The organism is Peribacillus sp. V2I11 (assembly GCF_030817135.1).
Classification (GTDB): Bacteria; Bacillota; Bacilli; order Bacillales; family DSM-1321; genus Peribacillus; species Peribacillus simplex.
This window is the reverse complement of record NZ_JAUSYW010000001.1, coordinates 4,734,451-4,849,793: the sequence shown is the minus strand read 5'-3', so window position 1 is coordinate 4,849,793 and position 115,343 is coordinate 4,734,451. Positions and strand designations below refer to the sequence as shown.

Here is a 115,343-nt window from a genome sequence, read left to right as displayed (position 1 = left end):
GTTCGCTTATATTATTTACTTCCTGGAAAGGTTCTTTTTTATGAAGACCTCGATATTCGGCAGGTGTTTGATTGTACATTTCCTTAAAAGCCTTGTTAAAAGCTTTCACATTTGGAAAACCATTATTTAACGAGACTTTCATAATGTTATGATCGGTATATAACAGCTCATGAACAGCTGATTTCAAACGGATTTGTTTTACATATTGTGAAAAACTAACACCAACAGCCTGCTTGAAATAACGGGACAAATAGTATAGGGATAAATATTGCCGTTTGGCAATCTCTTCAAAAGACATCTGTTTGCGATAATTTTTTTCAATAAAAGTAAGGATGTCCCTAATTCTTTCATCCTTCATTTCAATAAATCGATCCTGCCCGAGATGTGTGGTTTTGAAATTCCGGATAAGGAGTGTAACTAATTTGTATATCAGGCTGTTGATTTCAAGTTCACTTCCATCCTGCTCTTGGTAATGTGCGATAAAAATTTCAGCCAAGAGTTGACGGATTTGATCAAAAAGAAGATATAACCCACTATCTTCCTTGGATGAATGGCAGTCGAAATAACATACATGAATATCCGGATAAAGCTGCTCGATGGAACCAAGGGGAATTTGCAGCAATAGAACTACATTGTCCTCATGCCCCTTTACGGTATGGACATCATTAGCATTAATAAGCAGAAGATCATTTTCCCCCAAATGCCAGGAATCTTGATTGACCATAACCTCAATTTCTCCCCGGATTACGAAAAGAATTTCAATTCCTAAATGGATATGCTGTGAGTGATGGCGAATATTTTGCAAACTGATTTGGTAAGAATCTTCTATTACTGGTTCAGACATGAACATTCACCTTTTTTACTGGGATTTTACCACTGCCCATCAAGCTTTAGCAAATCATTATCAAACGCTATTTTTATTAATATGATGGTAAGGATGGTTTTCTAATATTAGTAAGAAAACGCTTATTGAAGTTAAGCAGTCAGCACAATAAGGGAGGAGCCATAATACAGTCACCAAATAAAAAGCTCCTGTTTAGTTAAAATATGATTTGAATTTTTCATAACCAGTGTTTAGGATATTGTCTTGTTTGAAATAAATTATTATAAATCATCGATATAAAAACTAATAATAAGGTACCTATTACAATCGAAGTCAGGAATCCCCAACCAGCTTGAGAATTGATCGAAACAAGGGCACTAGCTGCTGCGGGAGGGTGAACGGTTTTTGTAAAAGTCATTATAATTAATACAATAGCTAATACTAGACCGATAATGAATAGGCTTTTACCAAAGATGCTCCAAATGATAAGGGCTGTTGTTGTAGAGATTATATGTCCTCCAATAACATTACGGGGTTGTGACAAGAGACTTTTATGCGCACCAAAAACAATGACACAGCTCGCCCCAAGAGGAGCTAATGCCATAGGATATCCTAAATAGACAGCTATAAAACTAATAATGATAATAGCAATGAGCCCACCTATAGCTGAAACAAAGGAATCCATATAATCAATTCTGTCTTTTTCTCTAGCTTCGCCCTTCATTTTCTTTAAATATGCTGTTAAACCTACGTTTTGTTGATTACTCCAACTTTTTTCAAGACTTTTTTCGAATTCCATAATTCATGTTTTCCTCACATTTTCTAAGTAAGCCGACAAGTCGACAGGGTTTTTATATATTGTTATCTTACAGGAAAACAATGAATTTTTAAATATATATCTGAATTTTCATTTTTTGTTTCCCATAAAACAGTTAACACTCCCCCCTTATGTCTGTGAACTTTGTGAGTGTTCATAATACATGATTATTTCACTAAGGCTTTACTGTTAAAAGAGAGTATAGATTAGTATCAAATGAAACATCATTTTGGTACATATAATTTCTCAATATCCCTTCTTTTTTGAAACCTAAATTTGTCAACAACTTATTGGATGCTTTATTTTCAATAAAAACAATTGCTCCAATACGAGTTAAGCCAAGCTCTTTAAAACCATAAGAAATCACCTTACTGACAGCCTCTGTAGCATAACCGTTACCCCAATAATTTGGGAAAAGTGCATAGCTCAGTTCTGCTCTCTTATGTTCATGAGACCATTCTTGAAATCCAATTGTTCCAATAATGCCATCCTTCCCTTTCAATGCTATTCCCCATTTAATTCCATGTTTTTCATCGAAATTCTTTGAAAAATTCCTAATGATCTGCTTCACCTGATCTGTATTCGTTAATGGAGTTTGCCCATAATATCGTAAAACATCTGGATTGGAAAAACATTTTAATATATCTAATGCATCACCTTCAACCAATTCTCTCAAGACCAACCGTTTAGTTTCTAAACTAGGAAACATTTCTCCACTCCCTTTGCTAAAACTGAATCTATTTCGTTCAAGAGGCGCACATCAATTGCACCCGTAGGTACAACCCTGCCTTGACATATATCAGACTTCCATTTTAAAAAAAGGTCAGCCAGTATAATAAACCGGCTAACCTTATAATTAAGAAAACACCCATTAGCTTAAAAGAGCTTGATTATCATCTTGTTTCATTTATTAGGATTTGCTATTATGTTCCATGGTCATTACGACATTTCCCTTCTTGTGTCCTTTCTCTACATATCTATGGGCTTGAACTATTTCTTCAAACGCATAATATCTGTCAATGACCACTTTTAACTCCCCCGCTTCAGCAAGTTCTTTGAGGAAGTTTAGAGCTTCGGGGGTTTCAGGTGAATTTTGACTCAATATCAGCTTCTTGCTGGTTGTCAATTTAGTCCATAACATTCGAACGCCGGGTACCGGTACGGTGACATTTAGGTAGGTTCCGTCATTCTTCAGCAATTTCATACAAGCTGAAAACAGACTCTTGTTTACCGCTTCAAAGATAACATCATAGGTCTCACCATCTCTGGAAAAATCCTCTGAAGTGTAATCAATGACCTTATCGGCTCCAAGAGATTTTACCAATTCCACATTCGCGGTACTGCAAACCCCTGTAACTTTTGCTCCGAAATACTTGGCAATTTGTACTGCATAACTTCCTACACTTCCTGAAGCACCATAGACAAGAACCTTTTGACCACTCTGAATGTTAGCTTTTCTAAGATAAAACAATGCTGTACGTGCCCCAATTGGAATGGCTGCGGCTTCCTCAAAAGATAAATTATCAGGTTTAATGGAAACTGGCCCGTCTTCAGGCAAGCACTTATACTCGGCATAAGCACCATACCCCACTTGGGAAGCTGCAAAAACCTGGTCACCTGCTTTAAACAGCTTGACATCTTTGCCTACTGACTCAACTTCCCCAGATAACTCCAAGCCCAATATGGATTTCTTGGGACGTCGTAATCCCATTATTATCCGGGCAGGCAGCCAAACAGGGAGGGGAACTGTAAAGCTCCGTGACCGAATATCCCCCATTGTTACCGTTGTCGCTTTCACTTTTACCAGTATTTCATTTTCCTTAGGAGCAGGCTTTTCTACCTCTTTCAGTTGAAGAACGTCGGGGGGACCGTACCTTGTGTACACAATTGCTTTCATTAATCCTCCTCCAATTCATTAAATTCACTTAATATCTACGAATCTTCAATAACCGTTCTTGAACTATCCTGCTCCGTCAGTTTAGTAAAGAATAACCCAAATAACAAATCATGACAATTCAAACTGAAAAAGATGTTAACTGGAATTCTTGAATGTTATGTTATGCTCTGCACTTTCATTGCATTATTTCGGATCCTATCCAAAAAGCGACCATCTTTTGAATAATCTCTTTAAACGCGTTTACATTAGCTTACTCGCCTTCATTTATATTCATGCCTCTAATAAAAACCTCAGCCACCTTAGGACGCCTTAACTCAAGTAGCGGGATAAGTCCCTTCCTGAGCATTTCCTTAACTTTGGTCCCGCTTAATATTAATGTATCTTCACCTTTATGTATGGGGACATGTTTCATCGAAGCCTTGTTCAAAAATTTTTTGCAGTAAAAGCTAAGTTCAAAAAATAAAGGTTTTTTTTTGCCTATTTTCAGCGGATCTAACTGGCTAAAGATTTCTTCAGCATCATATGCCATAATAATCGCCTACACCCACAGGTTATCGGCCGACAAATATTTTAATGAATCAAATGATGCTTGAAGTTTTCCTCCCATTTATATTTTCCCCTTCAATTCCTGTTATTAGAAGAAAAAATCCATTCGTATCGAATGGATTTTAATCAATCGTTTGCACCCTGATGCTTTACAATAGAATTTAATGCCCCCTTGTACTTGCTATCATCAATATACAACACTGCTCCAAGCTGTCTAAACTTTAACCTATCAATATATAAGCCTCTCTGTCTATGAAGCACTTATATGATATCAGCATATAATATTAGTCTGAATAGCTATATCCGCTTATCAAATTACATAAAGTTCATCATGCTTTTCTTTGTCTACCCCAACACGATTAGGGAAAATGCACTTTCATGATTTAGATTCAATAAAAGCAGCAGCTCCCGCGACAGCAAAGACCAATATGATTGGAAAAGCAGAAGGAAAATAATAATAAGTAAGTACAGTAATGAGGGAACACCAAAACCCTACACACCAATAACAACTTAAAAGCGAACCTATGAAATGACGAAGTCCTGATCCTTTTATTTCAATGACTTCCTCCAGTTGTCCAGCGGCATTTTCTTGGATGGTGGCAGTCAAGAAAGGTTTTCTGATGAATGAAGTGATTTCGTCAAATACAATTAAATGAGTTAAACGGAAGGTAGCCAATATTAAAATAAAAAAATCAAGCCATTCAATAGCCAACACCTATTCACCTCCTAATCTTTCTTTTAATATTTTATGATTTGAAAATTGATTATATAAATATACATATATAAATTCATAAAATATTATTAGCCCATTTTCTAAGAAAAATGTACCCATAAAAAGATATCCCCATAGTATGTTAATGTGTTCAAAACCTGATACTGAAGGGAAAGATGTTTGATGAAAAAAAGGAACGTCAAATCTATTCAGGGCCGACAAGTGGTACCGAACCCCATCGGACCTGAATGTATTCGTGTTACAAAAGTATATGACTGGGTTGTTCTAACAAATCGTGATCGCAATAAAGTTCAAATACCTGAGGAATGCTTTGCAGCAATTGAAGATGCACGTCATGATGGTAACACCATAACAGCTACTTGTTCGGAAGTAGTTGGTACACGAAGCTGTGATTTTATCGGAGCCATTCCAGCTAACATTCCTACTGTTCCAGGAGCCCAAATTGTTTCCCTTGCCTTCCATGTCCATATCCGCGTTCAATTCTTTTGCAATGGAGAACCACTCCCAGGGTGTAATTTCGTAGTACCTGTTAGTTTCATGGATGAGGTAATCCTATGTTTCCCAGAGGGAACGGAAATCAACTGTAATGTTTTCGATGTTCAATGCACAGTTGTTTTAAATCAAATGCTTGGTGATATGGTGGTACTTGATGTGACCATGTGTAAAGATGTTCAAGTTGAGGCTGAGGTTAAGCTAGAGGTCGAGGCTAAGTTCTGTGGACCACGTCCTATCATTCCAATTCAAGAAGAAGGGGTCGTGTGCCCAACACCAAGATTCCCTCAACAATGCCCTACCTTCTTCCCGACATTGAACTGCGACTGCCAAGGTGCAGCTGACTTTAGTGGCGAAGCATCCATCATTGTATTTGAAGACGGTCTAGGCGGTCCTACAACAGGAAACTTAGATTTGACTGCACTAGTTTGTGACCAATGTACCCTTTCTGGTAGCAGGATTCAAGTTACCTTCATCGATACATTAGGACCTACTCCAATTGGAACCCCAGATTCTGATCTAGACCAAAGCTTCACGTTTACAGCTACTGACTTTATCCAGCCTACATGTGCTACAGATCCTGCTACTGGATTAGTAACTGGGCTTACTGTAACTGGCACAGGTGTTATAACTCCAGCCGGAGGTGTACCAGAAAACGCGACATTCACACTAACGCTAGCTGATATTGATCCTTTAGGAGATACTGCTACACTTGGAATAACTGGCGCAACTACAAGCGTTACTATTGCTCTGACAGCTGTAGCTAACCCTGGATTGGAGGTTGAAGTAGGCGATTGCGATCGTTTTCCTGTATAATACTAAAAACCCGAGGGATGTTAATCTCTCGGTTTTTTATTTTGTAAAGAAACTTGGAAAGTCTAACACCATTATTTATTTCAACACTTAGTAAATGTATCCCACATTTTAGGCCACCCATTTATTAATTATTAGGTTACATAAAGATTCATGTTTTCATATTTATAGAGCATACCTATAAAAGGAGAGAAAAAAATGGCATCTGATAAGCTAAGGCGTAAAGTAAGAAGAAAATTAGGAATGTCCAACCTGCAACCCGCTCAACAACAACAACAACAACAAAGCACTCCCTCTACCCTCCAGGTTCGGCCAGTACGAGCAAAAGGTTGCTGTGGAAAAAACAGATGATCTATGTTTAACATCCGGTACTTTTTACATCACCAATAATGTTAGGCAAAAAATGATTACTCATTGCAAAAGAGAACTTCCTTATGAAGCCTGTGGACTGCTTTCAGGGGAAAATGGGATCGCAGAAACAATTTGGCCAATGGAAAATGTCAATAGGAGCTCCTATTCCTACTCGATGGATTTAGATCAAATTCGTCATGTATTTGAACTTATCGATAGGAGGAATGAAGATTTGATTGGCATCTACCATTCCCATCCAACAGATAGTGCTTATCCGTCAGAAGGAGATATTACCTTAAATAACTACCCAGAGGTAGGCCACCTTATTATTTCGTTTGCAAACTCGACCCCTGAATTAAAATGTTTCCAACTAACAGGAAAAAAAGTCTTTCCGATACCTTTAAAATTCGTAAACTGAATTTAGTGCAAATAAGATACTCGCACCTCTTCCTTATGAATCCAAGGTTGAATCTGCGAGTATTTTATATCCTTTATTTCTACAATGATTATATTTTCCTTTTTAGGAAAACTGATCATTCCACTTTTTTACAAGGTCAGAATGTTTGTATTCTTTTCCATCAAGTATCATATCAAGGGCATGCCCGAAATCAATGGCAACCTTCTGGGTCAATCTTGCAATTCTCGGAGCTAAAATGGTTGCCGGAATCCGGCGGAAATTAACGCTATTTCCCATTCCTTATTAGACTGTAGCACATTTTGTACTCCACTTAATTCCGCATATCCATTTAAATCTATACTGCCAGTAATTTGCACGCCTTGTTCTTTAAAAACGGTTTCTGCTTCTTTTGAACGGCGTCCAACAAGAAATACCTTCTTATTACTCAGCCATGGCCATAATGTCCCCTCGTCTAAGAGGCTCTGCATGATCCAAGCACAACAAGCTCTCGATGGCATGAACTTCAGTTGTTTAAGGACATTTCGAGTTTGTTTTGCCCAAGGTTCCAGTCTCCATGGAGCTATCAAACCAGCAATGTCTGTATCCCGCAATGACCTGACCAATTCCCTCCTCATTATCTCTGGTGAATTGGATACTCCCGCATAAGATTCATACCGTTTAAACTCCTGAACTAATAATCCATTGGCTGGCCAGCTTAAATAGCTTATTTCACCTATTCCAAAACGGGCAAGAGAAAAGCCTTTATTCTGTTTTATCGCTTGGTCCAATAATTTTATCACTCTCATATTATCTAATAAGTATTTCTCAAAGTGATAATTCCCTTCAACCACCCCACTTCCACCCCCAACATGCTATGCCATTAAACCTTTTACCTTATAGTTTCTTCGTTAATAATAAGGAAATTTGATTACTTGAACTGATTTCCAGGTCTTGTTCTTTAAAAAACACAAAAGCTTCTACACGAATATTGCTGTTTTCTTCAGGTTGAAGGACGCTTATTTGTAAGTTAGTTAAAGATTCTGTTTGCCTAGGGTTTATATTTTTAGATTGAATTGGACATATCCAGGTTTCTCCCTTCTCCATTTCTTCAAACCATTCATCATTCATATATTTCCACCCTTTTGTTTCTTCATTTTTCATTACCCCCAACGTTTCGGCAACATTCGGCGGCAATATTTGCCCAGATATTTTTATACTTTCTGAAGGGGTGGAACGCAGACAGATAACTGGATTCCGCAAAACTTCCGTACCTATATTTTTAATATGAACATTTCCAATAAGCTTGATTTTGTTACGTTCTTTATGTTCTTCAATAAAAATATGATAATCTAAAAACACTTCTGCTTCTTTTCTTTTAGGAATGGTTGGTTTCTTCACTAAAAACTTTTTCTTTTCTGGTAACCTTTTTTCTTTTTGCATGGCAGGCTCTAAATTCAACCCAGTATTTTCAGAATGAACAAACATGTTTGAGAAAATTTCAATTGGAACTAATGACAAAACAGATAAAGGCGAACTTTCGTGAAATCTAGCTAATATTCCTATTGTTATGGACATCGCATATTTTTCACCAAGTTTTTCCCAAAAATCTTCATCCGTCATAACAGGATACATAATCTGTATGTTAATAAAAGGGTTATTTGCGCCTCTAACTACCTCATTAGATTTAAATTTTGTTCCAGTTCTTGTACATTCATAATGAAAAATATCCAATAACTTTTTATTAGTTGATTTTGAATTATGAATTAATTCAAGAATGGGCTCTTTTATTACTGGAATTTCAAAGAGTGAAAAGTATACATGAAAATCAGCACTATCCGATTCCTCCTTTTCATCTATAAGTATCACCTTTGCCCCACATGCAGAAAGGAATGTTTGAATATACTCCAACACCTTCCTTTCCAGAAGGTGCTTTCTAAAGGTGTTATGTTTAACATCATAATCGGAAGAAATGACAATTCTTTTACCATGCAATGCAGAACATAATTGCACTTTCTGATTTTCAGTATCTGGCTGCACATCAAAACCCAACTCCCTAAAAAGATAAGTAAATGCCGGGAGAGACTCATAGGGAATGGTTCCTGCCCCCTTATCTCCAACTTCTACTCTAAAATCCATTTATGTATCCCCCTTTATGTTAATCCTTTACAGATTTGATTTTCAAAAGGATAAATTAATACCGTGCGGCTTGTTACATCACAAACCCAATATCACCCAATATTAATGATATGTAAGAGTAATGAAGAAATGATAAAGAATAAACATAGCAGTCTCTAAATGCTTGTGAAAGTTGGTATATACAATATAAAAAGGAAATGTAGTACCTCCATCCATGTAATTCTTAAATTTTGTGAGGGAATTAAAAAGATAATAAATATATTCACCGATTTGAAATACGGTACATATAACTATTATGGAATCATTTATAAAGGGATCAGTGTTTGATTAAAACCCGTCACATGAATATTGAAAAATTGAAATTAAAGATTTACGGTCAAGATGATAATTTTATGAGGAGGAGGAATTTACTTTTGTCTACGATGCCCCTGCAATGATTTGGGTGTCGCTGTGTTCCTTATCACCAAGCAACACCAACACTCTCACGAACGAGTGCTACAACTAAAGTTACCACACCCATAAAAAATCTTGATAAACATCTCCGCATAGGAACTTCTTGGTCATTTACAGTAGCTGAATCTCATCCTGTCTAATTGATTCCATATTGGTAATGACGGGAGATTGCAGCCTGTTCACACGTGATCAAAAATAAGGAGTGGTTATTTTTGTATACAGATGATGAAATGCAAAAAAGCAAATTGAATAAAATAACTCCAGTTCAACTTCAGCAAATGATCATTCACCTTAGATCTGAACTTTCCCTATACAAATCAAAAGTTAATGAATACGAAGTGGATTATAGTAAAAAGAAAATAAGAAAATTAATAAAACACAATGAAGAAATGATAAATGAACAAAGAACATATCAAGAACTAATCAATCGGAAGGAACATGAAAGGAAGAGTGCAGAAACCAAGGTTCAGAAATTAGAAGAAGAAATAAAGAAATATAAGACCGAACTACAGTACGCTAAAGAAACCAAAACAAACGACGAAAAGAACAAAAATGACATAAAAACTCTTGGGGATAAGAATAAAATATTACAAAGGGAAATTGCTTCTCTCCAAAAGAAAGTTCAAGATTACGAGTCCGCTCAAAAACAACATGTATATGATGAGGAATTTAAAAAGTTCGGCCATGAAGGTTTTAAACAAATGGCGGATGGGCTTTCAGAGGTGAAATCACTTCTTGCTCCAGTAAATACAAAAATAACTAATTTAGATGTACAAAGCATTAATTTAGAGATTGAGAAATTAGTTGAAAAAGTTATGTTTTATTTTCAAGAGCAAAATATTTTCAAAAAAGAAATTCAAGAGTTAAAAGGAACCATTAATTCTCTCAACGAAAAAGAAATGAATTATAAAAATGAAATGAATCATCTTACTAAAACCATTGATCTTTTATACGATCAAGAAAAGCAATATAAAGTGGAGATTAATGATTTAGAAAAAACTCTTTCTGATAAGGAAGAGCTTCATAAACAGGATATTATAAAATTTAAACATGAAATTGAAAATTACATTTCGAAGATCGGCCACCTATCGGAACTGGAAAGTCAATATAAAGTGGAGCTTGAAAGTTTAGAAAAGGCCATGATCGATCTTTCCGAAAAGGAAGAGCAGCAGAAACAAGTTATCGAAAACTTTAAACATGAAATTGAAAATTACACTCAAATGATCCACCACCTATCCGAACAGGAAAGTCAATATAAAGTGAACATTGAGAATTTAGAACAGATGATTTTAGATTTAAAGGAAAAAGAGAACTACCAGCAACAAGAAATCGATCAGTTAAATCAAACGATTAGCGTTGTATCTGAACAAGAAAATAAATATAAAATGGAGATTGAAAATTTAGAGAAAGCCATGATCGAACTTTCTGAAAAGGAAGAGCAGCAGAAACAAGTTATCGAAAACTTTAAACATGAAATTGAAAATTACACTCAAATGATCGACCACCTATCCGAACAGGAAAGTCAATATAAAGTGGAGATTGACAAATTTAAAGAAAGCCATGATCGTACTTTCCGACAAGGAAGAGCAGCAGAAACAAGTTATCGAAAACTTTAAACATGAAATTGAAAATTACACTCAAATGATCGACCACCTATCCGAACAGGAAAGTCAATATAAAGTGAACATTGAGAATTTAGAACAGATGATTTTAGATTTAAAGGAAAAAGAGAACTACCAGCAACAAGAAATCGATCAGTTAAATCAAACGATTAGCGTTGTATCTGAACAAGAAAATAAATATAAAATGGAGATTGAAAATTTAGAGAAAGCCATGATCGAACTTTCTGAAAAGGAAGAGCAGCAGAAACAAGATATTAAAAACTTTAAACATGAAATTGAAAATTACATTTCAAAGATCGGCACCCTATCCGAACAGGAAAGTCAATATAAAGTGGAGATTGAAAGTTTAGAAAAGGCCATGATCGATCTTTCCGAAAAGGAAGAGCAGCAGAAACAAGTTATCGAAAACTTTAAACATGAAATTGAAAATTATACTCAAATGATCGGCACCCTATCCGAACAGGAAAGTCAATATAAGATGGACATTGCAAATTTAGAACAGATGATAACCGATTTAAAGGAAAAAGAGAACTACCATCAGCAAGAAATCGATCAGTTAAATCAATCGATTAACGTTGTATCTGAACAAGATAATAAATATAAAGCGAAGATTGTAAGTTTAGAAAAAGCCATGATTGAACTTTCCGAAAAGGAAAATCATCATAAACAAGTTATCGAAAACTTTAAACATGAAATTGAAAATTATACTCAAACGATCGATCACCTATCCGAACAGGAAAGTCAATATAAAGTGAACATTAAGAATTTGGATCAGATGATTACCGATCTCAAGGAAAAAGAGAACTACCAGCAACAAGAAATCGATCAGTTAAATCAAACGATTATCGCTGTATCTGAGCAAGAAAATAAATATAAAGTGGAGATTGAAAGTTTAGAAAAAGCCATGATCGAACTTTCTGAAAAGGAAGAGCAGCAGAAACAAGTTATCGAAAACTTTAAACATGAAATTGAAAATTATACTCAAATGATCGGCACCCTATCTGAACAGGAAAGTCAATATAAGTTGGACATTGCAAATTTAAAACAGATGATTATAGATTTAAAGGAAAAAGAAAACCACCATCAAAAAGAAATCGATCAGTTAAATCAAACGATTAGCGTTGTATCTGAACAAGATAATAAATATATAGCGGAGATTGAAAATTTAGAGAATGCTATGATTGAACTTTCCAAAAAGGAAAATCATCATAAACAAGTTATCGAAAACTTTAAACATGAAATTGAAAATTATACTCAAACGATCGCCCACCTATCCGAACAGGAAAGTCAATATAAAGTGAACATTAAGAATTTGGAACAGATGATTACCGACCTAAAGGAAAAAGAGAACTACCATCAACAAGAAATCGATCATTTAAATCAAACGATTAGCGCTGTATCTGAACAAGAAAATAAATATAAAGTGGAGATTGAAAGTTTAGAAAAAGCCATGATCGAACTTTCCGAAAAGGAAGAGCAGCAGAAACAAGTTATCGAAAACTTTAAACATGAAATTGAAAATTATACTCAAATGATCGGCACCCTATCGGAACTGGAAAGTCAATATAAGGTGGACATTGTAAATTTAGAACAGATGGTTATAGATTTAAAGGAAAAAGAGAACCACCATCAGAAAGAAATCGATCAGCTAAATCAAACGATTAGCGCTGTATCTGAACAAGAAAATAAATATAAAGCTGAGATTGGAAGTTTAGAAAAAGCTTTGATTGAAATTTCCGAAAAGGAAAATCAACATCAACTAGAAATCGATCATTTAAATCAATCGATTGCTCTTGTTTCGGAGCAAGAAAATATATATAAAGCTGAGATTGAAAACTTAAAGCAAATGATTATTAATTTTAAGGAAAATGAAAATCAACATCAACTAGAAATCAATCAGTTAAATCACACGATTGCTCTTGTTTCGGAGCAAGAAAATCACTATAAAGTGGAGATTGATAATTTAGAACAGACGATTAACAATCTAAAGGAAAATGAAAATCAACGTCAACAAGAAATCAATCATTTAAATCACATGATTGCTCTTGTTTCAGAGCAAGAAAATAAATATAAAGTGGAGATTGATAATTTAGAACAGACGATTAACAATCTAAAGGAAAATGAAAATCAACGTCAACAAGAAATCAATCATTTAAATCAAACGATTGCTCTTGTTTCGGAGCAAGAAAATCACTATAAAGCTGAGATTGAAAACCTAGAGCAAATGATTATTAATTTTAAGGAAAATGAAGTTAACCATCAACAGGAAATCAATCATTTAAATCAATCGATTGCTCTTGTTTCGGAGCAAGAAAATAAATATAAAGCCGAGATTGATAACCTAGAGCAAATGATTATCAATTTAAAGGAAAATGAAAGTCAACATCAACAGGAAATCGATCAGTTAAAGCAAACGATTGCTCTTGTTTCAAAGCAAGAAAATAAATATAAAGTGGAGATTGATAATTTAGAACAGACGATTAACAATCTAAAGGAAAATGAAAATCAACATCAACAGGAAATTAAGAACTTAACTGAATCCATATCAGATTTAACAGATAAAGAAATTAATTATATACAAAAAATAGAAACCATAAATAAAACGGTAAATGATCAAAAAGAAAAAGAAATACATTATAAAGAAGAACTAGCAAAATATATTATAGAACGAGAAAAAAATCATTTGCAACCAACAGGAAAAATGGAAAAAGCTTTTAATAATAATGTCAAACAACAGCAAGTTGGGAATTCTCGTGTAAATATGGGGAATTTCAATTCGCCAAATAACAAAGAAGTAATTAAACAACCAAATGCGTTTCGATTCTCGAATGAAACAATGCAACAAAAAACTACAACCAACAATTTCAATAAGCAAACATCACATTATCAAACACTCATTCCCCAAAATAAACCGAGTTACACAGAAATTGATAGACCACAACAAAATTATCATTCCAGGATAATGTCATCGTATCTGAAAAAAGAATACCCAGATACTAAATTTAATAACTCTAATACAGATTCATTAGATATTTTTTATAAAAAACACCCTTTATATAATTTACATTCAGGAGCCCAAAAAACAGCAATAGATCCCTTTAAGAATTTTAGAAAGCATTAATAATAACCTTTATTTATTGTAAATGTACTCTCTCTTTAACTCAATAAACAACAAACAGAAACTTAACTACTTTTTTAAACCGAAGATCAAGGATTGTGATAAGCCACCTCTTAACATCAATTTCACAGTCCTTGATATTTTCTTAATAATGAAAAATTCGTTACAAAAGGAGAGATAAATGAAGTGAAAACTCATCCTTTAATTTCAATAATTTTTCCAGCCAAAAATGAAGGGGAAAATGTGAAAAACACTCTTGATTCATTATTTTCAGTTGAAACACATTATTCCTTCGAAGTGATAATTATAAACGATGGATCATCAGATAATTGCTGCGATTTTCTTAATACCTATAAACACGCAAACCAAGTTAAACTTTTTCAAACAGAAGGAATTGGAGCTGCTAACGCACGAAATTTAGGAGCAACAAAAGCTTCTGGAGAATTCCTGATTTTTTGCGATGCTCATTTACAGTTTGAAGATTTGTGGATCGATCATATTGTAGAACCCCTGCTTACAGGAAAATCAGATGCAGTAACCCCGGCAATCGCTTCGTTTGGCAATTCCGATTTCATTGGCTATGGTCAGACCTTAAAGTCAAACCTTAGAATTAAATGGAACTCTAAACAAAAAGGCCTCTTTGAAACTGCCGTATTACCCGGAGGATGTTTTATTATCTCAAAAAAAGTGTTTGAATATGTGGGCGGATTTGAAACGGGATTCAAAACTTGGGGACATGAAGATGTAGAGCTTTCTATTAAGCTATGGCTGTTTGGATTTCGCTGCCACGTTCTGCCTAATGTAAAGATAATCCATTTATTCAGAAAAACTCACCCCTATGAAGTTAGCTATGATGAAGTTTATTATAATTTATTAAGGATGGCCTACTCTCATTTTAATACTCAACGCATACAAAAGTGCAAAAAACTCATGATCCATGTAAAAGCAAACCCCATTGAATCCCAAGTGCTCCTTGATGGAGTTAAAAAGCAGCGACGGGCCTACTTTCAAAAACGAAAATATGATGATGATTGGTACTTTGCCAAATTTAATATAGATTTCTAGATTTTACAGAGCGCCCTATCTCCCTAGAGAGAGCCATGTCGTTTTTATAATTCCTTTCTAAATAAATCAAAATGACGAAAGGTGAGAATGTAAATGAAAGAGCTATTTACAAATATTTATAAGAAAAACATGTGGGGAAACTCTGAGTCTGTCTCTGGTACGGGTTCATCACTTACTCAAACCAAAACACTCATTCAGGAATTACCAAGCATAATAAAACAACTTCAGATAAAAAAAATGATAGATGCACCATGTGGTGATTTTAATTGGATGAAGGAAGTATACAAAAGTACAGAATTATATATTGGAATTGATATCGTCGATGAGATAATAAAAAGAAATAAAAAAAAATATCCATTAAACAATGTGCAGTTTTTTCATATGGACATTACAAAAGATCGTCTACCTACAGGTGATTTAATTCTCTGTCGAGATTGTCTTGTACACTTTAGTTTTTCTGATATTCATTTAGCTTTAAACAATTTTAAAGCAAGCCAGTCGAGGTATTTATTAACGACTACATTTACTAACCTTACGCGTAATCATGAAATAAGGACAGGAAGCTGGCGCCCTCTTAATCTAGAGATCGAGCCATTCAACTTTCCCAAACCTATCTTGGTTATTAATGAAAATTGTACGGAAGGAAAAATGAAATATTCGGATAAATCACTAGCCTTATGGGATTTAAATCTAATCAATTTATAAAATAGAATAAATGCGGCAAATAAAAAATTGATTTACCTCTAGATACTCGCATTTCGGAGCTATAGTTAACATAAGCTTATTCCTACGTTTGTTGGGTATCATGAAGCATCATGATCATGATTATGATTATAATGAATATAATGTTATTATCAATAAAGTTTTTCTATTAGTCATACAGTTCACAATTCTTCGCTGATTTATCCGGACCTATATTCCCATAAACATATTGCAGTTAAAAACAATAGTAATAAAATGGTAAATTCAACAAGAATAATTGACCATACCCCAAAGTTGACGCTAATTACTCTTTCCCCATAAATTTCAGACCTTGGTATAGTTCTTTCGACCATTTGGTATCCAACAAATAACGCTGGTTTGTAGTTTTGATCATCTAAATTACATCTAGCCCTTTGTTAACAATAGCCTATATGAGGGGCTGCTAGGTAGGAGGTAAAAAATTGAAGCGTAATAAATATCCACCTGATACATCACCACTAACCTCCATTATCATTCTAACCCGAAATGGTCTTGCTTTTACAAAGGAATGCATATCGAGCATATTTCGACACACCAGGGAAAACTTTGAATTGATCTTAATTGACAATGGGTCTACGGATGGGACCGTTGAATTTCTTAAAACGCTTCCTAACTCCAAGGTAATTGCAAATAAAAAAAATAAAGGATTTTCCGGCGGATGCAATCAGGGCATTACTATTGCAAGAGGAGAAAATATTGTCCTTCTAAACAATGATACTGTTGTTACAAACGAATGGTTATGCCGGCTACTTTGGCAACTCAATAAAAATCCTTCCATTGGCATCGTTGGGCCCAGATCAAATAATGTCGTCTCACATCAAGCAATTATTCCAACTCCCTACAAGACTATGGATCAAATGCAAAAATTCGCTAATGAATGGACACAAAAGCATGATCAGCAAGGCTATGAAGTGGATTACTTAAGCGGCCTTTGTATGATTTTTAAAAGAAGTTTGATTGATATGATTGGGGGTCTTGATGAACGCTTTTCTCCTGGATATTTTGAAGATGCAGATTTCAGTATAAGAGCTCAAATTTCTAATAGGGAACTATGGGTAGCAAATGATGTTTTTATTCATCATTATGGCAGTAGTAGTTTTAGGTTAAATAGAGCATTGCAGAATAAAATCATCCTAAACAGCCAAAAAAAGTTCCTTCTTAAATGGAGGATGAGTGATCTTAAAGAGATTAAAGAAACTGTGGAACGCGAAAAGCCTTTCAATCGGGAACATCATTATATTCCCTTTTGAAGGGCTTTTATATTTTCAAAAAAGAATCTTCCACTCAAAAGGCTCTCCTGTTTTAAATTTAGATAACAACGAATGGTCCATTTTAACTGGATTCGTAACCGGAAGCTTTAGCTTCATCGCTACCTGTTTTTCTATAGGATGTAAACAATTCTGCAGGCTAATGTAATAGTTTTCATGCTTAAATAGGGTGCCATCCGGCAAAATAGGGGTGCTTTCGGATAATTCCTCAATAGGCAAACCATCTGGTAATTGGGCTAATAAATGTTCTTCAGTGGATATTATCTTATCCCACCTAAAATTAAAATCACTGAATGTTTTTTCGTTTTTAATGAGGTGCTTATGATTATTTTGTAGATAATATACAGCTGGGTGATTTTGCGCCTTTACAAGTCTTTGATTAGGAAAAAGCAAAAAGTTTATAAATACCTGACTGTCGACTGGTGTTCCCTCTTTATATTTGAAAAGAAATGGATCCGGAATCTTCACAACCATACTAGGATCATATTTTAATTTTATAAACACTTCTTGGGAAACCTTTCTCCGTACTTGATTTTCAATAATATAAGTCTCAGAAGAAGGCCCTCTCACAAGAGTTCCGGTTGGTATGCTCTTTGGCAAATGAGTATATAGCCTCTGGAATGATTTATCATCTTTAATCGCGATATCTAAAATTTCCGGAATAGGATGAAATGGTTTATATTTAGTTAAACGACTCCAAAAAGCTGCATCACCATTATACCAGTATGCTTGATCATCATTCCAGTAGCTTCCAAATTCATTGAATATTCTTTCTGCAAGGTTTCGAGTATGCATGATTGAACAATGATCAACCCACCCCACAGGGTTCTTTAATACTCCATATGTTTTTCGAACTTTTTCCTGTTCAACTATTCCATATTCGTTAATGGTTTTCACCAATTGCTGTGAATATACGATTTCTATAAAAGAATTTTGATTCAGTACTTTTACCATCGTTTCAAAGCGTGAAGGTAAAAATGAATTGTCATCCGTTAGATAAGTAAGATACTTTCCTCTTGTCTTAGGAATCGCTTCATTAATTAATGTTGCATACCTTGTTGTTTTGTATCTTTCACTGTCTTGAATGTTACTGTTAAAATAATGTATTCTTGGCTTATTTATATATTGCTTTATGATTTTTACTGTTTCTTCATTGGAGTTATCGTCCATAATGAAAAGTTCCCAATTCTTATAAGTTTGATCGAGAACACTTTCTATGGCTTTCCCAATTGTATGGGGTTTGTTATAACTAGTTAAAATGATTGATATAATTTGAGTCATATGATTTCCTCCACATATATGGAATTGATTTACGACCTACTTATTTTACATTTTCAATAGTAGTTATTACGCCCTTTGGTTACCCTTACCTTTTTTGGTTCATGCCCCTAATAAGTACTTCTGCCACCTCAGGGCGAGTAAATTCCGGTGGTGGAGTAAGACCATCATGAAGCATTGCCCTGACTTTCGTTCCACTTAAAATGAACCTATCGTCAGCAGAATGAGGGCATGTCTTCAATGAAGCCATATTCATACACTTTTTACAGTAAAAGCTATGTTAAAAAACAATGGTTTAATACCTATTTTCTTAGGGTCAAACTGGCTAAAAATTTATTGTGCATCGTACGTTCCATAATAATTTCCTACCCCAGCATGATCACGGCCGACAATAAAGTGTGTACAACCATAATTCTTTCGAACAAGCGCATGAAAGACCGCTTCCCTGGGACCTGCATAGCGCATAGCCGCTGGATAAATGGCAAGTCGGACTCGGTCCAATGGATAGTAATATTTTAATAAGATTTGATAGCTTTCCATCCGAACATCTGCAGGTATATCATCCTCTTTAGTTTCACCCACAAGAGGATTCAACAAAAGCCCATCAACCGTTTCTAATGCTGTTTTTTGCAAGTATTCATTGGCTCGATGCACCGGATTTCTAGTTTGAAAGCCGACCACAGTACTCCAACCTAAGTCGTTGAACATTTTTCTAGTTTCGTTTGGACTCATATAAAATTCTTCAAACGGTTTATGTGAAGGCCTATTTACTAGAAAAATAGGTCCAGCAATATACATGTCCCCTTGCTCAAATAACTTTTTGACCCCAGGGTGGTTAGAATCTATTGTTTTTTAAACGAGACGGGCTTCTTCCTGTTTATCGTATTCGAACATATCCTCTACCTGAATGATCCCGGACAGTTCCCCCTCACTGCTGTATACAGCAATTTCATCGCCCACATTTAAACGATTCGCATCTTCCTTTGTTACAGGAAGAGTAATCGGTATCGTCCATGGTAATCCATTTGCTAGATGCATATTTTTCAAGACGCTCTTGTAATCTTCTTTCCCCATAAATCCAATAAGTGGACTAAACCCTCCGCAGGAAATCATTTCCATATCCGAAATGTTCCATTTTAAGATAATTAGGGACGAAAGGGATTGACACATATCCAAATATTCTTCACGAGGAATTCCTATTAATTCATGATTAATCAGCTTGCCGCCATGTGGCTCAATTATGGTTCTTTGAACATCCACATATAACACCTCAATCATTTGGTATGTTCTACAGTCGCTTATTCTGTTTTAATTATCAATTCCTAAATGCTCATTATCCTTTAAAAAGTCAATAATCTGAAGCACACATTCTTCAATAGAATATTGACTGGTTTCAATAATTATTTCAGGGTTTACCGGTTCTTCATAAGGAGCCGAAATCCCCGTGAAATGAGTGACTTCTCCTATTCTAGCCTTCTTATATAATCCTTTGGGATCTCGTTTTTCACAGGCTTCTAGAGGACACTTGACATAAATCTCAAGAAACTCACCCTCATGAACCTTTTTTCTGACATCATCACGGTCACTAGCATAAGGCGAAATAAACGTGGCTAATACCACAATCCCGCTATCGACAAATATTTTGGCAACTTCCCCTATTCGGCGTATATTTTCCTCGCGATCTTCAGAACTAAAACCCAGGTCTTCATTTAATCCTTTCCGTAAATTATCACCATCTAAAATGTATGTTGAGATCCCCTTCTTATGCAGTCTTCCCTCAACCATATTCGCGATTGTAGACTTACCTGAACCTGATAAACCCGTAAACCAAAGAATATAGCTTTTATGTCCATGTAAAGCTTGCCTGAGCTCTTTTGTAACGGAAAAAGAATGATGATAGATATTCTCCTGTTGACCCATGTAATCTCCCCTATATTTTTATTGTGAAACACTTTTTTATTTTTCCGGATGGCCATGGCTAATGAAACTGACCAACCAATTAAAATAAGCGCAAATAACTAACGGGAGACCAATAATCATGATAGACCAAGTGTTCATCAAGGTTCGAGCATTCGTCAATATAATAAATCCCCCAACAAGGACTCCCAATAAATAAGAAGGCAATTTTGTTACGATCCATGCAGCAATGGGTGCAGCAATAATTCCCCCTGCCATAAGTGCGATTACCCAAAACCAGTTCACTTCCTGCCAACCTAATGCAATTAGAAACCCCAAACTTGCAGAAACAGCAATAGCAAACTCACTTGTATCCACTGTACCAACTACTTTTCTAGCAGCAACCCTATTTTGAGATAAAAGGACCGGAGTTGTAATGGGCCCCCATCCACCCCCGCCCGTTGCATCTGCAAATTCGGCAATCGCTCCTAAGTAGATCGATTTTTTTCATCGACAGGATTCAACAACATAAAGCGAAAAAGTACATATACACCAAGAATCAATAGAAAAAAAGAAATATATGGTTTTACTATATCACCATGTAAATTGCTCTAAAAGCAAGCTCCTGCAAATGCCCCAATAGATCCGGGGATGGTTAATTTAAAAAGAGCTTGCTAATCCACGTTTCCGAATTTCATATGAGAAACACCAGATGCAGCAGTGGTTACTACTTCGGCCAAATGTACTGATGCCGAAGCGACAGCAGGGGCCATTCCAAAGGTCAACAACATCGATGTAGAAGTAACCCCATACGCCATACCTAAGGATCCATCAATTAGCTGAGCCAAAAAACCGATAAATGCAAAAATATTGAGTTTAATCAAGATTGAACCTCCGTACAACTTCTCTCTTTTTTGTATGCGCTTTGTTGGGGAAAAACTAAAATGAGTCTTAAATAATATTGAACTCAAAATATAATAGCCAAACTGTTAATAAATATATAAATAAGAATCTTGGATTTCTTGATACCTCTACAACAATATACATTAAATAATTAGCGTAAATCCCAAAAAATTATTCAGTAAAACCCTTATAATTTTGTAGCTTTCATATTTCCACAAAAATCATGTATCCATTATTTTTTTCTTTTCACTTAAAAAGTTAAAAAAGAGCCTTAAGGGGTCGTCAGTCAGAAAGGTTAAGCACATCATAGGTTATTATTCCTATGATTCCGCTGATGAACCGAAGGATTAGACTTTAGCCTTTTAAGTCCATTTGCTAACTTTCAACTTGTGGAAAGCAATATGGATCGAATATTATGCCTATTATCAAACCAATGGTTTTTATCCTCTTTTGATGTTATGGCCCTCACAGTTTCCTTAAAATAGGCTTCGTGATGGAACCGTTTATACCCTCGTTGAGTATTCGTGTTTTTTGTGGGACTAGCGATTTCTCGTTATAGAATAAAGTTCCTTTGGATAAGGATTGTAACCAGTGGTAATTGTGATTTTGCCATCCCTCAATTTTATGACCTACCTACTGCTACACATTTGTTTTACAAAGAATTTGAATACATGTACCAAATGGAACCATTCTCGAAGGATCGTAGTGAAGATGGTAAAGCCAGAAGGTGAGCAATTATTTCCCTATACTTTTATCTGACAATCCTAACCTATCCCTAAGAATGTTTATTAAGTTCTAACTAGGAACAATGGGGAATTCATTAATGAGGATAAAAATGGTTTAGCGTTTGATCAGCTAGGTAGCACTGATGATTCCAATACAAACACAATGAATATTCAAATATTTAGCAAAATTTAAAAATGGTTAATTGGTCTTTACTCTCCAAAGAAAATGAAGAAAAAACCGGATTGAAACGGAAAGAATTCAACTGATAAAAATAGCTGTACCAGACCTTAAATTCCTCCCGCCACAAATCTGACAAATTACATAGCACCTGCCTATCAGAAGATGTTCTAGGTATTTTGGCAAACATTAATTGACTCCCCATCTTCCGGTACTGTAAACAATAAAAATGTCAATTTTCAATATATTAATTAGATACAAGTAAATGTTAATTAATATTATTCAGGTGAGCTTTTCAAATTAAGGTTAGGGATATTTTAAAAATGAAATCAGGCCTCAAAAAAAAGCTACAATTTTGCAATTAATCGCAAAAATCCTATAAGAAAAATCAATCTATGAATAATTCATGTTTGTGAATTCGTATGATATCGTCTTTAACTTCAAAAAATAAATCTGGACGTTTATTATTTATATAGTTTTCTAATTCTTGAATAGTAGGATAATCATTTAATACCGGATTAGGTCCGATAAAACAACGTGCGTCATCTATAAGAATTACATGTTCCTTAATTGGATGAGTCAAAATATAATCTAATTCTTGCATAATCGGAGTATCAAGGTCTCCTCTTGCAGTATCATTTGTACCTGGAATATAGTGTCCGTCTAACCAGAATAGACATGGTACTGAAATATTCTCAAGTATTTTTGGTAGCACTTTCCCGCTATCACCGTGAACGATAGTCACATGAGGTGAATCAGAAAATTTTGCTGCTGCAGCATTAAATAATTTTTCGTCCAATTCTACAGAGATGATTTTGTCAAATTGGTTTATCATCACTTGAACCATTTCTCCATAGTAAGTTCCTGTTTCTATTAAGGTACGTAATTTAAATATTTCAGAGTATTTTTTTACGTTCTCTACTCTTACAGTATATGGTTTATCTCCAATAGTCCAAAAATTCAGAATTTCATCTTTTGTCAAATCATTAGGCAACGTTAAATTTTTTCTCCAATAATTAATTAATTCATTTTCATTCAAGATTTTCACTCCTATGAATAAATTTCAGATGGTATCGGACCACTGTATATTATGTTTTTATTTAACACTAATATTAGGATGTGTAAAAAATGGTTAGCTATAGTTATATAATCATAGTGAATTAACAATCTTTAAATTTTAAAATCACTTATTTCTCCAGAAAAGCTTTTATTAATAAGTCATGCCCTTTACGGGGTACCCATTCAAAATTTGGTACAAAACGCACTTCAAGGCCAGGTATATCATCTTTATGGCACCTGGATGAAATTGTTTGGAATCCACTCCAATTGGGCTCACTTTGATTTTTTTATGAAGTACCCCACTTCTTTGTTAAATTGGGAAGGTACCCATACTTGATCCATTTAATTGCATTTTTCTACCCACTGTTGTGGGATGCAATCAGATTCAAGCATCGTTAACCCAATTTTTTTCCAGGAATGATGTTAAACTCTTGAGCAATGTTAATTTGAAGAATTGGTCCTTCCGGCAGAACATTCCTTTCAACAAATAGAAAGAAGACGTTGTTTTTGTGAATCAGGTACCCGCATTCCAATTGACTCCAGTCCTAGGTATAATCCTTACAGTATAACCTTTGTCAAGAAGCCCAAAAGCAATTGAACGAAGTGCCTGTGCATAACCCCATGCATCAAATGAAGGTCCAATAATTGATATTTTCAATTTAATCCATCCCACATGTTCATTTCTAAAAAAATTTATTGAGTCAGGTCAAGTATGATTTAATATTTGTCAACGTAAATGTTAAAGTACTTGAAACTGATCCAATGTATTAAAAACATATGGATAAACTTTTTTTAGATTCTTATATCCTTCATCCTCATTTTTGACATGGTGATTATGCACTGATACTTACATGCAGCATGCCAATCTCTTGCAGTAACTACTGCCTGAACATAATAGCCCTTTTGACACAGTTGTTCAATATACTGTTGAATATAAGGCCATTTTCCTCCATGCGGAACACTTCTTCTAAAAACAATTGGTTGTTCAGGTGGAGGAAATTCAGCGTCATCCCATTACTGAATATGTTCATCACTTCCAAGGCATCCTGCTTTAATAAGAATTCTTGTAACTAACCGTGTTCCGCTACTCTCAGGTCCAAAAAATTAAATTGCATTGGTTGAAGAGTTAGTCATTTTTAGACACCTCTTAGATATACTAATAAGCTATATTATGTTTAAATATTTAAAAATGGTAATACTTTTTGCGGATTTTAAATAGTCCATTTTGAGAAATTTATTCCTAAAAAGTCATATTTGATTATTTTATCTATTATAGTAGCTTTTACCCCACATTAAATCATTTAAAGATAACTTCCCTATAAAATTGAAAACACAAAAAGCCATTCTCTATTAAACATATTTAATTCTTTTCTTTTTATTCAAGCTATCAATTGCCGCTGACACGCCTGGTGTAATCACCGGTGATAAAATGGTTCTTCCGACATTTTGGTGATGTCCTTTTGGTGTAATTATAGAGTACATCATTACCTTGGAAGCGTTGAAAATGGATTTTCAAACACTAAAAACATGGGTATTCTTTACATGTGCCACTACTAAAACGGTAATGAATTTGTACTTTCGATCTGATCAACTCTGTAACCGCTGTCATTCCTGCCAAACTGTGGATTCTATAATACATAGCCGGGACTGGTGAACTTACAGCAGTTTGTTCATTACCTGCAATCTGAATGGTCAGCTGTCAAGAATGCACCATTGTATTCTTGGAGTAATTGACTTGTAGAAGGACATGTTAATGGGTTAAAAATAATTAAAAGGAATATGTATGGAAGAGCAATCTTTTATTTACTTTACAAAAAAGATCTATACCTGTCGGTCTATTAGATTTCTGAAAAATTATTATTCAATTTAGATAACTCGCTATTTAGGAATTCAACAAAATGTAAGGAGAATCATTTTAATTCCATTTCCAAGCTTCAGAGAAATTCTTCAAACTACATTTTTAAATTTATAAATTTTCAGATGGTAATTATAATCAAAGTTTTATTAACAAATATACAAATACCTGGTTTATGATTTGATTGTATTGCCTGTAACTTTTAATGATTTGCGACATACCTTATAAGTAATTACGAATGAAAGCCTGCTCTTCACCTACCCAGACATATGATTATAAAAGCTTAAGACCCCAGTCCCGGACTTGGCAGAGAGACTTTTCTTTCACATTAGCCGCTTTTGCGAACTCTATAAACTCTATACACGATTATTGAGTTGACTAAAAACCAATAATGCTCATTTATTTGGTACTTAGTTGTAATAACCCCAAAAACTGAATGAAAAAAAGATTTACTGGGACTGACTCTTCTAAGGGCTTTAATTACAATAAATTTCCGATAGTAAGAATTCGATTCTTTAACACTCTTTGTCATATCGCATAAGATACCAGAAATGATAATTGAATATAGAGCTTTTTTACCGGGAAGGGTGAGAGGATGAAAGCAGTAATTCTGGCTGGAGGGCTTGGAACAAGAATTAGTGAAGAAACACATCTTAAGCCTAAGCCAATGGTTGAAATCGGTGGGAAACCGATACTCTGGCATATTATGAAAATATACTCACATCATGGGATTAATGATTTTATTATCTGTTTAGGATATAAAGGTTATGTAATAAAGGAATATTTCGCCAATTATTTTTTGCATATGTCTGATGTTACATTTGATATGAGTAAGAACGAAATGATTATTCATCAAAATAGTGCCGAGCCATGGAAAGTGACACTTGTTGATACAGGGGAAGAGACAATGACTGGTGGACGACTAAAAAGGGTAACGCAATATATTGGGGAGGGAACTTTTTGCTTCACATATGGCGATGGGGTTAGCAACGTAAATATCCGAGAACTCTTACAATTTCATAAAAAGCATGGAAAGTTGGCTACAGTGACTACAGTCCATCCACCAGGACGATTTGGGGAATTAAGTATTTCGAATAATCAAGTAGTAGAATTTAAAGAAAAACCCCAATGGAATGGAAATTGGATAAATGGAGGATTTTTTGTATTGCAACCTGAAATAATTAGCTTTATCGAAGGAGACGAAGTAATGTGGGAAAAGGAACCAATTGAAACATTAGCTAAGAATAATGAATTAGTCGCCTATCAACACAGAGGGTTTTGGCAACCGATGGATACGTTAAGGGATCGAATGAAACTAGAGGAAATGTGGAAAGAAGAAAAAGCTCCATGGAAGGTGTGGTGATATGGTAAATAAAGAATTTTGGAATGGAAAAAAGGTACTGATCACTGGACATACAGGGTTTAAAGGGACTTGGCTCACGCTTTGGCTTGCTTCCCTTGGAGCTGAAGTAATTGGATACTCTCTAGATCCTCCTTCAAGTCCAAATTTATACGAAATTACCGAAACGTCAAGAGAATGTCTTTCGTATTATGGCGATATTAACAATTATTCACAACTTCAGGAAACAATGACCACTTATCAACCCCAAATTATTTTTCATATGGCTGCACAACCACTCGTCAGAACATCTTACCAATATCCTATTGAGACATTTCACACTAATGTTATCGGTACAGTTCATGTTTTGGAAGCGGTAAGGAAGACAGCGAGTGCACGGGTTGTTATAAACATAACAAGTGACAAATGTTATCAAAACAATGATAAAGACCCAAGATCTTTTTGTGAAAATGATCGGTTGGGAGGACACGACCCATACAGTGCAAGTAAAGCATGTGCCGAGCTTGTTACAGAGTCTTATCGAAAATCTTTTTTTAATTTAAAATGCCATTCCGATATTAGATTGGCTTCAGCAAGAGCCGGAAATGTAATTGGGGGTGGAGACTGGGCAGAAGGCCGCTTGTTTACTGATATGATGAAAGCTTTTCTCTATGGAAAAGAATTAAATATAAGAAATCCAAATGCCGTTCGCCCATGGCAACATGTCCTCGAACCGTTAAATGGATATTTGCTCCTTGCAGAAAAACTATGGAATGATTCACAGTATAGTGATGGCTGGAATTTTGGACCAATTGCAGAAAAGGACATCAGCGTAGATGAGGTAGTGAATATAACCATGAAATTATGGGACAAACAGATTGAGATTAATTATGACAATAATGATCATCCACATGAATCACCATTTTTAAAGCTTAATAGTTCTAATGCTTTTCAAAGGCTTGGATGGAAACCCAAATTATCGACAAAAGAATCTATAGATTGGGCAGTTCAATGGTACAAAAACTATGAAGTAGGTGAAAATATGAACAAATTCACTTTAAAGCAGATTAATGACTTCCAAAAATTAAAGCGAATTTGAAACCCTATTAATATCAAATATAAATTAGACTAAAAGGTGTGATAGAATGTCGCTTCCTACTGGAATTGTTTGGGTAGGTCATGTCTATGATATTGGAGGATATGGAAATGTTAGTAGAAATTATCTAAGAATGTTAAAAAAATTAGAAATTCCGGTCCATATTCATATTATTGGTGCCGTGCACGAGGAAATTGGAAAAGATGATTTGGAATTTATACAGAGTATTAACCGTCCGATTAATCAGTTGGGCTCAGATCCTTTTTTAATTATTCATAGTACCCCAGAAATTTTTTCAACTTATAAAGACCTTTATAATTTCCGAAAAAAAATTGGAGTAACTATTTTTGAAACAGATCGCATCCCAACTCATTGGGTAGGATTGTGCAATCAAATGGATGAAATTTGGGTTCCTTCAAAATTTAATTATAAGACTTTTACTCAATCGGGAGTTAATGAATCAAGAATTAGAATTATTCCTTATGGTATAGATACAGAAAATCTTAATCATGTAATTAATTCTTACTCATTTCCAAAGAAGGCCAAATCATTTTCTTTTTTATATACCTTTCAATTTGATTATAGAAAAGGAATAGACTTGTTGATAAAGAGCTACTGTGAAGAATTCACTAGTAAAGATGATGTTTCTCTTACTTTAAAGGTATACGCATATGATGAAAAAATTGAAATCGAAAAAATAATTCGATCATATATACCTATAAGAAATAATCTTCCAAGTATTCACATCATTAGCAATAAGTTACCTAGAGATGAACTACTATCTCTATATTCAAGTTGTTCTTGTTATGTATCTACTGACAGGGCATGTGGATGGGGTATGCCCCAAATGGAAATGATGGTCATGGGAAAGCCTGTAATAACAATAAATTGGAGTGGATCAACAGAATTTACGAATGAAAATAATGCTATTCTTATTCAACCTTTAGACGAACTTGAGCCAGTAGATAAATACCTCGAAATATCAAGACCTTTATTATATTCAGGTCATAAATGGGCTAAGGTTTCTGAAGAAAATGTAAGAAAGGCATTAAGGTTTGCGTTTGAAAATCAAGAAAAAGGATATGAATTAGGACAAAAGGCTAAAGAGGAGATTAACAAAAATTATTCAATCGATGAAATTGCAAAAGTTTTAAAAATTAATTTATCAATTTAAAAAGTTAACTATTTGAATTAAGATCATACTTGCTTTATTTTAAGAAATGAAATTAGGAGGTAATGTTTAATGAAATTGTCTGCTGATAGCAGTGAGTTATTTTCAGATCTCACCAATGGAACTATTTCTATAGATTGTGGTGCACATGTGGGGAATGTCACAGAAAAAATGGCGGAAAAAGGGGCGCTTGTTTATGCTTTTGAACCCAATCCCTTTGCTTTTGAAAAATTGAAAAATAGATTTTTGAATTATCCTAATGTTATTTGTTTTAATCAAGCAGTTTGGCATAAAAACGATAAAATTTTTCTATATTTTGAAAAAGGAGCAAGCCAATATCCTATCGAAAATTGTGTAGGGTCTTCAATTATTTCATATAATCCATATATTGATCAAAAAGATTCTATAGAAATAGAAGCTGTTGATTTTACAGAATTTTTAAACAATATAGATAAGAAAATTAAATTAGTAAAGTTGGATATTGAAGGGGCTGAATTTGATGTGTTGAGAAAGATGATTGATTTAAATTTACATGAGAATATAGAAACGATTGTGGTTGAGACTCATGAATGGCTGATTCCAGAGATGAAATCTGCAGCTGAAAATTTAAAAGAATTGATAAGAGAAAGGAATATTACAAATATTTTTTTAAATTGGATATAAAAATTTTCCTAAATCATTAATCTACGTATAAAGGTATTAGTTACTTATAAATAACATCTTGTAAAATCTCCATCAACAGCTAATGTAATTGATGATAATGACTCCATGAAACACCAGATGATTATTGTTATTATCCCTATTGTGTAGAAAAGCAAAATGATCCTGTTTTGTTTTACACAGGAGGGATTTTTTTATGGATAGAACAAAATGGACAGTAGAACAGAAAAGTGGGAATCGAATTGGTAAGAATGACGGCAATTTTCAATCTAGGCAACATTTATTTTTTGCATATTCCCGAATATACAGATATTAATCATAAAAAAAAGAGATTATATTTTATTAAATAGATACATCAATAGTTACTTTTAAATGCGTACTGTCCATTTCTTTATGCACACTAGTATCTCTCAAATGTTAATTAACTTCCCTTCCTACTTGTTTAACTATTTCTTTAATGCCATCTATCAATTTGATCTTACTAGACCAGCCTAACGATGTTAAAGGTTCGATATTTGCTTTAGAGAACATAATTTCATCATCTCGATAAGGAAGGCTCCCAAACTTTAATATTGTCTTGGATTTGGTTATTTTATGAGCAAGTTCTACAAACTCACGAATAGAGGTTTCTTTACCAGTTCCTAACTCAAATTCTTCAAAAAAGCTTGTTGACTTAGATATTCCTTTTTGTAGTAAAGTGAGATAGGCAGAGACCGCATCATCTACATAAATAAAATCACGTTTTTGTTCTCCAGGTGTTAATAACACCTCTGGTACGTTTTTTAAACAACTATTAATAATATAAGGTACAAACTTTTGACTATGATCATCAAAAGGTCCATATAAATGTTCTAGTTTTACATTAATAAAATTAATTTTCTTTTTGATTGAAATAACCTTTCCCCATTCAAGAAAAGTCTTCTTCGAAAGATTATAATTTATAAGATAATTGCTTATTGAATTAATATTAGAAAAAGTATCAGTATTGATAAAAAGTCTTGTTTTATAACTTACAGCCATTTCAAGAAGTTGTAAAGGGAATATTAAATTTGCCTCTACGATCTCCCTAATACTTTCGTTATTACGTCCATAACAAGTCGCTGTATGAATGACAGCATCTATTTTTCTAGAGTCTTGAAAGGGGATCTCTAAATCTATTTCATCAAGATTATACATTGTAATATGTGGTGTCAATTTGGCAATTCGGTAACTATTTGAAAAACTGCGTTTTAGTATAATTACTTCATAGCCTTCTTTTACTAGAGTTTTGACAAGAAAACTCCCTAAAAAACCTGTAGCTCCAGTAACTAATACCCTCATAATCATTTTCCCCTTTTAACAATATTATTTGTTAAGCTATTCAGTAGGCCGCCATTGACAAGACGAATAATCAAAATAATTTATTTTATTTTGATTAATGTTTATATTTCGTAAATAAAATTGTTTCATAAATCCTTTCCCGTCAAACCCTTGGAAATGCAGAGAGTTCACTCTAGAATATTGATTTATTAAAAGATTTTTACAAAATAAAGCCCCGTTAATTAAGTATATCTTCTTCTTACCCTCTAACATTTCTAGCTCAGGAGATTGACCACTAAAGTAAATATTATGATCGTGTATGTTTTGATCAAAAAAAGCATCCTTAAAATAGCCAAGTTTTGGTTTGTGTTCTGGAAAATGATTAAACAGCCATAATAAAGCCATATCAGATACAAATGGATGCTTAATGCCCCTTGTAAATCTTAATAAATCCTCTAACGAACTCTTATCACTAAAATAGTTTTGAATGAATAAACAGAATTTATTGAGTTCGTTAATATTAAATATCCCTATCCAATTTGCCTGGATTGAGTTGTATATTGGATTATTAATATCGGTATATAGCATACAATCTGAATCTAGGTAACAACATTGACTTATATTGTTTGACTTCATAAAATCTCTTAATATAAACCATCTTTGATAACAAAACAGATTATACTCATCTACTGGAATAAAGCATTCATTTTTCTCATTAGTAGTAAAAGCCTTATCTATTTTTTGAAATGTCTTTGAAAATTCCAAAGCACTAAGATTAAATTCTTCAATTCCTACATATTTTATGTTATCAGGGCAATACTTTTGATTTACTGGTGTTCCTATTAGAATTACATCTGAGTTGAGATTACTTAATTTTGATTGCTGTAAACTATAGGATATATATTCGTTATCACCTTTATGGATAATAATAACAGGCATATTTCTCATATTCATATTTATCCTATCCCCTCAATATAATTAAATTGTTTGATATCTTCATGAGATTTGAAGATTTCCCATCCGCTCAGGACAGTGAAAAGTTCACATAAAAACCGCCCCCTTTTAGGGGATTTTAAACTACCTCTTCCTACTCCCTTAAAACAAGAACAAATAATTTTTCGTCAAAAATGAGGATATCAACCATAATCCAGTTTATTTTTGGATAGGCCTCTTTTTCCTTATTACCTTCCCCCTAATCCTTACCTCTTTTTAATGCAAGTAAGTATTGTGAAAATTTTATAATTTTCTTAACGTTAGTTTTCTTACTCTTACCATAGGAAAAGTAACTGTCCTTCGGGGAAAAACTGTGTCATTGAAAAATCTTATTTCAAATTTACTCTCAGGAGATGGTAAATGAAAACAATACTGTAGTTCTAAGGAGCCGTTTGCAGAATGGCACATGATTATTTTTGTTCCCATATTAGATGCAAAATCAATCGTAAAATCAAAATTGGTACTTGTTTCAAGATTAAAATCTAAGGTATACCATCCAGAGTCAAGTTCTACATATGGACCATGAAAGACTACACCTTGATTCCTAATCGGTATCCAACCGTCTAAATCATGATTACTTGGAATGTTAAATCGATTTATATAATTGAAATACAAATTATTGATAATATTAGGAGAATGAAATTTAATGTCGGTGTTTTTAATTGATTCTATCCTAAGCTCTTTATCACTCTTCTTATTTATTTCTAACACAGCTATACCATTCGCATTAGGAAACGGGCAATCATAAATTGTATCGGCAAGATTTTCTTTTAAGCAAGGAACCCACTCTTGACGCGGGTTATTCCATGTCATTTCCATTTCCATTTTTCTATAATATTTAATATTAAGTTCATCATCAGGTATTTCATATTTATTAATCAGTAATTGCATATAATGATCGTCAAAATGAATCAGCCATCCAAGATCAATTAACTTTCCAAATGGAACAGTTATTAACGCATGACCTCCTTCCTTAAGAAGATTATATATTTTTACAATCGCTTTAAGAGGCGCCTCTTTATCTCTAGCATTATCTACTTCCCCATAGGAACCCGATGGATCTTTTCGTTGGCCGATATGCTCAACAGTCGAAATGCTTATAATAGCTTCATACTTTTCCTCCGGATTATATTCCATAAGATCGATATTTAAAACATCAGGGCCAACCTCAAATTTATCAAGAATGTTCCAAGTGCCGTATATTGGTTGTTGCATATACTGTTGCATTACATTACCAACTTCAAGGATCCGTTTGGAATTATGCTCCATCAGAAAATTGAGACCTATTGGCACTTCGATTGCCCTTTCCGATACATTATTAATAGGAACCCGGTTATAGTGGAGTTGTTTATCTCCAAAAGTAAATATGTCAGAATAGGAATGGCAAGAAAACAGTCCCATAAAATTCACTCCTTAAGTTTAAAAGTAATCTGAATTACAAGGTTTCAATTTCGCACCTATTTTTATCCATGAATGCCGAGTTAAATTCCTTAGTATAGCGATTTAAGAATAGAATAACTGTCCTCATACATACTCTCTAATACGTTTGTTTGCAAGCAGGTTAAAAGTTAAACACCTATAATTGATTTTAAATGTAGCGCAATAGCGTCTAGAGAAAATAACGTATAAATATCTTCTTGCGCTTTATGGGCGATGTTTGATCTCTTTTCACCATTCTCATAAGCTTCTCTCATAACCTTTCCAACAGATTTAGGATTTACAGCAGCCCATTTATGCCCGGCATATAAACCGGGTCTATTTGTAGCAAGTAAAGTATGCACATCTTCTAATTCTTTCTCCGGTTCAATTAGAAATGAATTGGATTCATTCATGAATTGTGTCGCTCCACACCAATTAATCGCAATTGCAGGTTTCCCCATGGCCATCATTTCCATAGCAGGCATTCCCCACCCATTTCCGCGATCAGTTGAAATGAAACAGTCACATGATTTATATAGTGAGTAAAGCTCATCGTCTGACATGTTTTTTATAATGATTAATATATGGGGATTTTTTTCCTTTTGTGGAATCAAAGAATGTAAATATGCTAAGGGGTCAATATCTATTTTTAATTGGGGCACATAGACTTTTAAAACTAATGTTACATCATCCTCTTCTGTGAATTCCTTACAATACGAATCAATTAATAAATCAATACCCTTTCGAAAATCAAATATCGTAGCGTATAAAAATTTAAAGCTATTTGTTTCTTCTTCAAATTGATAAGAGTTATGTGGCTTTAGGAGCGGATTTAAATCAATTGCATAAGGAACTAATTTTAGTTTATTAATATCCACACCACTATTACTAAAAGTTTGAATATTAAACTGACTTGGAACCCATATCTCATCCATAAGATTACAAGCAGATACCCAATGCTGAGGTATTCTATCTGTCTCAAAAATGGTAACGCCTATTTTCTTATAGACATTTGTAAACTTTCCACAAAATCGTTTATATAAATATTGATAATTCTCTGGTAATGTGTGGATAATCAACAAAGGATTTTTCCCTACTGTCCAATCTGTTCGGGAGATTCTTTTTACAAAATTAATTTCATCTTGACCTATTTCCTGATCAATGTCCGAAATGCTTATAACATGGATTCGAATTCCAAGCTTTGATAGACTTTTTAAAAAGTTTCGCGAGACATTTCCGTAGCCTCCCATCTGAAAAACAGGACCAATCCATATTATTCCTGTAGGAATAGTCATTCCTTAGCCTCCTTAAAACTAACTAATGAGGTTAAATTAGATTAAACTCACTTTCTGAGGAGCTGAAGTTAAACTAAATAAATATATTTCAAGAAAAATTTTGTTATTCACATCTTTTGTCATTAATCAGCTTTATTTTTGTATTTTTTCAGATCCTGATCTACCATCATTTTTACCAGTTGTTCAAAGGTTATTTGAGGCTCCCATTTTAATATTTGTTTTGCTTTTGAAGGATCTCCTAACAAAATATCAACCTCTGCAGGTCTCATGAACTGCGGGTCTTGAACGACATGTTCCTGCCAGTTTAAACCAACATGTTCAAAAGCGATTTCTACGAATTCTTTAACAGTATGAGTTTCACCGGTAGCAATAACAAAATCATCAGGTTCATCCTGCTGAAGCATTAGCCACATAGCTTTTACATAATCTCCTGCAAAACCCCAATCGCGTTTTGAATCTAGATTCCCTAGATGCAGTTCATCTTGAATTCCAAGCTTTATTTTTGCGACGGCATCAGTAACTTTCCTGGTTACAAAGTCTATTCCCCGGCGGGGTGATTCATGATTAAATAAAATTCCAGAGCAAGCATACATATCGTAACTTTCTCGATAGTTCACCGTAATCCAGTGACCATAAACCTTTGCCACACCATAAGGGCTTCTAGGGTAGAATGGAGTCGTTTCTTTTTGAGGCGTTTCAAGTACTTTCCCGAACATCTCACTGCTCGATGCCTGATAAAAACGTGCATCTGGTTTTGCTTGACGGATTGCCTCGAGCATGTTCGTTACTCCAAGCCCCGTCACCTCTCCCGTATAGATTGGCTGACGCCAGGAATCTCCGACAAAGGATTGTGCAGCTAAGTTATAAATTTCGTCAGGTTTTGCTACATGTACTGCTTCAGTCAAAGATGTAATATCGCGAAGATCACCTGAAATAAACTCAATTTCATTTTTGAAAGATTTGATATTTTCAAGATTCGGGGTAGCTGTTCTTCTTTTTAATCCATAAACTTTATAACCTTGATCTAATAGCAATTCTGCCAAATATGAGCCATCCTGGCCGGTAATTCCTGTTATTAATGCTGTTTTCATAAGTAAGCCCTCCGTTATTTTCATCCTAAATCAATTATTATTGATGATTACTTTGCATCCTTAGATGATTTATCCGGGAAGTATTCGTTATTCAATAGCTTTTTTATAGTTTGTTCCTCTGATTTGTGGCAAACCAATATTCCTTTTTTCTGTTGAAACTACAATCAAATCCTCTACTCCAATAAGGAGAGCCTTTCGACCAGTGTATACAATACAATTTTTAGTAGAAGACGAAGTAACATCACCTTGTTGATGATTATTATTTTTGTCAGCTGTTTGAACACGTTCCAAAGAGGTGCATACACCCAAGTCATTCCAGACAAAGTTTACTGGTATGGTGTAAAAATTATCTGCTTTTTCTATGATTACATAATCGACAGACACTTTTGGTATCATGGAATAAGCTGTTTTTAAGTCTACTTCTTTTTTGTTTATAAGTTCCCACATCTCTGGTTGCAGTTTTTATAATATGATGAAATTGTCGAAGGTTTCCAAATAAAAATGCCTGTGTTCCAATATACATTTTCTTCAAGCAATAACTTTTCTGCCGTTTTAATGTCTGGCTTTTCAATAAATGCTTCTACCTGATAAACAGATGAAAAAAATTGAGCGTTGGGTTTTGTACGAATATACCCATATCCAGTCTCAGGGTTTATAGGGTTAACACCAAGTGTAACGATTGCATTTTCACAGTCAGCGATAGTTTCTGCTAAATTAATATCATTTTGAAGGAATTTACTGCCTTGAATATACTAATCAGAAGGGGATATTACCAATACCTCAACATCTTTTTTTCTAGAAAATGTAGGGCTGTCAGTGCAATGCATGGAGCTGTATCCCTTTGATCTGGTTCCAAAATTACCATTTCCCTTTGAATCTCTGGTAATTGTTCTTTCACAAGTTGCAAATATTTCTCAGTTGTTATTACAAACACCTTTTCAGCTGGAAGACAATCTCGAAATCTTTGATAAGTCTGTTGTAGCATTGTTTCGTTAGAGTGTAATTTTAGAAACTGTTTAGGCTAATCTTTTGAACTTAAAGGCCAAAAGCGTGTTCCCTGTCCTCTCGCTAAAATGATTGCTTTCATACTTTACTACACACCCTTGTGATAAAATTTAAATACTCGCAATTCAAATACAAAGTTTGTCATTTAAATAGTATGTGTGGTATAGAACAACGGGAACACCAAATTTACCCTTTTTCCTTTAAAAAAAGTTGCCTCTACAGTTTTCTTTCTTCACAAAGCCATTATCAAAATAAACGTTCGGATTTTAGCTGTTCTTTACTCGCTCGAAAACATTTGTAGTTTAAAATCTACAATAATCCGATTTGATTAAGACGTATTTTATATATGCGTCCAATATTTTTGGGTGAGTATTTAATGAATATTGTTTTTTTAGCCCGTAAACCAATACGATTAGCATAATCTTTATCATCCACCATTTGTTTCATTAAACACGTAGCATGATCAATTTCAGGTTCTGCCCATTGTTGATCTGTTATATAAGGTCCGTAATTTTCCTCAATATTTTTCAATGTAAAATCAACTAAACTTGAATTGTTTTCATTCATAAAGTCAACGTTTCCCGACCAGTTTGTAGCGATCACTGGTTTCCCCAAATACATCGCTTCAGCAAGCGGTAAACCAAATCCTTCTGAACGGTGAAGGGAAACTAAACTGTCTGTGACATTCATTAACCCATTTACCTCTTTGCGGCTTAACACTTTATCGATTAGAAATATATTGTTAAACCCCATAACGTTTTGTCTTAATAGATTAACTTCGTTTGGAAAATGAGATGCATTATTAATCTTAAGAACTAAACCAACTGTATGATCATTTTGCGGAAAAGCTTTTTTAAATGCCTCTATGACCGCTAAGGGATTTTTTCTTGCTGATGTGCTGTGAAGATCGAACATCGTTAAAAATAGAAAACGATTATTTGGTAATCTAAAATGACTCCGATTTATTTCAGGTACTTCAACGGAAATTGCATGAGGAATAAAATGAACAGGTTTTGATGTCTTCGAAGAAATTGAATTTAATGTAAAAAGTGAAGGAGCCCAAATTTCATTTATTAAATCAAAGCTCTTTACCCAAGCATCTGGAAATTCAGGCAATTCCCAATGCCAATAGCCTATATTATATCGATTGTTAAACCATTCTCTTTTTAAATTGGTTAATTCATAGTGATGATACAGTTGGTCTGCATTTATAAAAAAAATATTAGTTTTATAAATAGGTTGTTTTACTTCTTTGTGTTTCCAACTAAGATCATTTTGTCTTGAAGGACATCTGGGGAAATTAATGATACAAAACGGAACACCGACAGATTGCAGAGCTTTAGCAGCCGAACGACATGCTTCACCCAAACCTGATTCAGCTCTAGCATATCCGATAAGATTTACTCCATTTTTCATCATTACCACCTCAATAGCTATTTATCTAGGTTTACTTCCCTTTCCGATCACTTCAAACTATTCGTTTCCTTTCAGGTATTTTACTCGATTATAAAACATCGTGGACATCATTCACGTTTTACATGATTAAGGATTACATATCAATATAATATATAACCATTTTTCAGGAAAATTAAGATTACTTCTTTTCTTCTTAATCAAATTTCGAAAAGAAAAAAGTTTAATGAAGTACAATGCTTTAAATCAAGGATTTTGAATACTAGGATGAAAAGAAATGTATAGGAAACATAAATTATCTTAGGGCATAGGATATATATATGTATTTATCCTTATGATTATTTCTAAATATACAAGTTAATTTATTTTTAAAAATATTCGATTAAGGTGTCAAGTTGCATTCATAACTAGAAAAGAGGAAAGAAATGAGCTATCCATTACGAAAATTTAACGGAGATGAAGAAGTAAAAGTTTGTTATTTGTTTGAAAACAAGTCGTAATTCGTTTACTTATGAATTTTAGGTGAAACCTGAAGAAACACATAAAATCGTTTCTGAGTCTAACTTTAGAGTATCTGGAATTAGCAGACGACGATACGTAAATGGTCCTGGACATGGTCGAGGGCGAATATCCACGCTTGCTTGTGTTAGCGTTTCAGTAGGAACAAATGGAATTTCTGTTTTTGGACATACTAAAAATCATTTACCTGCAACATTAGTTTATGAAACCCCCTTTTTATTTTCATTAAATCTAAAAGTAACCAACGTTTTGATGTAGTGAGCAATCATTAGAAATACAAACGGATGAGTGGAAATCGCTGAAGGAAATTGTACTTATCCTAGAGTTAAAGAATTCTTAGATAGTCGTTCAAAATAAAGAAATAGTTGATTTCAAAGATAAATTAGAAACGATTAATACAGTACGCCATTCCCAATCAGATTGACTGTCGTTTCATTTTCGGCGGTAAGGAGTAACCAGATCATCGAAAGAAGCTCATTCTCGCTCAATGGGTTTCCTTGCTTCTGAGCTTGGACAAAGCCATTAGTCAGATCATTGCAGGAATGTGCTTTGCTGCAGTATCCTGATCAAATGCGTATGCTTCGGAACGACCCTTCCTTGCTTCCCTTTGCCGTCGAGGAGGTGTTACACTATGCCGAACCGGTGATGGTCGGAAGGCGATTTTATTTTCAAGTGAAGCTTCATGCATGGCAAAGTGATCCGCAAGGGTGAGGTGGTGTCGCTTTCTCTGAATGCTGCCAGTTTTGAACGACACTAGTTCCCTAACACCGAAGTATTGGTTATCACGCATGGGGAGAATCAACATATATCCATTGCTGTCTGGGTGCTCCGCTTGCATGTCTGGAGGGTAGATAGCTATTAGCGGCACCCTGCTGCTGCGCCGTCTGCCTCATCTGCGCCTGGCAACCGATACTAAGCAGTTGACTTGGAACTTCAGCAAATTTCGTGCTCTCGCAGGACTACCAGTGATATTCCAGGAGAACTTCTCGATGAGAAGACGATGAAATTACAGCAATCCCGTGTAGTAGGAATCCCGTTTTTTCGTGCAATAAATTGCTTAACGTATGATGTTTTACAGCGGTACAAGATATTGACGTTATACATCGACAACTGGCGCCACAGGCTTTCTTTCATTCTGATAATACTGATATAAAAGCAATAAGGCTCGGGAACCAATGGAATAGGGGGAAACAGATAAAGCGTTTGAAAAAGCAAACATTTATCTACAAAAAATATCTAAACCCCTTTAGAGGAGAGGAGCCCCAATTTTTATAATTTTGGAGCTATTTATACCTTTAAAGGCATTACGTGTATCTATAATTAAATTGGCATTTTTCACAATTTCATTGTAGTTATATGATTCATGATTAGTTAATAATAAAATACAATCATATCGCATTAAGTCATTATAATTTAAATCAATTGATAAAATATGATTTCCTTCTTGGTCAATGATTTTTTTTGCATAGGGGTCATTAAACTGAACTAATGCACCATTTTTTTGTAGTAATTCATAGATTTCTAGACTTGGTGATTCCCTTAGATCATCTACATCAGGTTTATAGACCATTCCTAAGATAAGAATTTTAGAGCTACTGATTATCTTATTTACATTATTTAACGCTTCGCCAACTTTGTTTAAAACATAGCTTGGCATATTTTTATTTACTTCTTGTGCTAGTTCAATAAATCTACTATTAAAATTGGAATCTTTTGCTTTCCACGATAAATACATTGGATCTATAGGAATACAATGCCCTCCTATACCGGGACCTGGTGTAAAACGCATATAACCAAATGGTTTGGAACTTGCTGCTTCAATTGTTTCCCATATGTCTATCCCTAACCTATCACATAGCATTGCCATTTCATTAATAAAAGCAATGTTTATACTTCTAAATGTATTTTCTAAAAGTTTACTCATCTCTGCCACTTTTGGAGAGGAGACTGTGACTAATTTATCTATAACATTGTTATATAATGCGGCACCTAGTTCCGTACACTTAGAAGTTGTTCCACCAATAACTTTTGGGATATTTTTTATATTGTATTGTTTGTTCCCTGGATCTATTCTTTCAGGTGAAAAACACAAAAAATAGTCTTCTCCTACTCTATATTCCATTTTTGCTAGTTCATTTTCGATTAGTTCTTCAGTTGTACCTGGATATGTTGTACTTTCAAGAATGATTAATAAACCTTTATGCATATATTTTTTAATTTGCTCAACAGTTGAAATAATATATGACATATCAGGTTCTCGTGATTTAGTGAGAGGAGTAGGAACACATATAATCACAGCATCTAGTTCTTTTATTATTGAAAAATCACTAGTCGGATTGAATTTTCCGTTTTTAATTACTTTATCTAGATCTGACCAGTTAACATCTCCAATATAAGAGTCAGAAGCTAATAATCTAATAATTTTGAACTGGTCAATATCTAATCCAAATACTTCGTATCCTGCTTTAGCTATTTCGATTGAAAAAGGCAATCCTACATATCCTAAGCCAATAATCCCTATTTTTGCTTCATAGTTTTGAATTTTTTTCAAAATATTATAAATTGATGTTCTTATTTTAATCGCCTCTTTTTTTCTTGTCTTTAGGTGCATGATTAAAAAAATTCGGATTATCAGAAATATTAGGGGCATTTTTTTCTACAACAGTTTTTGATAACATCATTGTTGAGAAGTTTTCTAAAACATTATTTTAAAAAACAATAAGGGAATATTCACGGTTTCTACTGTAGATAGTGCTAAGATTTTATTTTTTATCTAATAAAAGATGGCCTCATCCATCTTTTCCATTTCATATAAACCTTTAAAGAGATCGTTTTTATATTTATAACATAGGATCCTATTTTTTCAACTAAAAGAGGAGGAGAAGCCAATCCAACTTCTGTGTATTTAACTTTTTAAGGAATAAACAGTAACTTTATCATCTCCATAATTGGAAACAGCGAGATACTTGTCGTCAGTTGAAAGAGAAAAACCATGTGGGAAACTAAGTTGTGCTTCTGGATTGGTAAAGGCAAAGAACTGTGGATCAATCTGATTGGTCATTTTATCAAAAGAATAAAAAACAACTGTATCATTTGACTGAGACTGTACAACAATGAATGAGGATAATGCATCATGGGAAAAAGAAACATCGTCAGGACAAGATAACTCAGGCTTTCCTGTCAGTTCACAAAGAGGTTGAGTACCGATGGTTCCAGTATCATTGTCCCAGGTATGAATAGCTAACGCACCATAACTTGGATAAGACTGTGTGCCTGCAGTGACTCCGTAACAAATGATTAAAAGTGAGCCGTCACTAGAAAAATCAATCGCTTTAGGCTTAAATGGTAATGGTGATAGTCTGTAGGGGTTTTGCACAACTTGTGAAAGAGTAAACTTGGGAGCACCATTTGCTTCATAATCAAGTTTATATATAAGATTCAATCCAGAACTATCAGTGGTAGTACTAATCATATATTGGGAATTTGGTGAAAACCGTACTCCATGAAAGATGGCATGGGGATGTCGTATCACTTGAAAGGGAACTGGATTAATCAAGTGTGTTTGTGGGTCAATGTGATACATATTTATTGAACACATATTTTGTTTAGTATTAGTGATGGCAAGGTATGATCCGTCTGGTGAAAATGCTAATGCGTCTGGCCAGTGCAATTGCATACCATTTTGGTTGTTCAGGGTTTGTAAAAGTGTAAATGAATGATCTTGTGTATTAAATGCATAGGTATGGAGCGTTTCAGTCGCTAAATTTAAAGTAGCTAGATAATGGTTGTTGTTGAACCATCCAACAGCTGTACAAGTAGCATAACGCTCGCTATTCATTTTAGGCCTATTCATTATCGGAATGATTGGTAGAGGTGGTATACTAAGATTCAATATGGAATTTGGAGTGTAAGCCACTCCTACGGGAGTCTGTGAAACATAGGGGAACTTAGAAAACATTTTTTTACCTCCTGAAATATAGTTATATAAATAAGATACAAATTCAATCGAAGAACTACTGTGATACCTCTTCAAAATCAGTTAATGTGGCATCTTCATCAAAGTGATCAAGGGTGATTTTGTCATGATGTAAAAGTTTAAATAACTTTTCATCCACGGTAATACCATATTTTCCGATATGTCTTGCCCGGTTCACGACAGTTTCAATCTTAACGTATCCAGCCATCCATAAGGCGAATCCAGTCATTACATCTTGATTCGTGATATCATAGTTAATCGAAGCAAATATGGCTCGTAAATCAATATTTGTTTTAAAATACGGACCTTCTTTATCAAGTTTTGGACCCTGTATATCAATTATATGTTTTACCCATGTACGTATATCAGATCCTACGCTGGATAAACTTGGCTTTGACCTTTCTTTAAAAAAATCTTCTGTCCAAGGAATTTTATCAACAAAGCGTGTCTCATATTCATAGAGGAGTGGTCGTAATGCATGCCAAACTTCTTGATCTAAACAATAACTTACAAAGCTCCACCAATAAGTTTCATTATTTTGAACAAGGGGCAACTTCTTCCTCTTTTCTTCGCTGTTTAAAAAACAATAGGACCAACATTGGACAACCCCGATGTTTCTATAGTTTTGTTTTGCCCATTGATGCAAAGCAAGAAGAGTTCGAATATAGTGGGGACTGACGATGATATCATCTTCGATCACGATAATCTTTTCATATTTACACCAATCAAACATAAATCGTCTGGCATCGATTAAATTTTTTGCACAACCATAATTTCTTTTTCTGGTGATAATTTCTTTATTTTTAATCTTAGAATTGATGATGATCATTTTATTTTCTTCTTGCTTGGCCCCCGGCCCACCATCTAAGAAAAAATAGAAGTGCAGCGTACATGATTCTGGATTTCTTTCAAGTGATACTATCACTTCTTTAAAGTATTCTGGTCTATTATAGGCTACAACTAGAATTGCAACAGGTTGATTTTGCTGTAGAGATCTATGATAATAGGAAGGATCGTAATCGTAGTTTTCCATTGTCACTGCACTCTCACTCCTTTAACAATTATGTTGAAAGACAAAGTAAAATTTCGTTCTTGGTATTCATTATATTAAATGTTAATAACCCCCTTTTTTCTTGTATGTTTGTCCAATAAATATTAATTTGTATACCGTATTCATTTGAGGTTAACATAACCATTCTTTTCGGCTATTAAAGAGGTTGGATATCTAAAAGATACCCAACCTCTTTTGTTCACATAATAGATTTTCTGAGCTCATATCTTAATAAGTTACATTAAATTTACTCGCCTCTTTTATTACATTTGATATCCTATTTGTCCAATAACGTTTGCCACACCTTACGGACTTCTCGGATAAAATGCGTCGTTTTCATTCTTTGGACTTCAACTCTTTTCAGAAATCTTCACAACGTGATGCTAGATATAAAACTTTATTTCACTTTTTCAAAGGTAGTTCATGCAGATCAGACGTCTTGATTTGCAATCCCCGTAATTAAGGCTTACTTATACCTTCTTCAAAATAATTCACTCTTTTAGAAATTGCTGATTTATGATTTTTTTTATCTGCTGTTCTTTGGATTTATGACATACTACCAGTCCATTTTCTGTAGAAGCGACAATTAAGTCCTCAACACCAATAAGAATTGTTTTCCTATCGGTATATACAATACAATTTTGAGTTGAAGAGGTCATTACTTCTCCCCTAATTAAATTATTATTATTGTCACATACTTGGATACGCTCTAAACCCGTCCAAACCCCTAAATCATCCCAAATAAAATTAACTGGAATAGTATAAACGGCATCTGCCTTTTCTAATATGGCATAATCGATCGACACTTTAGGCAGTAAAGAATAAACGGATTTTAGATCGTTTTGGTTTTCACTTATTAACTTCCACATGTCAGCTTGCAATCTGCTAAAGTTGGCAGAAATTGTAGAGGGTTTGCATATAAGAATCCCACTGTTCCAAAATACATTTTCTTCTTTTATTAATTTTTCAGCGGTCTTTATATCAGGCTTTTCAATAAAAGTCTCTACTTGAAAAACTGAAGAATCATACTTTGTATCTTTCTTTGTTTGTATATAACCGTATCCAGTTTCGGGTTTGTTAGGGGTGACGCCCAGTGTAACAAAAGACTTTTCACTACTTGCAACATCCTCTGCTAAAGATAATGCATTCCGAAGAGACTTACTGTCATCAATATACTGATCTGAAGGTGCCAAAACCAATACCTCATCTTCCTGTTTATTCAAAAAATATAGAGCTGTAATTGCAATACACGGAGCTGTATCCTTCTGTTCAGGTTCCAAAATAATCTGTTCCTTCTCAATTTCAGGCAATTGTTCTATTAACAAAGGTAAATATTTTTCAGTTGTAACAACAAATACCTTGTCAGCTGGTAGCCAGTTTCTAAAACGTTGGTAAGTTTGTTGAATCATCGTTTCATTAGAATATAAGTTTAAAAATTGCTTAGGCTTTTCCTCTGAACTTAATGGCCAAAAACGCCCTCCCTGTCCCCCGGCCAATATGATTGCTTTCATATATGTCCACACCCTTTTATTTTTGTATCAATATCTTGTTCCTATGTTTTATGTTTTAAAATAATAATATGATTTTAAGTGACAATGGTAACACAAACACGTATATTATTTGATACAGCAAACTTATAGATGACGACTATTTCTTTTTATGTCACTGACAAAGAAAAAGACCAGATTCCACGAAATAGCTACAATAGAACCGGCCCCAAATACATTTTAATTTCTTTCTGAAAAGACCTCATTATTTGTTTTCTGTCTCCCATGAAAAACCTATTTCCGAATCATCCCAATTTATCCGTTTCTCATCAGGGTCTATCGGATTATATGATTCAGTTGTGAAGTAAAGAATCGTAGCGGGTTTTTGCCCGAGAACCCGATACCCATGTGCAACGCCTTTTGGTATCAGTAGCATAATTGGATTTTCCTCACCCATATAATACACATCAGTTTCTCCCTTTGTAGAAGAACCTTCCCTCAAATCAAAAAGAACGACTTGGGCATTTCCTGAAGGGAAAAACCATAGATCATCCTGTTTCTCATGGTAATGAAAAGCTTTAATGACTCCTGGATAACTCATCGAACAAGAAGCCTGACCAAACCTCGATAACAATTCAGGTTCATCATCACGGACAAGCTCTGCAAAAAAGCCACGGTCATCACAATGTTTTATAAGTTTCTTTACCTTTACACCTTCAATCATGACAGACCTCTTTTCGAATGAATTCCTTTAATGCTTCGTTCCATGGACGGGGAATTTGAACCTTTTCTCGAAGTAATGATTTATTTTCTAAGACTGAAAAATGAGGTCTTGGTGCTAAAGCACCAAATTCTTCAGTAGTTATGATTTTTACCAAATATGGATCGAATCCTGCTTCCTCAAAAATCGTTTTTGCAAATATATACCAAGAGCATGAACCAGCATTACTTACATGGTAAATGCCGTTTTTCTTATCGAATAAATGACTAATCTTTTCAGCAAGGTCATTAACATAAGTAGGGGAGCCCACCTGATCATTTACAACTCTTATTTCCTTATTTTTTTTCGCCAGTTCCAACATAGTCTTCACAAAATTCTTTCCGTCATGACCGTATAACCAGGAAGTGCGGATCACTGTCCCATTATTTATTGAAAGTACGAATTGTTCCCCAATCCATTTGCTCATACCGTAAATTGATTGTGGGTTTGGAACATCTTCCTCCAAATAAGGAGATTGCTTATTTCCATCAAACACATAATCAGAACTAATATAAAACACCCGGGCACCAACCATATTTGCAGCTATCGAAACATAGCCCGTTCCAAGGCTATTTACTTCAAAAGCCTTTTTACGGTCCGTTTCACATTGATCCACGGCAGTAAATGCGGCAGCATGAATAATGATTTGCGGTTCAAGTTGGGTGATTTTTTCATATACTTCCTCTTTTTCTGAGATGTCCAAATCAGTTTTACTTAAACTTACCACAGTATGAAATTGTCCTAACCGTCTTTCTAGTTCTTTTCCTAACTGGCCATTGGCACCGGTAATGACAATATCCAAATTCTCACCCATTCTTTGGTTCGTTTTGGCGATACCATTCGATCGTCTTTTCAATCCCATCATGAAAAGAAATAGTTGGCCTCCAACCAAGTTCCCTCGAGATTTTCGAGGAATCCATGGAGTATCGGCGATCATGCCCTTTTCGGTCCGCTACATGCTTGATCAGTTTTTCCTCTTTTCTTAACTTCTTTAAAATATAGTCGATTATTTCTCGATTTGTTTTTTCTTCGGAACCTCCAATATTATAGACCTCTCCGGCCAAACCCTTTTCAAGAACAGCATGGATGGCCCGGCAATGATCCTCAACATATATCCAGTCACGAATGTTTAATCCGTCGCCATATAAAGGGATTTCTATATTATTTAAGGCTCTCGTAATGACTTTAGGAATGAATTTTTCTATATGTTGCATGGGACCATAGTTATTGCTGCACCGTGTAACCGTTAACGGCAGTTGATAGGTTTGGAAGTAGGATCTTACTAATAAATCCGCACTAGCTTTACTTGCTGAATATGGATTGTTCGGAGAAAGAGAGGTTGTTTCAGTAAATGGAGAATCATTCGGCTCTAAAGAACCATATACTTCATCTGTTGAGATTTGTATCATTTTATGAGCTTTTCCAGATATAACCGCTTGTAATAGGTTATATGTCCCAATAATATTTGTGTGAATAAATGGAAATGCATCCTCAATACTACGGTCTACATGGGATTCGGCAGCGAAATTAATGATGGCAAAATAATCTTGATCAAATGCCTTGGATAATTCTGTTTTTTCACCAATATTCGCTTGAATACTACGACAGCGATTCGATTTCTCAAATGATTGGATATTCTCAAGATTGCCGGCATAGGTTAAAGAGTCCACGTTGGTTATATAGTAATTAGAATTCTCAAGTAAATAGGATATAAAATTGGATCCAATAAAACCGGCTCCACCTGTTATGAGGAGGTGTCGTTTCACTTCGCACCCTCCTTCTTTATTTTTTCGTGTACATATTGATTCGCTTGATAAAGCGAATCATGTGTACCTGCATCAACCCACCATCCTTGCAAAATATCATATTGCAGGTGATCATCTTGAATATATAGATTATTCACATCGGTTATTTCCAACTCATTTCGATGTGAATAATGAATCGTTTCAATATATTCAAAAACCTTTTGATCAAACAAATAGATTCCAGTCACACAATATGAAGACGGAGGATTGCTCGGTTTTTCAATGATGGACTTTATTTTTTGATTGGTTTTGTCTAAATGAGGTACACCATATCGAGTAAGATCTTCCACTTCTTTTAGAAGTAACATTGCCCCCTTTTTCTGTTTTTGAAATGAATGAACAAAAGGGGATAATGAATCTTCAAAAATATTATCTCCAAGTAATACGACAAATTTTTCATTATTTATAAATTTTTTAGCTGACATTAGTGCATCTGCTATTCCTGCACCTTCGTTACCCTGTATTTTAAATTGAATGTTTACATGGAGATCTTCCCCAAGTCCCAATAACTCGATAAAGGAACTAAGATGGTTTTTATTGGTTACAATTAAAATTTCATTTATTCCGGCTTCTTTCAACTTTAAAATTGACCAATAAATCATCGGGTAAGGCCCTACTGGCAAAAGATGCTTATTCAGAAATTTAGTCAATGGCTCTAGACGAGACCCTGTACCACCAGCAAGTATTACTCCTTTCATTCATTTTTACCACCTTTTATTGTATTAGCATCAGATGTCTTACATGAATCAAAGAGTTCCTTTCCAATCATGTTGATATTACATATTACTATATGACTGACATACCCACTTGACATAATATTTTGAATAAAATGGTTTACTTTATTAAGTTATTATTGATATTTAGGTATTATTATTATATTTTGCTTTTCACACCATTCACTACAATTCCCCCCCTACATTCTTATGGGTGTGAAACGATTAGCTCTAAATTACCCTTAATCTCAAAATCCCCTAAATCGAATGGCAGAATAAAGTGGTCTCCTTTTTTGATTAAAGATGTTCCTTCCGCTGTTTTAATATGACCATTTCCTTCAATTACACTTGCTAATTGAAACCTTTCGTATTGTGTATAAGAAAAAAAACCCTTCACTTCCCACTTATATACAGAGAAATACTCTGAATCAACAAATTTTGTAATAGTTGCCTCATCTTTGTTTATCACCATGTACCCTGATTCTTTTAGTTCATGAGGAATTATCGTTACATCAATCGCTTTATCCAAATGTAATTCTCTCAGGTTACCATTACTGTCGACACGGTCATAATCATAGACACGGTAAGTGGAGTCAGAGCTTTGTTGTGTTTCCAAAACAAGGATTCCTTTTCCAAGAGAATGTATCGTCCCAGCTGGTACATAGAAAAAGTCACCCGGTTTAATTTTCACTCTTTTAAGCAGACGGTCCCATTGCTTATTTTCAATCATGTTTATTAATTCTTCCTTTGTATTTGCATTATGCCCAAGTACAATCTCTGAATCTTCTTCGCAGTGGATTATATACCAGCATTCTGTTTTACCCTGCATACCGTTTTCCTTGTTATTAGCATTTTCATCGTTAGGATGGACTTGTATAGATAAATCATTATTCGCATCTAAAATTTTTGTTAAAAGTGGAAAATCCCCCTGTTTCATTCCACCAAAAATCCCAGGGTATTTTCCCCAAAGTTCTCCTAGGGAAAGACCTTTAAATTCACCTGCACTTACAATACTTTGCCCATTTGGATGGGCAGAAATGGCCCAACATTCACCTGTATTTTGTGAAGGAATGTTATAATGAAATTTGTCTCGTAACGCAGTGCCTCCCCATATTTTTTCTTTGAAAACCGGTTGTAAAAATATTGGGTGTTTCAACCTTCTTCAAACCCCTCCATATTGATTTTAACAATTTTTACCAAAGATCAAAACATCTACTAAATATTATTATTTTATGGATAACTTGAAGAATCGGTAACGTTGCATCTGCGGAATTGTATCAAAGTTTATTTAATCTTTTATTAAGAATCTGCTACTTCAAAAAAAAGTTAGCCAATACGCGAATCAACTTTTAGAAGTCATTTCCGTCTTCACTTGAATACACCCAAATTCAAAAAAGACCTGGATCAACTCCAAGTCCTTTCTGCTAAACATCCGCTACATTATTATATTTTCCCTAACCTAGATTACCCGTGATTCGGTTTGTTAGTCACTAGATGCCTACTTCCACTGCCATTCAGTTCGGTATGGTCCAATCAATAAGCGGTTCAATCCAGTTGACAAGCCTGCTAGACCAACTGGCGGGTTAAATGCTGACTGTCCCGACTCGCCAATATGAAGAGTATCAAAAAGTTGAGCAACTTATGTGTTTAAAGATAAAGATAGTTATAGACTGACGCAAGCAAATATAAGTTTTGGGGGATATCCGGATACCGTACCCTACAATATAACAATTTAGGATTCTAACAGCCTAAAATGAATTAGGGCTTTCCAGGTGCGGAAGCTACTTACGATCCCGCTTTTGCTTGAACCGTTAGCTGACCTTGATGCAACCCCTTTATTCCTCGTAGAACTTACTAAAGAAGCAGGAGTGACTTCATTAATTTAAATCCCAACATGGAATCTTAGTTCAGTTGTATAAAATGCAATGTGTATGACAGTAAAGAAGTAGGTACTTGATGCATTGGTTAAATATAAAGTTATAAGGCAACGAAAAGGACTACCTCATCTCATACCCTCATTTTTTTCTTGAATTGAAATTATTTCACTTAATGAAAATAACTCCACCCTATTAATAAAAGCTACATATCCTCAATGAAAGGACATGTAGCTTTTGATCAACATCATTTTTGGAATTGTAATTGATGCAGATTGGCAAAAATGCCCCCCTGCTTAAGTAAGTCATCGTGACCGCCCTCTTCAGCAATTCCTTCTTCCGTAACAACCACGATCTTGTCAGCGTTCCGAATGGTCGCCAATCGGTGTGCGATGATTAACGTAGTTCTGTTTTCAGCTAGTTCAGTAAGAGCCTGCTGAATTATTCTTTCCGTCTCGGTATCGAGTGCAGAGGTTGCCTCATCGAGAATTAATATTGGCGGATTCTTCAAAAACATCCTTGCTATTGCAATTCGTTGTTTCTGTCCACCCGATAATTTCAAGCCGCGTTCCCCTATTTGAGTCTCATAGCCTTCTGGAAGTCCTTCAATGAAAGTCTCTAAATGGGCTTTCCTTGCGGCTTCTTGAATTTGTTCATCCGATGCGTCAAGCATTCCGTACGCAATGTTCTCTTTTACTGTTCCCGTGAAAAGAAACACGTCTTGCTGGACTATGCCAATTTGTGAACGCAATGACTTTTTCGTCATCTCACGAATATCAATTCCATCAATGGAAATCGAACCGGCATTAACATCATAAAAACGTGGGATCAATGAACATATGGTCGTTTTCCCAGCTCCTGAAGGCCCGACAAAAGCGATGGTTTCACCCGCTTTAACAGTTAGATCAATACCTTTTAAAACCGGCTTTTTGTCTTCATAGTTAAAAGAAACGTCTTTAAAGGAAATATCCCCCAAAAGGGTGGTTACCGCTATTGCATCCTTTTTATCCACGACATCAGGCGCGACATCCAGAAGTTCCGTAAAACGCTTAAAGCCGGCCATTCCTTTTGGATAGAGTTCCATCAACGCACTGATTTTGTCGATCGGCTTAAATAATACGTTAACGTATAAGACGAATGCAACCAGTTCACCATAAGATAGCTGCCCATGAAAAGTTAGCCAAGCTCCCATCACCAACACCGCAAGGGTCATAAACCTCGTCATCATGTAAATGCCTGATAAGCTAAAGGACATTACCTTATATCCAAGAAGTTTCGCTTTACGGAATCTGCGATTATTAGTAGAAAATCTTTTCATTTCATATGTTTCATTAGTAAAGGATTGGACAACCCTCACTCCTGAGACGCTATCTTCCACACGGGCATTTACATCTGCAACCTCTGTATACATTTTCTTCCATGATTTATTCATCTTTAAATTACTTATGACAATTAATAAAACGAGGAATGGTAAAATACAAACCGATATGAGTGCCAGTTTCACATTGATTGTCAACATAATCCAAAATGCACCTATGAAAGTCATGAAAGCAATGAATAAATCTTCGGGACCATGGTGAGCAAGTTCACCAATATCGAACAGATCGTTGGTTATGCGGCTCATGATATGGCCGGTTTTCGTGTTATCAAAAAAACGAAAAGATTGTTTTTGCACATGCTCAAATAATTCCTCACGCATATCGGTCTCGATATTGATACCCAATTTGTGACCCCAATACCCTACGATGAACTGTAACAAGGTACTAATGATATAAAGGAGGAACAAACCGGCACTTACCGAAACAATTGCAGACCAATCGTCGCCAGGCAGCAGTGTATCTATAAACCACTGAACAGCTAGCGGAAATGCAAGTTCAAGTACAGCCACGACCACTGCACTGAAGAAATCAATAATGAATAACCGCTTATGCGGCAGGTAATATGAAGCAAAACGTCGAATCATCAAATTTTTCTCCTTTTTTACATATATTAAGGAGTATAATTCCATATTCAATATACAGCAAGCATTTCAGAACCCCCATGTTCATATTATGGTAAAATCATCTATATAAATCAGCCCAACCCGGCTCATGCAATCTATTAAATTAAGGAGTGAATCCAGTGTAAAAAAAATAACTATTCTAAATATCCATGAACTTTATTTTCGGAAAAGGATGGTATTCATGAAAAACACATCGTTTCGATGCCTTTGGATCGGTCAGGCGTATGCAAATCTAGGGGATATTTTTTATGTAGTCGGGTTGATTTCACTATTATATACCTTGACGGGATCTGCCTTTTATTTGAGTTGCTTCCGTTCACTACAACGATTTTTCGGTTTATCAGCAGTTTACTTGCCCCCCTTGTCATCGACAGGTTTCCTTTAAAAAGAATCCTAGTGCAATCTAAACTATCTTACTCGTTTGCCTAGGAATCTATATAACAAGTTTCAATCATGGTTTTTCTGTTGTCTTCATTTTCTTCATTGCGTTGATTTCATTATTGGATGGAGTCGCTGCCCCGGTCAGCGCAGCTTTGGTTCCTCAATTAGTTCCAATAAAAGAACGGATGAAAGCGAATGGCTTCTTGAATGTCATCACCCAGACCATCTTTGTAGCAGGGTGGCCACTAGGTTCCGTCTTATTGATAAGTACCAACAGCAGTTTCATTATTTGGCTTACGGTCATGCTTTTTGCCGTTTCAACGTTCTATACAGTGAGAATCCAAGTCTCAGAACAAACGACGGACTCTGTAGCTCCGTCAAACTGGGGTTCGATTAAATCCGGATGGGTTGCGATTCGCCAAATCCCGACTATCCGTACTCTCATTTCCATTGATTTTATAACTACTTTAGCTTCAAGCGTGTGGGTGGCTGCCATTATCTACATATATGTAGAACAGAACCTGCAACTGGGTGAAGAGTGGTGGGGATACATTAACACAAGCTACTTTGTCGGCATGATTTTCAGTGGATTGATCGTCATCCGTTTTGCTAAGTTACTAGAAAAATATATTGGATTCTTCATCACTTTCGGGCTATTTCTCAGTTCACTGCTGATCCTGCTTTTTGGAACTACCAGTATTCCAGCTTTGGCTTTGCTGCTGGCATGCCTTTACGGTCTCCCAGAACAAATCCGGGAAGTCGTCTACACCAAACTAATCCAAGACCATGCTTCGGAAAAGACTCTTGCAAAAATTCATGCCGTTTGGGGAGCGGTCATCAATCTTACATTTGCCGGCTCTGTCTTACTATTAGGCTATATAACGGAAACATACAGTGTCAAAACAACGTTCCAATTTTCTTCCACCCTGATATTCCTTGCCTTTCTTTATGCAACCTTTAAAAGGAACGACTTACAAGGGAAAAAATGTGATCAATCACTGTCAAGTCAGTCATCCAATATTCCTAGATGATGCATTCCATTCGATTCAACATAAAAAGGAGCCTTGGTTTTCCAGAGGCTGCTGAAAAACTCACGTTTTTCTAACTAGTACGGTAAACCAAACTAAAAAAAGACGATTCTCATTCGATACTTGAATGGAAATCGCCTTTTTTTGCTTCTGTGTGTCACTTTTTTAGGCTATTAATTTCATTATTCTTTTCAAGTTAACGGTGAAAATAGCCATTGCTCCTTGTAATTCCATGCCAAGTAGACCCGAGGATTTTGCAACATCATACCCGTGTCTGTGTTTCAATTCACTGTTTTTCGCTTCTATTTTATAACGTTCTTTTGATTTTTCTTTAAAATACTCACTTTCCTGGAATGTAGCCTGTTCTGTATGTTCATTGGATTTAATACTGACAGAATAGGTCTTGCTTTTCGCTCCTTCTTTATAACAGCCCTCTTTAAAGGGACAAATCTTACACTTTTCTACATCGAAGTAATAGGTATCTGTTTGATTCGTCGCTACATCTTTTTTGCCCTGCCGAGCTTTCCTGATAGCCAAATGCCCAGCCTTACAAACGTACATTCCTGCATCCTTGTTAAATTGAAATTCCTCTTCCTTCTTCCGGAATCCCTGTGTAACAGAAGGATTCAATTTTGCGACTAGTTTAATGTTATTTTCTTCACTGTATTCAATATTTCCCTTCTCTGAGTAAGCTGTATCGCCAATCACGGTCTCAATCACCATACCGGCAGCCGTGCTCTTTTCAATCAATGCCTTTAATTCTTTACCGTCCGTTTTTTCACCTGTAGTGATAGTCGCAGCTGTAATGATTCGTTCCTCACTCATCGCAATATGTGTTTTGTATCCAAAGAAAGAAGAGTCAGCACTCTTGTGGCCAATCTTGGCATCTTGATCTTTGGAGATCCTTAACTGTTCGATATCATCCGATACCGTTTCCTTTAATAGATTTAACTGCTCTTTTACCTTTGGATATTGGGTGATACGCCCTTCTGTTTCCACTACCTCGATGAGCTTCTGGCAATAAGTAATTTCATCCTGCAATACATCAGTAGTGGTTTTGGATGGGAATTTTTTTTTCATCTCTTCATCTATCGAATAGATTACTTTTCTTAATCTTTTAGATTGGTCCATCAATATTTCTTTTGGAGTCTTATGATTGTATCTGGCTTTCGTGTGGGTGGCATCCACAATAATCGTTTTGTTTTTAATGATTTCCTTTTCAATCGCAATCTCAACGGTTTTATGAATGAGCATATCCAAAAGGTTTATGCCTTTTAAACGGAGCTTTCGAAATTTCGTTAAGGAGCTAGGGTCAATAACTGGATCTTCTAGAGTATTTAAAGGACATGTCATACCTGGAACGCTCAACTATATCCACATCTGATAGGTCATGAATGGTCTTGAGCAGCAAGTATTTAAACATACGTATTGGATCGACAGCATTCCTGCCGTTATGAAGACAGTAGTTGTCCCTCAATTCTTCCAACACAAAAGAAAAGTCAATAAGTTCATTGATCTTGCGTAACCTGTTATCCTTTGGAACCACTACATCATAAATGGCCATATACGGACTAAAAACCATAGACGTTTGTTTTTGAATCATCGTACTCACCCACATAAATTTATTACCTTGATTATAAAACAAAAAAAGGTAGAGTTCCTCAGAATAAACTAAGAAATCTACCTCTATTGCCCGGAAGGGACTTTTTCAGTGCCCTCGGTTTTCCATGGCTCCTTTTTATGGTTTCAAGGCCCGTCGAACAATATTGTCTCTTTTTAAAATCTTGCTCGGTGTGATTGGCTTGCCCCTGATAAAAGTTGCACAACCAAACGAGGTAAAAAATATATAACACTTCTTTTCACCGCCTGCACCCATTCATTCTATTTGATAATCCAGATATTCTTATCTATAAACCCCCAATTCTGCGGGAATTCCAAACCAATCTGCCAATAAGTTGCACCTATCAATTCATTTGCATCAATCATTTCATATTTTGCGCTTATCGATCGAATATCTTCAAACCAAACGACATGGTTCGAATTCTCCCTTCGATAAGAATAGGTAGGTGAAGCCGCTGAGGTGTCAAAAGTTATTTCAGCGCCAGTTGCAATGGCAAGATTTTGGGCATTTTGAGCTGATAAAGCTTTCGTCTCGTGGCTTGGTACTATCCAATCGTATCCATACATAGGAAATGCCGACTGCAGTTTATACTCAGGTATATTCGACAAAGCATAACGAAGAACCTCGCCCATCCACCAAAGTGGGGAAATGGGTTCAGGCGGTCCAGTTGGATACCCATAATCAATGGTCATCACCGCAACAAGGTCGGCTGCCTCTCCGATCCCTCGATAATCATGGCCGCCTACAATTCGATTATCAGGATTATCCGCTGTTTTTGCATGTACGTTCACATGCAGGATCAGTTCGTTCAACCCCTCCTTTAATTCTTTTAAAAAATGTACATAATCGGAACGCCTGGCAGGTGGGATGAATTCGATGTCCATACTGACGCCCCCATAACCTTTCTCCTTAACGAAATTCAGCATACTATTGATTAAATTCGCTCTGTATACTGAACTGGCAAGGACATCACCCGCCAAATCAGCATCAAAATCACCACCTTGAAAGTTCCGTATCATCAGTAGCGGCTTCACCCCGGTCTGCTCGCATTTCGCGATAAGTGGGAGATCATCACCATCAACGAATGCGTTTCCTTCCTTTGTAAACGAATAAGCTACGATGGCTAAATAGGATAATTTATCACCATTCCCCTCAAGTGTTTCAAATACTACTCCACCTGAAGTCGGGAAGGCAAAACCCAGCGTAATCAATTGATTTTTGTAAGGAGACGGAATCAAAAGTTCCGTACCTACTATTAGCGAGTTTGCAACGATTCCTGGATTTTCCTCCATGATTGCCGCTGCACTCGTTCCAAAACGACTGCCGATTCTAGTGAGGGTATCCTGACTTTTAATTATATACCTTCGATTCACCGCTTTTTCATCAGGTATATACAATGCCAGGCCAGGAACCAAAGCTGTCGATTCCAATCCGTTGACTTCAATTATCTTCGATGGGTCAACTTTATTTTTCATGGCAATTTCCCAAAGACTGTCACCTTTTTTCACAATAATGATCGTCATTCAAAACCCTCCAAACTCCCTCCAAAAAAGTTTATGTTATTCAGGTAATTGGATAGAACGAATTATCACATTTCCTAATGATGATATCCTGGCTTTTTAGACGTTATTTTTAATGGAATAAAGGATAATTAAAAAAGAGGCTGTCCAAATGGACAACCCCACGCTATATGCCATCAGTTGATTTTTTGTTTCACATACTTCTATACATCAAAGTAAATTCTTGATATCGTAGAACTTCCCATTCTCCAAATCTTCCGTTTCAAGAAGCTGCAAAAGTTTATCTGCCACAAATTCGGGGCTTCTTAACATGCCCTCTCCTTTTTATATTCATGAAATTTGACTCGATCGGAAAAGTCCCGTTCGTCTGCTGACCGGATTGTCCCTTGCATCTCCGTATCCATTACACCTGGTGAAAAAGATATGAGGGACGTAGGGAAAGACGTTTTATCCTGTTCCAACCCTGCAACCCGTGTGAACATTTCTAGCCCCGCCTTAGTACTGCAATAGGCTGCCCAACCATGATAAGGTTTTTTTGCTGCACCTGAAGATATGTTGACCATTACCTTCTTTATATTCCAGTCCCTTGTCTGTTTAACGAATTCATCAGTCAATACGATGGGTGCCATGAAATTCACCCGCATGCTTGTTTCCAAATTTACCATACCAAGGTTTCCTACCGGCTTTATCGGTTCAATGACACCTGCATTATTAATGAAGTAAATGTCACTTGTTTCATCGACAGCAGCAAGAATCTCATTGACTAAGGAAGGTAACTTTTCCGTTTCATTCAAGTCCATCGAAATAAATGTAAGTTTCGTTTCGGATCGGTCAGCCATCCTCTGCATTTCAGGATGGCCTGTACGGGAAACTAAAATGCAATGATCACTCATCTGCAAACACCCTTTCGCAATGGCAGCACCTAAACCTTTTGAAGCTCCTGTGATTATAAACGTTTTCACGGCATTTCCCCCTTTTGTGGATATAAACTATTGTACCAAAACGGAGTTCGGAATGGCCTAACCCCGAACCATGATCATAAAACAAGACTAGGTTAAACTTTATGATTTTTTACTGTTTTATGAAACCCACATTGGATTGAAGAAATTTGCGACACTCCTGCCGAAATACTGGCTTGCCGAGTCCCCACAGACGCTTGCGGCGAGGAGACTTGGCAGACAGTCGGCGGAAAGGGCGCGGATTCCTGAAATCAACTGGAACCTTTTTCAAAGAAAAAAACTGCAGTCAAACTCGCTTTCGAATTTGTCTACAGTCTGTTCGGTCCATACAATAATGGTCCGATTACTTTAAAAATTATAAAATGGGTGATACCAGCCTTGCAATGGACTCTTTAAAACGAATCCACTTTGAACGCTTTTCAAACTCTACAATTGTAAGCTGCCTGCAGACTTCGACATCCTTATAAAAAATCCTTGTCAGTGTTTCGGCCATTCCTTCATCATAAATGAAAGCATTGACTTCAAAGTTCAATTTAAAACTACGGACATCAATGTTAGCTGTCCCCACCGAGGAGACCTCTTCGTCTACAACGATCATCTTCGCATGAATAAAGCCGTTATCATAGATGTATATCTTAGCTCCCGCTCTTAATAACTGCCCTGCATTGAAAGTTGTTGCCCAATAAACGAAAAGGTGATCAGGTTTATTCGGAATCATGATTTTCACATCTAACCCTGATAAGCTGGCAATTCGGAGTGCATCCAATAAACTTGCATCCGGTATAAAGTAAGGTGTTTGAATGAGAATCGATTTCTTTGCTGAAGAAATTAATTTAATATAGCCATTTTTAATTTGTTCCCCATTCAGAATCCGGCCCACTTGTCACTATTTGCAAATCTATATTGCCTTGAGGTTTTACAATAGGGAAATAATGAGGCTGATAAGTTATATCATGGTGTTTTGATGCCTGATTCCAATCCAGGATGAAACGGGTTTGAATGGCTTTGACAGCCGATCCCTTTATTCGAAGGTGTGTATCACGCCAAAAACCGAATTTTGGATTAAGCCCTAAATACTCATCCCCAACATTAAAGCCTCCAACATACCCTATTTTCCCATCTATGATGACGAGCTTTCGATGGTTACGGAAATTCAGCCGTAAATTTATAAATTTTAATTTGGATGGAAAGAATGCCTCTACTCTTCCTCCAGCCTGCCTAAATTCCCTGAAGAAACGTTTAGTCATCCCCCTAGAGCCCAGTTCGTCATAAAGCAGCCGAACTTTGACGCCTTCATTCGCTTTTTTAGTCAAAGCTTCAATGAATCGTTTACCCAGGCCGTCCCTTTGAATGATATAGTATTGTATATGTATATGGTTTTCGGCCGCTTCAATATCTTTAAAAAGCTGGTCAAACTTATTTTTTCCTTCCGTAAAAATATCGACTTGATTATCTTCAGTAAGCACGGCATCATTGTTCCTGAGATGCATATAAATCAAATCACGGTAATTACTTGAAGAAGCATTTCGAAAAGGAAAATGATTCGTTGAAAGCTCTTCCATCTGTTTATCAAGGATTTCTTCAATCCCGATTTTCTTCTTGTCCTCCCATTGGAATAAGTGGGCGTGTCTTAAACTCGTACCAAAAAGGAGATATAAAATAAAACCGGCTACAGGTAGAAAATATAACACCAATAACCAAGCCCAGGTCGTGCTCGCTTCCCTTCTTTCAAAAAATATGACAATCGTGGCAAATAAAATATTTAGAATGATGACGAGGCCGAGCAAAACCGATGTAACATGCGTAAATTCCATAGTATACCCTCACTCAATTTTTATCCCTTTAAGGATACCATGCAAATTCTTTATATCAAAGGATTTGCTTATCAGAAATGAAAACAGAGAATTCACAAAAATGGACCTCTTCCTGTAGAGGCCCATCTTAAAATAATCCATCCACCCCGGACACTAAAAATTCTCAGATTGGTCAGGTTGTCTTATAATAATTGTCTTAAAAATTTCAATTAAACAATAACAATAAAATATAATTGCTTACCGGCTTTTCACTAATAAATTCACAGCTTCTTTCACTAGCTCTTCGGGAGTCTTTTCTCCGGATTCATTAGCCTCCCTGACACATTCTACAAGATTGGAACTTACAATTACTCCAATTGTCCTATCGATTGCAGATCTAGTGGCAGATAACTGCGTTACTACATCTCTGCAATCTTTGTTTTCCTCCATCATTTTCAATATCCCACGAAGCTGTCCTTCAATTCGCTTCACTCTATTTTTAACCTGCTTATCATATTCCATGTGAGGCCTCCTATCCTGCCTAATACTTATGAATCCTATCCAGACATCAATCAAAAACCCATTCATTGAATTGAAGGCTTGATAAAAATCTTACAATTTATAATACATACCACTAAGGTATAATTGTCAAGTGCCAATATCCAATAATGATAGCTCGAATATGTAATTTCTATTTTTGTACAAGGAGACTTTGTGCAACTGCCTCAGAAAACTCGATCGTCATTTGGGGAACGTAGGTTTTTAACAAAGCATTGACGATAGGGGCTTTGGCTCCTTTTGCCGTAATCGCCAGGCAGCCAGTCATTTTAGTCTGTCCAATTCCGCAGTCTTCTGCTAAAAAATAGCCATGTCCCTCAAATTTTTCATTTAATCCCTTAAGTTTAAATGTTACCTTATCGGGTTCCATCCATTCCAATATATTCACTTCAAGTTTAATTTTCTTCTTCATTAATCCCAATTCGCTTTTAAACTCCCAAATAAGTGTCCCCTCATTTATCATCTCATGATTGATATATCCTGGGACAAGAGGTGCCCAACGATCTATGACACTGACAAATCCCCATACCGTTTTTATTGAAACAGGTAAAATGATACTATGCACACCTTCTGACAAAGCAGTTCCCCCTTAATCATTCTACTTACATCTTTTTAATGTATGGCTGAACAATATTGATTAGAACGGTTAGATCAGATTCTTAAACAAATTCTCCCGGTGGTGCTGTTTTATATACAATAAACCATTAAAAGATAATAACGGCTCAGGACTTTATATAGTTATGGTTTATTAAAGATCTCCAACCATCAAAGAATCGCCTTCACAATAAAGGGACGATCCTTTTTTGTCGTGTTACTTATTAATCTGACACAAATTCAACAGTATACATATTCAATCTTGGATCTGGATTAATCCAGGCGCTTTCAAACACGAAGACCACTTTATAATTTGCGTAATCGGTATAGGTGACATAGTACATCCCTTCTTGCTCCACTTCACTTACAGGTTCACCAGTCAATTCCTTCAACATGGATAATTGAATGGTTTGCAATGGAGGGTCAAAATCATCAATGGCGGTAATCGTCTTTCTACCTGTTGAACCGTCATAGAGGAATCGGACATTATGGGACCAATAATTGGCCGCAACAGTACTTAAATCTTCCGGTGCGCTTTTTCCACTTTCTTCAACGAATCACCTACAGAAAATAGGCCCTGTTAATGGTTTGCTGGGATTCATAAGCTAAACCCATGATCTGCCGTATCAAAAGGTCTGGCGTGGATTGTGATGTTAATGAATCTGATGAAGCAAAAGCAGCCTGCCCACTAAACATGAGAAATGCGAGTATCAGAAATGTAAAGCTTTGGATAAAACGATTCACTTGTTTCAAAGTTATCATTCCTTTCCACCTGGAAATGACTAATTACATTTTTTTAAATATCTTAACAAAGATGAAAATTGCGTATGTCATTCCATTGGTTTTACTTTTACCATTAATATTCATTGGAACTCTGGACACATACCATTCATTCAGAAAAAAACCTTTAAATAAATATTTTATCCGATTAAGTCATTTCAAGAGAGCCACATTTGATCTGTGTCAGGCCGAAGCAATGCAAAGTATTTATTTCCAGCAGGTTTGCTGACTGGCTTATTTGGATATTTAGGTGGATCTGTAGCGGCTAATGCTATTATGGGATTTGCAGTTGACTTTGCAGGCTGGGAATGCAGATTTTACATTAATAACGATTTCTTGTGTTCTGGCAGTAGTGGTATTTGGATTTACATGGAATGTTCGTGGACAGGAAGTAGTAAAGGGCTAATACAGGCATATTATTGAGCTCAAGCTTCCCCATTCCCCCTAGATATATTCTAAGGGGGATGGGGTTTCTATAATAGTTAAACCCCTCCATGTTTAGATTGACGGTAAAGAGATTGAATATTCAGTCTTTAATGCCCGTTAGCAGTTAACGGATGTTTGAGGAAAATTTCATATTAGAATGTATATAAATAATGACTATGCCTTTATACCAACGGTCCTAAAGGCATAGTCATTATATCAAAAATCATATAGATTAATGTTTTCCACTAATATACGGGTTATTGCCGATCAAAAAGGGAAGCTCCCGCTATACCGGGCTTTGTCATCTCATAAGGATTTAGAATCAAATCCAATTCTTCTTCTGTCAACACATCATATTGTAAACAAAGTTCGCGAACTGATTTGCCTTTTAATATCGCTTCACGCGCAATACGTGAAACCACTTCGTACCCAAGGTGCGGATTGACTGCTGTAATCACTCCAACACTTTGTTCGACATAATCTTTTAAATGTTGCTCATTAGCTTCAATGCCTTCTAAACAATAATCTGTAAAGACATTGAAAGCATTGTTCATAATGCTGATTGATTGCAATAAATTGAATACAAGCACTGGCTCCATTACGTTCAACTCTAGTTGTCCTGCTTCTGATGCTAAGCAAATCGTATTATCGTTCCCGATCACTTGGAAAGCGACTTGATTAATTAATTCTGGCATTACTGGATTTACTTTTCCTGGCATGATCGATGAACCTGGTTGACGAGCCGGAAGTGTGATTTCTCCTAATCCCGCTCTTGGTCCTGAAGCCATCAAACGTAAATCATTAGCGATTTTAGACATATTCATCATACATACTTTCAATGAAGCGGACACTTCAGTATATGCATCCGTATTTTGGGTTGCATCTACTAAATGTTCTGCTCCTACAAGCGGCAAGTTACTGATTTCAGCTAAATATGTAACAACATTTTCAATGTAACGCGGATCTGCGTTCAATCCCGTTCCCACTGCTGTTGCTCCCATATTCACTTCATATAAATGTTGACGTGATTGACTGATTCGTTTTATATCCCGATCCAACACGCGGCTGTATGCCTCGAATTCTTGACCGAGGCGAATTGGCACTGCGTCCTGAAGATGTGTCCGTCCCATTTTGATAACATGATCAAATTGTTTTGCTTTATTCTTTAGAACCGTACTCATCTTAGTCATTGTTTGTAACAATTGCTCCAAAAGTCGTAGTGTCGATAAATGAATGGCAGTTGGAAATACGTCATTCGTTGATTGCGACATATTAACATGGCTATTTGGACTAACATGTACATAATCACCTTTTTTGTGTCCCATAAGTTCTAACGCTCGGTTGGCAACGATTTCATTAATGTTCATATTCATCGATGTACCCGCGCCGCCTTGAATTGGGTCAACGATGAAATATTCATGCCACTTTCCATCGATCACTTCATCAGAAGCTTTGACGATAGCGCTTCCAATACCATCATATAACCGTTTGGTATCCATATTTGCTAAAGCGGCTGCTTTTTTAATCATAGCTAGTGCACGGATCATTTCTTCATTTACTTTGTAACCGGTAATTGGAAAATTTTCTACAGCGCGTAGCGTTTGTATTCCGTAATAAACTTCAGCCGGAATTTCCTTTTCCCCAAGAAAGTCTTTCTCGATTCGGTATGTTCTCTCTTCTATCAACATTTCCTCTTGCCCCTTTGTTTGTTCTATAATGTAATGTCCTCTGCAATCGGTGTTTCCATCATTTCCTTCACTTTTATTGGATCCCGTGTCTTGGCTAATATCCACATCAACTTAGGAACGATGGCTTCTGTATTCATATTTCTGGAACGAATGATGACATTCTTGTTTACTTTTCTTCCCACTTCGTAAATATCCATATCTTCCCCTTCTTCTAAACATTGGGTAGTAATGACTACGGATATTCCACACTCGACCAACTCATTCAATTTCTCTAAAATATTTCTTCCTTGAAATGGAATACCGCCGCTTCCATAACTTTCAATTACGATTCCCTGACATTGATTTTTCAGAAAATCAAAGAATTCAGGCTTAATACCGGGATGCAGCTTAACCAAAGCAACATCAGTACATAGGGAAGCATCTAACTTAGCTTCCTTTTTCTTTGGTGAATGAACTGGCTTTAGATACTCGATTTTATCTTTGAATATGGAAGCAATATAAGGATAGTTAATACTTTCAAACGAATCATAGCTTTTCGTTCTCAATTTAATGGCCCTAGTACCCTGGATGACTCTACCATCAAAAACAACATATACTCCTCCAATATCTTCACAAGCAAACCGAATCGCATCAGAGATATTTCTTTTGGCATCTGTCTTTTTGAAAGAAATTGGGATTTGAGAACCTGTAATGACAATTGGTTTCCCTAAATCTTGTAACATATATGAGAGCGCAGCTGAAGTGTAAGCCATTGTATCTGTTCCATGGGTAATCACAAAGCCATCATAATCATGATAGTGCTCATGGATGGATTGTGCCATTTCTGTCCAATCTTCCGGCTGCATATTTGTACTATCAATATTCATCAAAGGCTTACTATCAATCTTACATAGTAAGTCCAATCCCGGTAGGTGACCTAAAATTTCGTCAGCTTTCATCTCTGGAACAAGTCCATTTTCTCCTTCTAACGATGCAATTGTACCACCTGTTGTAAACAACATCAACTTCTTCATTTTTGACTTCAAGTTCTCCAATATACTACCCCCTATAAAGCCTCCTGTTTCACAATTATTCTTATCATCCCAGAAAAGGATATTTAGTTGAAAATGTACATGTTACGCGTACACCACATGTTATTATAGTCATGTTTCAGAGTGAAATCAAGCTAAAGTTATTCATTACGCGTACACTTATTTCAATATGATGTTATAATGGATTTATATATAAGGAGAGTAATAATAATGATAATAAATAGATTAACTACATTAAGGAAAGCCAAAAGGTGGTCTTTGCAATATACCGCTGACAGACTCGGAATCGCCAAGAGTACCTATGCAGGTTACGAGTCGGGCCATCGCCGCCCTTCATTAGAGACGATTAAATTATTAGCAGGCATATATGATACATCCACCGATTACATTCTAGGTCGAGTGGATTATCCAGCTTTTCTGCCTAAAGATATTTCCGCGGAGTCACCTCAAGTCATGGAATTAACGGATTTACCAAATATGGAGCTAGCTGTCGATGGAATCTCTCTTTCTGAAGAAGAAACGATTCAATTCATCGCTTTTATTAGAGCTAAACGAGAAGTGGAAATAAATCGCGATAAACAAAACGAAACATAGCAGGTTTACCTGGCATGATTTATATCTAAAAAGCTAACCTGCCTGAGAATTTTCAGTGTTTTTAAACAGTTAGGATAAGTCGGCCTGGTTTTAATTAATCGTTAAGTTCGCCCTTTTGACGCTACCCTTAATTATTTCTGGATGACAAGAGAATATGTAGATCATACTTACTAACTGGTCTTAGTAGCTTTGGGAATTCTAATATTCCCCCAAGACTAGAAATTTCAGTTTTATTAATTAATTAGAAGAAAGTCGGCTTATTAAATGTCATCCATCATCATCATTCTGTTTTCCACTATTGCTTACTTCTATTTCCATCAAGGGAAGATTGATTTAAGTTTAATCTCCGATTTCCCCTCTTTATTTATTTGCAACGAAAGAAAAAACCATAGCAAAACTCATGGTTTTCCCCCGTATATAAAGCCAAAAATAAGAAGCAACATGAAGAGGAAGTTACGTCTTTAATTCATGTGCTTCTATTATTGGAATGCGCAATTTAATAATCCTTAAAGTAATGGAAAATTGCTCAATATAATGTCTCAACAGATATACTGCACCTCAATATATTAAGGCATCTCATCTTCTTTTTCCCGATTTTTGAAAGCTTCATGTGTGACAATATCCTCAATCTGTTCATACTGGCGGCTGTGTTCCTTCTCTTCGCTAATTCTATTATTGGGTAAATTTCCTGGATGTCCTTTTTCTTTGTGATTAAAATTTTTACCACGACTCATAACTCATTCTCTCCTTTCTATTCATTGTTTGTATAGTTTTCCCAAGCACGAAAAAAATATGATTTAATTTCTCTTTTTACTACTTTTTGCAGCAGGATTCTTTTTCAGACGAACTGCTTTGTGACAAAAAATAAAAGGTATGAGTCAACCTAAAACGATCCTTCACTTCCGTTCTCGAGCGACTTATTTCTGAAAGGCCAAGAATTAATAAGCAATTTGGCCTTTTCAAATAACTCGAATCTGAATAAAGAGCTCAAAAAGAACAGGAACCGCCTGTTTATGACGCTTCCTGTTCTTTTTATTTAAGGGTTTCCCCACTACTTATAACTTATAACAGAGTGATAACAGAAAAAGGGCTAGGAGGATACTACCACGGAAGGTCGCCACTTTCTTGAAATGTCTGCAATATGATGAGGTGCCGTTCTGCAACATCCTCCAATTAAACGTGCCCCTGCATGGTGCCATTCTTCAGATTTCAGGTCGAGCCTGTTACATGATTCTTGACCATGCCATGTTTTAGTTTCTGGATTATATGATTCACCAGAATTCGGATAAACAATAATTGGTTTATGCGTGTTTGCACGCAACACCTGTATGGCTTCCGTGATACTTGATACAGGCGCACAGTTGATGCCAATTGCTGCAATTTGCTCACTGTCCCCAAACAATCTCGTACATTCCTCCAGCAAGGTACCGTCACTTATCGCTTTTTCATTTTTCAACGAAAAGGATAGCCAAGCATAGACTTCTGGATAATCTTTCAATATTGAATGTAATACTTTTGCTTCCTGCAGGGAAGGAATCGTTTCAAATGCTAAAATATCAGCTCCTGCATCAATCAAAGCTGATATTCGTGAGCGATGAAATGCCGCTAAAGTTTCTTCTGAAACACCATAGTTCCCTACATACTCTGAACCATCTGCAAGATAAGCCCCATAAGGTCCGACTGATGCAGCAACCAATGGTTTAGGTCTAATCGTTTGATATTCTTCCTTCCAAAATTCATCTCTTGCTTTTCTTGCAAGTAAAACCGTTTTCCGGATTAGCTCCAAAGCCTCTTTTTCTTGTATTCCTCGTAGGGCGAAACCTTCAACTGTTGCTTGGTAGCTTGCCGTTATAGCACAGTCAGCACCCGCACGAAAGTAGTCAGAGTGAACCTGATAAATCACTTCTGGATTTTCAAGCAATACATGAGCAGACCACAGGGGATCGTCCAAATCACACCCATGCCTTTCAAGCTCTGTAGCTAAAGCTCCATCCAAAATCATGACTGAATGATCTCGTAAAATTGCGTCAATTGGGTTGATTTTATTCTTCATGTTTTACTCCTCTTTTCTTTATAGTTTGTGTCAGATAATAACTTCCATAGCAAAACAAAATAAAAGGTATGCCACAATATAGTGCAATTCGTTGTGTAGGATCGAATGCAATTCCTATGCAAGAGGCAAGACATAGCATAAAAGAAACGATAGGTACGAGTGGATATAAAGGTGTATGATAAGCCAAATCATTTACTGAATTTCCATCTTTTATAAATCGTCTGCGAAATAGAAACTGTGACGCGCTAATACTCATCCAAACTACAACCACGGCTAGTCCGGAAATGGATACAAGCACTATGTATACTGTATCCGGTGCAATAATACTCGAGAAAAGGGCTAAACCACCGCCCAACATACTGAAAATGACTGCATTTACCGGAACACCCCGTTTTGTCAATTTTGCAAATATTGGTGATATAGTTTTCTTATCTGCAAGTGACCAAAGCATCCTGGATGAGGCATATAGTCCTGAGTTTGCAGCAGACAAAATGGCAGTTAATATAACAAAGTTCATAATATCCGCTGCATATGGCATTCCGATCCGTTCCAGAACTGTAACAAAGGGGCTCTCTAAAACGCTTGCATCCGAAATAGGCAATAATGCGGATAAAACAACGATGGTTCCTACAAAAAAGATAATCAATCTCCATAATGTCATACGGATTGCCTTTGGTATCGTTTTTTCTGGATTCACAGTTTCTCCAGCTGCAATTCCGATTAATTCAGTTCCGGAAAATGCAAAATTCACCGCGAGCATCGTCATTAGAATGGCAAAAGCACCATTCGGAAATAAACCTGCACTTGTGAAATTGGAAAATAACGGAGCTGATTGTGAATTAATTATTGGAATAAAACCTACCATTGCCGCAGCTCCCAGAATAATAAATATCACAATAGCAAATACCTTTATGGACGCAAACCAGAATTCGGATTCAGCGAAAAACTTAACGGTCCACACATTTAATGCCAAGACCAAAATGGCAAATAGAGCACTCCATATCCAGACACTTATTGATGGAAACCATCTCTGCATCAACAATCCTGCAGCCGTGAATTCCGAACCTAGTGCAACAGTCCAAGTTAGCCAGTACAACCAGGCTACTGTATACCCTGTCCCTGGTCCGATATATTTGGCTGCGTAGCTATGAAACGCACCTGTCTCGGGCATATGTACTGCCAGTTCACCTAGACATAACATGACTAGATAAACCACTAATGCTCCAATCAGATACGAAAGGATGGTGCCAAACGGGCCAGCCTGGTGAATCGTATAACCCGAACTTAAGAATAAACCAGTTCCAATCACCCCGCCAAGCGATAGCATTATTATATGCCTTGCTTGCATTTGCCTTTGAAAATCATGCTTCCTTTTGTTCTCCATTTTACTCTCCTTAATCTTGCATCCAGAAAAAACGAAAACGCACTCTAAAAAAGAGTGCGTTACTGACAAATAAACACGTACGGTCTTATCTATCAAGGTTTCACCCCCTGGAATTAGCACAGTGTCTTTATAGACCTGTTGCTGAGGTTTCATAGGGCCAGTCCCTCCACCTCTCTGGATAAGAAATTATTTTTTTATAACTTTATCAATCTATGAAAAATTTGTCAAGTTTTGTTTCGTTTGTAAAGACTTTCTTTTATATTCCAACAATCATGACCTCCGGCATTGAAATGATTGCTAGTCTTTGGAACTGTCGCTCACCGTATTAAAATTGCAGATAAAGTTAACCGGGATAAATTTGGTTTAAAAAATTGACGACATCTTAAAAGATGACGCCATTTTTTTCTTTTCCCTTAAGGACGTTCTATTTCAAATAATTCCCCAAGTTTTGTATAAGTATGACCCGCTAATCTTGCTACAGGTTTTAGCCCATTCTGGTCAATTCGGCCATTATGGTAAATATCTTGCTCTATATGATAGCAGACTATTTTCCCTATCAATAAATCACAACCAGGTTTATCCAGGGAACCTGCCAATGGTAACGTATGCTCCAATGTACATTCAAAGCGTACCTTCGCTTCTTGCAATCCAGGTACGGATACCTTATCACTAACAGCCGTCGTGAAATTAGTAAGACCCAATTCGCTTTCGTCAGAGGGGAGTTCCTTGGCCGTTCGATTTGCATCAGCAACATTATTTTCATCAGTGATATGAACAACGAATTCACCTGTTTGAATTGCATTTCGGGCTGTGTCCTTTGAAACTCCTTCTTTCCGTTGAACAGAAATGGAAATCATCGGAGGATTGGAACTGACTATGTTGAAAAAGCTGAACGGCGCTATATTGATTGTACCGGTTTCGGATTGTGTCGTAACCAGGGCTATAGGTCTCGGTATAATGCTTCCAGTCAAAAACTTATAATTTTCCCGTTCAGTCAGACTTTCAGGATTAACTGAAATCATCTTCATTCCCTCTTTCATTCTTATATAAAGTTCTTATGAAACCATGAACCTGCTGCCTCGACTTCTGAACGTGTTAACTGATGACCGTAATTTTCCCAGTGAATATCCACCCTAGCACCAGCTTGCAGTAAAATTTGATTAAGTTCATCAGTTTCTTGTGCCGGGCAAATCGGATCGTTTTTACCTGCAGCAATAAATACTGGTATATCCGAAAGGGGGGGTAAAGCAATCCCACGTCTTGGCACCATTGGATGATGAAGAATCGCTCCCTGTAGTGCCCCTTCGAAATGGAACATCAAACTTGCCGCTATATTTGCACCATTAGAATAACCTAATGCTACCACTTTGTCACGATCGAAATCATATTGGCCGGACGCAAATTCCAAGAAGTCATAAAGCTCCTTCGTACGGAAGATCAAATCTTCTTCATCAAAAACCCCTTCAGCTAAACGGCGGAAATAACGGGGCATTCCGTTTTCAAGTACATTTCCCCGTACGCTCAATACGGATGAACCCGGTGAAACCATTTCCGATAATGGCAAGAGATCAGTTTCCGTTCCTCCAGTGCCATGTAAAAGCAAAAGTAACGGAGCTTCTGGATTACTTCCTTGTTGAAAAATATGCTTCATCATTTATCCTCCTCTAGTACTCTCGGCACTGCCGGCAGTAACGTTTTCTCCATAATTCCCCTTTTTTCTTCCAACCATGGCGGCAGCATTAATTTACTGCCCATCGTTTCCTTCGTTTCATCATGAGCAAAGCCGGGTGGATCTGTGGCAACTTCAAAGAGTATGCCTCCATCTTCCCGAAAATAAATGGCATCGAAGTATTGACGGTCTTTAAAGGGTGTCACACCATAGCCATGGTTTGCGATATGCTCCCTCCATTCTTTATGATCTTCATTATCGCTTGCACGCCATGCAAGATGATGGACAGTTCCCACTCCGATTTTTCCATTTGGCAAAACCGTTTTTTTAACATCTATCAAATTTCCGATGTCCGATGTGGATTTGAAGCGGATGTAATCGCCCTCTTCCCCAATCTTTTGCAGGCCCATCACTTCCTCTAATAGTTCCATCGTTTTGATCGGTTTTGACGTCAATAATACGGCACCGCCGAATCCCTTGACTGCCTTATCAGCTGGTACACCGCCGAATGACCACTCGCTATTTTTACCTTCTTTACGCTCAACCAGCTCAAGTTTCAAATCATGCGGGTCTTGAAATTCCAGATATTCCTCACCGAAACGTGAAACCTTTTCAAAGTCTATGTTAAATTTACCCAAACGCATTTCCCAGAAGCCCATTGACCCTTCCGGAACGGCATATGTTGTAATCCCCACTTGTCCAGAGCCAATTGTACCTCGGTATGCTTCAGGCCAAGGAAAGAAAGTGATGATAGAGCCCGGTGAACCTGATTCATCTCCGAAATATAAATGATAGGTGCCTGGATCATCAAAATTAACGGTTTTCTTCACCATACGCATTCCCAATACTCCAGCATAAAAATCCACATTCTCTTGAGGATTGCCAACAATTGCGGTTATATGATGTATTCCAGCATTTTGCTTTTGCATGCCCATTACTTCCTTCCCGTTAATTAATTTGTTGATTTTGTATTCAGTGGTTTTAAATTCGATTCAATATCCTTTCTTTTCGATTCTAAAAAAGGTGGCAGGGCAAGGTTCTCACCTAGGTGCTGCTCTGCTTCATCCACTGCAAAACCAGGTCCATCAGTAGCTAGTTCAAATAATATGCCATTCGGCTCCCTAAAATAGAGTGAACGAAAATAAAAGCGGTCCACATAGCCCGAGTTCACGAATTTCGATTCACTAATTTTCTCTATCCATTTTCTCAATTCTTCTTCATTATCCACCCGGAAGGCAACATGGTGTACTCCACCCCTCCCCAACCTTTCCCGAGGTATGTCATTCCTTTCTTCAATATGGAGTTCCGCTCCTGTTCCTCCTGCACCTGTCTCGTAAACGACAATCGGATTTTGTCCCCTAATTGAGGATGGGTATGTGCCTAATTTCCTGAATCCCAATACCCCGGTAAGGACACTTTCTGTTTGTTCAATATTGGGTACAGTAAGTTTTACTGGTCCTAATCCAAGGATGAAAAACTCTTGCGGTACCGGGCTTCCATCCCACGGTAATCCTCCTTGAACGCCGTTATTATCCTGATCGGAAACCAGAAGAATCCTCTGCCCTTCAGGATCTTTAAAAGAAAGCACCTTCCTTTCAAAACGGCTCGATATTTCTTCATGTTCAACATTGAATTCCACAAACCGTTTTTTCCAATATTCTAGCGCTTTATCATCTCTCACCCTTAAAGAAATTTCAGAAATGCTATTGTTTCCCTCATGAGTGCGGGCAGCATTGGGAATTTCAAAAAACGTCAATTCCGTACCCGGGGAACCAATTTGATCTCCATAAAATAAGTGATACACACGAACATCATCTTGATTCACCGTTTTTTTGATTAATCGCATCCCTAAGACTTTTGTGTAGAATTCAAAGTTATTTCCCGCGTTAGCTGTAATAGCCGAAACATGATGTAATCCTTTTAATTCCATCCGTACCACTCCTATCTTTATAAATTTCCCCTTACGGTGTTGAATTAATTCGTAAATAATATCTTGAATTCAAGGTATTTAACCTAACATAATACTTTTAATACAAATATCTTGATTTAAAGATAAACGACAGTGATATAATTGTCAACCATTTTCATTCAAATAATTTCAGCCGTATTCACTTATCATAAAATAATAAAATCAGGTCAAAATAAATCGGTATAAAGAATGGAGGTGTGATATATGGTTAAAGATTTTTTTAGCGCAATTGAAGATAGACGCTCTTATTATTCCCTTAGTAAGGAGCGTGTTGTCCCTAATAAAAGGATTAAAGAAGTTATCGATCATGCCGTTCAATATTCCCCTTCAGCGTTCAACTCCCAAAGTGCAAGAGTGATTGTTTTAACTGGTCAAAACCACGACCTATTATGGGATATCACGAAAGAAACATTAAGAAAAGCAGTCGGTGATAAAGATTTTGAAAAAACTGAAGAAAAAATGAAGTCATTTATAAATGGTTATGGTACGGTTTTATTCTTTGAAGACCAGGCAATAATAAATAGGCTTCAAGAACAATTCAAACCGTATGCCGAAAATTTTCCGATTTGGTCGAACCAATCGTCTGCCATTTTACAATTTGTCGTATGGACTTCCTTGGAAATTGAGGGTTTTGGTGCAAGTCTTCAGCATTATAATCCTTTAATCGATGACGAAGTGAGAAAGACATGGGATATATCACGCCATTGGAAACTCATCGCACAGATGCCTTTTGGAAAACCCACTGCAGAACCTGGCGATAAAGACTTCTCACCACTTGAGGAACGAGTGAAATATTATCAATAATACAATGGGGGCTGGTTCTACATACCGAGCCAGCCCTTTCATTTATTTCACTTTAGTAATCCAGAAATGATGCAAAAAATTTTAAAAATATCAATGACGCAAAGCCTATATATTCTACAACCGGCATGATTTTGATATCCTCACTGCCGTCCAACAAGTACATTTTACATCCCCTAGTAACCTATTGAATTGGTGAAGAACGCCCTGGTAGCCATTCCTTCAAATAATATGGGAGTACACCGGAATAATGTTTAGCAGCATGTCCACTTTTCAGTAGGCTATATGTCTTATCCTTACATGTTAAATGCTCCATTACCGGATAAATCATTTCCTGAGGGACCAATCGATCATACTTACTCGCTATTACCAAAACACTAGCATCAATTTTCGATAGCTTCGCTTTTTTTCCCCTTACCTTAAAACCACCCTTAACCAAGCTATTTTTTATCAATAAATCTTTGGTTATTTGTTTTGCGGCTGCTCCGGATAATGGTACATGCCCATTAGCCCAAGCATTGAAGCGGCGCCAATTCCGAACATATTCATCATCATCGGCTTGATTCAATAAAGATAAATAGGGTGATATATAGATAGGAGATGTAATTAACCTGATTCCATATTTAACTGCACTGGCTGGGATCGTTTGATAAATATCAATCGTCTTGTTAAAATCCGCGGTACCTTCCTTTAACGCTTCCTGCCATTGATCAAAAAATTCCGAGGCACTGAAATCTACCGGTGTAACGGAGAGGATCAAATTCTTGATTGGCTCGTCTGCAATGGCAGCATATATTGCGGCTATTGTACCGCCGAGGCAAAACCCCATAACTGTAATTTCCGATGCTCCAGAGTAACGTAATGCACGCTGAACTCCTTTTTGGATATAATCGACGATATAATCTTCGATCGATATTTCACCATCTTCAAAGCCCGGACTTCCAAAATCAAGCAAATACACATCAAAACCTTCGTTTACAAAGGATTCTATTAAACTATTCCCCGGGGACAAATCAAGAATCAAAGGAGTATTGATTAGTGAATATATAAGAAAAACCGGAACATCATATTTTTTTTGTGCTGACGGATAATACCAAAGCGTTGATTTGTTTTTTTTCCACACCGCTATTTTCGACGTCAGTCCCATTTCAGGCATTGGCTGATTGGGAATATCAATAAATTGTTTCCATTTAGTTATGGTTTCGTGATTTTTCGGCACTTTCCGCTTAGACATTTAAATTCCCCTGTCCAAGTGAATCCAACTCAGGTAACTGTGAGCTTGACAATAAGGATTTATTAATAATATCCGATATCCTTTTTTTACGCCCATCCATTTCATTGGATTCCCAACTTGACTTCTTTTTCTTACTGCCCGATAAAATAGCATTGCGTTTATTACGAACTGAAGAATTACCTCGAACGTTCCCTCCCCTATCCTCAACAAGTGTAGAGACCAGCTCTTCTAACCTATCAATTTTTTCTTCGAGCTGGATGACTAATTTTGCTACACTCGCCACATCTTTTTTTGTTGGGGAATTCATGATGATGGACATTCTTTCTGAGGCTTCCTGCATTCTATTTATTCTTGGAATCTGCATTTGGGCATTGTCGCTTATTGCTTCTATTAAATTTCGATTATTTAGCATATCCTGAATTTTACCATTAAGCTGTTGCTCTTTTTGTGTGCCTAGTAATTTAAGCCCTTTATAAAAATTTGATTTTCCCGTCATATATTTCTTCCTTCCTCTTCCGTTTACACTAATGCCGATATTCCACCGTCAATGATCAAAACATGACCAATCATATAGTCAGAAGCCTTTGAGGCTAAAAATACGGCGGCACCCTTTAAATCATCTTCACCGCCAAACCTGCCAGCCGGAGTTTTACGTAATATGTCATAGTTAGACTTTTCAAGAATTTTCTTTGTGATTTTAGTAGGGAAAAATCCAGGTGCAATTGCATTGACCTGGATGCCGTATCTAGCAAGTTTAACTCCTAAATCCTTGGTCATTGTAATGACGGCACCCTTACTGGTGTTATAAGCGATCGTATCCAATAACTCAGGAAATGTCCCGCCAAGACCAGATACCGATGCAATATTTATGATTTTTCCGGAATTTTGCTGCTTCATGACCTTCGCTACAGCCTGTGAAAACAGGAATGTACCTGTAACATTAACATTCATTACTTTTTCCCACTTATCCTTGGGAAGATCCAAAAGCGGACCTGACCAGGACGTACCGCTATTATTGACAAGAATATCAATCGTGCCGAATTGAGCAACCGTTTCCTGGACGACATGGTCAATGGCACCCTCATCCGTGATATCACATTCAAAGGCAACGGCATTAACACCCATCGATTGCAAGTCTTCACATACCTCCTTGCATACAGGAAGATTTCTTGAAGCAATGACTATATTTGCACCAGCCTCCCCCAACGCCATGGCGATCTGTTTGCCCAGTCCTCTGCCGCCGCCGGTAATGATAGCCGTTTTATTAGTCAAATCGAACATATTACTCAATGTAGTCAACTTTTCAGCCCTTCCTTAATGAAGTATTATTTATATAAAACCGTCTATATCATTATAGAAAAGCCTATCCAATATTGTGCTTAAAATAGCCTAATGCCTCTGCCTTTTGTTTCATCAACATGTATCCTTTATATATCAATAATGCCTTTCCGTTCGATGCTTCGTTCGGCTGGCGGAAATTTGACCTGCTGAAAACTATTTCTGCCGAGCGGTAGATTATTTGATTGATTAGCTACAGATTCAGGCCTACTGGCGAATTATTCGGCCGTTTCATAACTTAATTTTTTCGATTGCTGGATTATTCGACTGAGTGAGCAAAATCGGATACTTAACCTGTTTAATCGTTTACACTATAGAATAGTAAGGAGGTTAAAAGAATGACGATACATCACTTTCATTTAACAGCGGAATGGCCCGGCGGCAGAAATGATATCGGCACGATTCATTCAGGGAATCTTCAAACACAGATAAGTATTCCTACTGAAATGGAGGGACCAGGGATCGGCACTAATCCCGATGAAATGCTGCTTGGGGCGGCATCGACCTGCTATATCATTACCTTTGCTGCCATGTTAGAGCGAGCCCATATAGAAAAGCTGAGCTTGACCATGCAATCGGAAGCGTTAGTGGATGTTACGAATGGTGTATTCACCTACAAGAAAATCATTCATCGCCCTGCACTTATTTTAGTACCGGGTACTTCTGAAAAAGTGGTTGAAAAAGCGAGGAAACTTGCTGAAAAGGCGGAAACTTCATGCATGATTTCTAGAGCGATCAAAGGTAATGTAGCGGTGGAATTGATTGCGGCAATTTCCATAGCACTGTAACCCCGAACAGAAAAAGTGCCTAACCCTATCGGTTTAGGCACTTTTTGAACTATTGAATGGCGTTCACTTTATTTTCAACCTCGCGGCACACTTCATCAGCCGTTAAACCATTTGCCTCAATGATAGACGCTTTTAATGAAGTATCGCTTATACCCATCACATTACTTTCCAAACCTGTTACCACACAACAATCCAAGTTTTTTGTGTCAGCTTCTTGTTTAATCTCCACAACATCAAAACCTTTTTCACGAAGTGCTTCCTGAATATTCGTTAATGATTCTTCAACACCGATTTTTGACATCAACACACACCTCCTCTACCTTCTAACCTGTCCTTTTCACCATCAATATATGTATAGGATACAAAGGAAATAGGGAAAGTAATATCGAGGTGATAAACATGAATGGAAAAAACAAGAAAGATGCTTCACAAACTCGTTTAGGTTCTTCCCAGGTAGAGGGGCAAGGTACCACTACGAAAGAAACTGGGTCCTTCACTCAACCCTCTTCTCTTAAAAAGCAAAAGCGTACATGATAAAAGAGAATCTAAACCACCATGGAATACGCAAAAAAACGCTTGGTTTAATCGCCAAGCGTTTTCATCTGCATGATTCCGTGCGTTTTACTTTGACGATCAGGGACTTCTCTTATATATTTTGCTTTCTGATTTCCCTTTGGATCTTTAGATCATTCAATTGATCTCCATCAATTGTTTTTGAATCCATTTTTGCTTTTTCGGCTCCATCTGGGTTTAAATCACTTGCCCTTAAATTATTATTGGGAGCTGCTTGCTCGTTCCATTTGGTCATCATGATCTCCTCCTAGTCCTTTATACTTCCCAAACCTAATAATATTCATGAATACACCCCATCATTTATTGCAAAGATACTAATGGAGGTGGTTTTATTGGAACCAAACAGACCCGGTAATAAGAATGTACCGGATTTTAAAGAGTTGAACGACCGTATCATCAGAGAAGCATCGCAGAGTCCCCGTTTAGTGATTAAAACAAATTTGGATGCAAAGAACGTAAAGGATGAGAACCCTTATAACGATCGGATTAACAGTGAAGGATTTGCTGATTTTTTTGAGGAATAAAACAAAACCGGCTTAATAAGCCGGTTGATCTTAAAAATATTTTTTCTTCCAAAAAATGAATGCCGTCGTGCCCGCCAATGTGATGGCAATTAATAATGTAAATATGAAAGCAAACCGATTATGTTCAAATGGCAGTTCCACATTCATTCCGTAAAAACTTGCCACCATCGTCGGCAGCGTTAAAATAATGGTCACTGAGGTTAGAAACTTCATGGCATTATTAACATTATTGGAAATGATCGAAGCGAATGCATCCATCATTCCGCTAAGAATGGATAGATACACTTCTGCCATTTCGATTGCCTGAGCATTTTCGATGATTACATCCTCAAGTAATTCTTTATCTTCTTCATACATTTTCAAATAATTAAAACGGAGGATCTTATCAAGCACTACACGATTGGATTTCAATGATGTCGTAAAATAAACCAGGCTTTTTTCCAAAGCAAGGAAAGTGTATAATTCTTTATTTTTCATGGACTGATGCAATTCACGTTCGGCTTCATTAGTCATTTTGTTAATCTGTTTCAGGTAACGTAAATAATAGGATGAAATCTCAAATAATAATTGTAAGGCAAACCTTGTTTTCTTATTGGTGAAAAATCCTTTGATCTTATTGTTTTTGAAATTCGCCAATATCGGTGTTTCTTTCAAAGATACCGTAATGAAACAGTCTTTGGTAAAGATCATACCTATTGGAATCGTTTCAAAGATCGGTAAGTTGGCTTCGTCCCTGGTCAAATATGGGAAGTCGACAATAATTAAAACATTATCATCCTCTTTTTCGATTCGGGGCCTTTCCTCATCATCCAGCGGATCTTTCATGAAATTGATCGGTAACTTCAAAGCCGTGCATATATAATCTATTTCAGCTTCAGTGGGCGCGACAATGTTCACCCAGGAACCTTTTGTCATTTCCTCGATATTGTTTAGGTGACGGTTTTCATCCGTCTTATATATTTCAATCATTTCTTGACCTCCTCTTCTATAGAGAAAGCCTTATTTACCTTCTTCGAGCAGATACTCAGGGAGAATAACAGTCTCGACTTCTAGCATCATATTGGCTTCCTCTTGCTTTCTGGGTTCAGGATCATAAGAACTGCTGCTCACTCGTATCCACTTCCTTTCGATTCTTTAATCTTAATCCTTATTCATTTAAAGCACAATAAAGAATTTAATACCTTTAATCCCTGTCTTGAATTCGCAATTATCTGATATTTCACGATTGAAAAAGATAATAAAAACTACCACAAAAAAAGCTTGGGTATCCCCCAAGCGAGTCTGATTACTTTATCCATGCTTAACATTATTATAATAGTGAACACCATACATGGCACCTTCATCTACCATTTTATTGTCGTCATGATCATATGGATCAGGGTGACCTGCCTTTTCAATTACAGGATCCAGATCTGAAGCCGTCCTATTCCAAAAGCCTACTGTTTTTGCTTTTGCATTGGACCATATGTCCTTCACTTTTCCTCTGTTCGTTTTATTCGATAAAAATGAGACTCCGGCAACTCCGACTCCTAGTAATACCACGTTTCTTCCTAATGCCATCATTACCTTCCCCCTTATTTATTGGCTTGCTATATATATACCCTACGCCAGTTAATATAAACTTTTATTTATATGGAGGAATTTGATAAAAGAAATTAGGTTTCATTATTTCATTGTTATATGGCTTATGAAAAACGTGTGTTGTGGCTGGAGACACCGGTGGAATTAACCAGGTCCAATCCCCCGTTACTTTCCGGTCACAAGAGAGTTCTTTTTCTTCGAATTTCTTGAATTGTTTAGCTGCTGTATGGTGATCAACAATGCTGACTCCGTGTTTTTTATAGGAATGAAGGACTGCTTCATTCAGTTCGATAAGGGCTCTATCTTTCCATAAACTCGAATCACGCTTAATATCCAAGCCCATCCTCTCCCCAATTGCCGGTAACATATTGTAGCGTTCTTCATCAGCAAGGTTCCTGGCACCGATTTCCGTTCCCATGTACCACCCATTAAATGGTGCAGCTGAATAAGTGATACCGCCAATTTCCAGCCTCATACCAGATATGATTGGAACTGCATACCATTTGATTTGAAGATCTTTGAACCATGTAAGTTCAGGGTGGGTGATTTGAACTTCTTTAACGAGGCATTCAGGTATTTCATGAAAACTAGGGGGTTTTCCGTCCAATTGGACTACAAGGGGTAAAATATCGAAAGGTCCGAATTTCCCTTCCCATCCTAATGCCATACATTGCTTGGTGAATTCTATTGAACTTGAATCGCCGATTACTCCATGTTCCGTCTCATATCCTGCATACCGAATAAGCTGATGATTCCAAATATCCACTTTTCGATCATGATCTTTCTGTTTGAAAATTGTAATCACAGGTCTGATGCTCCCATTATTCGTAGCATATTCGATATGATCAAAGAGAGCCGATACAATTTCTTCTTCGCTTTGAATCATCCTTTTATCAATCACCCTCAGCGACTCCCAAAAAAAGCGCCCAATGCAACGATTGCTATTACGCCATGCTAATTTGGCACCATAAACCAATTCTTCATATGTATGTTCATATATGCCTGTTTCATTTATTTCCTTTTTAATTTGTTCGATCCTGTCATTTATGTCCTCTTCAGTTTTCAGTAATTCCGGGTAACTTGTCCTGATAAAGGATACGGCCTCTTGCAGTAAATCACTCATCTTTCCCACGGATCCTTCCATTTCAAAACTTTAACTTCAATATTAAAATAACATATTTTTTATGGTATCTCTAAAGAACACAATTTTTTAAAGCGCATTTTTCAAAAAATGTGGCAATTCCGAGGCGAATATTTTTCAGGATACTTAAAGTAAGCTCATAAATTTCTTATACTATAACATCTCTAGTAACTAAATAATTATCGGTAAAGTTGTTACATATGAGGTAAATGCATTATAATATATTAATAATGAGGTGATATGATGAATAATACGACACTTTGTCCACGATTTGAAAAAGGAATGCAAATCTTGAGTAAACGCTGGACTGGATTGATTGTCAACCAATTACTTAATGGCCCTCAACGGTTTTGTAATATTGAATCTGCATTCCCGATAAGCGGCAGGATTCTTTCTGAACGTTTAAAGGACTTGGAAATTGAAGGTATTGTTAAAAGGGACGTATATCCAGAGACACCGGTCAGGATTGAATATTCTTTAACTGAAAAAGGCAAGGCTCTTGCACCGGTAATGAACGAAATCCAAAATTGGGCACAAGAATGGCTCGAACCAATACAGAATCAATGAAATAATCATTAAAGAAAGGGAGGAATGTCTGCCAGATGCGGACTTCCTCCTTTTTTGTTTAAGCGCCAGCGACTAGTGGTATATTTTTTACAGATAGATTAACACTAGGTTTATTCGAAATTTATGGGCGGTGAATTCATGAAACAAGCAGATTGCATAATTATTGGTGGAGGTATAGCCGGTATTCAGGCAGCCATACAGCTCGGAAGATATAAACATGATATTATCGTCATTGATTCTGCTCAAGGCCGCTCTTCCATTGCCAAGGCTTACCATAACATTCTTGGATGGCCGGATGGGGTAAGCGGCAAACAATTAAGGACGCTTGGCAGACAGCACGCTGAAAAATTCGGTGTCGAATTCTTGGATGATACAGTGACATCTCTTGAAAAAAAGCAGGACAAGTTTTTTATCCAAACAAAAAATGACAGGGAATATCAAGCAAAAATGATTTTTCTTGGTACCGGCATTACCGATAACATTCCTCCAATCAAAAACATCTATCCAACCCTTGGGACATCCACATATATATGCCCTGACTGTGATGGTTATGAGATCATGGATAAGCAAACCGTTGTCCTTGGAGGCGGAAATGCGGGTGCAGGCATGGCGCTTACTCTATTATATTGGTCAAAAGATATCATTTACGTAAATCATTTGAAATCAAAAATTGATGATGTGTATAGGGAAAAATTAAAGGAAAATCAGATTCCCGTAATCGAAGAGGAAGTTTGTGAGGTTCATGTTGATGCCAAACAGCAGTTAATAGCCATACAATTAGTATCTGGTAAAATTATCGAAGCCGAAAAGGCATTCACGGCGTTTAAAGGGAACAAACTTAATAATGAGCTAGCCTTAAAATTAGGTGTGCAAGTCAATGAAAACAATCATGTCGTAATTCATCCCCGGACTAAAGAAACGAATATTAAAGGAGTCTGGGCAGGCGGCGACCTCGTTGCCCATTCCGAACAAGTCACTATTTCGATGGGGGATGGGACCCAAGCAGCGATTTGGATTCATAAGAGGCTCTTGGGACAACCACTACCATATGATTGACAGACTGTTTGAAAATTAAAAGGCGACCTGTTCACCAGGCCGCCTTTTACATTGGTATTTATAAACTTTTTCCACGTTAGCCTCGATTCATATCTATATTCGATTCCTTCCCTTAAAAACTTTAACCAAAATGAGAATGACCGCGATGATAAGCAAGATATGTATAAAGCCTGCTGCCACTTTAAAGACTAAACCAAGAACCCATAATAATATTATTAAACCAATAATTGTCCAAATCATGATTATCCCCTTTCTTCCCTTCTTTAAAAAGATTTTTATTAATAAGAAGTTACAACAAAATTTTCTGCTTACATTTAAATTACCCATATCTTTCTGTAACAAACCCTTACCAAATTTTCTTACATAAAACTGTAAATGCTGTAAATGATAATAAAGAAATAAGGAATCTTCCATATTAAAACATTCACCATAAGGAAGACACTTTCAGGTTTTAAAGGTTCCACAGTTCTTCATCAGAAAAAACAAAAGAAGGAGTCGTTCATTCATGAAAAAGTTTTTAGTCATCTGTTTGACAGCTTGTTCCCTATTCTTAGTCAACCTGAATCACCCGGCTGCACAGGAAAATAAGGCAAAAACGGAAAGTGTACAATTCACCGACGCTCAAAAATCAGAAATCGCTAAAATCCAAAAGCAAATACTCGCTGACAAAAAGATATTGATCGAAAAATATGTCGAGTATGGCGCGCTTTCGAAAGAAGAAGCCGATAAAATGGTTTCACATTTTGAAAAGCATTATAAAATGATGGAAGAACATAATTTCCAAATACCGCCGCACCGCCCACATACACGACACATGCATAAGTAATTGTAAGTTTTTTGCCTATATGTCCTGATAATCCGACCTGATGAAAAGGCCGGATTTTTTTCATTTCTTACATCCTTGATAAATAAACCTTACGCGTTTACCATTTACTAAAGGATTTATATTTCTCTTTAGCGAAATACATAACTATGAGAAATGAAAGGGTGAAAAGGATGAACAAAATAGGTATAACAGCAAGAGACTTATTTCACTTGAAATCAGTGACCGATCCAAAGCTATCACCGGATGGCAGCATGGCGGTTTATGTCCAAACCAGAATAGATGAAAAAACGGAAAAATACATTTCCAATCTGTTTATGTTCAGCCTGATTACGAATGAAACAAAGCAATGGACGTTTGGGGATAATCGTGATACATCACCAGCCTGGTCCCCCGACGGCAAGCATATTGCCTTTATATCAGACAGATCAGGTAAAAAACAAGTCCACATTATTGGTAGCATCGGTGGGGAAGCTCGCCAGTTGACCCATTTCGTTAACGGTGTAACAAAGCCTATTTGGTCTCCTTGTTCCACCAAGTTGCTGCTTTCCACCGGGTTAAAGGAAGGCGAAACCCTTAATACGGTTAAGGAAAATGATCTGTCCAAAGAAATTCATAGGTATGACCGAATTAAGTATAAATGGGATGGGAGAGGCTATTTTGATCAGTTATATCAGCAGCTGGTCATAGTGGAAATCTTCAAGGGGGAATCAACATTGCTAACGGAAAACAATGTTGATCATAATCCGAATGCATGGTCCCCAGACGGTCAGCATATTGCATTCATAAGCGGGGATGCAGAAAGAAGTGATGATGAACTTTTTTCCGATATTTTCATCATGGACCTTGAAACGAATTCTTTAGAAAAGATAACGGATGGTACAGGTTTCTTTAGAGATCCGAAATGGTCTCCAAATGGCGAATATCTATCTTACATTGGCCATAATAAAGAATTTGCCGGTGCCACCTTTTCAAATATCTGGTTATACTCCATATTCGACCAAACGACTCAGTGTTTGACCGATGGATGGGACGTCCAAATTGGAGATTCCGCAATTGGGGATTTCCAAATCGGAGCCGTCGACCCAGGTATTTTATGGACAAACGATAGCCAAGGTTTTTACTTTTTAATAAGTGATTACGGAAATACCGGAGTTTATTATGGCTCGATTGAGGGAGCCATGTATCCATCAATCCTTGATCCGCAGCATATATACGGCCTGACTATAGATCCCGAAAGTCATCGTGCCGTAGTGGCCATCAGCACTCCTATTCATCCCGGCGATCTCTTTTCTTATAACCTTACAAATGGCGATAAGAAACAAATCAGTTTTGTTAATGCGGATTTTTTGAAGGATAAACATTTGTCCATGGCTGAACCCATTACTTTTCCATCTGTTGATGGACTTACCATACACGGCTGGATCATGAGACCGACCGATTTTAATGGTAATCAAAAATATCCGCTCATTTTAGAAATCCACGGCGGTCCGCATATGATGTATGCCAATACCTATGTTCATGAATTCCAGACCTTGGCTAATGAAGGGTATACTGTATTGTTCACTAACCCGCGCGGGAGTGTAGGATATGGCCAAGACTTCGTAAATGCTTGCCGGGGCGATTATGGAGGCATGGATTATAAGGACTTAATGGCTGGAGTTGATCACGTTTTAGCTACGTATGATTTTATAGAGCATGAAGATTTAGGAGTATCCGGAGGAAGTTATGGAGGGTTCATGACAAATTGGATCATCGGACATACTGACCGCTTCAAGGCCGCTGTGACTCAGCGTTGCATTAGTAACTGGCTAAGTTTTTATGGGGTCAGCGACATTGGCTATTATTTTACAGAGTGGGAAGTAGGCGGTGATATCGTTAACTCTGCTGAAAAATTATGGCAGCACTCTCCATTAAAATATGTTTCCAGTGTGAATACCCCTTTACTTTTACTTCACGGTGAAAAGGATTTCCGTTGTCCCATTGAACAGAGCGAACAATTTTTTGTCGCTTTAAAACGTCAAAATAAAGAAGCGGTACTTGTTTCATTCCCAGATGAAACTCATGAAGTATCCCGAAGCGGATCTCCAAAAATGCGCCTGCAACATGTTGAGGAAATCAAAGGATGGTTCAATAAATATCTTCAAAAACAAAAACTCTGTTAGCAAAAGCTAACAGAGTTTCAGACTGTAGACAAACTCGATGAAAATCGAGTTTGTCTATTTTTATGGCTTGTACAATTTGGACGTTGATTTCCACTCCAGGCACTCGCTTTCCGCGGGCGGTCGGGGAGCCTCTTCGGCTTTCGCCTGCGGGGTCTCCCCTAGACGCGCTTTTCCCGCAGGAGTCTCGTACCTTCCGTTCCAATCAACTTTGTCTTACCTTTTAGATAGAACACTTTTGCCTGGAGTCATTTTTGTTTTAAAATAGAAGTATTAAAACTTGAGGTGATGAGGATGCTTTCTAAACATGATTCTATTCAGCGAGATCAACTTGAAATGATTACTTTAGATCAACTGGTGCCACCGAACCATTTGGTTCGTAAAATGGAGGCTGCCATTGACTTCACTTTCATTTATGACTTGTTGAAAGATATGTATTCAGAGGTAGGACGCCCAAGTATTGATCCAGTTATTTTAGTTAAACTGACTTTCATTCAATATACCTTCGGTATTCGTTCCATGCGTAAAACGATTGAAGAAGTTGAAACCAATATGGCTTACCGTTGGTTCTTAGGCTATGGTTTCCATGATAAAGTACCTCATTTCTCTACATTCGGGAAAAATTATGAGCGACGCTTTAAAGATACAGACCTGTTTGAACAGATTTTCTATCGCATTTTAATGACAGCTGCTAATAAAAAGTTAATAAGTGCTGAACACGTTTTCGTGGATTCCACACATGTGAAAGCCAGTGCGAATAAACGGAAATTTGAAAAGAAAATCGTTCGTAAAGAAACACAAGCGTATCAAGGACGTCTTCAAGAAGAAATCAATCAAGATCGTGAAAACCATGGAAAAAAGCCTTTTCCACCAGATAAATTTGATAAAGAAGAGACCAAAGAGATTAAAGAAAGTACAACGGATTCTGAGAGTGGCTACTATGTGAAAGATGAACGAACAAAACAGTTTGCCTATTCATTCCACGCGGCCGCAGACCGCAACGGTTTTGTATTGGGAACGATTGTAACACCTGGAAATACACATGACAGTCAGATCTTAGAGCCACTAGTTGAACAAGTGATTGAGAAAGTTGGAAAACCGGAAGCCGTTGCCGCAGATGCAGCTTATAAAACACCAGCAATTACAAGCTACCTATTTAACAAAGAAATCATACCGGCTTTACCTTATACACGTCCTCGCACCAAAGAAGGATTTTTCCGCAAACAGGACTATGTATACGATGAACATTTTGATTGTTACCTTTGCCCTTCGGGCGAAACTTTAAAGTACTCAACAACAAATAAAGAGGGCTATCGCGAGTACAAATCGCCAAAACAAATTTGTACAACATGCTCATTTTTATCTCGGTGTACAGAAAGCAAAGACTGTCAAAAAGTGGTGACACGGCATATCTGGCAAACACATGTGGAAGAAGCAGATCATCTGCGTCATCATCAAGATGTAAAACCTATATATGCAAAACGTAAAGAAACGATTGAGCGTGTATTCGCAGATGCAAAAGAAAAGCATGGTATGCGTTGGACTACTTTAAGGGGACTTAAAAAATTGTCGATGCAGGCGATGCTTACTTTCGCTGCCATTAATTTAAAGAAGATGGCCAATTGGACATGGCGAGGTCCAAAAATGGCCTAACATAGTGGGCTCGTAGAGCCCCAATCTCTTAACTTTAGGCGAAAATTCAAAGGGAATTTCAAAAGGGGTTCAGAATTTTTTAATTCTGAACCCCTTTTGTCTACAAACTGAAACTCTGTTAGCAAAAGCTAACAGAGTTTTTGTTTTAGTGTTGAATTTGGTCTCTGTCCTCGGAAATTGAACTTAAAGCATTTCCCGCCATTGAATTTGTCTGATGGTGTACAGCAAGATCACCTAATGCCACGACTCCTACCAGCTTGTCATTCTCAATGATAGGGAGCCTTCTGATTTGTTCGGTAGCCATTAACTCCTCAGCTTCTTCCACTGACATATCAGGTGTGCCTGTTACAAGATTTGTGGAAATGACATCGGTAATTCTAGTCGAATTCGGCTTTTTCTCGGCAACACAGCGAATGACGATATCCCTGTCTGTAATGACACCAATTAAATGGTTATTCTCCAATACAGGAATGACACCAACATCATCATTCTTCATTTTGACTGCTGCTTCATATATATTATCTTCCGCAGTGCAACAGTCCACATCTGTTGTCATGATATCTCTTAATTCAGTCACGAATATCCCTCCATTTTTCATAAGTTGCTTGTTTATTTTTGACTTCTGAAGAGAAATTATTCATAAAACACGTTCACGCTTCATTCCACATATTTCCCATGATCCGGTTTAGCTAATGAATCGAATTCCTCTGCAAGCTTTGATAAACCCATTTCCAGTTCTTTCCTAGCAACAGGATACCCGTGCCCCGTTATGGCAACAGCCGGCTTCAGACTTGCCAATGACTTTACCGATTCTTTGGCAGCCTCCCAATCGGTTGTCAAATACCGTGGTGGGCCTGCTATTTCTTTCTCCTGAGTGATAACCTTGTATAGGGAATCTTGCCTGACATTCACAAAAGCATCTCCAGCAATCAAACTTCCATCACTTTCGCGAAAAAGTGAAATATGTCCTTTTGAATGGCCAGGGGTGTGTACCCATTTCCAATCGTGTAGCCCGGGAACACTATGATCATCAGGCAATGGCTGGACTTTTTCATCAAGGTTGATTCCCTCATTCGGAAATATCCATGAAATTTTCGCGACCATCCCCCCTTCAACAGTAGGATCCGGTTCGGGATAATTTTCCTTTCCCGTTAAATAAGGCATTTCTTTAATGTGAGCATAAACAGGAGCCTTCCAATACTCCATTAACTCAATCAGTGCGCCAACATGATCGAAATGTCCATGTGTCAAAATAATGGCAGCAGGTGGATTTTGTGGTCCGTAGATTTCTTCAGCAGTTTTCTTTATTACCTCTGCTGAACGTGGCATCCCAGCATCTATCAATACCCATTTATCATCTTTGGGTGACCCAACAAAAATTATATTAACGATTTGGACGGACAGACAATATATATCCTCATTTATTATCTGTACTTTGCCACTGGAAACTGAAGTCATTGGCATGAATTTTTCATTCAAATGATTATCATCCATTTATAATCCTCCTACTTTTGAACATACTGTTTTTAAAAGGATACCCTGTACAAGAAAATAAAAAACAACCTATAATTTATATAGGCTGTTTCTCAGTATACATCCCTCCGGGTAAACACTGTAAAAGATACAATTAAAGCAAGAGCCCACCAAACGAGCAAGGTAATGACAGAGGATAATAAAGTCATCCCTTCAATCGGTGGAGCCGTCCCGCTAATATAAGCGGTCAATTTCAAATTCACCATAAAGAAATATTTCGCTGATTCCCATGATGACACCATATTGTTCAATATAGCCCCGGAAATCAATGCAGCCAGCATGATGCCCATTCCTGCAGTGGTGCTTCTCACTAAAACCGAAAGCATGAAAGAAAGGGTCCCTACAACAACCGCCACCAGCCAGACAAGTCCCAAATCCATCAATAGGAATTTCCATTGTTCAACTAACCTTACTTGACTGACATCCACATCAGCCCCCTTCAATTCGAATCCGGTTATTACGGGGGCCCCCCATCCTTGATATCCGAAAACAATTCCTGATAAAAGGTAAGACAAAAAGGCAGTCATCGCCACGATAATCGAAACCGATAATAATAATGTCACATATTTGCTCAATAAGATTTTCCAGCGCTCCACTGGTCTTGTCAGCAGAAGCTTGATCGTGCCTTGACCATTTTCGGAAGAAACCATATCACTAGCCACAATCATGATCAACAACGGAATGAACAAATCAATTGCATTTTCCAAAAACATGCGTGTAAAAGTGGCTGCGCCTGGTTCTGAGGGGTTGATATCATGATCAAGATAATATTGCTGCTGCTTCAAACTTACTTGCAGCTGTTCACGCCACTCATCCAGCATCCTATTCGAGCCCAATCGATTTTGAGTATCAATGATTTGCTGCTGAAGCGCTGCACGCCAATCATCAGTTCCCAACTTCTCCCGCTGCTCTTCCACTTGTTTGTATTGGGCATATGTAAACATCAGCACTAAAATTCCAACGATGATACCGATTATGATTAGCCGTTTCTTTGCCAACAACTTCATCATTTCATTTTGAACCAAATTATTCAATGCCTGCACCTCCGACACCGGTAACTTGCAAAAATAACTCTTCCAATCCCGGGAGCTTTCGATTCATTTCATGCACCCTCACCCCTGCTTGGTTAAGTGCAGCATTCCATTCGGGTGTTTTGAGTTCATCATAAGCTGTAATGATATATTTTTGATCTAGGGTTATATCGGTGAAGCTGCTAAGAATTTCCACACCCTTTTGAATAGGTTCCACCCGCCAAATTATTCGCTCCTGCGTGGATAATAGGCTTTCCACTGTATCCGTCTTGATAATTTCCCCACCTTTAATAATTGCGACCCGGTCACAAAGTTGCTGTATTTCACCTAATAAGTGTGAAGAAACCAGAACACTCATACCTTCTTCTTCAGCCAACTTTCTGATGAATTGTCGCATTTCACGGATTCCGGCAGGATCCAGACCGTTAGTCGGTTCATCCAAAATTAACAACTTAGGGCTGTTCAGCATTGCCTGTGCGATTCCTAAACGCTGCCTCATACCTAACGAATAGGTCTTCACTTTATCGTGAATTCTCGCTTGCAGACCGACGAGTTCAACAACCTCGATCATTCTTGTTTCATCAACTTCAGGTAACATTCTTGCAAAGTGGAGCAAATTATCCCACCCGCTCAAAAATGGATATAACTCTGGGTTTTCAACGATGCATCCCATTTGCTTCATAGCCTTCGTAAATTCCTCACGAACATCATACCCGCAAATATGGATGGAACCCGAGGTTGGCTTAATCAAACCGACCAGCATGCGGATCGTCGTCGTCTTACCTGCTCCATTCGGTCCTAAAAAGCCGAAAACCTCACCTTCATTCAGCTCAAAATCTATTCCCTTTATAACTTCCCTTTTGCCAATCTTTTTTTTCAAGTCCCTGACAGACAATGTCACCTGTTTCATCGTTCCACATCCTCCCATTTTATTAGAGGAGCAACTCTATCAGCAATTAAACGATACCCCTTTTTATTAGGGTGAAATTTATCCGAATACAAATACTCATTTACCGACAATTGGAATAAATCAAATGTTGGAACGAAAATTGCATTTTCATAAAGAGCAACGACTTCTGCCGTTTCATTATTCCAGTCCCGTACGATGCGATTCGTATCAAAGTCTTCATCCAAATCTATAAATGGATTATATAGGCCAAGCAACAAAATGGTAGCTGTATCATTGACTTTATTGATATCTTTAAAAATTTCATGTAAATTTCCCAAGAAATTCTTTTGTGATACAGATGTAGCTTCACGATCATATTCAAGCAGGGTCTGCCCCTTTTGAAATAAATCGTTACCCCCGATTGTAACTAAAATAACATCAGCTGCCTGAATTTGGCGCTTCACTTCCGGTTGTTTCACTTGCTGCATCAATTCTTTAGACACTTGTCCATTAATTCCGAGGTTATGAATGATTGGTTTTCTATTATATTCACTCTTCAAATCTTCAACAACAAGTCCAACGTAGCCTTTGCCTGTTTCATCACCTGTGCCACGTGTCAATGAATCGCCTATCGCCACTACCGTAAAATCATCAGGAAGATCATTTTTAATGGTGGTTTCTTCAATTGCTTCCGTATCGGAAGTTCCTTTTCCATAATGGTCAATAATCGCCCATCCAAGGCAAAATAAAAAAAACAGTCCGATAAGAGCTGATACGATGGTAGCAGCCAACACTTTTGGTTTGCTCAAAAACACTCATCCTTCCATTCATTCTCTATCTTCCATTAAATCATATTTTTTCCAAAAACAAAAAACCGATTGGTTTGGTTAAAAATCCCAACTACCCTCGATCCTAATCGTGAACAGCATTTCTTTTTAAACTGCGCTCTTCCCCTTTTTTGAATTACTGTTTAATCGATTCCTGACCCGCCACGGAATTCCCTTTGATTTTGTATGCACTTTTGACCAATGGGTTGCAAGCAAAGGCCCGGAAATATTATGCCAAACACTGAAAATGACGCTCGGGACGGCCGCAATTATAACATTGACTTCTGGTAAGTAACCTGTCATTTAAGCATGTTTAATCAATTTATCATTAACGGAGCCTTTCCCACAATCCTGTACAGTACCAGTAAAAAAGACCTTTTCACCATGGAAAGTGAAGAGGTCTCTCGCTTTGAATGAGAAAAATTTCCCAAAAGATATTTCCCGTCATTTTTCTAATATTCCTATGGGTTTTCCCATTACTTTTAATTTTTTATCTAACCTCATGAGCCATATTGTAAGCAGCATCCCAATCAGCGTGAGTAAACCATAAAATAAATAGACCGCATATATACCTGATTTATCCAAGATAATCCCGCCGCTGAAGGTACTGAACCAGTTCCCCAATCCATTGCCAATGGCTGAATAAAGCGTTATTGCTGTTACTGTTATACGTGCAGGGACAACTTCCCTGATATATTGCAAAGCGGCAGGAATGAATAAGCCAAGTGAAAATCCTTGAATGATCGAAGTCACATATACGGTAGCCAAACTTGGTTCGGTGAAGTACAAGACCCAGCGGACCAATGAAGCCGTTCCAGCCAAAAGGGTAATTGGCAGCAGGCCTATCTTATGAATCCAGGTACCTGCCATTCTCATAAAGGGGATTTCCGATAATACAGCTAATAGGAACGCAATGCCAATTCCTGTATATGTTCCGCCTCTTGCCTCGACAAACAAACCATAGTATACATTATTTGCAAGATTAGGACCAAAAAGCAAGAACGTTATAGCAAGAAAGACAAGAAAACGTTTCATGGTGATCACTTCTTTCATTCCACCGAAAAGTTTCACCTTTTCCCCAGGTGTCTCTTCGGGCAAACGAAGAGCCAGGCTAGCCGCGATAAACAGGCCAAAGAAAAAGGCATAAAATATAACGGAAGGACCCATGAAGGATTCAGATAACTTTCCCATTACAAAAACGGCCACACCGTAACCAAGAGATCCGAATAAACGGATTTTCCCATAATTCGATTTGATTTTTGTTGTATATTGAAGGGTGATGCTATCTGAAACTGGTATTATCGCACTTTGAAAGATAGCCAAAGCGATTGCGACGGATACTATAAGTAAATATTGCTCGAACAGCAAGTAGCCTAAACCAAATACACCAGCAAGCAACGATGTCATTGCAAGTATTTTGGCTGGTCTCCCGCTCCAATCACAGACAATTCCCCAAAAAGGTTGAAAAACGATCATCACTATCGGTCCAACAGACATGATCGTACCTATTTCAATACCGGACAAACCTGCCTCATTGGCCAAATAAACGCTTAATAGCGGTGTTAAACTTCCCACTGCAAAAAAAGAAAAAAGGTAATATACCTTCAAGCTAATTATATTGACTTGCTTTTGTTTTTCCAAATCCAGTTCCCCCACGCAGACATCTTCTACAAAGTTGTTGATTTTTTTCATTGATTCCTATTAGGCATTTTAAATAGGGAGCACGATATTAAAGATTGTACCTTTATTCACCTCACTCTCGACAAAGACATTTCCCAAATGGCTTTCTATAATTTTAAAGCTGATCATGAGACCTAACCCATTACCAGATTTTTTCGTTGTGAAAAATGGTTCTCCCAGCCTCTTAAGCTGTTCTGGCGGCATCCCAATTCCTGTGTCGGTAATGGATATATGCACTTTATCCTTTTTAAGTTCAGTGATGATTTTTATGAACCCACCATCAGGCATAGCTTCCATACCATTTTTTATGAAGTTCAATATGACTTGTTTTAATCGATTCTCATCACAACGAACGAGGATCTCTTCGCCATTACAATCCGAAATCAGCGTTATGTTCTTCTTCCTGGCTTCAAACTCCGTCAAAGATACAACGTTTTGAATGATCGGCACAAGATTCTTCGTTTCCAATATCAAGGCCTGTGGTTTGGCCAATTGTAAGAACTCTTCAACTATCTCATTCACACGATTGATTTCATCCATGATTATTTCCAGATATTCTTGTTTATTTTCGTCCGTTTCATCCAATTGCAAAAATTCTGTATACCCTTTCATGGAGGTCAGCGGATTCCGTATTTCATGTGCCACCCCAGCAGCAAGCTGGCCGACTGCGGCTAATTTATCCTGCCGATGGAGCATCTCTTCCGATTGTTTACGCTCAGTTATGTCATATCTAAGTGCCAAAAACTGAAATGGCTTTCCTTCTTCGCTGAAAAATGGAACAATTGTTGTATCGACCCAATAAAAACTACCGTCTTTCGCCTTGTTTCTAATTTCACCTTTCCAAACTTTCCGTTCATGGACGGTCTTCCACATTTGTTCAAAGAATTCCTTTGAGTGGTATCCAGAATTAACCACCTTATGGGTATGGCCTATCAATTCACCTCTTCCATAACCGGAAACCTCCGAGAACTTTTCATTCACTTCGATTATGACTCCTTTATCATCGGTAATCGCCACAATCAAGGATTGGTTGATTGCATAATGCATATCTTCCAGTTCCTTGATTGATCCCTTTAAAGCATTTTCTGCTTGTTTACGACTGGAAATATCCGAACGGATGGAAATATATTGATATGGTTTACCCTTTTTCATAAAAGGAACGATAGTTGTATCCACCCAATAAACATTACCATCTTTAGCTCGATTGCATATTTCACCATTCCATGTTTTCCCTTGGCCGATCGTTAGCCATAAGTCAGTGAAAAATTCTTTTGGATGATAGCCAGAATTGATGATTGAATGATTTCTCCCTATTAGTTCATGTTTTTCATATTGTGATATTTCCAGGAATTTTTCGTTAACGTATGTAATGATTCCTTTTGCATCCGTGATGGCGACGATCGCGGATTGATCTAAAGCATAACGGATATCGCTCACAGTATTATCACTTTTTGCCAACCGCCGGCCTACGATCGTACTTGAAGCTATCAAGCTGGCAAGGATGAATAATGAAACAAAGCATGTAAGATAAAGCATAAATGGAGTGAGTGGAACAAATTCACCCGTTTCATTTTTCGCGTTCATCGGTAATACTCTCAAAAAAAGATAATAGCCTTCAATGATTGCCCCACTCATCATGAGTGTACTTACTGGTTTTAGCGAAGATTGACTTAATTTATTAAAATAAAATAATATTGCAAGCGCTGCTACGAATAAAATAAAGATACTGAAAAGCGTACTAACGACTGACAATGGGCTATAGTGCAAAGAGTGGTTTATTGAAGATGTTCCCATTATATAATTAGATAATATGGCCATCGTAAACATAAAGCCGCAAAAAACGATTTGCAGCACTTGTGTTTTATACGATATGGCTAATAACCCAACCCCAGCGAGAGCAATAGCCAATGCTAACGAAAAAATTATTGTAGAAAAATTGTATGCTGCCATTCCTGAATTATCGAGGGTGAATATGATCATAAAATTAAGCGTCCAAATAGCCACTCCCATAGAGCAGCTGCTCCCTATATACACCAGACGTTTATATTTCTCTATCGTCAATAATGTTGTCAGTAAATCCAACGCCGTATAACACGCCATTATTATCAAAAGTCCTGCAATCATGAAGAGGACAGGATTTGATGCCACAATTGAATGTTCCATTTTTTACTCTATCACCTCAACCGTTCTATTCTCCTATATTGTAATGGAAATTCATAGTACCTCAAAGGTTTTTTATTTCCTTACTCCTATATATTTACACACTTATTCTTTTGGTGCACCCCTATCTCAGGAAAATGCAGATTTCTTTCATAAAATCAATAAAATGAGAAATACTATTGTTTTGTATGGAGTAGAATAGGAATACATGTAATGACAAGCTTTCACAAAACCGTGCTTCATCATTGCGGGACATTATCAATAACAAAAATAATTATTCAGGAATATATTAATCAAGAATGTTAATTACTTTATTTAATTATACCTATAGGTTTATAATTAAATAGAACTTATATAGAGAGAAGGAGTGGGGGGCATGATTATGTCAGACCTAGCGGGTGCAAGTACAACAGAAATTATGCAAAAGAAGACCCAGCATAAAAAGTTAACACTGAGACAAATATTACAGAGAGGTCTATTAATTACAATCGGTGCGGTTTTGATGGCTGTCGGCCTCGAGATTTTTTTAGTGCCGAATAACGTAATCGACGGGGGCATAACGGGTATATCGATTATGTTATCTTACATCACTGGATGGAAGCTCGGTATCTTTCTTTTCATTTTGAATCTTCCTTTCTTTTTTATCGGTTATAAACAAATCGGAAAAACCTTCGCATTATCTACTCTTTATGGAATTTTAGTCCTTTCCATTACCACTACATTGCTTCATCATGTACCAGCTTTCACTCAAGATATCCTCCTAGCGTCCGCTTTCGGCGGAATGATTCTTGGCATTGGTGTTGGAATGGTCATTCGATATGGCGGCTCATTGGATGGTACAGAAATACTTGCCATACTCGCTAGCAAGAAGCTTCCTTTTTCCGTTGGGGAGATCGTGATGTTTTTTAATTTATTCATCCTTGGCAGTGCGGGCTTCGTTTTCTCGTGGGATCGTGCCATGTATTCGATCATAGCTTACTTCGTGGCATATAAAACGATGGATATCGTCATCGCAGGTTTGGACGAATCCAAATTTGTTTGGATAATCAGTGATGAATTTGATGATATCGGCGAAGCCATTATGAATCGCCTTGGACGGGGCGTAACCTTTTTAGCTGGTGAAGGTGCTTATTCTGGTGATGATAAAAAAGTCATCTTTTGTGTAATAAACAGGCTTGAGGAAGCTAAACTTAAAGAGATAGTCAAAAGCTTCGATCCATCTGCATTTCTTGCCGTAGGGGATATCGCGGAAGTTCGAGGCGGTCGATTCAAGAAAAAAGATATCCACTAATCATTCACTTGCTTTTTGCCGCATCTGATAGCAAAAAGATAAAAAAAGCTGAAGGGGAATCCCCTTCAGCTCAGTTTGTAGACAAAAGGGGTTCGGAATTAAAAAATTCCGAACCCCTTTTGAAATTCCCTTTTAAATTTTGACCAAAGGTTAAGAGATTTGGGCTCTTCGAGCCACTATGTTAAGCCATTTTATGACCTTGCCATGTCCACGTGGCCATCTTCTTTAAATTAATGGCAGCGAAAGTAAGCATCGCTTGCATCGACAATTTTTTAAGTCCCCTTAAAGTAGTCCATCGCATACCATGCTTTTCTTTTGCATCTGCGAATACACGCTCAATCGTTTCTTTGCGTTTCGCATATATAGGTTTTACATCTTGATGGTGACGCAGATGATCTGCTTCTTCCACATATGCTTGCCAGATATGCCGTGTCACTACTTTTTGATGGTCTTTGCTTTCTGTACACCGTGATAAAAAAGAGCATGTTGCACAAATTTGTTTTGGCGATTTGTACTCGCGATAGCCCTCTTTATTTGTTGTTGAGTACTTTAAAGTTTCGCCCGAAGGGCAAAGGTAACAATCAAAGTGTTCATCATAAACATAGTCATGTTTGCGAAAGAATCCTTCTTTTGTACGAGGACGTGTATAGGGTAAAGCAGGTGTAATTTCTTTGTTAAATAGGTAGCTTGTAATTGCTGGTGTTTTATAAGCTGCATCTGCGGCAACTGCTTCTGGTTTTCCAACTTTCTCAATCACTTGCTCAACAAGTGGTTCCAAAATATGACTGTCATGTGTATTACCAGGTGTTACAATCGTTCCCAATACAAAACCGTTGCGGTCTGCGGCCGCGTGGAATGAATAGGCAAACTGTTTTGTTCGTTCATCTTTCACATAGTAGCCACTCTCAGGATCCGTAGTACTTTCTTTAATTGCTCTGGTTTCTTTCTTATCAAATTTATCTGGTGGAAAAGGTTTCTTTCCATGGTTTTCACGATCTTGATTTATTTCATCTTGAAGACGTCCTTGATATGCTCGTGTTTCTTTGCGTACGATTTTCTTTTCAAATTTGCGCTTATTCGCATTGGCTTTCACATGTGTGGAATCGACGAATACGTGTTCAGCACTTATTAACTTTCTATCAGCAGCTGTTATTAAGATGCGATAGAAAATCTGTTCAAACAGGTCTGTATCTTTAAAGCGTCGCTCATAATTTTTCCCGAACGTTGAGAAATGAGGTACTTTATCATGGAAACCATAGCCTAAGAACCAACGGTAAGCCATATTTGTTTCAGCTTCTTCAATCGTTTTACGCATGGAACGAATACCGAAGGTATATTGAATGAATGTCAGTTTAACTAAAATAACTGGATCAATACTTGGGCGTCCTACCTCTGAATACATATCTTTCACCAAGTCGTAAATGAAAGTGAAGTCAATGGAAGCCTCCATTTTACGAACCAAATGGTTCGGTGGCACCAGTTGATCTAAAGTAATCATTTCAAGTTGATCTCGCTGAATAGAATCATGTTTCGAAAGCATCCTCATCACCTCAAGTTTTAATAGTTCTATTTTAAAACAAAAAAGACTGTAGGCAAAAGGAGTTCTATCTAAATTTTTAAACATAGTTGATTGGAACGGAAGGTACGAGACTCCTGCGGGAAAAGCGCGTCTAGGGGAGACCCCGCAGGCGAAAGCCGAGGAGGCTCCCCGACCGCCCGCGGAAAGCGAGTGCCTGGAGTGGAAATCAACGTCCAAATTGTACAAGCCATAAAAATAGACAAACTCGATTTTCATCGAGTTTGTCTACAGTCTGAGCTGAAGGGGAATCCCCTTCAGCTTTTTTTATACAGCCTTAATAGTTTCTTGGATTGTTGATAGCTTGAAGCATTCTGGTGCCAGGTTTCATCTCACTGCTACATAACGGACAAACGTGTTCATCATTACTTGTAAAGTTATCGCGAATCCAACCTTTGCAATCTTCTGATGTACATTCCCACACCTTTGTTTCTTCAGGAATGATTTCTTCCGTATTATTTCTTCTATACATGTATCTCACTCCTTAGAATTGAATTGACTCCGTCCTGAATAACAGATCACAAGCCATAAAGATAAAAGAAGAATAGATGGCGTTTAATCTAAATTGTGAGTAAATACCCATTCGCTAATCTAAGTTTTGATAATTGTCCTTTCATTCAAACTTTTTGAATGGGAAGAACTTGAGATTACGACATGAATTTTTAATATCTCTTTATCCATTATATCATATATATGCTTTATATATTTGAGTAAAGATTCTAAATAAGAAATGATTCCTTTAATGTCTGTTCTAATCCAGATAAAAAATGAAACACAGTCCCTGACTTACCCTTCAAGATAATAGAGACTGCGCTGTTTAAGAATCCATTCCATATGGTTCTTCCTGCTCGCTCGGTGAACATTTCAAAGCGAATTGAGCATGAGAGTAATTTTTAGTGCCAAAACCTAAAACAATGAAAGCCCTGCCTCTCTCCCATCCATACGGTTCCTAGACCGTGCCTGCGAGAATCAGATAAAAGCTTGTAAGTACATGTTTATTAATTAAAACCGTCCGTAATTCCAATTGGGTAGATTAAATTCCAAAAGATAAATGGTACATAGAAGTAAGTTAATGAAGAACAGAAATGGATCGAGGAAAATACTTGGTGATTACATGTATTTCTTTTTTCTAGATGTGTTTAACTTGTTTCTACTTCATCATGAAAATGATGAAAAATTATTTTATTAATAAAAATGTTACTTTAAATTACCCTCCAGTGCATCCTTTTCATAACACTGAAATTTAATAATACCATACATATTTTTATATGTAAAGCATTAATCCAGAATGAAACCACTCCGGCATACTTCATTCTTAAAATAAAAAATAAAGAGGCTATGATTCACCTCTTTTATTTAAAAGCATTATACTCATTTTCAATTTTGGGAAGTTCCCTGACTTCCTCAACTAATTGACTTCCACACATTGGGCAATCAAAGTTTTCCGAGGCAAAATCTTTTCTCATCCAACCATTGCAATCTGCTGATCCGCACGCATATACTATCGTATCTTCCATAACGATTTCTGGTTCCTCTGAATTCTTTTTACCAAAATACATGAGCAACCTCCTCTTTTTATATATAGACTCTGATTAAAGGCGCGAAAATTCACCTTTTTATCATTCCTAGTATACGCATTAAACCAAATTCTTATTTATTCAATGAAGAAATTAACCAAAAAACCTTAACACCTTTCGTTTTCCAACCCCGCTTTAACCAAGATCGCTTTAATCATGAAGTAGGAAATATTCTCAGGCAGTACTTCTTTTAGTGGTTTCAATTTTTCAGAATCCAATTGTTTCGCAGTTTCCAAAACAAGATCATACTCTTCATCCAAGAAAATCTCTTCCCATTTGATATCCAAGTGTTCTTCTGCACACTTTAATAAATGATTTTCAATTGAAATGGAAGACAGCCCTCTCAATGTCCCAATTTCCTTTATTGATTTGCCTTCCTGATATAAGCGATAGCTTTCTAAGTGAGAAGGTTTAGTAGCTCGCTTTACCGTTTCCTTTGTAACCATAGTATTCGTTTCTAATTCAGGATGTGCCTGTACATACTGGGAAATCCCCTGTAAGAACACGGATCCGAAGCGTTCGAATTTCTGCATGCCTACACCTTTAACTTCCAGGAATTCCTCTTCCGTCCTCGGCAGTTTGAGGGCCATATCTTTCAAAGATGCATCGGAAAAAATAATGAATGGAGGTACATTTTCCTTACTTGCCAATTCTTTTCTTAACTGTCTCAACTCTTCGAACAATCCATGATCCGCACTGATGCTGCTTACTTTTTTCATTTCCTTACGCAGAACTTTTTTCTGTCCCAATAGCACTTCCCTGCCAGCATTGGTAACCTTGAGGACCGGAAACTGGCCGCCCGTCATTTCGATGTACTGTTTCGCTGTCAGGAAATCAATAAAGTCACCTACATCCTTCGCAGATTGATCATTGATGATTCCATAGGTTGAAAGCTTCTGGAATCCGAACTCTTCAATTTTCTTATTGCGTGATCCCGTAAGCACTTGGGAAATCATCGTTTTACCGAATCGCTCACCCATCCGTAACATGCATGAAAGGACCATCTGTGCCTGTGTAGTCACTTCAACAGAGTCACGTTTATCTGTACAATTTTCGCAATGACCGCAATCTTCAGGGTTTTCTTCTCCAAAGTATCGAAGAATGAAGGCTTGCAAGCACCCCTCGGTAAAACAATAATCCTTCATTCTGTTCAATTTTTTCAATTCCTGGGATTGCCACTCCTGCGAGGGATTTGATTGATCAATCAAGAAACGCTGTATCTGCATATCCTGAGGGGAATATAAGAGGATACATTCACTTTCCAAACCATCCCTCCCTGCACGGCCCGCTTCCTGATAATAACTCTCCATGTTCTTTGGGGTTTGGTAATGGATGACGTATCTAACATTCGACTTATCGATTCCCATCCCAAAGGCAGATGTCGCTACCATCAAGGGAACGTCATCACGAATGAATTGGTCTTGCTGTTCCGAACGGTCTTGTTCATTCATGCCAGCATGGTATCGACCTGTTTTGAATCCGGCTTTAACAAGCTTGGCATACAAGGAATCGACTTCTTTCCTAGTGGCTGCATATATGATACCCGATTCATTTTTGTTTTTCTCTAAATAGCGCATTAAAAACCGGCTGCGATTTTCTTCTTTCACTACGGAAAAGAACAAGTTATCTCTGGAAAATCCCGTTGATATTGTATGCTCCCCTGATATTCCGAGCGACTGACAAATATCATCGGTCACATTCGGAGTGGCTGTTGCCGTTAATGCCAGTACAGTCGGAGAAGATGGCATGTTTTTCAATAAGGTTTTGATTTTTAAATAGCTTGGTCTGAAGTCATGACCCCATTGAGATATACAGTGGGCTTCATCAATGGCTACCAATGAAATGTCCACATTAAATAAATCCTGTTGAAATGCAGGATTTTCCAATCGTTCCGGTGCCACATAAACCAATTTATATCTTCCTTGCTTAATATCGTTCATTCTATTGGATGATTCTAACCCAGAAATGGAGCTATTAAGAAATGTGGCATCAATCCCGTTTTGTTCGAGGGCATCTACTTGGTCCTTCATCAAGGAAATAAGTGGGGATATCACGAGTGTTATACCAGGTAACAAAAGGGCTGGAATTTGGTAACATATCGATTTACCTCCGCCAGTAGGCATGATTCCTGCGGTGTTTATTCCTCCCAACACCTGTTCGATAATCTGTTCCTGACCTTTTCTGAATGACTCATAACCAAAATGTTCTTGTAAATACTTACGTGCTTTTTCCATCAATTTACTACTCCTCCTCTTTACCTTGTAAGGATTTATAAGGATCTATTACTTTCATTGTACCTGCTTTTCCCGTGAACCAAAAGGATAAAAAAAGCAGACACATTATGTCTGTGTCTGCTTTTTTCAATATATTAACATGTTTTGCATGGTTAAATTAATTCAGGATTTGCACTTTAACGTTTTTAACGCCCCAATTCACGGCATCCTGTTCGTTTGGAACAAATATGTCCACTCTATTTCCTTTGATTGCACTGCCTGTATCGGCTGCCGTTGCGTAGCCATAACCTTCAACATAAACCTTTGATCCTAGTGGAATGACTGAAGGGTCCACGGCAATCACTTTTGCATCAGGATTAGCTTTCAAGTCCACTCCTGTGGCTGTTGTTCCGCTGCAGCCTTGACAATCAGCCGTATAGGCGGTTGCACTAACAGTAATCTCTTTCCCAGATTCTGCTTGATCTTGGGATTCATTGTTTGTGTCTGCTGGTTCTGATTGTTCAACCGGCTTTGTTTGTTCTGCTGGCTTTGATTGTTCTACTGGTGCAGCTTGCTCTGATTTCTGCGCAGGCCCTATACTCGCCGCTTCGACTTTGTTAGCCGCTGGTTTAATGATTAGTTCCTGATTCGGATGGATAGTATCTGAATTTAAACCGTTCCAAGATTTAATATCATTTACAGCTACATCATATTTGTCTGCAATTTCCGATAATGTGTCCCCTGATTTGACTTTATAATGCTTTTCTTGAGAAATATGTATAGTTTCCCCGACATAAATCGCGTCTGAAGACAAATCATTCCAAGACTTAATATCTTCTATTGATACTTTATATGTTTGAGATATCCCCCATAATGTGTCTCCATCTTTCACTTTGACATCTTCTGCTTGTACCGGAATTGTGAATGCACCGGATATTGCAGCCGCTGCCGCTAACGATAAGATTGATTTTTTCATATGTTGTTACCTCCTTGTGAGCTGCTTTATAAGCTACGAGTTAAATCTTAACATAGTTTTTTTCTATACAAAGAACAAACAGATAAAGAATAGATGACAAACATCACAGTAAGATAACGGGACTATAACAAGATTTTATAATATTCTAAAAAAACATCATTTTCCAGATAATTTCCTTTCCAGACCAGGGGAGTCATATTATGCATTACCCAGGCATAAAAATTAAAGGCTATATCTTTACAAAGGAGGTATTTTTTGTGACTCGCGAAAAGACTTTTACCTTAGTTAAGTCATATAAACCTTTCCATAGTAAATTCGATCCGTGCCCGCCTATTGGGAGAAAGTTCTACAGGACACCTCCTAATTTGTATATTAATTTTCAACCGCCGAATTTGGAGCAGTTCACACCGGAGGAAGCTTTGAAATACGGTACACTTTGGAAATTCTTTTATGATTTTTATGATAATCCATATCGGGAAAGGGAGACATAAATGAATAAGAAACTGGATGATGAATATTATCAGTTGCTTGAACAAATACAGGCTGCGGATTTCGTACTTGTCGAGTTGACTCTTTATTTGGATACACATCCTAACGATCAGCAAGCATTACAGCAATTCAATCAATTTCATGAATACTCCAAACAATTGAAATCGGTTTTTGAGCCTAAATATGGTCCATTATTGGGTTTTGGAAACAGTCCAGGCGGTGAAAATAAATGGGAATGGGGCCAAGGCCCTTGGCCATGGCAGGTATAAGGAGAGATATCTATGTGGGTTTATGAAAAGAAGCTGCAATATCCAGTTAAAGTAAGAGACTGTAATCCTCAATTGGCAAAATATTTAATAGAACAATACGGAGGTGCTGATGGCGAGTTGGCTGCAGCACTCAGATACTTAAATCAACGATATACAATTCCTGATAAAGTGATTGGCCTGCTTACGGATATCGGAACGGAAGAATTTGCCCACCTGGAAATGATCGCCACGATGATTTATAAGCTTACAAAAGACGCCACCCCTCAGCAGATGGCTGCAGCTGGCCTTGGTGACCATTATGCCAATCATGATAGTGCCCTTTATTATCATGACGCAGCAGGAAATCCATTTACTGCCACATATATCCAAGCCAAAGGCGATCCCATTGCAGATTTATATGAAGACATCGCCGCTGAAGAGAAGGCCAGAGCAACTTATCAGTGGTTGATCGACATCTCGGATGATCCTGATATCAATGATTCACTCAGGTTTTTGCGTGAGAGGGAAATTATCCATTCGATGAGGTTCAGGGAAGCAGTGGAGATTTTAAAAGAAGAAAAAGGTAAAAAGAAGTTTTTTTAATGAAATTCACATAAAAAGCAGCGGAGAAAATTTCAAGATATATTAGATACAGGAGTAAGGATAGTAAGGAATGATATTCCTACTGTCCTTTTTTTATGTATACATAAAGATTAGTTATACATAGTAATTTAAGTTAATATACGATATTATCAGAACATTAGTTCTATAATTGAATGTTATTTCTTTTGGAGGAGAGTGTAGCCTCGTTCCGAGGTAGGACTCCACAAAACGATAGTTCGAGGGCATTACCTAAAAATGAATGCTTAGCTTAATAAAAGGGCGTGATACATATTTCTAAGATACAACAAACACCAATAGATAAATGGCGTGAAATGATATCTGTAAGAAAAGCTATAACAGACAATGGGGTTATGTATTATTTAATGGATGAAAACTTTAATTTCATACCATTTGTAAAAGACTACCTCAATGTGATACAAGCAAGAGCAGTACATTTACTCATTGGTTTACCTTTAAGTTGCTAGAAGTAAATTCAGCGCATTGGTATTCCCTGACTTTCTTTGAGTGTGGGGTGTTGAGAAAGTATCTTGCTGAAAAGATCGAGACTTATCTTTTTATTCAGCTACCTAAGCCAAGTGAGTATCCAAATGTTTTAAAAATTTCTGCTGGAGATTACTGGTGTATCCAAAATAACGGCTGGTCTATTGATTCTGCTACTGAAATTTTTAGTGAGGAATGGATATCTGATGACGAGTTTTTTGTCACCGAATCTGAAATTTATGGGAATAATAAACTCTATCATCAATTGAAAAAAGAACTTCGAATAAGAAAAACATAGGGAGATTTTAGTCTTCCTATGTTTTCATTCATATTATTTATCTGTTTGTTTTTGCTTCTTTTTCAAATACTCCGCACGTATTTTTTCAAGTTGCTGCTTTTTATCAAATTTGGCAGGCGTCTGTTTTTCATGAAACTTTGTCACAGCTACCTTACCTTTGGTATCCAATTGATATTTTCCCACTTTGTTCACCTACTTTTCTTGTCTTTAAAGAGAATCTATTCAATAAATATAATATACCTTATTTTACTGAAGTAAACCTTATTACTTTATTAGTGTACTGCTAACTTTGCATATATCAGTAAAAACATTAAAAACTTAGTAAAATAATTCATCGCCAAATGGTATTCATTTCATTGCTATAATCAAAATAAAATGCCTTGACACTCTGCATAAGCCTCAATAATTCTATTTCTTGTTTGTTCAGCTCTTTTCTAAAGGTCCAATTGTTCGGTAAATAAGGTTTAAAATATTAAAACAATCTAAGTCTACTCCATCTTTTAAATGGTTCTTAATGCTAATAACCATTACGTTCTCGATGATTTCAAATTTAGGTTTCTGAGGGGAAATATTGTTTTTTTTTGCAAAGTCTTTTTACTACTTGTTCAAAAAAATCTATATCCCCAATCTTTTTCTCCAAAAAATCACCCCTTGTTATTAACTTTTCTACTTATATCTATCTTAATCCAAATATTACCTTATTCAACTAACCTGCCCCGATAGTTTAAGTACATTTCTTCACAATCTTATAACGACATTAATATAAATATCCATTTTTTTGTTTAGGAGTCTTATTCCATTAAATGGCACGATTGCGGAACAAAAAATTCCTGCATATCAAATACAGGAATTTTAATCAAACTTTATTGTAAATTATTTAACTTTTTTACAAATTATCAGACTTTATTTTAAATCGATACAGGCTTTTATTATCAAGCGCTAACGGGCTCTATATATTTTTAATTAAAAGCCGCTGCCTTTTTCATTTACGGTCTGAAGAATATGTCCATCCATCTTCCTGGTAAATCTTTTCTTCCTTCATCAGTTTACCGAGAGCACGCTTGAACGCTCCCTTACTTAAACCGAAGTGAAACTTGATATCATCAGGTGGCGTTTTGTCGCCATAAGGCATTGCACCGCCGCGATTCATTAAATATGTAAAAATGACATCAGCATCTTCCCCCATTAGATCTTGTTTAAAAGGGATTAAAGAAACGTTAAGCGTTCCATCTTCTTTACTATCAATGACGCGCCCTTCAACTAATTCACCAAGACGGGGCTCTTCCTTGCGTTCACTTTCGTGAATGAAACAGCGGTATCCTTCTTGTGAAATAAAGAAAGACCCAACCATAAGCAAACGATAGACATTTCCTTTAATACTGGTGTTTCGGACTCCTTTTAAAGGAGCTGTCACTGCAATCTCCTGAATTACATCTTCCGTTGCAAGTTTACCAAACAGGCGGTCATTACGATCTGTCTTAAGGGATACATATAGACGATCACCAACCTCAGGCCATAAACGATCAATATTCGGAAGGTCGTCCAGGGATACAAGAATATCTTTGGAAAGACCGATGTCCACAAAAACACCCAGTTTCCTTTTCACATTGACAACTTCCGCCCAGCCATACTGATCAATCTGAATTTCGGGTATCTTCATTGTCGCTGTTAGCCTTGCTTGTTTATCATGGTAGATGAACACAGTTACTTCATCTCCAAGTTCAAGTTCCGTTCCTTCATTCATTTCATTATGATGAAGTAAGACATCTTCTGAACCGTCCGTTAAAAACCATCCGAAATCAGCCTTACGTTCCACTTCTAACTCTACAGCCAAACCGGCCTGAATTTTTTGCATGTATTCATATCCTCCTGTAACTTACCTTTACCTACAATTGTACCCAATTATTTATTTTTCCATCATATTTGAATTTATCATTTTTTTGTTGTTCTGTATACCTATTACGATTTTTTATTTTTTACCCTTTTCGTCTTCATGTAATCCTGCGGGATTAGCATCTGTCCTTGTTTACCGTTACTTAACATGGTATGCATGATCACTTTGGATAATTGGCTCGGTTTATAAGGTTTAACTAAATAATCCTTAGCTCCCAAGGAAATTCCCTTCTCCCTTACGTCAAGTGCGGTCGATACAAAAACGGGAAACCTCATTCAAGTCAGCGGATCCTTTTAATTCCCTCAGGATCGTCCTTCCTTCCATCTCTCCCTCTTCAAGAAGGATATCCAGTACTATGGCATCAGGAGATGAGGTTTTTAGCTTTTGAAATGCCTTTCCACCACTTTTGAAATAGCTGACGTGGAAGCCACTGTCCATCAATTCATATTTTAGCAGTGATTCTTTTGGGATACCTAAACCCTCATCCTGGATATCTATGGAAAGCATATCGTTCCTGCTATATATAATGAGAGAGATCCTGCCCCCATCCGGAGAATATTTGATTGAATTGCTTAACGGGTTAAAAGGCTTGTTCGATTTCTAAGCGATCCCCTAGAATCATTTAAATCCTTGGTTTCGATATTGAGCCGAATATCATGCTGTGCTGTATTTATTTCTAAATGTTCAATTACCTTTTGAATTATGGAATGATTTCCTCATATTTTTTTAAGGGTTAGTCTATAAATAAAATATTGCCATCTTGCACAATTTATTTAAAATTCGTCATAAAGTTTACTTATTTACCTGACTAATCTTCTAAACCCGCAATTTCAAACTCAGGTATTTCGGTGATATAATTTAATGATCAACTGAAAGGAAAAAGAAATCATTCATGACAAAAAAATTGTATTACACATCCCCCAAGACTTCCCAATGGGATACCAAAATTCAGAGTACCTTTGAAGAAAATGGCTTTTACTACATCACTCTTGAAGAAACCGCTTTTTATCCCGAAGGGGGCGGTCAGCCAGCAGATACTGGTAAAATAGAAGGAATCACCGTTCTTGACGTTATAAAAGGCAATGATGGAAAGATTCTTCATAAGACGGAGAGGCGGCCAGATTCAGAGGTCGTTTACTGTGAACTTGATTGGTCCCGCCGCTTCGATCATATGCAACAGCATAGCGGCCAGCATTTACTCTCTGCTGTCTGCAGGGAACTGTTCGACTCTAATACGGTCAGTTTCCACCTTGGAAAGGAATATTTAACGATCGATATAATGTCAGGATTTCAATGGACTCAAGTACATACGGCTGCTGCTGAAAAGCTAGTTAATCAATATATCATCGAAAATCGCGAAATACTTATCTATTACGTGACAAACGAGCAATTACAGACACTTTCTGTCGTCAAAATGCCTAAAGTGTCTGAGAATATCCGTATTGTTGAAATAGAAGGAATTGAATATAACCCTTGCGGTGGAACCCATGTAGGGCGTACCGGTGAGATTGGCTTAATAAAAATTTTCAAAACGGAGAAGCAGAAAGAACTTACCCGTCTCTACTTTAAGTGCGGCTTCAGGGCATTGAACGATTATTCCGAAAGTCTAGGTATTATTTCAGCATTATCGAATAAATTCAATACCGGACGTACAGAGATTCTTAATAGGGTAGAGAAACTGGAAAATGACTATAAGCAGCTGCTATCGGCAAATGAAAACTTAAAACGTGAAAATGCAAATTTTCTTGCTGACTCCCTGCTTACAGAAAATGGAGGGGGATTCATCTCTCAAATTTTCGAAGATTGCTCAATGAAAGAACTGCTATACCTTGCAGGTAGGATTGTAAAAAAGGAAAAGGTTACCGTATTATTAGCATCACGTAAAGAGCAAAAGGTCATCCTTTCGCACAGTGGGGTCATTCCCTTTCATTGCGGACAATATTTCAAAGCTGAACTCAGTTCGTATAATGGAAAAGGCGGAGGGAACGAACAGACTGCACAAGCAGGTTTTGCGTCACAAAATGACTTACATGCATTTTACCAATACACAGTTGAAAAATTAGGCCAAAATCCTGGCGTATAAAACCGATGCGTAATGGCCGTTGGCATTCTGATGAACATGAAAATTATGACTTTTCGGAATAAGAAAAAGAGGACAACTTTATGCCCTCTCCAGACTGTAGCAAACTCGAAGAAAAGCGAGTTTGCCTGCAGTTTTATTTAATAAACGTTCCAGTTGATTTCAGAAATCCGCTCCCTTTCCGCCGACTGTCTGCCAAGCCGCATCAAAGCAAGCGTCTGTGGGGTCTCGGCTAACCAGTTATTCGGCAGGAGTGTCACAAATTTCTTCAATCTAGTGAGGTTTCATCCCATATAAACCAGGAAAAGTCATGGAGTATAACCTAGTCTTGTTATAATATTATGATAATCATTCCCTCGAAAAAATAGTAAAAGGGAATGAAACATTCTGAACCTCATTTTGTATAGAAACTGGAGAGAAAGGACAAATTAAGTCCTCTCTCTTTTTATTCTTCTATTTTCAATTTCACTAATCCGTGTTCTTCAATATGAAGATGATATTTTTCTTCGAGCTCCATAATACGTTTAAACGCTTCCTCCTGATTGTATTCATGGTTTTCCGACTCATCGGCAAACTCTTTTCTAGCCATATGATAGGCAAGCTTATCCCTGAACACTCCTTCTTCATACTCATCTATGACTTCATGAAGTTGATCCTCCAACTCTCTGCTCAAATCATAAATTTCATATTCCTTCACAAACTGTACTCCTTCCATGCCGAAATCTTTGGCAAAGGAATTGAGATACTGTTCCATCTCACTGAATTCTTTATTATCTTCAGTATCGGAAGCAACCCAATATCCGTACTGAACCATTTTGAATAATGTTTCATACTGTTTCTTGGTAAAATTGATTTTCATTGTCGGTACTCCTTTTCCGGTTTCCTTACAACAAAAAGAATAAACCGCAATGGAACAAAAGTCCAATGCGGTTTATTCTCATTCCAATATTTCCGTTACAGAAAAATAAGCTGCTTTTTCCGTATCTACGACATAATGGCAATCTCCTTTAACTAAATTATAATAACGGTGCTTTTGAATATTTGAGATCATTTGAGATCATTTGAGTTGAGTCATCGCCTTCTACCTCATGCTCCAGTTCTTTGCCGCCCGGAAAATAAAAACCAACTTTCAATTTCATCTTTCTCATCCTTCCCTTCATCTGGTTGAATCACTCTTTTATTTCTTATCCTTTCTCATGCGGTTATAAACATAAATAAAATGCTTATTCACTTTTTCCATGATATTCTAGGGGAAAATACAAAATCAGAAGGTGTTTTTCATGAAGATAAGGAAAGCCACAGAAGAAGATGTTAATGGAATAGCAAATGTACATATAAACAGCTGGAAAACGACTTATAAAGGAATCCTCCCGGATCAATATTTGTTTGCCATGAATCTGGAAGCCAAAAAGAAAAACTGGCTAAGAAATTTAAAGATGCTGCATAATGCCACCTTTATAGCGGAGAACGCCAATGGGGAAATCATCGGTTTCGCTGCCGGCGGACCTGAACAAACGAATGATCCGCATATTCAAGGTGAAGTATATGCCATTTATTTTTTAAAAGAATATCAACGACAGGGACTCGGCCGAAAAATGATAAAAGCCGTCATACATGAGCTTATGAAAATGGAACATAAAAATTTAATAATCTGGGCATTAAAGGATAATCCTTCATGCGGTTTTTACAGAGCCATTGGCGGACAAGTGATAGCTGAAAAAAACGTTAAAATGGGAGGCATCGAGCTCATCGAAGTCGGTTTTGGGTGGGAAGATATCAAGGATGTCCTTTTGTATTTGTGAGTGTTTCCCGGAGGGTGGTTACATTCCACCCTCCCCCTCTCATGTCTCGATAAGGAAAGCCTTTTTCTCATTACCTAAAAAATAAAGCCGGTGCAATGGCCTTGTCATTGTGACGTACAGCAGTTTGATATCAAGCTCATTTCCATGGCAATACGCTTCTTCCAGGGATATTGCAAATACGACATCGAACTCTAGACCTTTGGCTTGATAGGAAGGAACAATCAACGTTTTATCTTTAGGGATGTTTCCCGCTTCATCTATTAAATGGAAGCCTTTATGAAGTCCACTTAGTTTCTCGTTTGCCAGTTTGCAATCTTTCATCGTTTTGGCAATAACGGCAAACGTTTTAAAACCTTCTCCTTTAAGGCTTGCGATAAGTTCGATGAGCTCTTCTTCCCAACCTTCCTTTTCAATGGAAATGAATTCTGGATCCTTGCCATGTCGGACTACAGGTTCAACTTCAGGGAAATCATAAGTTAACAACTGAAGTATCTCATTGGCTTGTTTCATTATTTCAACAGTTGTTCTGTAGCTTTTTTGTAATTCAGTATACGTCGCCCGAGGGAAAATACGACTGTGAACCTCTTCCCAAGTTTGAAGTCCGCGGTATGAATGGATGCCTTGTGCAAGATCGCCTACAAGTGTGAACATATCGGTATCAACTGCCGTCTTGAGTGCCTGTAACTGCATGAAGCTATAATCCTGTGCCTCATCAATGACGACATTTTTTGCTTTGTTTTCTTTGTCGACACCAAAAAGCCGCTCCTGAAGATACAATAATGCACCTAAGTCCTCCATCTCATAACTTTTAGCCGAAAATAATTTATGATTATACTCACATAAAACTCTGGCAGCTTCAATAGTAAGTTTACCGTTGCTGTAAGAGGCAAGACGTTCTGGATCTTGGTATAATTCCTGATAGTAATCCAGGAGATCTTTACTTTTAAATTGTTTAAAATAGCCCTTTACAGAAGAACGGATCGCCTTTTTGATCTGTCCCATCCTTTCCTCTTTTTTATCGAGGCATTTTGTAACAAATTCCTTACGTATGACTGGATCGATATTTTTATAGAGAGCCTTCTCAATTTTGGCCTCATAAAAATCAACAACACGTTCAAGCATTAGTTTCTTTTTCAATTTCACTTCATTTTGTAAAATGGCCTTCAGTTTGTCCAGCCTGCTGTATAACGGTAAATACCAATAATCCTCTTCCAATAATCTAATGAACTTCTTAGCGGAATAGAGGCGATATTTATCACAATAAAAATCAGCATCCGGATGAAAGCCCCTGAAAATATCCTTTACATATTCGTCCAATATATATTTAAAGGCAGGGGAGCCCTTAAGACCTGATATCCAGACGGCTGAATTGATTCCTTCATCATCCTTTTCCAGCAATCGAGTTAATTTATCATCCGCTACAAGCTTCACTTGCTTTCCTATCGCTGCCTGAACATACTCGGAAAATGTGAATTGTTTTACCTTTTCGACACCCAATTCAGGTAAAGCTTCAGATATGTAATCAATGAAAACCCGGCTAGGAGCAAGAATCATTAATTGTCGCGGATCGAACAAGTCTTTATAGTGATAAATGAAATAAGAGATCCTATGTAAAGCAATTGTAGTTTTACCACTGCCAGCTGCGCCCTGGACAATGATCGGTTTATTCAAATCTGCACGAATGATTTTATTTTGTTCTTCCTGGATCGTGGTAATGATATCCGTTAATCGATTGCTGGAACTTTTAGATAGGGATTCCTGCAACAATTCATCCGTTGTTGTCAAATCAATGTCCCTTATCTCCTCCAAGACACCTTCTTCTATCATAAGCTGTCTTTTTAAAGTGATGTTCCCGCTAAATGTTTCCCCTTCCGCTTCATATTCAATTTCACCAATCCGTCCCTCATAATAAAGGTTTGCAATCGGTGATCGCCAATCGACGATGATCTGTTCCTGGCTTTCCCTCTGATAAAGTGATGTTTTTCCAAAATAAAGGACTTCGCCACTATCACCGTCATTCCTTTCAAAGTCCACTCTTGCAAAGTAGGGCTTTTTACTTGCTTTGCGTAAACTTTCAAGTTCGGTTTTGGACATTTCAAAAAAGTTGGCCGTCGTCAGCAACTGAGAATATAGGCCTGATTCAGACCAATCGGCATCGCCAAAAGCTTCTTGCATATTCCGCTGAAATTGATCTTTGCTTGTTTCTGATGTTTTGATGACTACATCCATATAACGTTTCGTAAAATCCAGCCGCTGTCGTTCATGTTCAAAATCAGGATGATTTCCCAATAAAACCACTTCCCCTTCCTTGTCTTTTTATCAAATTTAATAAAATGCCGAGCTAAGACGAAATGGACATTTATACTATCAGAAAAGCTAATTATTGACAAATCTGGAGACATAGAATTATATAGTTGAAATTTACCTTTCATGTTATTTCATATAATTTGAAGAATAAAACATATATTCCAGTCTGGATTTTGCTATAGTGTGCTGACTTATGAAAGAGCATTCAAAATGCTTTCAGTAGGGAAATTATTGAAAACTTTTCTATAAATCCGAAAGAGAAATATATAATAATTACATCTTGGAAAATGTCATTACCATTCTGGGAGTAGGAAGTTTATTTCTATTTCATCAGATTGATATCACTTTATCCGATACAATTATGTTAATGGCAATTATACAATTCTCTTTATTCATAAAGAGATGCAGTGAATTTATTGTATATCAAAAAGATGTCAAACCCCTCAAGCAAGCCATGGAACAAATGAACCCTTCCCTGCTCTCCCTACAAACCGCCTACACGACTGCACAAAAGTTTCCGTTGTTAGTATGCAGGCAAACCCTGATCGTGCATTTTATGGGCAACCATACTTGTTATTTTATTTATATATTGGGAAAAACTGAATTCAGGCACTTTGGTGCTATTGGGATTGATCGTTAGTGTATTTACGTCTGTGATGCACGCTTTAATTGACTTTTTCTTATCCATGAAAGCCCCGCCCTATAATCAGTGAACTATCCAAGCGGGCAGAAACCTTGTACGGGGAAAATGGAAAGCTCCAAAGTAATGTTTTTATAGGCATTCAAACAAAACTTCTGGCTAGTTCTATATTTCTGGATTTTTTTCCCACCCTATTATTCAGTTTGCTTTTAACAGTTATTCTAGATGTAAGAGCCGTATCCTTTTTGGGGGAATTTTCCGTAACACCGGGATTATTTTTCTTCATTATCCTACTTATCGTTATTGGAGGAGTATATCTTCTTCCCGATCATGCCCTAGCACCCATCCATACGCTAAAAAAAGGCAGATCAACTTTTCAAAAAGGGAAATTTCACGCTCTCGATCATAGAAAATATAATATGGGCCGGGAATTATTAAAGCTGTTTAATGTGACCCCTACGACTACAACTAAAAATCAAGGCTAGCTTTAATGCTTCAATAATATATGGCCATCTTGATTCTCTTGGAATGATCAACACTTCCATTAATGTGCTCGATTATACCTTTCTATTACAATTGACATCAACTCTTAACTTAAATAACGCTAATTTAATGTGTTATTGGAAACTCACATTATATACTTAATTACAATTACATAACTTTTTTAAAGTGGGTACTGTCATGGAAATAAATGAAAGAACACCAATGCTATCCCCTAAATTAATCCATGAACTTGAAATTTTATCATCCAAAACAAATATGCCTGTTTCTGAATTACTGGAAATATCTGTATTATCGCTGCTAGAAAAAGTGAATAATACCAAAGAACTGAATGTTGGACTCAATAATAAGGAAATGATTTTAAGAAATAAAATCATCATTAATCAAAATAAAGAGGTTTTGAATAACCAAAGCACTTGACTATATAGGTTAAGTGCTTTTTGGTTCCTAACTGCGACTTTTTTAATGGATAAATATTCTATCGTGGTTTCCAATGTAATATAAATTGCTTAATATGCCCTCCAATAAAGTAATCATCAAAATTCCCTACATATTTTAAAAATTATATCGGTTTTGAGTAATTTCGCATAAAAAAAAGCAGCTATTAAACTGCTTATCAATTAATCATGGTTTATTTGATGTCACGTATGTACCTGCTATGAAATCATGTATCGCTCTATGATCTTTCCTTAGGCCGACCATGAATGCACTAACTATAAACCCTATCCCTATTGTAATGACATAAACCAAAGCAGCAACTAAATACCTCAATAACATTGTGCCAATGCCTAATTTTTTGCCATCCATCCTTACTATACGTATTCCCATAATCCTTTTACCCACTGTATAGCCATACCATAGTATCGGGACAATCAGCATGTATAGAAAGTCGAAGAACGTTGAAAAGTTTTCATTTTCCCAATCTCCAGTAATCAACCCGAAAATTATCGCTAATGGTAAAGATACTATTATGCCATCCAATAATCCTGCTAAAAAACGTTTCCAAAAACCTACTGAATCACTCATATACGATCCTCCTGATGTGTTAGTTACAGTTACCTATATTACCAATTATAATGTTGATGCGTAATGAGTCTTTATACCTATAAATTTTTCAAAAAAAATAAAACATACTTTATACGCGACAATTTATAAACAAAATCAAGTTCTTTTGTAATTTTTGCTTATAAACGTTTGTTTTTGCTAATCTGCCTTTAATTTTCATACAAAATAAGATACAATTTAACGAGCGGCATTTAAAAAATTATTGGGCATAAACTGCTGTTTGTATGAATCAGCGTAAAACTAATGAAACAAAGTGTTGGACACGTTGAAACAAAAGTATTTTGGAGGAATGTAAATAAATGATTACTGTAAATAATGTTGGTTTACGCTATGGCGATCGTAAACTGTTTGAAGATGTTAATATAAAATTCACGCCTGGTAACTGCTACGGTCTGATAGGTGCAAATGGTGCGGGTAAATCCACGTTCTTAAAAATCCTTTCCGGTGAAATTGAAGCGCAATCCGGTGATGTCCATATGGGGCCTGGCGAACGCCTTGCCGTTCTAAAACAAGATCACTTCGCTTATGAAGAGGAAGAAGTCCTAAAAGTTGTCATTATGGGACATGAAAGATTATATGAAGTCATGCAAGAAAAAGATGCCATTTATATGAAGGAAAACTTCACGGACGAAGACGGAATGAAAGCGGCCGAGCTTGAAGGTGAATTTGCCGAATTAAACGGCTGGGAAGCTGAACCTGAAGCTTCCATTCTCTTAAAAGGCCTTGGGATTACAGAAGA

Annotated in this window: 103 protein-coding genes, 10 pseudogenes and 1 riboswitch (2 of these 114 only partly in view); of the genes and pseudogenes, 32 read left to right on the top strand and 81 right to left on the bottom strand. The window is 36.8% G+C overall.

Annotation, left to right across the window (positions count from 1 at the left end):
- The 6 genes from QFZ73_RS23730 to QFZ73_RS23705 form a co-directional block, all read right to left on the bottom strand.
- Positions 1 to 844, bottom strand: the 5' portion of a protein-coding gene (locus QFZ73_RS23730; protein ID WP_307271419.1) for a helix-turn-helix domain-containing protein. The gene continues 1,475 nt to the left of window position 1, outside the view; the window shows 844 of its 2,319 coding nt (coding positions 1-844); its start codon is at positions 842 to 844; its stop codon lies off the left edge, out of view.
- 217 nt (positions 845 to 1,061) lie between these two features.
- On the bottom strand, positions 1,062 to 1,622 hold the full coding sequence (locus QFZ73_RS23725; RefSeq protein WP_251433875.1) for an HPP family protein: 561 nt from the start codon (positions 1,620 to 1,622) through the stop codon (positions 1,062 to 1,064).
- 193 nt (positions 1,623 to 1,815) lie between these two features.
- The gene (locus tag QFZ73_RS23720; protein WP_251433878.1) at positions 1,816 to 2,349 is read right to left on the bottom strand and encodes a GNAT family N-acetyltransferase; all 534 of its coding nucleotides are present in this window, start codon (positions 2,347 to 2,349) and stop codon (positions 1,816 to 1,818) included.
- Between the two features lie 201 nt (positions 2,350 to 2,550).
- Positions 2,551 to 3,537 carry an NAD(P)-dependent alcohol dehydrogenase gene (locus QFZ73_RS23715; RefSeq protein WP_307271414.1) on the bottom strand — a complete coding sequence of 329 codons (987 nt, stop codon included), beginning with the start codon at positions 3,535 to 3,537 and terminating at the stop codon, positions 2,551 to 2,553.
- 250 nt (positions 3,538 to 3,787) lie between these two features.
- The gene (locus QFZ73_RS23710) at positions 3,788 to 4,066 is read right to left on the bottom strand and encodes a hypothetical protein (protein ID WP_307271412.1); all 279 of its coding nucleotides are present in this window, start codon (positions 4,064 to 4,066) and stop codon (positions 3,788 to 3,790) included.
- A gap of 393 nt (positions 4,067 to 4,459) precedes the next feature.
- Positions 4,460 to 4,798 carry a DUF1360 domain-containing protein gene (locus tag QFZ73_RS23705; protein ID WP_307271410.1) on the bottom strand — a complete coding sequence of 113 codons (339 nt, stop codon included), beginning with the start codon at positions 4,796 to 4,798 and terminating at the stop codon, positions 4,460 to 4,462.
- A gap of 180 nt (positions 4,799 to 4,978) precedes the next feature.
- On the opposite strand from QFZ73_RS23705, the gene QFZ73_RS23700 reads away from it, so the two are divergent.
- Together QFZ73_RS23700 and QFZ73_RS23695 are read left to right on the top strand one after the other, a co-directional pair.
- The gene (locus QFZ73_RS23700; RefSeq protein WP_307271408.1) at positions 4,979 to 6,124 is read left to right on the top strand and encodes a BMQ_0737 family morphogenetic spore coat protein; all 1,146 of its coding nucleotides are present in this window, start codon (positions 4,979 to 4,981) and stop codon (positions 6,122 to 6,124) included.
- 331 nt (positions 6,125 to 6,455) lie between these two features.
- A complete protein-coding gene (locus QFZ73_RS23695) occupies positions 6,456 to 6,890 on the top strand; it encodes a M67 family metallopeptidase (protein ID WP_307271405.1) in 435 nt (144 codons plus the stop codon).
- Positions 6,891 to 6,992: 102 nt separating this feature from the next.
- Here QFZ73_RS23695 and QFZ73_RS23690 read toward each other — a convergent pair.
- Positions 6,993 to 7,675, bottom strand: a pseudogene (locus QFZ73_RS23690) (GT-D fold domain-containing protein).
- Between the two features lie 88 nt (positions 7,676 to 7,763).
- Entirely contained in the window at positions 7,764 to 9,005 is a 1,242-nt protein-coding gene (locus QFZ73_RS23685; RefSeq protein WP_307271399.1) for a hypothetical protein, read from the bottom strand.
- Between the two features lie 665 nt (positions 9,006 to 9,670).
- On the opposite strand from QFZ73_RS23685, the gene QFZ73_RS23680 reads away from it, so the two are divergent.
- The 5 genes from QFZ73_RS23680 to QFZ73_RS23660 all read left to right on the top strand — a co-directional run bounded on the left by QFZ73_RS23680 (position 9,671) and on the right by QFZ73_RS23660 (position 17,254).
- Positions 9,671 to 11,074: a hypothetical protein gene (locus tag QFZ73_RS23680; RefSeq protein WP_307271396.1), complete on the top strand. Its 1,404-nt coding sequence runs from the start codon at positions 9,671 to 9,673 to the stop codon at positions 11,072 to 11,074.
- Complete coding sequence (locus tag QFZ73_RS23675; protein ID WP_307271393.1) at positions 10,998 to 14,201, top strand: coiled-coil domain-containing protein; 3,204 nt, start codon at positions 10,998 to 11,000, stop codon at positions 14,199 to 14,201. Before QFZ73_RS23680 ends, QFZ73_RS23675 begins: the two co-directional genes overlap by 77 nt.
- 174 nt (positions 14,202 to 14,375) lie before the next feature.
- Positions 14,376 to 15,263, top strand: coding sequence for a glycosyltransferase family 2 protein (locus QFZ73_RS23670; RefSeq protein WP_373459030.1), 888 nt, complete (start codon positions 14,376 to 14,378; stop codon positions 15,261 to 15,263).
- A gap of 93 nt (positions 15,264 to 15,356) precedes the next feature.
- A complete protein-coding gene (locus tag QFZ73_RS23665; protein ID WP_251433907.1) occupies positions 15,357 to 15,968 on the top strand; it encodes a class I SAM-dependent methyltransferase in 612 nt (203 codons plus the stop codon).
- Between the two features lie 458 nt (positions 15,969 to 16,426).
- The gene (locus tag QFZ73_RS23660; protein ID WP_251433910.1) at positions 16,427 to 17,254 is read left to right on the top strand and encodes a glycosyltransferase family 2 protein; all 828 of its coding nucleotides are present in this window, start codon (positions 16,427 to 16,429) and stop codon (positions 17,252 to 17,254) included.
- Positions 17,255 to 17,269: 15 nt separating this feature from the next.
- On the opposite strand, the gene QFZ73_RS23655 is transcribed toward QFZ73_RS23660, so the two are convergent.
- From QFZ73_RS23655 to QFZ73_RS23630, 6 genes and pseudogenes are all read right to left on the bottom strand, one after another.
- On the bottom strand, positions 17,270 to 18,553 hold the full coding sequence (locus tag QFZ73_RS23655) for a glycosyltransferase family 2 protein (protein ID WP_307271384.1): 1,284 nt from the start codon (positions 18,551 to 18,553) through the stop codon (positions 17,270 to 17,272).
- Between the two features lie 85 nt (positions 18,554 to 18,638).
- A pseudogene (sat, locus tag QFZ73_RS23650) lies at positions 18,639 to 19,828 on the bottom strand (sulfate adenylyltransferase).
- A 30-nt stretch (positions 19,829 to 19,858) separates the two neighbouring features.
- Positions 19,859 to 20,470: an adenylyl-sulfate kinase gene (gene cysC / locus QFZ73_RS23645; RefSeq protein WP_307271381.1), complete on the bottom strand. Its 612-nt coding sequence runs from the start codon at positions 20,468 to 20,470 to the stop codon at positions 19,859 to 19,861.
- Positions 20,471 to 20,590: 120 nt separating this feature from the next.
- A pseudogene (locus QFZ73_RS23640) lies at positions 20,591 to 21,330 on the bottom strand (sulfite exporter TauE/SafE family protein); the annotation flags it as partial.
- A 1,310-nt stretch (positions 21,331 to 22,640) separates the two neighbouring features.
- Positions 22,641 to 23,291, bottom strand: coding sequence for a class I SAM-dependent methyltransferase (locus QFZ73_RS23635; RefSeq protein ID WP_307271376.1), 651 nt, complete (start codon positions 23,289 to 23,291; stop codon positions 22,641 to 22,643).
- A 534-nt stretch (positions 23,292 to 23,825) separates the two neighbouring features.
- Positions 23,826 to 23,969 (bottom strand): hypothetical protein, encoded by a 144-nt coding sequence (locus tag QFZ73_RS23630; RefSeq protein WP_307271373.1) that lies wholly within the window; start codon positions 23,967 to 23,969, stop codon positions 23,826 to 23,828.
- 1,792 nt (positions 23,970 to 25,761) lie between these two features.
- On the opposite strand from QFZ73_RS23630, the gene rfbF reads away from it, so the two are divergent.
- From rfbF to QFZ73_RS23610, 4 genes are all read left to right on the top strand, one after another.
- Positions 25,762 to 26,529: a glucose-1-phosphate cytidylyltransferase gene (gene rfbF, locus QFZ73_RS23625; protein WP_251438296.1), complete on the top strand. Its 768-nt coding sequence runs from the start codon at positions 25,762 to 25,764 to the stop codon at positions 26,527 to 26,529.
- Between the two features lies 1 nt (position 26,530).
- Positions 26,531 to 27,604: a CDP-glucose 4,6-dehydratase gene (gene rfbG, locus QFZ73_RS23620; protein WP_307271369.1), complete on the top strand. Its 1,074-nt coding sequence runs from the start codon at positions 26,531 to 26,533 to the stop codon at positions 27,602 to 27,604.
- A 46-nt stretch (positions 27,605 to 27,650) separates the two neighbouring features.
- On the top strand, positions 27,651 to 28,775 hold the full coding sequence (locus tag QFZ73_RS23615) for a glycosyltransferase family 4 protein (RefSeq protein ID WP_307271367.1): 1,125 nt from the start codon (positions 27,651 to 27,653) through the stop codon (positions 28,773 to 28,775).
- A gap of 69 nt (positions 28,776 to 28,844) precedes the next feature.
- Positions 28,845 to 29,435: an FkbM family methyltransferase gene (locus tag QFZ73_RS23610; protein WP_307271363.1), complete on the top strand. Its 591-nt coding sequence runs from the start codon at positions 28,845 to 28,847 to the stop codon at positions 29,433 to 29,435.
- 414 nt (positions 29,436 to 29,849) lie between these two features.
- Here the strand turns inward: QFZ73_RS23610 and QFZ73_RS23605 are convergent, their stop codons facing one another.
- The 21 genes and pseudogenes from QFZ73_RS23605 to QFZ73_RS23505 all read right to left on the bottom strand — a co-directional run bounded on the left by QFZ73_RS23605 (position 29,850) and on the right by QFZ73_RS23505 (position 52,095).
- Positions 29,850 to 30,752, bottom strand: a complete 903-nt coding sequence (locus tag QFZ73_RS23605; protein WP_251438300.1) for an NAD-dependent epimerase/dehydratase family protein — start codon at positions 30,750 to 30,752, stop codon at positions 29,850 to 29,852.
- A 36-nt stretch (positions 30,753 to 30,788) separates the two neighbouring features.
- Positions 30,789 to 31,685, bottom strand: coding sequence for a hypothetical protein (locus QFZ73_RS23600; protein WP_307271357.1), 897 nt, complete (start codon positions 31,683 to 31,685; stop codon positions 30,789 to 30,791).
- Positions 31,686 to 31,967: 282 nt separating this feature from the next.
- Positions 31,968 to 33,125 (bottom strand): class I SAM-dependent methyltransferase, encoded by a 1,158-nt coding sequence (locus QFZ73_RS23595; RefSeq protein WP_251436906.1) that lies wholly within the window; start codon positions 33,123 to 33,125, stop codon positions 31,968 to 31,970.
- A gap of 167 nt (positions 33,126 to 33,292) precedes the next feature.
- A complete protein-coding gene (locus tag QFZ73_RS23590; RefSeq protein WP_307271353.1) occupies positions 33,293 to 34,438 on the bottom strand; it encodes a glycosyltransferase family 4 protein in 1,146 nt (381 codons plus the stop codon).
- A gap of 122 nt (positions 34,439 to 34,560) precedes the next feature.
- Positions 34,561 to 35,529, bottom strand: a complete 969-nt coding sequence (gmd, locus tag QFZ73_RS23585; protein ID WP_251436902.1) for a GDP-mannose 4,6-dehydratase — start codon at positions 35,527 to 35,529, stop codon at positions 34,561 to 34,563.
- 87 nt (positions 35,530 to 35,616) lie between these two features.
- Positions 35,617 to 35,976 carry a hypothetical protein gene (locus QFZ73_RS23580; protein ID WP_307271348.1) on the bottom strand — a complete coding sequence of 120 codons (360 nt, stop codon included), beginning with the start codon at positions 35,974 to 35,976 and terminating at the stop codon, positions 35,617 to 35,619.
- The gene (locus QFZ73_RS23575) at positions 35,961 to 36,185 is read right to left on the bottom strand and encodes a sugar phosphate nucleotidyltransferase (RefSeq protein WP_251436917.1); all 225 of its coding nucleotides are present in this window, start codon (positions 36,183 to 36,185) and stop codon (positions 35,961 to 35,963) included. Before QFZ73_RS23575 ends, QFZ73_RS23580 begins: the two co-directional genes overlap by 16 nt.
- A gap of 113 nt (positions 36,186 to 36,298) precedes the next feature.
- Positions 36,299 to 36,547: pseudogene (locus tag QFZ73_RS23570) on the bottom strand (sugar phosphate nucleotidyltransferase); the annotation flags it as partial.
- A 296-nt stretch (positions 36,548 to 36,843) separates the two neighbouring features.
- Complete coding sequence (locus QFZ73_RS23565; protein ID WP_307271345.1) at positions 36,844 to 37,950, bottom strand: glycosyltransferase; 1,107 nt, start codon at positions 37,948 to 37,950, stop codon at positions 36,844 to 36,846.
- A gap of 914 nt (positions 37,951 to 38,864) precedes the next feature.
- Positions 38,865 to 38,990, bottom strand: a pseudogene (locus QFZ73_RS23560) (cytochrome P450); the annotation flags it as partial.
- 2 nt (positions 38,991 to 38,992) lie between these two features.
- Positions 38,993 to 39,334, bottom strand: a complete 342-nt coding sequence (locus QFZ73_RS23555) for a hypothetical protein (protein ID WP_307271340.1) — start codon at positions 39,332 to 39,334, stop codon at positions 38,993 to 38,995.
- Between the two features lie 378 nt (positions 39,335 to 39,712).
- Positions 39,713 to 41,077: a nucleotide sugar dehydrogenase gene (locus QFZ73_RS23550; RefSeq protein WP_307271337.1), complete on the bottom strand. Its 1,365-nt coding sequence runs from the start codon at positions 41,075 to 41,077 to the stop codon at positions 39,713 to 39,715.
- Between the two features lie 294 nt (positions 41,078 to 41,371).
- Positions 41,372 to 42,424 carry a lactonase family protein gene (locus tag QFZ73_RS23545; protein WP_251436894.1) on the bottom strand — a complete coding sequence of 351 codons (1,053 nt, stop codon included), beginning with the start codon at positions 42,422 to 42,424 and terminating at the stop codon, positions 41,372 to 41,374.
- 55 nt (positions 42,425 to 42,479) lie between these two features.
- Positions 42,480 to 43,475 carry a glycosyltransferase gene (locus tag QFZ73_RS23540; RefSeq protein WP_307273012.1) on the bottom strand — a complete coding sequence of 332 codons (996 nt, stop codon included), beginning with the start codon at positions 43,473 to 43,475 and terminating at the stop codon, positions 42,480 to 42,482.
- 509 nt (positions 43,476 to 43,984) lie between these two features.
- On the bottom strand, positions 43,985 to 45,004 hold the full coding sequence (locus QFZ73_RS23535; protein ID WP_307271331.1) for a mannose-1-phosphate guanylyltransferase: 1,020 nt from the start codon (positions 45,002 to 45,004) through the stop codon (positions 43,985 to 43,987).
- Between the two features lie 241 nt (positions 45,005 to 45,245).
- The gene (locus QFZ73_RS23530) at positions 45,246 to 45,704 is read right to left on the bottom strand and encodes a dTDP-4-dehydrorhamnose 3,5-epimerase family protein (protein WP_307271328.1); all 459 of its coding nucleotides are present in this window, start codon (positions 45,702 to 45,704) and stop codon (positions 45,246 to 45,248) included.
- Positions 45,697 to 46,596, bottom strand: coding sequence for a dTDP-4-dehydrorhamnose reductase (rfbD, locus tag QFZ73_RS23525; protein ID WP_307271324.1), 900 nt, complete (start codon positions 46,594 to 46,596; stop codon positions 45,697 to 45,699). Before rfbD ends, QFZ73_RS23530 begins: the two co-directional genes overlap by 8 nt.
- The gene (rfbB, locus tag QFZ73_RS23520; RefSeq protein ID WP_307271321.1) at positions 46,547 to 47,506 is read right to left on the bottom strand and encodes a dTDP-glucose 4,6-dehydratase; all 960 of its coding nucleotides are present in this window, start codon (positions 47,504 to 47,506) and stop codon (positions 46,547 to 46,549) included. Before rfbB ends, rfbD begins: the two co-directional genes overlap by 50 nt.
- Complete coding sequence (locus QFZ73_RS23515; protein ID WP_251436882.1) at positions 47,503 to 48,243, bottom strand: sugar phosphate nucleotidyltransferase; 741 nt, start codon at positions 48,241 to 48,243, stop codon at positions 47,503 to 47,505. Before QFZ73_RS23515 ends, rfbB begins: the two co-directional genes overlap by 4 nt.
- 223 nt (positions 48,244 to 48,466) lie before the next feature.
- Positions 48,467 to 49,414, bottom strand: a complete 948-nt coding sequence (manA, locus tag QFZ73_RS23510) for a mannose-6-phosphate isomerase, class I (protein WP_307271316.1) — start codon at positions 49,412 to 49,414, stop codon at positions 48,467 to 48,469.
- Between the two features lie 965 nt (positions 49,415 to 50,379).
- Positions 50,380 to 52,095 (bottom strand): ABC transporter ATP-binding protein, encoded by a 1,716-nt coding sequence (locus tag QFZ73_RS23505; RefSeq protein WP_307271313.1) that lies wholly within the window; start codon positions 52,093 to 52,095, stop codon positions 50,380 to 50,382.
- A 449-nt stretch (positions 52,096 to 52,544) separates the two neighbouring features.
- Here QFZ73_RS23505 and QFZ73_RS23500 point away from each other — a divergent pair, with 449 nt between their 5' ends.
- Entirely contained in the window at positions 52,545 to 53,546 is a 1,002-nt protein-coding gene (locus tag QFZ73_RS23500; protein WP_307273009.1) for an MFS transporter, read from the top strand.
- Between the two features lie 162 nt (positions 53,547 to 53,708).
- Here the strand turns inward: QFZ73_RS23500 and QFZ73_RS23495 are convergent.
- From QFZ73_RS23495 to QFZ73_RS23465, 7 genes and pseudogenes are all read right to left on the bottom strand, one after another.
- A pseudogene (locus tag QFZ73_RS23495) lies at positions 53,709 to 55,146 on the bottom strand (IS1182 family transposase).
- A 278-nt stretch (positions 55,147 to 55,424) separates the two neighbouring features.
- A complete protein-coding gene (locus tag QFZ73_RS23490; RefSeq protein WP_307271310.1) occupies positions 55,425 to 56,687 on the bottom strand; it encodes a glycosyl hydrolase family 18 protein in 1,263 nt (420 codons plus the stop codon).
- A 302-nt stretch (positions 56,688 to 56,989) separates the two neighbouring features.
- The gene (locus QFZ73_RS23485; protein ID WP_307271308.1) at positions 56,990 to 57,646 is read right to left on the bottom strand and encodes an SDR family NAD(P)-dependent oxidoreductase; all 657 of its coding nucleotides are present in this window, start codon (positions 57,644 to 57,646) and stop codon (positions 56,990 to 56,992) included.
- Positions 57,647 to 57,998: 352 nt separating this feature from the next.
- A pseudogene (gene cls / locus QFZ73_RS23480) lies at positions 57,999 to 59,457 on the bottom strand (cardiolipin synthase).
- 237 nt (positions 59,458 to 59,694) lie between these two features.
- Complete coding sequence (locus QFZ73_RS23475) at positions 59,695 to 59,958, bottom strand: metal-sensitive transcriptional regulator (RefSeq protein WP_307271306.1); 264 nt, start codon at positions 59,956 to 59,958, stop codon at positions 59,695 to 59,697.
- A gap of 169 nt (positions 59,959 to 60,127) precedes the next feature.
- A complete protein-coding gene (locus QFZ73_RS23470) occupies positions 60,128 to 60,571 on the bottom strand; it encodes an SRPBCC family protein (RefSeq protein WP_251436867.1) in 444 nt (147 codons plus the stop codon).
- A gap of 241 nt (positions 60,572 to 60,812) precedes the next feature.
- Positions 60,813 to 61,088: pseudogene (locus QFZ73_RS23465) on the bottom strand (DUF4309 domain-containing protein); the annotation flags it as partial.
- Between the two features lie 505 nt (positions 61,089 to 61,593).
- On the opposite strand from QFZ73_RS23465, the pseudogene QFZ73_RS23460 reads away from it, so the two are divergent.
- A pseudogene (locus tag QFZ73_RS23460) lies at positions 61,594 to 61,774 on the top strand (glycerol-3-phosphate transporter); the annotation flags it as partial.
- 277 nt (positions 61,775 to 62,051) lie between these two features.
- On the opposite strand, the gene aspA reads toward QFZ73_RS23460, so the two are convergent.
- Together aspA and QFZ73_RS23450 are read right to left on the bottom strand one after the other, a co-directional pair.
- On the bottom strand, positions 62,052 to 63,482 hold the full coding sequence (gene aspA, locus QFZ73_RS23455; protein ID WP_251436863.1) for an aspartate ammonia-lyase: 1,431 nt from the start codon (positions 63,480 to 63,482) through the stop codon (positions 62,052 to 62,054).
- A gap of 23 nt (positions 63,483 to 63,505) precedes the next feature.
- Complete coding sequence (locus tag QFZ73_RS23450; protein ID WP_307273004.1) at positions 63,506 to 64,495, bottom strand: asparaginase; 990 nt, start codon at positions 64,493 to 64,495, stop codon at positions 63,506 to 63,508.
- A 228-nt stretch (positions 64,496 to 64,723) separates the two neighbouring features.
- Here QFZ73_RS23450 and QFZ73_RS23445 point away from each other — a divergent pair, with 228 nt between their 5' ends.
- Entirely contained in the window at positions 64,724 to 65,107 is a 384-nt protein-coding gene (locus QFZ73_RS23445; RefSeq protein ID WP_251436861.1) for a helix-turn-helix domain-containing protein, read from the top strand.
- Between the two features lie 566 nt (positions 65,108 to 65,673).
- On the opposite strand, the gene QFZ73_RS23440 is transcribed toward QFZ73_RS23445, so the two are convergent.
- The 7 genes from QFZ73_RS23440 to QFZ73_RS23410 all read right to left on the bottom strand — a co-directional run bounded on the left by QFZ73_RS23440 (position 65,674) and on the right by QFZ73_RS23410 (position 72,143).
- Entirely contained in the window at positions 65,674 to 65,841 is a 168-nt protein-coding gene (locus QFZ73_RS23440; RefSeq protein ID WP_162878727.1) for a hypothetical protein, read from the bottom strand.
- Between the two features lie 356 nt (positions 65,842 to 66,197).
- Positions 66,198 to 67,160, bottom strand: coding sequence for a homocysteine S-methyltransferase (mmuM, locus tag QFZ73_RS23435; RefSeq protein WP_307271295.1), 963 nt, complete (start codon positions 67,158 to 67,160; stop codon positions 66,198 to 66,200).
- A complete protein-coding gene (gene mmuP, locus QFZ73_RS23430) occupies positions 67,150 to 68,544 on the bottom strand; it encodes an S-methylmethionine permease (RefSeq protein ID WP_251436857.1) in 1,395 nt (464 codons plus the stop codon). Before mmuP ends, mmuM begins: the two co-directional genes overlap by 11 nt.
- Positions 68,545 to 68,626: 82 nt before the next feature.
- Positions 68,627 to 68,729, bottom strand: a riboswitch (SAM riboswitch).
- Positions 68,730 to 68,957: 228 nt separating this feature from the next.
- The gene (locus QFZ73_RS23425; RefSeq protein WP_251436855.1) at positions 68,958 to 69,566 is read right to left on the bottom strand and encodes a flavin reductase family protein; all 609 of its coding nucleotides are present in this window, start codon (positions 69,564 to 69,566) and stop codon (positions 68,958 to 68,960) included.
- A 20-nt stretch (positions 69,567 to 69,586) separates the two neighbouring features.
- Positions 69,587 to 70,195: an alpha/beta hydrolase gene (locus QFZ73_RS23420; RefSeq protein WP_251436854.1), complete on the bottom strand. Its 609-nt coding sequence runs from the start codon at positions 70,193 to 70,195 to the stop codon at positions 69,587 to 69,589.
- Positions 70,195 to 71,142 carry a ring-cleaving dioxygenase gene (locus tag QFZ73_RS23415; RefSeq protein ID WP_307271289.1) on the bottom strand — a complete coding sequence of 316 codons (948 nt, stop codon included), beginning with the start codon at positions 71,140 to 71,142 and terminating at the stop codon, positions 70,195 to 70,197. Before QFZ73_RS23415 ends, QFZ73_RS23420 begins: the two co-directional genes overlap by 1 nt.
- Positions 71,143 to 71,165: 23 nt before the next feature.
- Positions 71,166 to 72,143: a ring-cleaving dioxygenase gene (locus QFZ73_RS23410; RefSeq protein WP_307271285.1), complete on the bottom strand. Its 978-nt coding sequence runs from the start codon at positions 72,141 to 72,143 to the stop codon at positions 71,166 to 71,168.
- Positions 72,144 to 72,386: 243 nt separating this feature from the next.
- Between QFZ73_RS23410 and QFZ73_RS23405 the strand changes: the two genes are divergently transcribed.
- Positions 72,387 to 72,986, top strand: a complete 600-nt coding sequence (locus QFZ73_RS23405) for a nitroreductase family protein (protein WP_307271283.1) — start codon at positions 72,387 to 72,389, stop codon at positions 72,984 to 72,986.
- A 181-nt stretch (positions 72,987 to 73,167) separates the two neighbouring features.
- Here the strand turns inward: QFZ73_RS23405 and QFZ73_RS23400 are convergent, their stop codons facing one another.
- Genes QFZ73_RS23400 through QFZ73_RS23390 form a run of 3 tightly spaced genes read right to left on the bottom strand, consistent with a single transcriptional unit; the run spans position 73,168 to position 75,498 of the window.
- Complete coding sequence (locus QFZ73_RS23400) at positions 73,168 to 74,217, bottom strand: alpha/beta fold hydrolase (RefSeq protein WP_307271280.1); 1,050 nt, start codon at positions 74,215 to 74,217, stop codon at positions 73,168 to 73,170.
- Positions 74,210 to 74,713 (bottom strand): hypothetical protein, encoded by a 504-nt coding sequence (locus tag QFZ73_RS23395; protein WP_307271275.1) that lies wholly within the window; start codon positions 74,711 to 74,713, stop codon positions 74,210 to 74,212. Before QFZ73_RS23395 ends, QFZ73_RS23400 begins: the two co-directional genes overlap by 8 nt.
- A gap of 23 nt (positions 74,714 to 74,736) precedes the next feature.
- Entirely contained in the window at positions 74,737 to 75,498 is a 762-nt protein-coding gene (locus tag QFZ73_RS23390; RefSeq protein ID WP_307273000.1) for an SDR family oxidoreductase, read from the bottom strand.
- A gap of 395 nt (positions 75,499 to 75,893) precedes the next feature.
- Between QFZ73_RS23390 and QFZ73_RS23385 the strand changes: the two genes are divergently transcribed.
- Complete coding sequence (locus QFZ73_RS23385) at positions 75,894 to 76,343, top strand: OsmC family protein (RefSeq protein WP_307271272.1); 450 nt, start codon at positions 75,894 to 75,896, stop codon at positions 76,341 to 76,343.
- Positions 76,344 to 76,392: 49 nt separating this feature from the next.
- On the opposite strand, the gene QFZ73_RS23380 is transcribed toward QFZ73_RS23385, so the two are convergent.
- Entirely contained in the window at positions 76,393 to 76,644 is a 252-nt protein-coding gene (locus QFZ73_RS23380) for a YkuS family protein (protein WP_251436841.1), read from the bottom strand.
- A 98-nt stretch (positions 76,645 to 76,742) separates the two neighbouring features.
- Here QFZ73_RS23380 and QFZ73_RS23375 point away from each other — a divergent pair, with 98 nt between their 5' ends.
- Entirely contained in the window at positions 76,743 to 76,877 is a 135-nt protein-coding gene (locus QFZ73_RS23375) for a YuzL family protein (protein WP_095392115.1), read from the top strand.
- Positions 76,878 to 76,989: 112 nt separating this feature from the next.
- Here QFZ73_RS23375 and QFZ73_RS23370 read toward each other — a convergent pair whose 3' ends face one another.
- Positions 76,990 to 77,151 carry a hypothetical protein gene (locus QFZ73_RS23370; RefSeq protein WP_307271263.1) on the bottom strand — a complete coding sequence of 54 codons (162 nt, stop codon included), beginning with the start codon at positions 77,149 to 77,151 and terminating at the stop codon, positions 76,990 to 76,992.
- An 88-nt stretch (positions 77,152 to 77,239) separates the two neighbouring features.
- Between QFZ73_RS23370 and QFZ73_RS23365 the strand changes: the two genes are divergently transcribed.
- Positions 77,240 to 77,440, top strand: a complete 201-nt coding sequence (locus QFZ73_RS23365; RefSeq protein ID WP_373459029.1) for a hypothetical protein — start codon at positions 77,240 to 77,242, stop codon at positions 77,438 to 77,440.
- A 30-nt stretch (positions 77,441 to 77,470) separates the two neighbouring features.
- Here QFZ73_RS23365 and QFZ73_RS23360 read toward each other — a convergent pair whose 3' ends face one another.
- The 3 genes from QFZ73_RS23360 to QFZ73_RS23350 form a co-directional block, all read right to left on the bottom strand.
- Positions 77,471 to 78,409: a magnesium transporter CorA family protein gene (locus QFZ73_RS23360; RefSeq protein ID WP_307271256.1), complete on the bottom strand. Its 939-nt coding sequence runs from the start codon at positions 78,407 to 78,409 to the stop codon at positions 77,471 to 77,473.
- Between the two features lie 321 nt (positions 78,410 to 78,730).
- Positions 78,731 to 79,000, bottom strand: coding sequence for a hypothetical protein (locus tag QFZ73_RS23355; protein ID WP_307271253.1), 270 nt, complete (start codon positions 78,998 to 79,000; stop codon positions 78,731 to 78,733).
- Between the two features lie 64 nt (positions 79,001 to 79,064).
- The gene (locus QFZ73_RS23350; protein WP_307271250.1) at positions 79,065 to 80,144 is read right to left on the bottom strand and encodes a nitric oxide synthase oxygenase; all 1,080 of its coding nucleotides are present in this window, start codon (positions 80,142 to 80,144) and stop codon (positions 79,065 to 79,067) included.
- A gap of 261 nt (positions 80,145 to 80,405) precedes the next feature.
- Between QFZ73_RS23350 and catR the strand changes: the two genes are divergently transcribed.
- Complete coding sequence (catR, locus tag QFZ73_RS23345) at positions 80,406 to 80,729, top strand: catDE operon transcriptional regulator CatR (protein WP_048678030.1); 324 nt, start codon at positions 80,406 to 80,408, stop codon at positions 80,727 to 80,729.
- A 138-nt stretch (positions 80,730 to 80,867) separates the two neighbouring features.
- Positions 80,868 to 81,785 (top strand): NAD(P)/FAD-dependent oxidoreductase, encoded by a 918-nt coding sequence (locus tag QFZ73_RS23340; RefSeq protein ID WP_307271246.1) that lies wholly within the window; start codon positions 80,868 to 80,870, stop codon positions 81,783 to 81,785.
- Between the two features lie 93 nt (positions 81,786 to 81,878).
- Here QFZ73_RS23340 and QFZ73_RS23335 read toward each other — a convergent pair whose 3' ends face one another.
- Entirely contained in the window at positions 81,879 to 82,025 is a 147-nt protein-coding gene (locus QFZ73_RS23335) for a lmo0937 family membrane protein (protein ID WP_251436829.1), read from the bottom strand.
- A 265-nt stretch (positions 82,026 to 82,290) separates the two neighbouring features.
- Between QFZ73_RS23335 and QFZ73_RS23330 the strand changes: the two genes are divergently transcribed.
- From QFZ73_RS23330 to QFZ73_RS23320, 3 genes are all read left to right on the top strand, one after another.
- Positions 82,291 to 82,611 carry a YckD family protein gene (locus tag QFZ73_RS23330; protein WP_251436827.1) on the top strand — a complete coding sequence of 107 codons (321 nt, stop codon included), beginning with the start codon at positions 82,291 to 82,293 and terminating at the stop codon, positions 82,609 to 82,611.
- Between the two features lie 170 nt (positions 82,612 to 82,781).
- Positions 82,782 to 84,773 carry a S9 family peptidase gene (locus QFZ73_RS23325; RefSeq protein ID WP_307271241.1) on the top strand — a complete coding sequence of 664 codons (1,992 nt, stop codon included), beginning with the start codon at positions 82,782 to 82,784 and terminating at the stop codon, positions 84,771 to 84,773.
- Positions 84,774 to 85,064: 291 nt separating this feature from the next.
- The gene (locus tag QFZ73_RS23320; RefSeq protein WP_307271239.1) at positions 85,065 to 86,423 is read left to right on the top strand and encodes an IS1182 family transposase; all 1,359 of its coding nucleotides are present in this window, start codon (positions 85,065 to 85,067) and stop codon (positions 86,421 to 86,423) included.
- 145 nt (positions 86,424 to 86,568) lie between these two features.
- Here QFZ73_RS23320 and QFZ73_RS23315 read toward each other — a convergent pair whose 3' ends face one another.
- The 7 genes from QFZ73_RS23315 to QFZ73_RS23285 form a co-directional block, all read right to left on the bottom strand.
- A complete protein-coding gene (locus tag QFZ73_RS23315; protein ID WP_251438306.1) occupies positions 86,569 to 87,000 on the bottom strand; it encodes a CBS domain-containing protein in 432 nt (143 codons plus the stop codon).
- 80 nt (positions 87,001 to 87,080) lie between these two features.
- Entirely contained in the window at positions 87,081 to 87,917 is an 837-nt protein-coding gene (locus QFZ73_RS23310; RefSeq protein ID WP_307271234.1) for an MBL fold metallo-hydrolase, read from the bottom strand.
- 92 nt (positions 87,918 to 88,009) lie between these two features.
- Positions 88,010 to 88,990, bottom strand: a complete 981-nt coding sequence (locus QFZ73_RS23305) for an ABC transporter permease (RefSeq protein ID WP_307271231.1) — start codon at positions 88,988 to 88,990, stop codon at positions 88,010 to 88,012.
- Entirely contained in the window at positions 88,983 to 89,897 is a 915-nt protein-coding gene (locus tag QFZ73_RS23300; protein ID WP_307271228.1) for an ABC transporter ATP-binding protein, read from the bottom strand. Before QFZ73_RS23300 ends, QFZ73_RS23305 begins: the two co-directional genes overlap by 8 nt.
- Positions 89,894 to 90,685 carry an SGNH/GDSL hydrolase family protein gene (locus QFZ73_RS23295; RefSeq protein WP_307271226.1) on the bottom strand — a complete coding sequence of 264 codons (792 nt, stop codon included), beginning with the start codon at positions 90,683 to 90,685 and terminating at the stop codon, positions 89,894 to 89,896. The genes QFZ73_RS23300 and QFZ73_RS23295 overlap by 4 nt, the downstream gene beginning before the upstream one ends.
- A 462-nt stretch (positions 90,686 to 91,147) precedes the next feature.
- Positions 91,148 to 92,344, bottom strand: coding sequence for an MFS transporter (locus tag QFZ73_RS23290; RefSeq protein WP_307271223.1), 1,197 nt, complete (start codon positions 92,342 to 92,344; stop codon positions 91,148 to 91,150).
- A 69-nt stretch (positions 92,345 to 92,413) separates the two neighbouring features.
- A complete protein-coding gene (locus QFZ73_RS23285; RefSeq protein ID WP_307271220.1) occupies positions 92,414 to 94,546 on the bottom strand; it encodes a PAS domain S-box protein in 2,133 nt (710 codons plus the stop codon).
- Positions 94,547 to 94,919: 373 nt separating this feature from the next.
- Between QFZ73_RS23285 and QFZ73_RS23280 the strand changes: the two genes are divergently transcribed.
- On the top strand, positions 94,920 to 95,834 hold the full coding sequence (locus QFZ73_RS23280; RefSeq protein ID WP_307271217.1) for a YitT family protein: 915 nt from the start codon (positions 94,920 to 94,922) through the stop codon (positions 95,832 to 95,834).
- A 181-nt stretch (positions 95,835 to 96,015) separates the two neighbouring features.
- On the opposite strand, the gene QFZ73_RS23275 is transcribed toward QFZ73_RS23280, so the two are convergent.
- The 5 genes from QFZ73_RS23275 to QFZ73_RS23255 form a co-directional block, all read right to left on the bottom strand.
- Complete coding sequence (locus QFZ73_RS23275; RefSeq protein WP_307269942.1) at positions 96,016 to 97,374, bottom strand: IS1182 family transposase; 1,359 nt, start codon at positions 97,372 to 97,374, stop codon at positions 96,016 to 96,018.
- Positions 97,375 to 97,687: 313 nt separating this feature from the next.
- On the bottom strand, positions 97,688 to 97,882 hold the full coding sequence (locus tag QFZ73_RS23270) for a cold-shock protein (RefSeq protein ID WP_034307294.1): 195 nt from the start codon (positions 97,880 to 97,882) through the stop codon (positions 97,688 to 97,690).
- An 880-nt stretch (positions 97,883 to 98,762) separates the two neighbouring features.
- The gene (locus QFZ73_RS23265) at positions 98,763 to 98,969 is read right to left on the bottom strand and encodes a cold-inducible protein YdjO-related protein (protein ID WP_251437654.1); all 207 of its coding nucleotides are present in this window, start codon (positions 98,967 to 98,969) and stop codon (positions 98,763 to 98,765) included.
- Between the two features lie 125 nt (positions 98,970 to 99,094).
- Positions 99,095 to 101,224 carry a DNA helicase RecQ gene (gene recQ, locus QFZ73_RS23260; RefSeq protein WP_307271211.1) on the bottom strand — a complete coding sequence of 710 codons (2,130 nt, stop codon included), beginning with the start codon at positions 101,222 to 101,224 and terminating at the stop codon, positions 99,095 to 99,097.
- Between the two features lie 154 nt (positions 101,225 to 101,378).
- Positions 101,379 to 102,176, bottom strand: coding sequence for a LysM peptidoglycan-binding and 3D domain-containing protein (locus QFZ73_RS23255; RefSeq protein ID WP_307271208.1), 798 nt, complete (start codon positions 102,174 to 102,176; stop codon positions 101,379 to 101,381).
- Between the two features lie 257 nt (positions 102,177 to 102,433).
- On the opposite strand from QFZ73_RS23255, the gene QFZ73_RS23250 reads away from it, so the two are divergent.
- The 4 genes from QFZ73_RS23250 to QFZ73_RS23235 all read left to right on the top strand — a co-directional run bounded on the left by QFZ73_RS23250 (position 102,434) and on the right by QFZ73_RS23235 (position 104,315).
- A complete protein-coding gene (locus QFZ73_RS23250; protein ID WP_251437657.1) occupies positions 102,434 to 102,667 on the top strand; it encodes a spore coat associated protein CotJA in 234 nt (77 codons plus the stop codon).
- Entirely contained in the window at positions 102,668 to 102,934 is a 267-nt protein-coding gene (locus QFZ73_RS23245) for a spore coat protein CotJB (protein ID WP_063234474.1), read from the top strand.
- Between the two features lie 12 nt (positions 102,935 to 102,946).
- Positions 102,947 to 103,516 carry a spore coat protein CotJC gene (gene cotJC, locus QFZ73_RS23240; RefSeq protein ID WP_251437658.1) on the top strand — a complete coding sequence of 190 codons (570 nt, stop codon included), beginning with the start codon at positions 102,947 to 102,949 and terminating at the stop codon, positions 103,514 to 103,516.
- Positions 103,517 to 104,051: 535 nt separating this feature from the next.
- Positions 104,052 to 104,315: a hypothetical protein gene (locus QFZ73_RS23235; RefSeq protein ID WP_056529736.1), complete on the top strand. Its 264-nt coding sequence runs from the start codon at positions 104,052 to 104,054 to the stop codon at positions 104,313 to 104,315.
- Positions 104,316 to 104,348: 33 nt separating this feature from the next.
- Here the strand turns inward: QFZ73_RS23235 and QFZ73_RS23230 are convergent, their stop codons facing one another.
- The 4 genes and pseudogenes from QFZ73_RS23230 to QFZ73_RS23215 form a co-directional block, all read right to left on the bottom strand.
- The gene (locus QFZ73_RS23230) at positions 104,349 to 104,498 is read right to left on the bottom strand and encodes a hypothetical protein (protein WP_088090641.1); all 150 of its coding nucleotides are present in this window, start codon (positions 104,496 to 104,498) and stop codon (positions 104,349 to 104,351) included.
- Positions 104,499 to 105,297: 799 nt separating this feature from the next.
- On the bottom strand, positions 105,298 to 106,170 hold the full coding sequence (locus tag QFZ73_RS23225; protein WP_307271192.1) for a CvfB family protein: 873 nt from the start codon (positions 106,168 to 106,170) through the stop codon (positions 105,298 to 105,300).
- A 104-nt stretch (positions 106,171 to 106,274) separates the two neighbouring features.
- Entirely contained in the window at positions 106,275 to 106,427 is a 153-nt protein-coding gene (locus QFZ73_RS23220; protein WP_307271188.1) for a hypothetical protein, read from the bottom strand.
- Between the two features lie 22 nt (positions 106,428 to 106,449).
- Positions 106,450 to 106,776: pseudogene (locus QFZ73_RS23215) on the bottom strand (response regulator); the annotation flags it as partial.
- 325 nt (positions 106,777 to 107,101) lie between these two features.
- Between QFZ73_RS23215 and QFZ73_RS23210 the strand changes: the two are divergent.
- Positions 107,102 to 108,292, top strand: a complete 1,191-nt coding sequence (locus QFZ73_RS23210; RefSeq protein ID WP_251437663.1) for an alanyl-tRNA editing protein — start codon at positions 107,102 to 107,104, stop codon at positions 108,290 to 108,292.
- Between the two features lie 442 nt (positions 108,293 to 108,734).
- On the opposite strand, the gene QFZ73_RS23205 is transcribed toward QFZ73_RS23210, so the two are convergent.
- Together QFZ73_RS23205 and QFZ73_RS23200 are read right to left on the bottom strand one after the other, a co-directional pair.
- The gene (locus QFZ73_RS23205) at positions 108,735 to 109,148 is read right to left on the bottom strand and encodes a hypothetical protein (protein ID WP_251437664.1); all 414 of its coding nucleotides are present in this window, start codon (positions 109,146 to 109,148) and stop codon (positions 108,735 to 108,737) included.
- 157 nt (positions 109,149 to 109,305) lie between these two features.
- Entirely contained in the window at positions 109,306 to 109,428 is a 123-nt protein-coding gene (locus QFZ73_RS23200; protein WP_307271178.1) for a hypothetical protein, read from the bottom strand.
- 141 nt (positions 109,429 to 109,569) lie between these two features.
- Between QFZ73_RS23200 and QFZ73_RS23195 the strand changes: the two genes are divergently transcribed.
- Complete coding sequence (locus QFZ73_RS23195) at positions 109,570 to 110,091, top strand: GNAT family N-acetyltransferase (protein WP_251437666.1); 522 nt, start codon at positions 109,570 to 109,572, stop codon at positions 110,089 to 110,091.
- Between the two features lie 39 nt (positions 110,092 to 110,130).
- Here the strand turns inward: QFZ73_RS23195 and QFZ73_RS23190 are convergent, their stop codons facing one another.
- Together QFZ73_RS23190 and QFZ73_RS23185 are read right to left on the bottom strand one after the other, a co-directional pair.
- On the bottom strand, positions 110,131 to 112,389 hold the full coding sequence (locus QFZ73_RS23190; RefSeq protein WP_307271172.1) for a HelD family protein: 2,259 nt from the start codon (positions 112,387 to 112,389) through the stop codon (positions 110,131 to 110,133).
- A gap of 532 nt (positions 112,390 to 112,921) precedes the next feature.
- On the bottom strand, positions 112,922 to 113,086 hold the full coding sequence (locus tag QFZ73_RS23185; RefSeq protein WP_307271169.1) for a hypothetical protein: 165 nt from the start codon (positions 113,084 to 113,086) through the stop codon (positions 112,922 to 112,924).
- A gap of 633 nt (positions 113,087 to 113,719) precedes the next feature.
- On the opposite strand from QFZ73_RS23185, the gene QFZ73_RS23180 reads away from it, so the two are divergent.
- A complete protein-coding gene (locus QFZ73_RS23180; protein WP_307271166.1) occupies positions 113,720 to 113,959 on the top strand; it encodes a hypothetical protein in 240 nt (79 codons plus the stop codon).
- Positions 113,960 to 114,163: 204 nt separating this feature from the next.
- Here the strand turns inward: QFZ73_RS23180 and QFZ73_RS23175 are convergent, their stop codons facing one another.
- Complete coding sequence (locus QFZ73_RS23175; protein ID WP_251437678.1) at positions 114,164 to 114,565, bottom strand: RDD family protein; 402 nt, start codon at positions 114,563 to 114,565, stop codon at positions 114,164 to 114,166.
- 338 nt (positions 114,566 to 114,903) lie between these two features.
- Here QFZ73_RS23175 and QFZ73_RS23170 point away from each other — a divergent pair, with 338 nt between their 5' ends.
- Positions 114,904 to 115,343: the beginning of an ABC-F family ATP-binding cassette domain-containing protein gene (locus QFZ73_RS23170; RefSeq protein ID WP_251437680.1), read on the top strand. Its footprint extends 1,180 nt past the window's final position; only the first 440 of its 1,620 coding nucleotides appear in the window; the start codon lies at positions 114,904 to 114,906; its stop codon lies off the right edge, out of view.

Bases quoted from the DNA above. Each gene is read 5' to 3' on its own strand.
- QFZ73_RS23725 (WP_251433875.1), bottom strand. From the start codon at position 1,622: ATGGAATTCGAAAAAAGTCTTGAAAAAAGTTGGAGTAATCAACAAAAC.
- QFZ73_RS23720 (WP_251433878.1), bottom strand. From the start codon at position 2,349: ATGTTTCCTAGTTTAGAAACTAAACGGTTGGTCTTGAGAGAATTGGTT.
- QFZ73_RS23715 (WP_307271414.1), bottom strand. From the start codon at position 3,537: ATGAAAGCAATTGTGTACACAAGGTACGGTCCCCCCGACGTTCTTCAA.
- QFZ73_RS23710 (WP_307271412.1), bottom strand. From the start codon at position 4,066: ATGGCATATGATGCTGAAGAAATCTTTAGCCAGTTAGATCCGCTGAAA.
- QFZ73_RS23700 (WP_307271408.1), top strand. From the start codon at position 4,979: ATGAAAAAAAGGAACGTCAAATCTATTCAGGGCCGACAAGTGGTACCG.
- QFZ73_RS23685 (WP_307271399.1), bottom strand. From the start codon at position 9,005: ATGGATTTTAGAGTAGAAGTTGGAGATAAGGGGGCAGGAACCATTCCC.
- QFZ73_RS23665 (WP_251433907.1), top strand. From the start codon at position 15,357: ATGAAAGAGCTATTTACAAATATTTATAAGAAAAACATGTGGGGAAAC.
- QFZ73_RS23655 (WP_307271384.1), bottom strand. From the start codon at position 18,553: ATGACTCAAATTATATCAATCATTTTAACTAGTTATAACAAACCCCAT.
- cysC (WP_307271381.1), bottom strand. From the start codon at position 20,470: ATGGGTCAACAGGAGAATATCTATCATCATTCTTTTTCCGTTACAAAA.
- rfbF (WP_251438296.1), top strand. From the start codon at position 25,762: ATGAAAGCAGTAATTCTGGCTGGAGGGCTTGGAACAAGAATTAGTGAA.
- rfbG (WP_307271369.1), top strand. From the start codon at position 26,531: ATGGTAAATAAAGAATTTTGGAATGGAAAAAAGGTACTGATCACTGGA.
- QFZ73_RS23615 (WP_307271367.1), top strand. From the start codon at position 27,651: ATGTCGCTTCCTACTGGAATTGTTTGGGTAGGTCATGTCTATGATATT.
- QFZ73_RS23610 (WP_307271363.1), top strand. From the start codon at position 28,845: ATGAAATTGTCTGCTGATAGCAGTGAGTTATTTTCAGATCTCACCAAT.
- QFZ73_RS23605 (WP_251438300.1), bottom strand. From the start codon at position 30,752: ATGAGGGTATTAGTTACTGGAGCTACAGGTTTTTTAGGGAGTTTTCTT.
- QFZ73_RS23600 (WP_307271357.1), bottom strand. From the start codon at position 31,685: ATGAATATGAGAAATATGCCTGTTATTATTATCCATAAAGGTGATAAC.
- QFZ73_RS23595 (WP_251436906.1), bottom strand. From the start codon at position 33,125: ATGGGACTGTTTTCTTGCCATTCCTATTCTGACATATTTACTTTTGGA.
- QFZ73_RS23590 (WP_307271353.1), bottom strand. From the start codon at position 34,438: ATGACTATTCCTACAGGAATAATATGGATTGGTCCTGTTTTTCAGATG.
- gmd (WP_251436902.1), bottom strand. From the start codon at position 35,529: ATGAAAACAGCATTAATAACAGGAATTACCGGCCAGGATGGCTCATAT.
- QFZ73_RS23580 (WP_307271348.1), bottom strand. From the start codon at position 35,976: ATGTGGGAACTTATAAACAAAAAAGAAGTAGACTTAAAAACAGCTTAT.
- QFZ73_RS23565 (WP_307271345.1), bottom strand. From the start codon at position 37,950: ATGAAAAATGGAGTAAATCTTATCGGATATGCTAGAGCTGAATCAGGT.
- QFZ73_RS23550 (WP_307271337.1), bottom strand. From the start codon at position 41,077: ATGCACCTAAAGACAAGAAAAAAAGAGGCGATTAAAATAAGAACATCA.
- QFZ73_RS23545 (WP_251436894.1), bottom strand. From the start codon at position 42,424: ATGTTTTCTAAGTTCCCCTATGTTTCACAGACTCCCGTAGGAGTGGCT.
- QFZ73_RS23540 (WP_307273012.1), bottom strand. From the start codon at position 43,475: ATGGAAAACTACGATTACGATCCTTCCTATTATCATAGATCTCTACAG.
- QFZ73_RS23535 (WP_307271331.1), bottom strand. From the start codon at position 45,004: ATGAAAGCAATCATATTGGCCGGGGGACAGGGAGGGCGTTTTTGGCCA.
- QFZ73_RS23530 (WP_307271328.1), bottom strand. From the start codon at position 45,704: ATGATTGAAGGTGTAAAGGTAAAGAAACTTATAAAACATTGTGATGAC.
- QFZ73_RS23515 (WP_251436882.1), bottom strand. From the start codon at position 48,243: ATGAAAGGAGTAATACTTGCTGGTGGTACAGGGTCTCGTCTAGAGCCA.
- QFZ73_RS23505 (WP_307271313.1), bottom strand. From the start codon at position 52,095: ATGATTCGACGTTTTGCTTCATATTACCTGCCGCATAAGCGGTTATTC.
- QFZ73_RS23490 (WP_307271310.1), bottom strand. From the start codon at position 56,687: ATGACGATCATTATTGTGAAAAAAGGTGACAGTCTTTGGGAAATTGCC.
- QFZ73_RS23475 (WP_307271306.1), bottom strand. From the start codon at position 59,958: ATGGAATATGATAAGCAGGTTAAAAATAGAGTGAAGCGAATTGAAGGA.
- aspA (WP_251436863.1), bottom strand. From the start codon at position 63,482: ATGTTGATAGAAGAGAGAACATACCGAATCGAGAAAGACTTTCTTGGG.
- QFZ73_RS23450 (WP_307273004.1), bottom strand. From the start codon at position 64,495: ATGAAGAAGTTGATGTTGTTTACAACAGGTGGTACAATTGCATCGTTA.
- QFZ73_RS23445 (WP_251436861.1), top strand. From the start codon at position 64,724: ATGATAATAAATAGATTAACTACATTAAGGAAAGCCAAAAGGTGGTCT.
- QFZ73_RS23440 (WP_162878727.1), bottom strand. From the start codon at position 65,841: ATGAGTCGTGGTAAAAATTTTAATCACAAAGAAAAAGGACATCCAGGA.
- mmuM (WP_307271295.1), bottom strand. From the start codon at position 67,160: ATGAAGAATAAAATCAACCCAATTGACGCAATTTTACGAGATCATTCA.
- mmuP (WP_251436857.1), bottom strand. From the start codon at position 68,544: ATGGAGAACAAAAGGAAGCATGATTTTCAAAGGCAAATGCAAGCAAGG.
- QFZ73_RS23425 (WP_251436855.1), bottom strand. From the start codon at position 69,566: ATGATTTCAGTTAATCCTGAAAGTCTGACTGAACGGGAAAATTATAAG.
- QFZ73_RS23420 (WP_251436854.1), bottom strand. From the start codon at position 70,195: ATGAAGCATATTTTTCAACAAGGAAGTAATCCAGAAGCTCCGTTACTT.
- QFZ73_RS23415 (WP_307271289.1), bottom strand. From the start codon at position 71,142: ATGCAAAAGCAAAATGCTGGAATACATCATATAACCGCAATTGTTGGC.
- QFZ73_RS23410 (WP_307271285.1), bottom strand. From the start codon at position 72,143: ATGGAATTAAAAGGATTACATCATGTTTCGGCTATTACAGCTAACGCG.
- QFZ73_RS23405 (WP_307271283.1), top strand. From the start codon at position 72,387: ATGGTTAAAGATTTTTTTAGCGCAATTGAAGATAGACGCTCTTATTAT.
- QFZ73_RS23400 (WP_307271280.1), bottom strand. From the start codon at position 74,217: ATGTCTAAGCGGAAAGTGCCGAAAAATCACGAAACCATAACTAAATGG.
- QFZ73_RS23395 (WP_307271275.1), bottom strand. From the start codon at position 74,713: ATGACGGGAAAATCAAATTTTTATAAAGGGCTTAAATTACTAGGCACA.
- QFZ73_RS23390 (WP_307273000.1), bottom strand. From the start codon at position 75,498: ATGTTCGATTTGACTAATAAAACGGCTATCATTACCGGCGGCGGCAGA.
- QFZ73_RS23385 (WP_307271272.1), top strand. From the start codon at position 75,894: ATGACGATACATCACTTTCATTTAACAGCGGAATGGCCCGGCGGCAGA.
- QFZ73_RS23380 (WP_251436841.1), bottom strand. From the start codon at position 76,644: ATGTCAAAAATCGGTGTTGAAGAATCATTAACGAATATTCAGGAAGCA.
- QFZ73_RS23375 (WP_095392115.1), top strand. From the start codon at position 76,743: ATGAATGGAAAAAACAAGAAAGATGCTTCACAAACTCGTTTAGGTTCT.
- QFZ73_RS23370 (WP_307271263.1), bottom strand. From the start codon at position 77,151: ATGACCAAATGGAACGAGCAAGCAGCTCCCAATAATAATTTAAGGGCA.
- QFZ73_RS23360 (WP_307271256.1), bottom strand. From the start codon at position 78,409: ATGATTGAAATATATAAGACGGATGAAAACCGTCACCTAAACAATATC.
- QFZ73_RS23355 (WP_307271253.1), bottom strand. From the start codon at position 79,000: ATGGCATTAGGAAGAAACGTGGTATTACTAGGAGTCGGAGTTGCCGGA.
- QFZ73_RS23350 (WP_307271250.1), bottom strand. From the start codon at position 80,144: ATGAGTGATTTACTGCAAGAGGCCGTATCCTTTATCAGGACAAGTTAC.
- catR (WP_048678030.1), top strand. From the start codon at position 80,406: ATGAATAATACGACACTTTGTCCACGATTTGAAAAAGGAATGCAAATC.
- QFZ73_RS23340 (WP_307271246.1), top strand. From the start codon at position 80,868: ATGAAACAAGCAGATTGCATAATTATTGGTGGAGGTATAGCCGGTATT.
- QFZ73_RS23335 (WP_251436829.1), bottom strand. From the start codon at position 82,025: ATGATTTGGACAATTATTGGTTTAATAATATTATTATGGGTTCTTGGT.
- QFZ73_RS23330 (WP_251436827.1), top strand. From the start codon at position 82,291: ATGAAAAAGTTTTTAGTCATCTGTTTGACAGCTTGTTCCCTATTCTTA.
- QFZ73_RS23325 (WP_307271241.1), top strand. From the start codon at position 82,782: ATGAACAAAATAGGTATAACAGCAAGAGACTTATTTCACTTGAAATCA.
- QFZ73_RS23320 (WP_307271239.1), top strand. From the start codon at position 85,065: ATGCTTTCTAAACATGATTCTATTCAGCGAGATCAACTTGAAATGATT.
- QFZ73_RS23310 (WP_307271234.1), bottom strand. From the start codon at position 87,917: ATGGATGATAATCATTTGAATGAAAAATTCATGCCAATGACTTCAGTT.
- QFZ73_RS23300 (WP_307271228.1), bottom strand. From the start codon at position 89,897: ATGAAACAGGTGACATTGTCTGTCAGGGACTTGAAAAAAAAGATTGGC.
- QFZ73_RS23285 (WP_307271220.1), bottom strand. From the start codon at position 94,546: ATGGAACATTCAATTGTGGCATCAAATCCTGTCCTCTTCATGATTGCA.
- QFZ73_RS23280 (WP_307271217.1), top strand. From the start codon at position 94,920: ATGATTATGTCAGACCTAGCGGGTGCAAGTACAACAGAAATTATGCAA.
- QFZ73_RS23275 (WP_307269942.1), bottom strand. From the start codon at position 97,374: ATGCTTTCGAAACATGATTCTATTCAGCGAGATCAACTTGAAATGATT.
- QFZ73_RS23270 (WP_034307294.1), bottom strand. From the start codon at position 97,882: ATGTATAGAAGAAATAATACGGAAGAAATCATTCCTGAAGAAACAAAG.
- QFZ73_RS23265 (WP_251437654.1), bottom strand. From the start codon at position 98,969: ATGTATTTTGGTAAAAAGAATTCAGAGGAACCAGAAATCGTTATGGAA.
- QFZ73_RS23255 (WP_307271208.1), bottom strand. From the start codon at position 102,176: ATGAAAAAATCAATCTTATCGTTAGCGGCAGCGGCTGCAATATCCGGT.
- QFZ73_RS23245 (WP_063234474.1), top strand. From the start codon at position 102,668: ATGAATAAGAAACTGGATGATGAATATTATCAGTTGCTTGAACAAATA.
- cotJC (WP_251437658.1), top strand. From the start codon at position 102,947: ATGTGGGTTTATGAAAAGAAGCTGCAATATCCAGTTAAAGTAAGAGAC.
- QFZ73_RS23225 (WP_307271192.1), bottom strand. From the start codon at position 106,170: ATGCAAAAAATTCAGGCCGGTTTGGCTGTAGAGTTAGAAGTGGAACGT.
- QFZ73_RS23210 (WP_251437663.1), top strand. From the start codon at position 107,102: ATGACAAAAAAATTGTATTACACATCCCCCAAGACTTCCCAATGGGAT.
- QFZ73_RS23205 (WP_251437664.1), bottom strand. From the start codon at position 109,148: ATGAAAATCAATTTTACCAAGAAACAGTATGAAACATTATTCAAAATG.
- QFZ73_RS23200 (WP_307271178.1), bottom strand. From the start codon at position 109,428: ATGAAATTGAAAGTTGGTTTTTATTTTCCGGGCGGCAAAGAACTGGAG.
- QFZ73_RS23195 (WP_251437666.1), top strand. From the start codon at position 109,570: ATGAAGATAAGGAAAGCCACAGAAGAAGATGTTAATGGAATAGCAAAT.
- QFZ73_RS23185 (WP_307271169.1), bottom strand. From the start codon at position 113,086: ATGGATAAGAAAAAGTCAATTAAAGCGTGCATCACAGACGTAAATACA.
- QFZ73_RS23180 (WP_307271166.1), top strand. From the start codon at position 113,720: ATGGAAATAAATGAAAGAACACCAATGCTATCCCCTAAATTAATCCAT.
- QFZ73_RS23175 (WP_251437678.1), bottom strand. From the start codon at position 114,565: ATGAGTGATTCAGTAGGTTTTTGGAAACGTTTTTTAGCAGGATTATTG.